The sequence below is a fragment of the Sphaerisporangium sp. TRM90804 genome (assembly GCF_029846175.1).
In the GTDB taxonomy this organism is placed as follows: domain Bacteria; phylum Actinomycetota; class Actinomycetes; order Streptosporangiales; family Streptosporangiaceae; genus Sphaerisporangium.
The window spans coordinates 113835-227688 of record NZ_JARWAC010000021.1; the positions used below are offsets into that span (position 1 = coordinate 113835).

The 113854-nt window shown below is 72.0% G+C and carries 99 protein-coding genes and 2 pseudogenes (2 of these 101 only partly in view); 45 read left to right on the plus strand and 56 right to left on the minus strand.

The genetic code is table 11. The features are described 5' to 3' along the window. Positions 1–469, minus strand: partial view of a sensor histidine kinase gene (locus tag PYR91_RS25655; protein ID WP_279783616.1) — the beginning only. It extends 971 nt beyond the left edge of the window; only the first 469 of its 1440 coding nucleotides appear in the window; it begins with the start codon at positions 467–469; its stop codon lies beyond the left edge, outside the window. Next, positions 466–1140 carry a response regulator transcription factor gene (locus tag PYR91_RS25660; protein ID WP_279783618.1) on the minus strand — a complete coding sequence of 225 codons (675 nt, stop codon included), beginning with the start codon at positions 1138–1140 and terminating at the stop codon, positions 466–468. The genes PYR91_RS25655 and PYR91_RS25660 overlap by 4 nt, the downstream gene beginning before the upstream one ends. A gap of 366 nt (positions 1141–1506) precedes the next feature. Here PYR91_RS25660 and PYR91_RS25665 point away from each other — a divergent pair, with 366 nt between their 5' ends. Beyond that, a complete protein-coding gene (locus PYR91_RS25665) occupies positions 1507–2148 on the plus strand; it encodes a transglycosylase SLT domain-containing protein (protein WP_279783619.1) in 642 nt (213 codons plus the stop codon). Positions 2149–2306: 158 nt separating this feature from the next. Beyond that, complete coding sequence (locus PYR91_RS25670; protein WP_279783620.1) at positions 2307–4307, plus strand: glycosyltransferase family A protein; 2001 nt, start codon at positions 2307–2309, stop codon at positions 4305–4307. Positions 4308–4746: 439 nt separating this feature from the next. On the opposite strand, the gene PYR91_RS25675 is transcribed toward PYR91_RS25670, so the two are convergent. Further along, positions 4747–6180 carry a class II fumarate hydratase gene (locus PYR91_RS25675; protein ID WP_279783622.1) on the minus strand — a complete coding sequence of 478 codons (1434 nt, stop codon included), beginning with the start codon at positions 6178–6180 and terminating at the stop codon, positions 4747–4749. A gap of 117 nt (positions 6181–6297) precedes the next feature. Beyond that, positions 6298–7182 carry an AraC family transcriptional regulator gene (locus PYR91_RS25680; RefSeq protein WP_279783624.1) on the minus strand — a complete coding sequence of 295 codons (885 nt, stop codon included), beginning with the start codon at positions 7180–7182 and terminating at the stop codon, positions 6298–6300. Between the two features lie 92 nt (positions 7183–7274). Here PYR91_RS25680 and PYR91_RS25685 point away from each other — a divergent pair, with 92 nt between their 5' ends. Then, positions 7275–8120 carry an SDR family NAD(P)-dependent oxidoreductase gene (locus PYR91_RS25685; protein WP_279783913.1) on the plus strand — a complete coding sequence of 282 codons (846 nt, stop codon included), beginning with the start codon at positions 7275–7277 and terminating at the stop codon, positions 8118–8120. Positions 8121–8235: 115 nt separating this feature from the next. On the opposite strand, the gene PYR91_RS25690 is transcribed toward PYR91_RS25685, so the two are convergent. Beyond that, complete coding sequence (locus PYR91_RS25690; protein ID WP_279783625.1) at positions 8236–11124, minus strand: serine/threonine-protein kinase; 2889 nt, start codon at positions 11122–11124, stop codon at positions 8236–8238. A gap of 429 nt (positions 11125–11553) precedes the next feature. Here PYR91_RS25690 and PYR91_RS25695 point away from each other — a divergent pair, with 429 nt between their 5' ends. After that, positions 11554–11973, plus strand: a complete 420-nt coding sequence (locus tag PYR91_RS25695) for a nuclear transport factor 2 family protein (protein ID WP_279783626.1) — start codon at positions 11554–11556, stop codon at positions 11971–11973. A gap of 293 nt (positions 11974–12266) precedes the next feature. On the opposite strand, the gene PYR91_RS25700 is transcribed toward PYR91_RS25695, so the two are convergent. Then, positions 12267–13706 carry a serine/threonine-protein kinase gene (locus PYR91_RS25700; protein WP_279783627.1) on the minus strand — a complete coding sequence of 480 codons (1440 nt, stop codon included), beginning with the start codon at positions 13704–13706 and terminating at the stop codon, positions 12267–12269. Positions 13707–13786: 80 nt separating this feature from the next. Beyond that, positions 13787–15442 carry a fumarate hydratase gene (locus tag PYR91_RS25705; RefSeq protein ID WP_279783628.1) on the minus strand — a complete coding sequence of 552 codons (1656 nt, stop codon included), beginning with the start codon at positions 15440–15442 and terminating at the stop codon, positions 13787–13789. A 255-nt stretch (positions 15443–15697) separates the two neighbouring features. On the opposite strand from PYR91_RS25705, the gene PYR91_RS25710 reads away from it, so the two are divergent. The 7 genes from PYR91_RS25710 to iolD all read left to right on the plus strand — a co-directional run bounded on the left by PYR91_RS25710 (position 15698) and on the right by iolD (position 22576). Further along, complete coding sequence (locus PYR91_RS25710) at positions 15698–15994, plus strand: hypothetical protein (RefSeq protein ID WP_279783630.1); 297 nt, start codon at positions 15698–15700, stop codon at positions 15992–15994. A gap of 151 nt (positions 15995–16145) precedes the next feature. Beyond that, positions 16146–17129: a Gfo/Idh/MocA family oxidoreductase gene (locus PYR91_RS25715; protein WP_279783631.1), complete on the plus strand. Its 984-nt coding sequence runs from the start codon at positions 16146–16148 to the stop codon at positions 17127–17129. Then, a complete protein-coding gene (locus PYR91_RS25720; RefSeq protein WP_279783632.1) occupies positions 17126–18016 on the plus strand; it encodes a TIM barrel protein in 891 nt (296 codons plus the stop codon). Before PYR91_RS25715 ends, PYR91_RS25720 begins: the two co-directional genes overlap by 4 nt. Continuing rightward, the gene (gene iolC / locus PYR91_RS25725; RefSeq protein WP_279783633.1) at positions 18013–18957 is read left to right on the plus strand and encodes a 5-dehydro-2-deoxygluconokinase; all 945 of its coding nucleotides are present in this window, start codon (positions 18013–18015) and stop codon (positions 18955–18957) included. The genes PYR91_RS25720 and iolC overlap by 4 nt, the downstream gene beginning before the upstream one ends. Beyond that, positions 18950–19831 (plus strand): deoxyribose-phosphate aldolase, encoded by an 882-nt coding sequence (locus tag PYR91_RS25730; RefSeq protein WP_279783634.1) that lies wholly within the window; start codon positions 18950–18952, stop codon positions 19829–19831. The genes iolC and PYR91_RS25730 overlap by 8 nt, the downstream gene beginning before the upstream one ends. After that, on the plus strand, positions 19831–20688 hold the full coding sequence (gene iolB / locus PYR91_RS25735) for a 5-deoxy-glucuronate isomerase (protein ID WP_279783635.1): 858 nt from the start codon (positions 19831–19833) through the stop codon (positions 20686–20688). Before PYR91_RS25730 ends, iolB begins: the two co-directional genes overlap by 1 nt. A gap of 46 nt (positions 20689–20734) precedes the next feature. Continuing rightward, positions 20735–22576, plus strand: coding sequence for a 3D-(3,5/4)-trihydroxycyclohexane-1,2-dione acylhydrolase (decyclizing) (gene iolD, locus PYR91_RS25740; RefSeq protein WP_279783637.1), 1842 nt, complete (start codon positions 20735–20737; stop codon positions 22574–22576). Positions 22577–22668: 92 nt separating this feature from the next. On the opposite strand, the gene PYR91_RS25745 is transcribed toward iolD, so the two are convergent. From PYR91_RS25745 to PYR91_RS25765, 5 genes are all read right to left on the minus strand, one after another. Further along, the gene (locus PYR91_RS25745; protein ID WP_279783639.1) at positions 22669–23430 is read right to left on the minus strand and encodes an ABC transporter permease; all 762 of its coding nucleotides are present in this window, start codon (positions 23428–23430) and stop codon (positions 22669–22671) included. Further along, positions 23427–24254 carry an ATP-binding cassette domain-containing protein gene (locus PYR91_RS25750; RefSeq protein WP_279783640.1) on the minus strand — a complete coding sequence of 276 codons (828 nt, stop codon included), beginning with the start codon at positions 24252–24254 and terminating at the stop codon, positions 23427–23429. Before PYR91_RS25750 ends, PYR91_RS25745 begins: the two co-directional genes overlap by 4 nt. Before the next feature lie 29 nt (positions 24255–24283). Then, entirely contained in the window at positions 24284–24676 is a 393-nt protein-coding gene (locus PYR91_RS25755; RefSeq protein ID WP_279783641.1) for a DUF1048 domain-containing protein, read from the minus strand. A gap of 2 nt (positions 24677–24678) precedes the next feature. Then, entirely contained in the window at positions 24679–25008 is a 330-nt protein-coding gene (locus PYR91_RS25760; protein WP_279783643.1) for a PadR family transcriptional regulator, read from the minus strand. Between the two features lie 233 nt (positions 25009–25241). Next, positions 25242–26447, minus strand: coding sequence for an MFS transporter (locus PYR91_RS25765; protein ID WP_279783645.1), 1206 nt, complete (start codon positions 26445–26447; stop codon positions 25242–25244). Positions 26448–26655: 208 nt separating this feature from the next. Between PYR91_RS25765 and PYR91_RS25770 the strand changes: the two genes are divergently transcribed. After that, entirely contained in the window at positions 26656–27492 is an 837-nt protein-coding gene (locus PYR91_RS25770) for an NAD(P)H-binding protein (protein WP_279783646.1), read from the plus strand. Positions 27493–27646: 154 nt separating this feature from the next. Here PYR91_RS25770 and PYR91_RS25775 read toward each other — a convergent pair whose 3' ends face one another. Further along, positions 27647–28450 carry an ABC transporter permease gene (locus PYR91_RS25775; RefSeq protein WP_279783648.1) on the minus strand — a complete coding sequence of 268 codons (804 nt, stop codon included), beginning with the start codon at positions 28448–28450 and terminating at the stop codon, positions 27647–27649. A 205-nt stretch (positions 28451–28655) separates the two neighbouring features. After that, complete coding sequence (locus PYR91_RS25780) at positions 28656–29612, minus strand: ABC transporter ATP-binding protein (RefSeq protein WP_279783649.1); 957 nt, start codon at positions 29610–29612, stop codon at positions 28656–28658. A gap of 282 nt (positions 29613–29894) precedes the next feature. Here PYR91_RS25780 and PYR91_RS25785 point away from each other — a divergent pair, with 282 nt between their 5' ends. After that, positions 29895–30587 carry a DUF1707 domain-containing protein gene (locus tag PYR91_RS25785; protein WP_279783651.1) on the plus strand — a complete coding sequence of 231 codons (693 nt, stop codon included), beginning with the start codon at positions 29895–29897 and terminating at the stop codon, positions 30585–30587. 262 nt (positions 30588–30849) lie between these two features. On the opposite strand, the gene glpX is transcribed toward PYR91_RS25785, so the two are convergent. After that, the gene (gene glpX / locus PYR91_RS25790) at positions 30850–31884 is read right to left on the minus strand and encodes a class II fructose-bisphosphatase (RefSeq protein ID WP_279783652.1); all 1035 of its coding nucleotides are present in this window, start codon (positions 31882–31884) and stop codon (positions 30850–30852) included. Positions 31885–32027: 143 nt separating this feature from the next. On the opposite strand from glpX, the gene PYR91_RS25795 reads away from it, so the two are divergent. Then, positions 32028–32624: a helix-turn-helix domain containing protein gene (locus PYR91_RS25795; protein ID WP_279783654.1), complete on the plus strand. Its 597-nt coding sequence runs from the start codon at positions 32028–32030 to the stop codon at positions 32622–32624. Between the two features lie 57 nt (positions 32625–32681). After that, positions 32682–33245: a DUF4245 domain-containing protein gene (locus PYR91_RS25800; protein WP_279783655.1), complete on the plus strand. Its 564-nt coding sequence runs from the start codon at positions 32682–32684 to the stop codon at positions 33243–33245. Between the two features lie 16 nt (positions 33246–33261). On the opposite strand, the gene PYR91_RS25805 is transcribed toward PYR91_RS25800, so the two are convergent. The 3 genes from PYR91_RS25805 to PYR91_RS25815 are packed head-to-tail and all read right to left on the minus strand — an operon-like array spanning position 33262 to position 35702. Further along, a complete protein-coding gene (locus PYR91_RS25805; RefSeq protein ID WP_279783657.1) occupies positions 33262–33504 on the minus strand; it encodes an exodeoxyribonuclease VII small subunit in 243 nt (80 codons plus the stop codon). Between the two features lie 36 nt (positions 33505–33540). Then, on the minus strand, positions 33541–34752 hold the full coding sequence (gene xseA, locus PYR91_RS25810) for an exodeoxyribonuclease VII large subunit (protein WP_279783659.1): 1212 nt from the start codon (positions 34750–34752) through the stop codon (positions 33541–33543). 17 nt (positions 34753–34769) lie between these two features. Continuing rightward, on the minus strand, positions 34770–35702 hold the full coding sequence (locus PYR91_RS25815) for a hypothetical protein (protein WP_279783660.1): 933 nt from the start codon (positions 35700–35702) through the stop codon (positions 34770–34772). 185 nt (positions 35703–35887) lie between these two features. Between PYR91_RS25815 and PYR91_RS25820 the strand changes: the two genes are divergently transcribed. After that, positions 35888–36859 (plus strand): 4-hydroxy-3-methylbut-2-enyl diphosphate reductase, encoded by a 972-nt coding sequence (locus PYR91_RS25820; protein WP_279783661.1) that lies wholly within the window; start codon positions 35888–35890, stop codon positions 36857–36859. Between the two features lie 84 nt (positions 36860–36943). On the opposite strand, the gene PYR91_RS25825 is transcribed toward PYR91_RS25820, so the two are convergent. From PYR91_RS25825 to rmuC, 3 genes are all read right to left on the minus strand, one after another. Further along, positions 36944–37501 carry a (d)CMP kinase gene (locus PYR91_RS25825; RefSeq protein ID WP_279783663.1) on the minus strand — a complete coding sequence of 186 codons (558 nt, stop codon included), beginning with the start codon at positions 37499–37501 and terminating at the stop codon, positions 36944–36946. Between the two features lie 70 nt (positions 37502–37571). Then, positions 37572–38108: a DUF6542 domain-containing protein gene (locus PYR91_RS25830; RefSeq protein WP_279783665.1), complete on the minus strand. Its 537-nt coding sequence runs from the start codon at positions 38106–38108 to the stop codon at positions 37572–37574. Next, positions 38102–39730, minus strand: a complete 1629-nt coding sequence (gene rmuC, locus PYR91_RS25835; protein WP_279783667.1) for a DNA recombination protein RmuC — start codon at positions 39728–39730, stop codon at positions 38102–38104. The genes PYR91_RS25830 and rmuC overlap by 7 nt, the downstream gene beginning before the upstream one ends. Before the next feature lie 82 nt (positions 39731–39812). Here rmuC and ychF point away from each other — a divergent pair, with 82 nt between their 5' ends. Continuing rightward, positions 39813–40889 (plus strand): redox-regulated ATPase YchF, encoded by a 1077-nt coding sequence (gene ychF / locus PYR91_RS25840; protein ID WP_279783669.1) that lies wholly within the window; start codon positions 39813–39815, stop codon positions 40887–40889. Between the two features lie 124 nt (positions 40890–41013). Here ychF and PYR91_RS25845 read toward each other — a convergent pair whose 3' ends face one another. Then, complete coding sequence (locus PYR91_RS25845) at positions 41014–42240, minus strand: hypothetical protein (RefSeq protein WP_279783671.1); 1227 nt, start codon at positions 42238–42240, stop codon at positions 41014–41016. A gap of 248 nt (positions 42241–42488) precedes the next feature. On the opposite strand from PYR91_RS25845, the gene PYR91_RS25850 reads away from it, so the two are divergent. The 12 genes from PYR91_RS25850 (at position 42489) to PYR91_RS25905 (ending at position 59790) form a co-directional block, all read left to right on the plus strand. Next, a complete protein-coding gene (locus PYR91_RS25850) occupies positions 42489–42725 on the plus strand; it encodes a hypothetical protein (protein WP_279783672.1) in 237 nt (78 codons plus the stop codon). Between the two features lie 29 nt (positions 42726–42754). Beyond that, on the plus strand, positions 42755–43108 hold the full coding sequence (locus PYR91_RS25855; protein ID WP_279783674.1) for a hypothetical protein: 354 nt from the start codon (positions 42755–42757) through the stop codon (positions 43106–43108). 961 nt (positions 43109–44069) lie between these two features. After that, positions 44070–45086, plus strand: a complete 1017-nt coding sequence (locus PYR91_RS25860; protein WP_279783676.1) for a conjugal transfer protein — start codon at positions 44070–44072, stop codon at positions 45084–45086. A gap of 132 nt (positions 45087–45218) precedes the next feature. Then, complete coding sequence (locus PYR91_RS25865; RefSeq protein WP_279783915.1) at positions 45219–45476, plus strand: hypothetical protein; 258 nt, start codon at positions 45219–45221, stop codon at positions 45474–45476. Positions 45477–45514: 38 nt separating this feature from the next. Next, entirely contained in the window at positions 45515–48586 is a 3072-nt protein-coding gene (locus PYR91_RS25870) for a TcpE family conjugal transfer membrane protein (protein WP_279783678.1), read from the plus strand. Positions 48587–48623: 37 nt separating this feature from the next. Continuing rightward, positions 48624–51107 (plus strand): ATP-binding protein, encoded by a 2484-nt coding sequence (locus tag PYR91_RS25875; protein ID WP_279783680.1) that lies wholly within the window; start codon positions 48624–48626, stop codon positions 51105–51107. Further along, a complete protein-coding gene (locus PYR91_RS25880) occupies positions 51104–53923 on the plus strand; it encodes a type IV secretion system protein (protein ID WP_279783682.1) in 2820 nt (939 codons plus the stop codon). The genes PYR91_RS25875 and PYR91_RS25880 overlap by 4 nt, the downstream gene beginning before the upstream one ends. A 2-nt stretch (positions 53924–53925) precedes the next feature. After that, positions 53926–54594: a hypothetical protein gene (locus tag PYR91_RS25885; protein ID WP_279783684.1), complete on the plus strand. Its 669-nt coding sequence runs from the start codon at positions 53926–53928 to the stop codon at positions 54592–54594. After that, entirely contained in the window at positions 54591–55670 is a 1080-nt protein-coding gene (locus tag PYR91_RS25890; protein WP_279783685.1) for a bifunctional lytic transglycosylase/C40 family peptidase, read from the plus strand. Before PYR91_RS25885 ends, PYR91_RS25890 begins: the two co-directional genes overlap by 4 nt. A 141-nt stretch (positions 55671–55811) precedes the next feature. Further along, entirely contained in the window at positions 55812–56201 is a 390-nt protein-coding gene (locus PYR91_RS25895) for a (deoxy)nucleoside triphosphate pyrophosphohydrolase (protein ID WP_279783687.1), read from the plus strand. A 107-nt stretch (positions 56202–56308) separates the two neighbouring features. Further along, on the plus strand, positions 56309–58516 hold the full coding sequence (locus PYR91_RS25900) for a hypothetical protein (RefSeq protein ID WP_279783689.1): 2208 nt from the start codon (positions 56309–56311) through the stop codon (positions 58514–58516). A gap of 74 nt (positions 58517–58590) precedes the next feature. Next, a complete protein-coding gene (locus PYR91_RS25905; protein ID WP_279783691.1) occupies positions 58591–59790 on the plus strand; it encodes a hypothetical protein in 1200 nt (399 codons plus the stop codon). A 481-nt stretch (positions 59791–60271) separates the two neighbouring features. On the opposite strand, the gene PYR91_RS25910 is transcribed toward PYR91_RS25905, so the two are convergent. From PYR91_RS25910 to PYR91_RS25940, 7 genes are all read right to left on the minus strand, one after another. After that, positions 60272–61054 (minus strand): succinate dehydrogenase/fumarate reductase iron-sulfur subunit, encoded by a 783-nt coding sequence (locus tag PYR91_RS25910; protein WP_279783693.1) that lies wholly within the window; start codon positions 61052–61054, stop codon positions 60272–60274. Further along, positions 61054–62961, minus strand: coding sequence for a fumarate reductase/succinate dehydrogenase flavoprotein subunit (locus tag PYR91_RS25915; protein WP_279783695.1), 1908 nt, complete (start codon positions 62959–62961; stop codon positions 61054–61056). The genes PYR91_RS25910 and PYR91_RS25915 overlap by 1 nt, the downstream gene beginning before the upstream one ends. A gap of 9 nt (positions 62962–62970) precedes the next feature. After that, positions 62971–63786 (minus strand): hypothetical protein, encoded by an 816-nt coding sequence (locus tag PYR91_RS25920; RefSeq protein ID WP_279783697.1) that lies wholly within the window; start codon positions 63784–63786, stop codon positions 62971–62973. Positions 63787–63999: 213 nt separating this feature from the next. After that, positions 64000–64446 carry a response regulator gene (locus PYR91_RS25925; RefSeq protein WP_279783699.1) on the minus strand — a complete coding sequence of 149 codons (447 nt, stop codon included), beginning with the start codon at positions 64444–64446 and terminating at the stop codon, positions 64000–64002. Then, the gene (locus tag PYR91_RS25930; protein WP_279783701.1) at positions 64439–66016 is read right to left on the minus strand and encodes an ATP-binding protein; all 1578 of its coding nucleotides are present in this window, start codon (positions 66014–66016) and stop codon (positions 64439–64441) included. The genes PYR91_RS25925 and PYR91_RS25930 overlap by 8 nt, the downstream gene beginning before the upstream one ends. Further along, positions 66013–67191 (minus strand): SpoIIE family protein phosphatase, encoded by a 1179-nt coding sequence (locus PYR91_RS25935; RefSeq protein WP_279783703.1) that lies wholly within the window; start codon positions 67189–67191, stop codon positions 66013–66015. Before PYR91_RS25935 ends, PYR91_RS25930 begins: the two co-directional genes overlap by 4 nt. 207 nt (positions 67192–67398) lie before the next feature. Further along, positions 67399–68322 (minus strand): LysR substrate-binding domain-containing protein, encoded by a 924-nt coding sequence (locus PYR91_RS25940; RefSeq protein WP_279783705.1) that lies wholly within the window; start codon positions 68320–68322, stop codon positions 67399–67401. Between the two features lie 315 nt (positions 68323–68637). On the opposite strand from PYR91_RS25940, the gene PYR91_RS25945 reads away from it, so the two are divergent. From PYR91_RS25945 to PYR91_RS25955, 3 genes are read left to right on the plus strand one after another with little or no spacing between them, the layout of a single operon-like run. Continuing rightward, complete coding sequence (locus PYR91_RS25945) at positions 68638–69273, plus strand: succinate dehydrogenase cytochrome b subunit (RefSeq protein WP_279783917.1); 636 nt, start codon at positions 68638–68640, stop codon at positions 69271–69273. Continuing rightward, positions 69270–71195: a fumarate reductase/succinate dehydrogenase flavoprotein subunit gene (locus tag PYR91_RS25950; protein ID WP_279783707.1), complete on the plus strand. Its 1926-nt coding sequence runs from the start codon at positions 69270–69272 to the stop codon at positions 71193–71195. Before PYR91_RS25945 ends, PYR91_RS25950 begins: the two co-directional genes overlap by 4 nt. Next, positions 71192–71929: a succinate dehydrogenase/fumarate reductase iron-sulfur subunit gene (locus tag PYR91_RS25955; protein WP_279783709.1), complete on the plus strand. Its 738-nt coding sequence runs from the start codon at positions 71192–71194 to the stop codon at positions 71927–71929. The genes PYR91_RS25950 and PYR91_RS25955 overlap by 4 nt, the downstream gene beginning before the upstream one ends. Before the next feature lie 473 nt (positions 71930–72402). Here the strand turns inward: PYR91_RS25955 and PYR91_RS25960 are convergent, their stop codons facing one another. The 5 genes from PYR91_RS25960 to PYR91_RS25980 are packed head-to-tail and all read right to left on the minus strand — an operon-like array spanning position 72403 to position 82199. Continuing rightward, a complete protein-coding gene (locus tag PYR91_RS25960; RefSeq protein WP_279783711.1) occupies positions 72403–74028 on the minus strand; it encodes a serine/threonine-protein kinase in 1626 nt (541 codons plus the stop codon). Between the two features lie 32 nt (positions 74029–74060). Continuing rightward, complete coding sequence (locus PYR91_RS25965; RefSeq protein ID WP_279783713.1) at positions 74061–77201, minus strand: type I restriction endonuclease; 3141 nt, start codon at positions 77199–77201, stop codon at positions 74061–74063. A gap of 2 nt (positions 77202–77203) precedes the next feature. After that, a complete protein-coding gene (locus PYR91_RS25970; RefSeq protein ID WP_279783715.1) occupies positions 77204–78448 on the minus strand; it encodes a hypothetical protein in 1245 nt (414 codons plus the stop codon). Then, on the minus strand, positions 78445–80391 hold the full coding sequence (locus PYR91_RS25975) for a class I SAM-dependent DNA methyltransferase (protein ID WP_279783716.1): 1947 nt from the start codon (positions 80389–80391) through the stop codon (positions 78445–78447). Before PYR91_RS25975 ends, PYR91_RS25970 begins: the two co-directional genes overlap by 4 nt. 23 nt (positions 80392–80414) lie before the next feature. Next, positions 80415–82199 carry an N-6 DNA methylase gene (locus PYR91_RS25980; RefSeq protein ID WP_279783718.1) on the minus strand — a complete coding sequence of 595 codons (1785 nt, stop codon included), beginning with the start codon at positions 82197–82199 and terminating at the stop codon, positions 80415–80417. A 451-nt stretch (positions 82200–82650) separates the two neighbouring features. Here PYR91_RS25980 and PYR91_RS25985 point away from each other — a divergent pair, with 451 nt between their 5' ends. After that, entirely contained in the window at positions 82651–84375 is a 1725-nt protein-coding gene (locus tag PYR91_RS25985) for a DUF6119 family protein (protein ID WP_279783720.1), read from the plus strand. A gap of 376 nt (positions 84376–84751) precedes the next feature. Here PYR91_RS25985 and PYR91_RS36420 read toward each other — a convergent pair whose 3' ends face one another. The 3 genes and pseudogenes from PYR91_RS36420 to PYR91_RS26000 form a co-directional block, all read right to left on the minus strand. Next, entirely contained in the window at positions 84752–85255 is a 504-nt protein-coding gene (locus PYR91_RS36420) for a DUF427 domain-containing protein (protein ID WP_347943471.1), read from the minus strand. Further along, positions 85235–85351, minus strand: a pseudogene (locus PYR91_RS25995) (hypothetical protein); the annotation flags it as partial. The gene PYR91_RS36420 and the pseudogene PYR91_RS25995, both read right to left, overlap by 21 nt. A 148-nt stretch (positions 85352–85499) precedes the next feature. Continuing rightward, positions 85500–86522 carry a 2-oxoglutarate and iron-dependent oxygenase domain-containing protein gene (locus tag PYR91_RS26000; protein ID WP_279783722.1) on the minus strand — a complete coding sequence of 341 codons (1023 nt, stop codon included), beginning with the start codon at positions 86520–86522 and terminating at the stop codon, positions 85500–85502. 47 nt (positions 86523–86569) lie between these two features. Between PYR91_RS26000 and PYR91_RS26005 the strand changes: the two are divergent. Further along, positions 86570–87022 (plus strand): annotated as a pseudogene (locus PYR91_RS26005) (succinate dehydrogenase/fumarate reductase iron-sulfur subunit); the annotation flags it as partial. 113 nt (positions 87023–87135) lie between these two features. Here PYR91_RS26005 and PYR91_RS26010 read toward each other — a convergent pair. Beyond that, positions 87136–87606, minus strand: a complete 471-nt coding sequence (locus tag PYR91_RS26010) for an SRPBCC family protein (protein ID WP_279783724.1) — start codon at positions 87604–87606, stop codon at positions 87136–87138. A 301-nt stretch (positions 87607–87907) separates the two neighbouring features. On the opposite strand from PYR91_RS26010, the gene PYR91_RS26015 reads away from it, so the two are divergent. Further along, positions 87908–88342 (plus strand): RICIN domain-containing protein, encoded by a 435-nt coding sequence (locus PYR91_RS26015; RefSeq protein ID WP_279783725.1) that lies wholly within the window; start codon positions 87908–87910, stop codon positions 88340–88342. 258 nt (positions 88343–88600) lie between these two features. Next, on the plus strand, positions 88601–88999 hold the full coding sequence (locus PYR91_RS26020) for a RidA family protein (RefSeq protein ID WP_279783727.1): 399 nt from the start codon (positions 88601–88603) through the stop codon (positions 88997–88999). Positions 89000–89061: 62 nt separating this feature from the next. On the opposite strand, the gene PYR91_RS26025 is transcribed toward PYR91_RS26020, so the two are convergent. After that, positions 89062–89400, minus strand: a complete 339-nt coding sequence (locus PYR91_RS26025) for a VOC family protein (protein ID WP_279783728.1) — start codon at positions 89398–89400, stop codon at positions 89062–89064. 348 nt (positions 89401–89748) lie between these two features. Here PYR91_RS26025 and PYR91_RS26030 point away from each other — a divergent pair, with 348 nt between their 5' ends. Next, entirely contained in the window at positions 89749–90771 is a 1023-nt protein-coding gene (locus PYR91_RS26030; protein WP_279783730.1) for a pyridoxal-phosphate dependent enzyme, read from the plus strand. 388 nt (positions 90772–91159) lie between these two features. Next, entirely contained in the window at positions 91160–92794 is a 1635-nt protein-coding gene (locus tag PYR91_RS26035; protein ID WP_279783919.1) for an ABC-F family ATP-binding cassette domain-containing protein, read from the plus strand. 133 nt (positions 92795–92927) lie between these two features. Here PYR91_RS26035 and PYR91_RS26040 read toward each other — a convergent pair whose 3' ends face one another. The 6 genes from PYR91_RS26040 to PYR91_RS26065 all read right to left on the minus strand — a co-directional run bounded on the left by PYR91_RS26040 (position 92928) and on the right by PYR91_RS26065 (position 98242). Continuing rightward, positions 92928–94082: an alpha/beta hydrolase gene (locus tag PYR91_RS26040; RefSeq protein WP_279783731.1), complete on the minus strand. Its 1155-nt coding sequence runs from the start codon at positions 94080–94082 to the stop codon at positions 92928–92930. 12 nt (positions 94083–94094) lie between these two features. Then, a complete protein-coding gene (locus PYR91_RS26045; RefSeq protein WP_279783733.1) occupies positions 94095–95510 on the minus strand; it encodes a S41 family peptidase in 1416 nt (471 codons plus the stop codon). Further along, positions 95507–96562 carry an ABC transporter permease subunit gene (locus PYR91_RS26050; protein WP_279783736.1) on the minus strand — a complete coding sequence of 352 codons (1056 nt, stop codon included), beginning with the start codon at positions 96560–96562 and terminating at the stop codon, positions 95507–95509. Before PYR91_RS26050 ends, PYR91_RS26045 begins: the two co-directional genes overlap by 4 nt. Next, complete coding sequence (locus PYR91_RS26055) at positions 96559–97449, minus strand: ABC transporter ATP-binding protein (protein WP_279783738.1); 891 nt, start codon at positions 97447–97449, stop codon at positions 96559–96561. The genes PYR91_RS26050 and PYR91_RS26055 overlap by 4 nt, the downstream gene beginning before the upstream one ends. Next, positions 97446–97838, minus strand: coding sequence for a GntR family transcriptional regulator (locus PYR91_RS26060; protein ID WP_279783740.1), 393 nt, complete (start codon positions 97836–97838; stop codon positions 97446–97448). The genes PYR91_RS26055 and PYR91_RS26060 overlap by 4 nt, the downstream gene beginning before the upstream one ends. A gap of 245 nt (positions 97839–98083) precedes the next feature. Continuing rightward, the gene (locus PYR91_RS26065; protein ID WP_279783742.1) at positions 98084–98242 is read right to left on the minus strand and encodes a MarR family transcriptional regulator; all 159 of its coding nucleotides are present in this window, start codon (positions 98240–98242) and stop codon (positions 98084–98086) included. Between the two features lie 58 nt (positions 98243–98300). On the opposite strand from PYR91_RS26065, the gene PYR91_RS26070 reads away from it, so the two are divergent. Both PYR91_RS26070 and PYR91_RS26075 read left to right on the plus strand, forming a co-directional pair. Further along, positions 98301–98639, plus strand: a complete 339-nt coding sequence (locus tag PYR91_RS26070) for a helix-turn-helix transcriptional regulator (RefSeq protein ID WP_279783744.1) — start codon at positions 98301–98303, stop codon at positions 98637–98639. Further along, positions 98636–99598, plus strand: a complete 963-nt coding sequence (locus PYR91_RS26075; RefSeq protein WP_279783746.1) for a hypothetical protein — start codon at positions 98636–98638, stop codon at positions 99596–99598. Before PYR91_RS26070 ends, PYR91_RS26075 begins: the two co-directional genes overlap by 4 nt. A gap of 81 nt (positions 99599–99679) precedes the next feature. Here the strand turns inward: PYR91_RS26075 and PYR91_RS26080 are convergent, their stop codons facing one another. Both PYR91_RS26080 and PYR91_RS26085 read right to left on the minus strand, forming a co-directional pair. Then, positions 99680–100444, minus strand: a complete 765-nt coding sequence (locus tag PYR91_RS26080; protein WP_279783748.1) for an SDR family oxidoreductase — start codon at positions 100442–100444, stop codon at positions 99680–99682. A 23-nt stretch (positions 100445–100467) separates the two neighbouring features. Then, the gene (locus tag PYR91_RS26085; protein ID WP_279783750.1) at positions 100468–100986 is read right to left on the minus strand and encodes a MarR family transcriptional regulator; all 519 of its coding nucleotides are present in this window, start codon (positions 100984–100986) and stop codon (positions 100468–100470) included. 293 nt (positions 100987–101279) lie between these two features. On the opposite strand from PYR91_RS26085, the gene PYR91_RS26090 reads away from it, so the two are divergent. After that, positions 101280–102023, plus strand: a complete 744-nt coding sequence (locus tag PYR91_RS26090) for a dienelactone hydrolase family protein (RefSeq protein WP_279783752.1) — start codon at positions 101280–101282, stop codon at positions 102021–102023. Between the two features lie 12 nt (positions 102024–102035). Continuing rightward, entirely contained in the window at positions 102036–102317 is a 282-nt protein-coding gene (locus tag PYR91_RS26095; protein ID WP_279783753.1) for a DUF6295 family protein, read from the plus strand. 59 nt (positions 102318–102376) lie between these two features. Here the strand turns inward: PYR91_RS26095 and PYR91_RS26100 are convergent, their stop codons facing one another. After that, the gene (locus PYR91_RS26100) at positions 102377–103321 is read right to left on the minus strand and encodes an SDR family NAD(P)-dependent oxidoreductase (protein ID WP_279783756.1); all 945 of its coding nucleotides are present in this window, start codon (positions 103319–103321) and stop codon (positions 102377–102379) included. 176 nt (positions 103322–103497) lie between these two features. Between PYR91_RS26100 and PYR91_RS26105 the strand changes: the two genes are divergently transcribed. Beyond that, positions 103498–104073 carry a helix-turn-helix domain containing protein gene (locus tag PYR91_RS26105; RefSeq protein ID WP_279783758.1) on the plus strand — a complete coding sequence of 192 codons (576 nt, stop codon included), beginning with the start codon at positions 103498–103500 and terminating at the stop codon, positions 104071–104073. Positions 104074–104133: 60 nt separating this feature from the next. Here PYR91_RS26105 and PYR91_RS26110 read toward each other — a convergent pair whose 3' ends face one another. Next, entirely contained in the window at positions 104134–104907 is a 774-nt protein-coding gene (locus PYR91_RS26110; protein WP_279783759.1) for a class I SAM-dependent methyltransferase, read from the minus strand. A gap of 188 nt (positions 104908–105095) precedes the next feature. Beyond that, complete coding sequence (locus tag PYR91_RS26115) at positions 105096–105485, minus strand: VOC family protein (protein WP_279783761.1); 390 nt, start codon at positions 105483–105485, stop codon at positions 105096–105098. 116 nt (positions 105486–105601) lie between these two features. On the opposite strand from PYR91_RS26115, the gene PYR91_RS26120 reads away from it, so the two are divergent. Then, positions 105602–106591 (plus strand): YafY family protein, encoded by a 990-nt coding sequence (locus PYR91_RS26120; protein ID WP_279783763.1) that lies wholly within the window; start codon positions 105602–105604, stop codon positions 106589–106591. Positions 106592–106658: 67 nt separating this feature from the next. On the opposite strand, the gene PYR91_RS26125 is transcribed toward PYR91_RS26120, so the two are convergent. Beyond that, the gene (locus PYR91_RS26125; protein ID WP_279783920.1) at positions 106659–107579 is read right to left on the minus strand and encodes an SDR family oxidoreductase; all 921 of its coding nucleotides are present in this window, start codon (positions 107577–107579) and stop codon (positions 106659–106661) included. A gap of 215 nt (positions 107580–107794) precedes the next feature. On the opposite strand from PYR91_RS26125, the gene PYR91_RS26130 reads away from it, so the two are divergent. Then, the gene (locus PYR91_RS26130; protein ID WP_279783765.1) at positions 107795–110149 is read left to right on the plus strand and encodes a LuxR C-terminal-related transcriptional regulator; all 2355 of its coding nucleotides are present in this window, start codon (positions 107795–107797) and stop codon (positions 110147–110149) included. Here the strand turns inward: PYR91_RS26130 and PYR91_RS26135 are convergent. From PYR91_RS26135 to PYR91_RS26155, 5 genes are all read right to left on the minus strand, one after another. Then, positions 110146–110322, minus strand: coding sequence for a hypothetical protein (locus PYR91_RS26135; protein ID WP_279783767.1), 177 nt, complete (start codon positions 110320–110322; stop codon positions 110146–110148). The genes PYR91_RS26130 and PYR91_RS26135 overlap by 4 nt on opposite strands. Before the next feature lie 16 nt (positions 110323–110338). Next, the gene (locus PYR91_RS26140) at positions 110339–110908 is read right to left on the minus strand and encodes an ATP-binding protein (RefSeq protein WP_279783922.1); all 570 of its coding nucleotides are present in this window, start codon (positions 110906–110908) and stop codon (positions 110339–110341) included. Positions 110909–110913: 5 nt separating this feature from the next. Further along, entirely contained in the window at positions 110914–111108 is a 195-nt protein-coding gene (locus PYR91_RS26145) for a DUF5999 family protein (RefSeq protein WP_279783770.1), read from the minus strand. A 297-nt stretch (positions 111109–111405) separates the two neighbouring features. Beyond that, positions 111406–111774 carry a DUF742 domain-containing protein gene (locus PYR91_RS26150; protein ID WP_279783772.1) on the minus strand — a complete coding sequence of 123 codons (369 nt, stop codon included), beginning with the start codon at positions 111772–111774 and terminating at the stop codon, positions 111406–111408. Then, positions 111771–113854 carry the 3' portion of a nitrate- and nitrite sensing domain-containing protein gene (locus PYR91_RS26155; RefSeq protein WP_279783773.1) on the minus strand. The gene runs 376 nt beyond the window's last position, so 2084 of the gene's 2460 nt are visible here — the last part of the coding sequence; the start codon falls outside the window, past its right edge — the gene reads right to left on this strand; it ends in the stop codon at positions 111771–111773. The genes PYR91_RS26150 and PYR91_RS26155 overlap by 4 nt, the downstream gene beginning before the upstream one ends.

Genomic DNA, 113854 nt, shown 5'->3' on the forward strand with positions numbered 1-113854 from the left:
CGCCCCACCTGCCGGCCCGGTTGACCTGCGTGCCGATCACCAGCCACGGCTGGTCCCCGATGATCAGCCGCTGGCGGACCATGCCGGTGGAGGACTGCCTGCGCAGCTCCTCCGGCACGTCGGCGAGCCGGAACCGCGCTCCCGGGCTGAGGCGGACGCGGGACCCGTACTCCAGCACCACCTGCCGGTCGGGGGCGCTCAGCGACTCGGCGAGGTCGGTCAGGTCGCTCTCGGAGATCACCGAGTCCTGCGGCCACAGCAGGTCGCCGGTGCCGATCGGCAGGGAGACGCGCTGCAGCACGTCCCGGACGTCGGCGACGGCGCCGGTCTGGGCCCGGTCGAGCAGCGCCTTGCGCACGAGCTGGTAGCCGATGCCCGCGACCAGGACGGAGGCGGTGACGGCGACGAGGACGAAGGTGACCACCAGCCGGCCGCGCAGCCCGGTGGGGTGCCGGCGGCCGAGCTTCACGGTGGGCTGAAGCGGTAGCCGAAGCCGCGCACGGTGTGGATGAACACCGGCTCGGCGGGGACCGGCTCGATCTTCGCGCGGATCCGCTGCACGCAGGCGTCGACCAGGCGCGAGTCGGCCACGTGGTTGTGGTCCCAGACCGCGCGCAGCAGGTAGCGCCGGTTGAGCACCTGGCCCGGGTGGCGAACCAGCTCCAGCAGCAGCCGCAGCTCGGTGGGCGTGAGGTGGATCTCCTTGGAGGCGAGGGTGACCTTCAGCGCGCCCCGGTCGATCACCAGCTCACCGAAGGTGATCTTGTCGGAGGACGCCGACTCCAGCCGGCGCAGGACGGCCCGGATGCGGGCGTCCAGCACCCGGGGCTCCACCGGCTTGACCACGTAGTCGTCCGCGCCGGCCTCCAGGCCGACCACGATGTCGAGGTCGTCGCCGCGCGCCGTGAGCAGGATGACCGGCAGCGAGTCGAGCCTGCGGATGCGCCGGCACACCTCCACGCCGTCGATGCCCGGCAGCATGACGTCGAGCACGACGATCTCGGGGCGGCGGGCGCGCACGTGGTCGAGGGCCTCCTCACCGGTCGCGTACGAGGTCACGGAGTGGCCCTGGCGCGTGAGGGCCAGCTCAAGGCCCGTTCTGACGGAGGGATCGTCTTCGACGAGGAGGATGCCTGCCACCTCCCGCATTATTCCTGCACATCTGCATGCCTTCTATGTCATGAAATCGTGACTCGCGAGCCATGGAACCTCCATGGGCACGCCCCACGCTGAGATGGTCCCTCCGGTGCGGGGGCCCGGAGGGCACCAAGAACACCGGGTGTGATGAAAATCACACCAATCGGAAAAACCCCACGTTACCGGGCGGTCGGGTCATAGCAAAGTCAACAAACTTCCACGTTCCGGTTGCGAACCACCCCCCAGGTAAGGGCAAGCTCATAGGCCGTGAGCACAGGCCAGCAGGTACGGGACAGGCGAGGTAAGCGGGACGACGGCCCCCCGCCGCCCCCACGCGGCCGCGGCCGCCCGCCCCGACAGGGCTCGTTCATGACCCCGAAGCGCATGACGATCACCGGGCTGTCCGTCGCCCTGGTCGCGGCGTCGGGGTTCTACGTCGTCAGGACGGCCCAGGAGAACGAGGCGGCCAGGAAGGTCGCCGAGGCCGAGGCCATGACGCTTCCCGACCTCGCCCGCATGCTCGACAACCCCTTCGCGCCCGACCCCGAGACCGACGCACTCAAGGCCGCGGCGGCCCAGGCCCAGCGGGCGCAGGCCATCAAGGACGCACGCAACGGCGTCCCCGCCTTCAAGCGCGTGAAGATCGTCAAGAAGGCCCCGGCGGGCGGCGGCTTCGCTCCCGCCGACTTCCCGCCCGGCTCGCGTCCCAACCCCGGCAGCAACAAGGCCCTCGGCCAGGAGATGGCCGCCGCCCGCGGCTGGGCCGGCGAGTGGGGCTGCCTGGAGAAGCTCTGGGACAAGGAGAGCAACTGGAACGAGCGGGCGATGAACCGCAGCAGCGGCGCGTACGGCATCCCGCAGTCCCTGCCCGGGCACAAGATGGCGAGCGCCGGCAGCGACTGGCAGGTCAACCCGGCGACCCAGATCAAGTGGGGCCTCGGTTACATCGCCGCCCGCTACAAGTCGCCCTGCGGCGCCTGGGCCCACTCCCAGCGGGTGGGCTGGTACTGATCCCGATCCCGCGCACCTGACCCCCGCCCACTGACCCCGCACAGGCGCGCGGCCGCCGCTCCTCCCGATTCCGAGCAGCGTGAACTCTTAGTCAGGGTTCTTTGACGTTTCGGCAAGCCTGACGGCCTTTCGCCGGGCTCCGTCGCACGCTGACCCCCATGGGAGTCAAGGTCAGCGTGGTGGTGCCGGTGTCCGAGCCAGGCCCGGACGATGACGCGTTCGACGCGTGCGTGCGTTCGCTCCTGGAGCAGTCCATGCCGTCCGGCGAGTACGAGGTGATCTTCGCCGACGACCGCTCCGGCGACGGCACCAGGGAGCGTCTGGACGCCGTCGCCGCCGTGCGGCCCAACGTCCGCGTCCTGCACCTGGAGCCCACCGGGACGCCGTCCCACGGCCGCAACGTCGGGCTGGCCGTGGCCCAGGGCGAGTACGTCTACCTGCTCAACCAGCGCGACCGGCTCGAACGCGTGGCGCTGGAGATGATGTACCGCACGGCGGTTGAGACCGACGCCGACGTGCTGATCGGCCGGCTCGTCTGCGGCGACGGCCCGCCGCCCCGGGCGTTCGCCCGCAACCGCGAGCGCGCCGACCTGCTGGGGGACCGCCTGCTGGCCCTGCCGACCGCGCACAAGCTCTTCCGCAAGGCCTTCCTCGACCGCCGCGCGATCCGCTTCGCCGACGTCGAGCCCGAGCTGTCGGAGCAGGCGTTCGTCGTGAAGGCCTACCTGACGGCGAAGGTCGTCGCGATCCTGGCCGACCACGTCTGCTGCCACCTCGGCCCCGTGCCCGAGACGCTCCCCGACCCCGCCGCCTACGTGCAGGGCGTGCGGACGGTCCTGGACGTCATCGACGCCCACAGCGACCCCGGAGAGGAGCGCGAGCGGCTGTACGCCCACTGGTTCCGCACGAGCGTGCTGCGCCCGCTCGGAGGCCGCCGCCTGCTGTCCGCCCGCCCCGAGCGGCGCGCCTCGATGCTGGCCGCGCTGCGCGAGCTCACCCTCCAGCGGTTCCCCGAGGAGCTGGATCGCCATCTGCCGGTCTATCAGCGGGCCCGGGCGGTTCTGGTCAGATCCGGGGAGCTGGGCCGCCTGACGGCCCTCAGCGAGGCTTCCAGGGGCACCGCGCTGCAGGCCGAGCTGCGCGACGTGTGCTGGGACGAGAGCATCCTGACGATGGACCTCGCCGCCGAGATCGTCGCCGCCGACGGGACGCCCATGACCTTCCAGGCGGACGGCGACCGGCTGCTGTGGACGCCGCCGATCGAGGGCGTCACCCTGCCGCCGTCGCTCGCCGACGTGACCGAGGCGGTTTCCCGGGCGCGCATGGAGGTCTACATCCGGCACGCCGAGTACGGCGGCATCTTCTTCATCCCGGTGTCCGGCGAGGTCTGCCGCGCGCGGGAGGGCGACCGGGTGCGGGTCTGGGCCGTCGGCCGAGCCCGCCTGGACGTCGGCTCCGCGGCCGCCGGGCGGCCGCTGCGCTCGGGGGAGTGGGAGGTGCATGTGCGCATGCACAGCGGCGCCCAGCAGGCGCGCACGCGCGTCGCCGGGCACCGGGGCGCCACGCTGAGCTGCGTCGGCGTGCTCGCCGGCCGTCCGCGCAAGCTCATCATCCCCTGCTGGTCGGAGAGGCGGGAGCTGAGCGTGTACGTCGAGCCGAAGTCGTTCGCCGACTCCATCGTGCTGGTGTCGCCCGGCGCCTCGGTGACGCACCGCCAGGGCCACGTCTTCCTCGTCCTGCCCGTGCCGTACGTGCCGCCCAGCGGCGGCCCCCCGGCCGAGCTGCTGCTGCGCCAGCTCACCGGCCGGGGCCGCGTGATCACCGTCCCGGCGCTGGTGGAGCCCGGCGTGCCCGGCCGCTACCCCGGCCAGCTCGTCGCCAAGGTCGGCGTGCGCCGCCTCCCCGGCGAGGGCCACCTCGGCCCCGGCCTGTGGGCCCCGCAGATCCGCGTCGAGGACCGCGAACTGGACCTGCGCTTCCTGCTGGAGATGAACAGGTCAGGCAGGGCGGCCATCCGCCCGGCCGCCGACCCGTCCACCCCCGCCACCCGCACCACCCCCGTCGCCCGCCTCCTGTCCCGCCTCCCCGGCGGCCGCCACGCCACCCGCCTGGCCCAAACCCTCCAACAGCGCTACCTCCCCCCCGAACCCCCGGGCTGAGCCGCCCGCGGCCCGCGCTCACAGGTGCCAGGTCGAAGCGCCTTCAGGGGAGAGCCTCACGCATGTCCGCGGCTGACGATCCCGCTGTCAGCACGGCTCGCGGTACCTCTCCTCATCGCAGCCCTGGGAAATGGTGCCTTCGGCGCGTCTAATCAAGGGCGGCCCTCGCCCCGGTCCACCCCCCCGGCGGCGCAAGCGGCTGCCCACAGCCGCCGAAGGGCCGAGCCTGCGCTGCGATGGGAGCGGGCAGGGAGGGGTCTCGCCCCTCAGAGAGCGTGCCGATGGCACCATTTGGTCGGTGACGGAGGGCCGCTCGACGAAGGCGCCGTCGCTTACGTGCGGGGACCCGCCGCGTACACGACGCGGCGGGGTTCTGGGGTTACTTGATCACTCGGCGCTGGGCTGGGTGGACACCTCGGTCATGGCCGACGGCCGGCGGTCATGGTGAGCCGGTGCCCGGCTGCGTTCCCCGGGCGTCGGGGTCGCCGTGAGGGGAGGTCATGGCGAGGACGTCCAGGGCGGCGTCCAACTGCTGTTCGGTGAGCTTGCCGGAGGCGACGTGGCCGCGTTCGAGGACGACGTCCTTGATGGGCCTGCGCTCCTTCAGGGCCTGCTTTGCGATGCTCGCGGCCTCCTCGTAGCCGAGGTGGCGGTTGAGGGGGGTGACGATCGACGGGGAGGACTCGGCGTACTCGCGCATGCGGTCGGCGTTGGCGGTGAGGTAGTGGACGCAACGGTCGGCGAGCAGGCGGGAGACGTTCGACAGTAGGCGGACGGACTCCAGCACGTTGCGCGCGATGACCGGCATCATGACGTTCAGCTCGAAGTTGCCGGACGCCCCGGCGAAGGTCACGGCGGCGTCGTTGCCGATGACCTGGGCCGAGACCATGCAGACGGCCTCGGGCACCACCGGGTTGACCTTGCCGGGCATGATCGAGGAGCCGGGCTGCAGGTCGGGCAGGTTGATCTCGCCGAGCCCGGCGCGCGGGCCCGAGCCCATCCAGCGGAGGTCGTTGGCGATCTTGTTGAGGGAGACCGCGACCACGCGGAGCTGGCCGGACACCTCCACGAGCGCGTCACGGGCGCCCTGGGCCTCGAAGTGGTCGCGGGCCTCGGTGAACGGCAGGCCGGTGGCCTCGCCGAGCTTCTGGATGACCTTGCGCGCGAAGCCGGGCGGGGTGTTGATGCCCGTGCCGACGGCCGTCCCGCCCAGCGGCAGCTCGGCGAGCCGGGGCAGGGTGCTGCGCAGGCGGGCGATGCCGTTCTCGATCTGCGTGGCGTAGCCGCCGAACTCCTGGCCGAGCGTGACCGGGGTGGCGTCCATCAGGTGCGTGCGGCCGGACTTCACCGTCTTGCCGAAGACGTCGGCCTTCTGGCGCAGCGCGACGGCGAGGTGCTCCAGCGCCGGCATCAGCTCGTGAACCACGTCGAACATCACGGCCACGTGGATGGACGTGGGGAACACGTCGTTGGAGGACTGCGAGGCGTTGACGTGGTCGTTCGGGTGCACCGGACGCCCGAGCCGCTTCTCGGCCAGCGTCGCGACCACCTCGTTGGCGTTCATGTTGGAGGAGGTTCCCGAGCCGGTCTGGAAGACGTCGATGGGGAACTCGTCGCTCCAGTCGCCCTCGGCGACGTCGGTGGCCGCCTCGGAGATGGCCTCGGCCATGTCGGGCTCCAGCACGCCCAGCTCGCCGTTCACCTCGGCCGCGACCGCCTTGATCAGGCCCAGTGCCGCTATGTGGGCGGGCTCCAGGCCGCGCCCGGAGATCGGGAAGTTCTCCACCGCCCGCTGCGTCTGCGCCCGCCACTTGGCCGCCGCCGGGACGCGAACCTCGCCCATTGAGTCGTGTTCGATTCGGTAATCCGCCATGCCCCCAGTCTCGTGCCACGAGCCCCCCGCCGCGTCCAGACGGGTGGCCTCGAAAGCCGGAACACGACGGCGGCGCCCGGGGAACGGCCACTTGGGCGTGGCGCTCTGGTCAACCCGTCAGTGGTCGCCCGACTTCGCGGCGGCCCATGTCCCGACTCCGAGCTGAAGTCGGATGTTCGCGGCGTCGGCGGCCGGTGCCCGGCCGTAGAGCTGGCGGTAGTCGCGGGAGAAGTGAGAAGCGCTTCGGTAGCCGACCGCGGACGCGGCCTGCGCCGCGGCCTCCCCGAGAACGATCATCCGATGGCGGGCCTCACCGAGCCGAAGCCTCTTGAGGTACTGCATCGGCGTCATGGACGTCGCGTCCTTGAAGCGTCTGAAGAGCGTGGGCTGACTCGTCCGGACCGCGGAGGCGAGCGACTCGACGGTCCAGGGCTCGGCCATCCGGTCGGTCAGCAGGCTCACGGCACGCGGTACGACGGCATCGCGGTCCTCGACCACCGCGAGGACCCTCGGCGCCTGGTCTGTCTGAAGCAGGCGAAGGACGACCTCGCGGGACACCAGCGGACCGAGGACGGCGATGTGCTCGGGTTCGTCGAGCAGGGAGACGAGGCGGGCGAACGCGTCGGCCAGCGGCGGGGTCCAGGTGCCGAGCCGCTCCAGGGCCGCGGGGGAAGGGGTGCTTCTCGGCATCGCGGCCGCGACCTCCGCGACGACGATCGGGTCGAGCCGCCAGCGTGCGGCCAGGAAGCCGCGCCGCTCGTCAGCCTCGACCACGGCCGAGACCACGGGCAGGTCGACGGGGGTGATGATGAACCGGTCGCGTCCCCATATCTGATCGTCGTCACCGACGATCGAGCGCTTGCGCCCCGACACCACCACCGAGAAGGACGGGGGATAACGCTGGAAGGCCAAGCCCGTCGCGGCGGTGACGTGGCTGAGCCGGAGCCCCAGCCGGTCCGTGAGCGCCTGGGCGCCCGCCCGTCGCAGAACGACATCGGCCACCTGGTCGAGTCTGTCCGCGGTCGTCGGGTCCATACGCGATATCCAACCTCATACCCGGTACCGGCACCGTGCGGGGATCGGGCAAACAAGTGATGGTCTCAGGCAATGTGCGGGGCCTCTCGGGCGCTGAGGATCGAGATATGCGAACGAACGAAGAGCTGCTTTCCTCCCTCCCCGCCGATGGCACGCTGGTCGGCCGCACCGCTTTGGTCACCGGATCGTCCGGCGGCATCGGCGAGGCCGTCGCGCGAGTCCTGGCCGCATCGGGCGCCGAGACCGTCGTCAGCGGCCGGGACCCGAAGCGGGCGAGGGCCGTCGTGGACACGATCCTCGCGGCCGGCGGGCGAGCTCACGCTCTCACCGCGGACCTCGCCGCCGAGCCCTCCGCCATCCGTGCCTTCGCGCGGGACGCCGAAGCCGCACTCGGCGGACGGGTCGACATCCTCGTCAACAACGCGGGCGTATATCCGGGCTCCCGGACCGCCGACGTCACCGATGACGAGATGCAGGCCCTGTGGGCCACCAATGTTCGCGCTCCGCACGTCCTCGTCGCGAGTCTGGCGCCCCGTATGGCGGCACGGGGATACGGCGCCGTGGTGAACATCGGCTCCTGGATGGCGCGCGTAGGCGTCCCGTACAAGGCTCTGTATCCGGCGACCAAGGCCGCCGTCGAACAGCTGACCCGGGCGTGGGCGGCCGAGTACGGGCCCCATGGCGTCCGCGTCAACACGGTGACGCCGGGAGCGACCGCGACGCGCGGCACCGCGAAGAGCGCGGGCCGGCTTGTCGAGATGACGAAGGCGACACCGGCCGGTGTCCCCATCCGTCCCGCCGACATCGCCTTCGCGGTCCGATTCCTCGTCTCCGACGAGGCGGCGCTCGTGCATGGGGCGACCCTCGACGTGGATGGCGGGCTGACCGCCACCCGGTCGCGCTGACCGGCCGGCACCGTAACGCTCTCCCGCCGGGAGGGCCGGTTGCGGTGCCAGGGTGCGACGACCGTGCTGCCCGGCCGGAGCCGTGCGGGTAAGGCTGCGGCCACCCGCCGGAGTACTAGGAGCCGCCCGGGGCGTCGGCGGGGGCGGGCTGGAACGAGGACAGGACGGCGGCGAGCTGGGGGCGGTGCTCGGGCCAGTTCACCTCCGGGGTGGACCAGTAGATCGCGTAGAGCGGGCCGCCGGGCACCGCCACCCAGCGTGACAGCACGTGGACCCGGCCGGTGGCGCCGATGTGCGTGAACTCCCAGTCGACGACGTCGGTGCCGGAGTAGGGCGCCGGGCGGGCCACCGCCATGCGGACCATGCGGTAACCGGGGTAGGTGCCCGCGGCGATCGCCTTGGTCTCGGCTGCCCTGACCGTTCTGAGCACGTTCGTGGAGCCGCCCGGCGACTGGCTGACCCGCACGGCGCGGACGTCGCCCTCGCCGCCGAAGGTGACGGTGCGGCCCTTGGCGACGTCGCTGAGCTCTTCGGGGACGTCGATGACGAAGCCGGTCTTGTCGGAGTGGCGGCGCAGGCCCTCGGCGGGCGCCGCGGACGCGTCGGGCGCGGCGGACCCGGCCGCCGGGGCCGACGCGGAGGTGACGCGGGAGGTCGCCTCGGCGGTGACCCTGGACGAGGCGTCGGAGGAGCCCCCGGGCGTCGCGTCCTGCCGCGCTCCGGCAGAGGAGCCGGCCCGGGAGTCGGCGGGGTCGTCGGACGACAGGGCGGCGGCGGCGAGCATGATGATGGCCGCCAGCCCGAGCAGCGCGACCACGACAAGCGCGATCATGCCCATCGACGTGCCGCTGCGGGGCGGGGCCCCGGAGCCCTGGAGGGCGAACAGATCGGTGCCGAGCCCCGTGCGGTGCACGGTCTCTTCCGGCCCCGCCTCCGAGTGGGAGGCCGCCCCCGCCTCCGGCGCCGTTCCCTGCGCCGGCACCGATCCGGACGCCGCCCTCGGCCCCGCGCCCTGGTCCGGCGCGGGGGCCCGCCCGGATCCGGACGGCGAGCCCGAGCCGGTGGTTCCCGGGACGGCGGCCGGGCGTGCCGAGCCCTGCGCGGAGAGCTTGCCGGGAGCGTACGGCGGGGAGGCCGGCCGGGGGACACGTCCGGTCGCTGGAGCGGCGTCCACGGCTGGGGCGTCCGCCGCCTGAGAGGGCTTGCCCGGGGCGTACGACGGGGAGGCCGGCCGGGGCGCGCGCCCGGTCGCCCGAGCGGCGTCCACGCCTGGGGCGTCCGCTCCCTGAGAGGGCTTGCCTGGGGCTTGCGGCGGGGAGGCCGGCCGGGGCGCGCGCCCGGTCGCCGGAGCGGCGGCCACTGCCAGGGGGGCCGCCGCCGGGGAGGGCTTGTGGGGGGTCGCGGGTGCCGGGATCACCTCGGTGCGGTCGTCCGGACGGTCGCCGCCGCCCGGCGGGCGGGCCGGTGCGGGGGCGGGCGGGCGGACCGGCGGGGTGTCGAGCAGGGAGACCGCGGGCTGCTGCGGAGCGGAGGTGACCGGGGGCAGGCCCACCATGGTCGCCTGGTCGTCCTCGTCCTCGTTCAGGCCGCTCGGAGACGCCGTACGCGGCGCTCCGGGGATGCGCAGGCCGCCCTTGGGGCGGATGACCGTCATCGTCTGGTTGGGATCGAACCCTTCCTCGTCCCCGGTGTCCGCACCGGCAGTCTCTCCCGGCCCGGCCGCGGCCCCCGACGGCATGCCCGCCGCCGCTCCGGGCGCGCCCGTTCCCGCCTTGGCGGTGCGCGCCGCCTGCGGCGAGCCGGTTTCGGCCTCGGCGGTGCCCGCCGCCTCCGACGCGCCCGTTTCCACGTTGGTCGAGCCCGCCGCCTTCGGCGCGCCCGACAAGGCACCGGCCGCTGCGGCGGCCCCGGCAGCGGTGGCCCCGGCGACGGCCGGTTTGGCAGGGGCGCCCGGCTTGGCGGGGATGCCCGGTCTGGCCGGGGTGGCCCCGGAAGCGGGGGCCCCGGCGGGGGCGCCCGGCTTGGCAGGGGCGCCCGGGGTGGCCGGGGGGGCCTGTCCGGCTGCGGGACTGGGGACGCGGGCCGGCTCTGGGCCGGGGGTGGGCTTCGGCGCGGCGTCGGTCCCGGCCGGGCCAGATGCCCCGCCCGAAGCCGAGCCCGAGGGGGAGGAGGGGGGACGGGAGGAGGTTCTGGCTATGGCGGAGAGCATGGCCACGGTCTTGGCGTGGGAGAGGCGCTTGGTGTGGTCCTTCTCCAGCAGGGCGGCCAGGACGGGACGGAGCGGGCCGGCCTGGGTGGGCGGCTCGGCCTGCTCGGTCATGAGCGCGGCCAGCGTCTCGCTGACGGTCGCGCGCTCGTACGCGGGCCGGCCCTCCACGGCGAAGTACAGGGTCGCGCCCAGCGACCACAGGTCGGACTCCGGGCCGGTGTGGTCGCCGCGAGCCCGCTCGGGAGCCGTGTAGCCGGGGGAGCCGATCACCATGCCGGTCTTGGTGATGTTGCTGTCGCCGGAGGCCTTGGCGATGCCGAAGTCGGTGAGCACCACCCGGCCGGTCTCGGTCAGCAGGACGTTCGCCGGCTTGACGTCGCGGTGCAGGATGTCCTGCTCGTGGGCGGCGGCCAGCGCGCTCAGCAGGTCGAGCCCGATCTCGGCGACCAGCCGGGGCGGCAGCGGCCCCTCCTCGTCGATGACCTGCTCCAGCGACCTGGCCTCGACCAGCTCCATGATGATCCACGGGCTGCCGTCGACCACGATGGCGTCGTGGACGGTCGCCACGGACGGATGGGCGATCTTCGCGGCGAGCCGCCCCTCGCGGATCATGCGTTCGCGCAGCTCGTCGCGCTGCTCCTTGTTGAGCCCGGAGTCCTGGCGGATCTCCTTCACGGCCACGTCGCGGCCGAGAAGGCGGTCGTGGGCGCGCCAGACGGTGCCCATCGTCCCCCGGCCGAGAGGGGCGATGAGCTCGTATCTGTCGGCGAGCAGCCGCGTCTGCTGTTCCGGCATGTGTATGAAGATAGCGATTCCGCCTTGCGAAGTACCTTCGCCTCACTTACGGCGATTCCCGATACAACCTCCGGGGCGGCCCCAGGCGGTCCGAAAAGGTGCCTCCCCCTGCCTCACCCGGTGCCGGACCCCCGCGCCTCCCGCGACGCCTGCGGCTCCCACGATGCCCGCGCCTCCCGCGACGCCTGCGGTTCGGGCGACGCGTGCGGCTCCCGCGACGCCTGGGGCTCCGGCGATGGCTGCGGCTGCCGCGATGCCTGCGGTTCCCGCGATGCCTGCGGTTCCCGCGACGCCTGCGGTTCCCGCGACGCTGGGGCTCCGGCGATGGCTGCGGCTGACGTGACGCCTGCTGCGCCCGCGGCTCCCGCGGCTCCGGCCTTACCTCCGGCGTAATCGACGGGCCTCACCCCGGCCCGGCAGGCTCGCGGCATGAGGAGCGACACCCGAGACATCGTGGAGGAACTGCTGCGCCGGATCGCCGAGGGCGATCATGAGCGCACGGCGGAGCTGTTCGCCGAGCCGGTCGACTGGCGGCTCGCCTGGCCGGCCGAGGGGCATCCGGCCGTGCCGTGGATCCGCCCCCGGTCAAGCCGGGCCGACGTGGCCGACCACTTTCGGACGCTGTCGGCCCGCCACGTGCCAGAGTTGAACGGCACGTCGGTGACGCGGATCCTGGTCGACGGGGCGCACGCCGTCGTGCTCGGCGAGATCGCGCAGACGGTGCGCGACGGCCCCGCCTACACCTCGTCGTTCGCGCTGCACCTCACCGTCGAGGACGGGCTCGTCACCGGCTACGACATCTACGAGGACAGCCTCACGGTCGCACGGGCCCTCAGCGCCACGGCGTGATCGCCCAGGGGCGCCCGTCGCGTCAGGAGCGCCCGAGCTGGCCTCCCACCGGCATCCGCTGTCATGACGGTGGACCGCCGAAGCGGCGGCTCACCCGGCGATCTCCGTCGGGGTGCCCACGGAAGTGGCGCGGTCGCTCGGGGACGCCCGCCGTGCGAACCGGGTGTGTGAGCCGGGGGGGCACTTGGGGTGGTCGCCCGGCCGGTGGCGGCGGTCATCCGGCGATCGCCGTCGGGTGTGCCCGTGGGAAGTGGCGGGGGCGCTCGGGGGCGCCCCGCCGTGTGAGCCGGGGGTTACTTGCGGCGGTTGCCGGGTCGGAACCTTCGGGGGAGGATCAGGCGGACCAGATCGGTGAGCTGGCGCAGCAGGGGGCTGATCTCGGGCTCGGCGCGGCGGCGGCCCGGGGGCGCCTCGGCCGGCCTGCGGTGCATGCCCTCGGCCGACCTGCGCTGCCCGCGCGGGGCGGGCACCGGGGGGACCTCCGCCTGCGGTGGGTGGGGCGCGCGTTCGGCCCGGGGGTCGGCCCGGTGCTGCCCGCGGTGGGCGGGCTTGCGCTGCCCGGGCGGGGCCTCGCCCGCGAGGCCGTTCACGGTGTCGTCCGCGCCACCGCCCTTGACCGCGCCCACGCCCATGCCCGCGACCCGGCCGACCGCGCCGGTGACCCGGCCCATCGCCGCCGCGCCGCCGCCCAGGACGCCGCCCATCGCGCCGCGCGTACCGCCGCCGCCCGTCGTGCCGCGTGTACCGCTGCCGCCCATGGCGCCGCGTGTACCGCCGCCGCCCGTCGCACCGCCGGCTGTGAGGCCGTCCATCGGGCCGCTCGCGCCGTGTGACGGCCTCGGGGCGCCGCCGTGGGCGGCCGAGCCCGTGCGGGACGGGCGCTGGGCGGGCCCGCCCAGCGGCTCCTCGGCCGAGCCGCCCGCCGCCACCCGGGCCAGCATGAGCGCCGCCCGCATGCCGTCGAGCCGCGCCTCGGGGTCGATCTGGAGCAGGCCGCGGAGGATCGGGGCCAGCGGCCCCGCGCGTTCCATGGGGATCGGCTCGCCGCTGGTGAGGGCGGCCAGCGCCGCGGCGGCAGTGCGCCGCCCGTGCAGGCCGCGGCCCTCGACGGCCGTGTAGAGGGTGGCGCCGAACGACCACAGGTCGGCGGCGGGGCTGGCGCGGTCGCCGAGCACGCGCTCGGGGGCGATGTAGCCCGCCGAGCCGAGCACGATGCCCGCCTGCGTGATCGAGGCGTCGCCATCCAGCGCGGCGAGGCCGAAGTCGGTGAGGACCGCGCGGTCCTCGGTGACCAGCACGTTGCTGGGCTTGACGTCGCGGTGCAGGATGCCCTTGCCGTGCACGGCGCGCAGGGCGGCGAGCACCTGGCGGCCGATCTCGGCCGCGCGGCGCGGCGGAAGCGGCCCGTGCTCCCTGACCAGCTCGTCGAGCGACCTGGCGTGCAGGAGCTCCATGACGATCCAGGGGCGGTCGTCCTCGGTGATGACGTCGAACACCGTGATGACCGAAGGGTGGGCGACCATGGCGGTCGCGCGGGCCTCGCGTTCGGTTCTGGCGCACAGCTCGGCCCGCAGATCCTCGTCGAGGATGAGCGGCAGCCGCACCTCCTTGACAGCCACGTCACGGTCGAGAAGGCCGTCGTGGGCGCGCCAGACCGTGCCCATGCCGCCACGCCCGACGGGCTCGAGCAGCCGGTACCGCGAGGCTAGCTCGTATCCGGACGGGGCGCGCATGGGTGGCAGCTTACCGATTTGTTCATCGCCGCCTGTAGAGGCCATGCCGATTCTCTGTTGAGATCTTCTGTCAGGATGAGTCAGATTCTGCGACCGATGGTGAGGACGGGTCCGGTGGTGTCCTCGAAGAAGTCGCCGCCCTTGTCGTCCACGACGATGAAGGCGGGGAAGTCCTCGACCTCGATCTTCCAGACGGCTTCCATGCCGAGTTCCGCGTACTCCAGCACCTCGACGCTCTTGATGCAGTCCTGCGCGAGCCGGGCGGCCGGGCCGCCGATGGAGCCCAGGTAGAAGCCGCCGTGCTCGCGGCAGGCCTCGGTCACCTGCTTGGAGCGGTTGCCCTTGGCGAGCATGACCAGCGAGCCGCCGGCGGCCTGGAACCGCTGGACGTAGGAGTCCATGCGGCCCGCGGTGGTCGGGCCGAAGGAGCCGGAGGCGTAGCCCTCGGGCGTCTTGGCGGGGCCCGCGTAGTAGACGGCGTGGTCCTTGAGGTAGCCGGGCATCTCCTCGCCGGCGTCGAGCCGCTCAGCGATCTTGGCGTGCGCGATGTCCCTGGCCACCACCAGCGGCCCGGTCAGCGAGAGCCGGGTCTTCACCGGGTAGCGGGTGAGCTCGGCGAGGATGTCGCGCATCGGGCGGTTGAGGTCGACGGGCACCACGTCGTCCGACAGGTGCTCGTCGGTGGTGTCGGGCAGGAACCGGGCCGGGTCTGTCTCCAGCCGCTCCAGGAAGACGCCCTCCGGCGTGATCTTGGCGAGGGCCTGCCGGTCGGCGCTGCACGAGACGGCGATGGCCACCGGGCACGAGGCGCCGTGCCGGGGCAGCCGGATCACCCGCACGTCGTGGCAGAAGTACTTGCCGCCGAACTGGGCGCCGATGCCGAGCCGCTGCGTCAGCTCGAAGACCTTCTTCTCCATCTCCAGGTCGCGGAAGCCGTGCCCGGACGGCGAGCCCTGGGTGGGGATGGAGTCCAGGTAGCGGGCCGAGGCGTACTTGGCCGTCTTCAGCGCGAACTCGGCGCTGGTGCCGCCCACCACGACCGCCAGGTGGTACGGCGGGCAGGCCGCGGTGCCCAGCGAGCGGATCTTCTCCTCCAGGAACTGGAGCATCCGCCTCTCGTTGAGCACCGCCTTGGTCTCCTGGTACAGGAACGACTTGTTGGCGCTGCCGCCGCCCTTGGCCATGAACAGCAGCTTGTACTCGTCCGAATGGCCGCCCGGGTCCTCGGCGTACAGCTCGATCTGCGCGGGGAGGTTGTCGCCGGTGTTCTTCTCGTCCCACATGGTCAGCGGGGCCATCTGCGAGTAGCGCAGGTTCAACTCTGTGTAGGCGTCGTAGACGCCGCGCGAGATGTGCTCGGCGTCGGCGCCGTCGGTCAGCACGTGCCGGCCGCGCTTGCCCATGACGATCGCGGTGCCGGTGTCCTGGCACATGGGCAGCACGCCGCCCGCCGAGATGCTCGCGTTCTTCAGCAGGTCGAGCGCGACGAACCTGTCGTTGCCGCTGGCCTCCGGGTCGTCGATGATCTTGCGGAGCTGGGCCAGGTGGGAGGACCGCAGGTAGTGCGAGATGTCGTGGATCGCGGTCTTGGTCAGCAGCCGGAGTGCCTCCGGGCCGACCTCCAGGAACGTACGGCCCGCCGCCTCCACCTTCCGCACCCCCTCGGCGGTGACCAGACGGTACTCCGTCTCATCGGGACCGAGCGGAAGCAGGTCGGTGTAGTCGAATCCGGGCATCGCCTGTGCTCCTCCGTAACTCCTGGCCGGCTCACCTCCGCCGGCCGGGCCCGCCGCCGTCTGGGGACGGGTCGCGGCTTCTGCCTGTGCAGGGTACGGCTCCGCGGCCCCCGCCCGGCAAACGGGCCCCGCGGGCCGGGGCGGGACGGCGGCGCGCCGGCCGGGCCGGGCGGATGCATCCCCTGGTCGACGGGGTGACGAAGCTCTGTCTATACGCTCGGAGACAGAACACGGGCGTCCACGATCGGGGGAGTCATGGATCCGGGTTACATCGTGCTCGGCGTGCTGGGGGTGCTGGTGCTCTCCGCCGTCCTGGGGGTGGCGCTGCTCACCGTCGTGCTGAAAGGCATCAAGGGGGAGACCGTCCAGTGGCCGGTGCTGCCGGAGCGGGAGAGCGCGCGGGCCGCTCGCGAACGGCGGGAGTACGAGGCCGGGAACCGCAGCGACGAGCACTGCGAATGGACGGGCCGCGACCTGGCCGGGGACGACCTTCGGCCGGTCGGCACCCACGAGGAGAAGCACGCCATCCCCGGCCGGGCCCGGTGGTGGTGACCCGCTGAGGGGGGCCGTCCGCCCCCGTCCGCCCGCCGCGTCGCCAGGACCACAGTTCATCTGAATGTCAGGACAAAGTCTTGACTCCGGACATTCTGGTACTTAGAACTGGGGGCGAGCCGTGATGAGCTGATCGAGGCGCGGAGGCAGCATGCGTGTGGGTCTGTTGGGTCTTGGCCGCATCGGCGCCTTCCACGCCGTGACGCTGGCCGCGCATCCCGACGTGGGCGAGCTGGTGGTGTGGGACGCCGACGAGGCGAGGGCCGCCGACGTGGCGGCCCGGGTCGGCGGCGTCGTGGGCGACGCCTTCCAGACGGACGCCGTCGTGATCGCGACCCCCACCTCGACGCACGCCGAACTGATCACCCGGGCCTGCGAGGCGGGCATCCCCGTCTTCTGCGAGAAGCCCGTGGCGCCGACCATCGAGGAGACCGTGCGCGTCGCCGAGGTCGCCGGGCGCAGCGGCACGCTCGTGCACATCGGCTTCCAGCGCCGCTTCGACGCCGGCTACGCCGCCGCCCGCGCGGCCCTGCTCGCCGGCGAGCTCGGCGACCTGCACCGCGTGCACCTGCTCAGCGCCGACCCCCGGCCCCCGGACCCCGCGTACATCCCCCTCTCGGGCGGCATCTTCCGCGACTGCCACATCCACGACTTCGACATCCTGCGCTGGGTCACCGGCCGCGAGGTCGACACGGTGTACGCCACGGGCGCCAACCGGGGCGCCGCCTTCTTCGCCGAGGCCGGCGACGTCGACACCAGCGCCGCGCTGCTGACCCTGGACGACGGCACGCTGGTGACCCTGCAGGGCTCGCGTTACAACGGCGCCGGGTACGACGTGCGCATGGAGCTGGCCGGCACCCTGCGCACGGTCGCCGTCGGACTGGACGACCGCGTGCCGCTGACCTCGGCGGAGCCGGGCGCGGGCTTCCCCGGCGGCGAGCCGTGGCCCGACTTCGGCACCCGCTTCGAGGCGGCGTACGTCGCCGGGATGGCCGCCTTCCTGGCGAGCGTGCGGGACGGCGGCCCGAGCGCCTCCTCGGTGCGGGACGCCCTGGCCGCGCTCAGGATCGCCGAGGCCGCCGAGCTGTCCCGCCGCGCCGGGCGCCCGGTGAAGGTCGTGGAGGTGGAGGCATGACCGCGGCCGGCGACGCTCCGCGGGTCGCCGCGGCGCCGATCTCCTGGGGGGTCTGCGAGGTGCCGGGCTGGGGCCACCAGCTCGACCGGGAGCGGGTGCTCGGCGAGATGCGCGCGCTCGGCCTCACCGCCACCGAGCTGGGCCCCGACGGGTTCCTGCCCGGGGACGCCGACGAGCGGCGCGCGCTGCTCGGCGCGTACGGCCTGCGGGGCATCGGCGGGTTCGTCCCCGTCGTCCTGCACGACCCGGCGCACGACCCGCTGCCGGAGGCCACGGCCACGTTCCGCTCGTTCGCCGAGGGCGACGTGGAGACGGTCGTGCTGGCCGCGGCCACCGGCGCCGACGGCTACGACGTCCGGCCGCGGCTGGACGCCGAGGGCTGGAAGACGCTGCTGGACAACCTCGGGCGCCTGCTGCGGGCCGCCGAGCCGTTCGGCAGGGCCGTGACGCTGCACCCACACGTCGGCACGATGATCGAGACCCGCGAAGAGGTCGACCGCGTGCTCGACGGCTCCGGCATGCCGCTCTGCCTGGACACCGGCCACCTACTCATCGGGGGCACCGACCCGCTTGACCTGGTGTCCAGGGCAGCAGCCAGGGTCGCACACGTGCACCTCAAAGACGTGGACGCCACGCTCGCCGAGAAGGTGCGGGCCGGGGAGCTGACCTACACCGAGGCGGTGCGCGCCGGCGTCTACCGGCCGCTGGGCCGGGGCGACGTCGACGTGGCGGGCATCGTCGCGGGCCTGTCCGCCGCCGGCTACCGGGGCTGGTACGTGATGGAGCAGGACGTCGTGCTCGACGCCGAGCCGCCCGAGGGCGGCGGGCCGCGCGGGTCGGTGGGCGAGAGCCTGGCCTACCTCGCCGGGCTGGACGGCCGCGCATGACCGAGGTGCTCACGATCGGGCGGGTGGGCGTCGACATCTACCCGCTCCAGGTCGGCGTCTCGCTGCGCGAGGTGGAGACCTTCGGCAAGTACCTGGGCGGCAGCGCCACCAACGTCGCGGTGGCCGCGTCCCGGCTGGGCCGCCGCGCCGCGGTGATCACCCGCACGGGGGCCGACCCGTTCGGCCTGTTCATCCACGACGCGCTGCGCTCGTACGGCGTGGACGACCGGCACGTCACCGCGGTCGAAGGGCTGCCCACGCCCGTGACGTTCTGCGAGATCCGCCCGCCGGAGGACTTCCCGCTGTACTTCTACCGCTTCCCCAAGGCCCCTGACCTGGAGATCTACCCCGAAGAGCTGGACATGGCGGCGATCAGGGACGCCGGCCTGTTCTGGGGGACCGTCACCGGCCTGTCCCAGGACCCGTCCCGCGCGGCCCACTTCGCCGCCTGGGAGGCCAGGGGGCGCGCCCCGCTCACCGTGCTCGACCTCGACTACCGGCCGATGTTCTGGGCGTCCCCCGCCGAGGCCGGGGAGTGGGCCGGCAAGGCGCTGCGGCACGTGACCGTGGCCGTGGGCAACCTGGAGGAGTGCGAGGTCGCCACCGGCACGCGCGAGCCGTACGCCGCCGCCGAGGCGCTGCTGGACATGGGCGTGGAGCTGGCCGTCGTCAAACAGGGCGCCGGCGGCGTGCTCGGCATGACGGCCGGCCAGACCGTCGTCGTGCCGCCCGTACCCGTCGAGGTCGTGAACGGCCTCGGCGCCGGGGACGCGTTCGGCGGCGCCCTGTGCGACGGCCTGCTCGCCGGCCGCGACCTGGAGACCACGCTGCGCTTCGCCAACGCCGCCGGCGCGATCGTGGCGGGCAGGCTCGCCTGCGCGCCCGCCATGCCCACATCCGAGGAGGTCGAGGCAGTGCTCTCGGGGAAAGCCCATGCGTGACGACGATCGCCGCAGGCTGACGGAGGACCGCGCCCGCCACCCGTGGCGCGTCGCCGAGGCCGCCGCGGAGCGCAGCCGCAGGCCGCTGCTGGGCGAACGCGACCAGCTCCTGATCATCGCGGCCGACCACCCCGCCCGGGGCGCGCTCGGCGTGCGCGGGCGCCCCCTGGCGATGGCCAGCCGCGTCGACCTGCTCGACCGGCTCGGCGTCGCGCTCGCCAGGCCCGGGGTGGACGGCCTGCTCGCCACGCCCGACGTCGTGGAGGACCTGCTGCTGCTCGGGGCGCTGGACGACAAGCTCGTCATCGGCTCGATGAACCGGGGCGGCATTCACGGCACGGCGTTCGAGTTCGACGACCGCTTCACCGCCTACGACACCGAGGCGATCGTGGCCATGCGGCTCGACGGCGGCAAGATGCTCTGCCGCATCGGCCTCGACTCCCCCGAGACGGCGAACACGCTGGAGGCGTGCGCGCGCGCCGTGACCGCCCTGGCGCGCGAGGGGCTGCCCGCCCTGATCGAGCCGTTCTGGTCGCGCCGCGAGGCGGGGGCGGTGCGCCACGACCTGTCACCGGAGGGCATGATCCACGCCATGCACGTCGCCCAGGGTCTCGGCGCCACCTCCGCCCACACCTGGCTCAAGATCCCGGTGATCGATGAGATGGAGCGGGTCATGGAGGCGACCACCCTGCCCACCCTGCTGCTCGGCGGCGACCCCACCGCCGCGCCCGAGGAGGTCTACACCTCGTGGCGCAAGGCGCTGCGGCTGCCCGGCGTGCGAGGGTTGGTCGTCGGGCGCGCGCTGCTGTACCCGCCCGGTGACGACGTCGCCGCGGCGGTCGACACCGCCGCCGGGATGCTGGAGGTGTCCTGATGTCGTATATCCCCGCGGGCTCCACCGCGGCGGCGCCCTGGGCGCTGTGCGTGACGCCGGAGCTGGCCGGGTGGACGTACGCCGGGCTGCGGGCGCTCACCCTCAGCGGCGAGACCGTCGAGTTCGCCACCGGCGACGAGGAGATGCTCGTCCTGCCGCTCAGCGGCGCGTGCGCCGTGGAGTGCGACGGGGTCCGGCTCGAACTGCACGGGCGCCCGTCGGTGTTCGAAGGCGTCACCGACTTCGCGTACCTGCCGGTCGGCGCCGCCGTGCGGCTCACCGGGGAGGGGCGGTTCGCGCTGCCGTCCGCGCTGGCCACCCGCCGCCTCCCCGTGCGGTACGGCCCGGCCGCGGACGTCCCGGTGGAGGTGCGCGGAGCGGGGCGGGCCAGCCGCCAGGTCAACAACTTCTGCTCGCCCGGGGCGTTCGAGTGCGACAAGCTGGTGGCCGTGGAGGTGCTCACCCCGGAGGGCAACTGGTCGTCCTACCCGCCGCACAAGCACGACACCGCCTCCGAGCGCGAGGCCGTGCTTGAGGAGATCTACTACTTCGAGGGCGGCCCCGGCTACCAGCGGGTCTACGGCTCGCCGGGCCGGCCCATCGACGTGCTCGCCGAGGTCGGCTGCGGTGACGTCGTGCTGGTGCCGCACGGCTACCACGGCCCCTCGATGGCGGCCCCGGGGTACGACCTGTACTACCTCAACGTGCTGGCCGGGCCCGCCGAGCAGCGCTCGATGGCCTTCTGCGACGACCCCAGGCACGCCTGGATCCGCGGGAGCTGGGAAGGACAACCCATCGACCCGCGTGTCCCCATGACCGCGGCCCCCGGCCGCCACGACGACGCGAGGCGGGGATGACGGCCGGCGCCGGTCGCCGCCGGGCCGGAGTACGACAGGAGCGGGCATGACCACGATCAGGCTCACCGTCGCGCAGGCGCTGGTGCGGTTCCTCGCCGAGCAGTGGAGCGAGCGCGACGGCGTCGAGCAGCGCCTCATCGAGGGCTGTATCGGCATCTTCGGGCACGGCAACGTCGCCGGCATCGGCCAGGCGCTCGCCGAGCGCGGCGCCGGGCTGGGAGACCCGCTGCCCTACTACCTGGCCAGGAACGAGCAGGCGATGGTCCACACGGCCGCCGGGTTCGCCAAGACGCGCAACCGGCTGTCCACCTTCGCCTGCACGACCTCGATCGGCCCCGGCGCCACCAACATGGTGACCGGCGCGGCGCTGGCCACGATCAACCGGCTGCCCGTGCTGCTGCTCCCGGGTGACATCTTCGCCACCCGGGCCGCCGGGGTGGTCCTGCAGGAGCTGGAGGACCCGCGGTCGTACGACGTCAGCGTCAACGACTGCCTGCGGCCCGTGTCGCGCTTCTTCGACCGGGTCAACCGGCCCGAGCAGCTTCCCTCGGCGCTGATGGCGGCGATGCGGGTGCTCACCGACCCCGCCGAGACCGGCGCCGTGACGCTCGCGCTGCCGCAGGACGTCCAGGTCGAGGCGCACGACTGGCCGGCCGAGCTGTTCGAGCGGCGGGTGTGGCACGTGGCCCGCCCGGTGCCCGACTCCGCCGCCGTGGCCAGGGCCGTCGAGGCGATCAAGAAGTCGCGCCGGCCGCTGATCGTCGCGGGCGGCGGCGTCGTCTACAGCGAGGCGTGGGAAGAACTGGCCGCCTTCGCGGCGGCGCACGGCGTCCCCGTGGGGGAGACGCAGGCGGGCAAGGGCGTGCTGCCGCACGACCATCCGTGCGCGCTCGGCTCCATCGGGCACACCGGCACGGCCGCCGCCAACGCCATGGCCCGAGAGGCCGACCTCGTGATCGGCGTCGGCACCCGCTACACCGACTTCACCACGGCCTCGCGCACGCTGTTCGGCGACGCCCGGTTCGTGAACCTCAACGTCACCGCCTTCGACGCCGCCAAGCACGCGGCCGTCATGCTGGTGGGCGACGCCCGCGAGGGCCTGGCCCTGCTCGACCTGGACGGCTGGCGGGCCGACCCCGCGTGGACGTCCCGGGCGGCCGAGCTGAGCCGCGACTGGCAGGAGCGGGTGTCGGCCCTGTACGCGGGGGAGGCGCTCACCCAGCCGGCCGTGCTCGGCGTGCTCAACGACGTGGCCGGCCGGGACGGCGTGGTCGTCAACGCCGCCGGCTCGATGCCGGGCGACCTGCACAAGCTGTGGCGGGCCTCCGACCCCAAGGCCTACCACGTGGAGTACGGCTTCTCGTGCATGGGCTACGAGATCGCCGGGGGCCTCGGCGTCAAGATGGCCGCCCCTGAACGCGAGGTCTTCGTCCTGGTCGGTGATGGTTCCTACCTGATGATGGCCCAGGAGATCGCCACCGCCGTCCAGGAGGGGATCAAGCTCGTGGTCGTGCTCGTGGACAACAACGGCTTCGCGTCCATCGGCGGCCTTTCCGAGTCGGTCGGCGCCCGCCGCCTCGGCACGTCGTACCGCATGCGCTCGTCGTCCGGCGGCCTGGACGGCGACCGTCTGCCCGTCGACCTCGCCGCCAACGCCGCCAGCCTCGGCGCCGACGTCCTGCGGGCCTGCGACCTCACCTCCCTGCGCGCCGCGCTGCTCAAGGCCAGGGAGGCCACCGCCACCACCGTCGTCCACGTGGAGACCGTCCCCGGCCCCGGCCCCGACACCACCGCCTGGTGGGACGTCCCCACCGCCGAGGTCTCCGCCGACCCGGCCCCGAGAGAGAAGTACGACCAGGCCAAGCGCGCCCAGCGTCCCTACCTTTAGCGCGCCGCCCTCCGGCCGGGGGGCGGCGCGCTAAAGGTAGGGATCTTTCCTGCGCGGGATGCCGGTGCCGCGCCCGCGGATGCGGGGCCCGCTCAGGCGATCTTGCGGCGGTAGGTGCCCGTGGCGAGGACGTACGCCACGACGAGGATGCCGACGCACCAGGCGAGGGCGGTCCAGATGTCGCCGCCGACCGGCTGCTGGGTGTACAGGTGGCGGATGGCGTTGACGATGGAGGTCACCGGCTGGTTCTCGGCGAACCAGCGCACCGGGCCGGGCATGGTGGCGGTGGGCACGAACGCCGAGCTGATGAACGGCAGGAAGATGAGCGGGTAGGAGAACGCGCTCGCGCCGTCCACGGTCTTCGCGGACAGGCCGGCGATGACGGCGAGCCAGGTCAGCGCCAGGGTGAACAGGATCAGGATGCCGGCGACGGCGAGCCACGCGGCCACTCCCGCCCCGGAGCGGAAGCCCATGAGCAGGGCGGCGAGCACGACGACCACGAGCGAGATCAGGTTGGCGACCAGCGAGGTCAGCACGTGCGCCCACAGCACGGACGACCGTGCGATCGGCATCGACTGGAACCGCTCGAAGATGCCGCTCTGCATGTCCTGGAAGAGCCGGAACGCGGTGTAGGCGATGCCCGAGGCGACCGTGATGAGCAGGATGCCGGGCAGCAGGTAGTTCACATATGACACCGATCCCGTGTTGATCGCGCCGCCGAACACGTAGACGAACAGCAGCAGCATGGCGATCGGCGTGATCGCGGTCGTGATGATGGTGTCCACGCTGCGCGTGATGTGGCGCAGGGATCGTCCCAGCAGGACGGTGGTGTCGCCGAAGAAGTGCCTGGTCATCGCTGTTCCTTACTCGTCGGTGCGGATGTCGTGGTAATCGCCGGCGCCGCGACCCCGCCGTCGGCGCCGACGAGCGTGAGGAAGACGTCCTCCAGGGTCGGCTGCTTCTCGACGTACTCGACCTTGGCGGGCGGGAGCAGCTGCTTGAGCTCGGTGAGGGTGCCGTTCACGATGATCCGGCCCTCGTGCAGGATCGCGATCCGGTCGGCGAGCTGTTCGGCCTCGTCCAGGTACTGCGTGGTGAGCAGCACCGTCGTCCCCTGGGCGGCGAGCTCCCTGACGGCCTGCCACGCCTCGATGCGCGCCTGGGGGTCGAGCCCGGTGGTGGGCTCGTCGAGGAAGACGATCGGGGGATCGCCGATGAGGCTCATGGCGATGTCGAGGCGGCGGCGCATGCCGCCGGAGTAGGTCGCCACCCTGCGGGCGCCGGCGTCGGCCAGCGAGAACCGCCGCAGCAGGTCGTCGGCGATCCTGCCCGGCTCCTTGAGGTGGCGCAGCCTGGCGACGAGCACGAGGTTCTCGCGCCCGGTGAGGATCTCGTCGACGGCGGCGAACTGCCCGGTGAGGCTGATGGACTCCCGCACGTCCGCCGCTTGTGCGGCGACGTCGAAGCCGTTGACCCGGGCGGTGCCCGCGTCGGCCTTGAGCAGCGTGGAAAGGATCTTCACGACCGTGGTCTTGCCGGCCCCGTTGGAGCCCAGCAGGGCGAAGATGCTGCCCCGCGCCACGTCGAAGTCCACCCCGCGCAGCACCCGCAGCGTCTTGTACGACTTCTCCAGACCCTGCACGCGAATCGCAGGGCTCTTAACCTGTTCGGCTGTCATCCGGATATCCGTTCTCTCGTCATGGTTCGTCACGTTTCGTCGCGCGCGGCGCGATCGATGGCGCTGGACAGCCGCTCCCGCTCCCGGCCGATCCACTGACCCTCGGGGTAGTTCCGGAGAAACGTCTCGGCGAACTCCACGGGGTCCTCCCCGACGACCTCGCGGATCGGGGTTCCGTTCGCCGCGCTCTGCTCGAAGAGGTCGGCGAGATCCTCCAGCATCCTCAGCAGGCTGTCGGCCTTCCCGGGGCCGAAGTACAGCATGTAGCGATGCAGTGCCTCGATCGCCGTGTGGTAGCTCTTGGGAAGCCGCTCCGTGCGCGCCTTGTACTCCCGGTAGCGCCTCTTGTCCTCGAACGGTCCCGTGACGATCTCCACGAGTCGCCGGAAGCGCTTCTTCCGCTCGATCGGCCCTGCGGCCATGTCTACTCGCCTCCTTCGCGGAGCTGTTCGAGCCGTTCCGAGAGGAAGCTCCAGGTCCTCCAGAACTCTTCGAGGTACTCGCGTCCCTGAGCGTTCAGGGAGTAGACCTTGCGTGGCGGCCCCTTCTCGGAGGGGACCTTCTCCACGTCGACGAGGCCGCGTTGCTCGATCCTGACGAGCAGGGCGTAGACGGTGCCCTCGGCGATGTCGGAGAAGCCCTGGTCGCGCAGCCACGCCGTGATCTCGTAGCCGTACGCGGCCCGGCCGGACAGGATCGCGAGGACGATGCCCTCCAGTGTTCCCTTGAGCATCTCGGTCACCTGTTTGCCCATGGAACACCCCTCCTTTCAGCTACTCAGCAAGACTGACTACTGGTACATAGTGACACCGAATACCGGTACATAGCAAGACTGAATACCGACGGACTGAGCCTCCCGTGGCGGGGGGAGATACCGGCTCGCGACCTGGACGCCGGACGGCGGGAACCGCTAGGCCGTCGGCGGCTCGGGAACGGCCCGCACCTCGCCGGAGGCCGGGGACCGCGTCACGCTTCGACTCGGCGTGCCTAGGCCGCCGGCTCGGCGGGCTGAAGGCGGGTCCTCGGCTGGAAGCCGCGGGCCAGGGCGATGATGGCCGCGGTCAGGACGAGGGGGGCCAGGAAGGCGATCCGGTAGTCGGCGGCCTCGGCGATGCCGCCGACCAGGGCGGCGCCGACGATGAAGCCGACGTAGTTGAACATGTTGACGCGGGCGACCGCGACGCCGGTGCCGGCCGGGTCGAGGCGGCCGGCGGCCGAGAAGGACTGCGGGGCGACGACCGAGAGGCCCACCCCGGCCAGGGCGAACGCGACGACCGCCAGCGGCTCGCTGGGGGCCGCGACGATGCCGGCGAAGCCGAGCGCGGCGAGCAGGCCGCCGGCTCGGACGATGGCGGCGGGGCCGTACCTGCGTACGGCGAGGTCGCCGCCGATCCGGACCACGAACGTGGCCGCCTGGTAGGCGCCCAGCGCCAGCGGGACGGCCGCCGCCGAGGCGTGCATGATCTTGTCCATGTAGACGGAGCCGAAGTTGGAGATCGACGCGTCCCCCACGTAGAGGAACGCCATCGCGAGGCAGAGCGGCAGGATCGGCCGCCACGGGAACCGCGCCGCGGGGGGAGGCGCCGCTCCCGCCGCCGGGGAGGGGGCGTCCGGCTGATGGACGTGCTCCTCGGCGGGGCCGTACAGGGCCGGGGCCGCCGCGACGGCGACGGCGACGCCGGCCGCCATGGCGACGGCGAAGGTGACCGGCAGTCCCAGGCCCATGCCGCCCGCCGCCGAGGCCCAGGCGGCCCCGGCGACCGCCGCCGCGCTCCACAGGGCGTGGAAACCGGTGAGGATGGGCCGCTCGTACCTGCGCTCGACCGTGACGGCCTGCATGTTCATGGCCGCGTCGACCGCGCCCAGGCACAGCCCGAACAGGACGTTGGCCGCCACCAGCACGGGCACGCTGGGGGCGAGCCCGGCGAGCACCACGGCGACGCCCGCGAGCGGCTGGGCGATCCGCAGCACCCATCGGCTGCCGAGCCGCTTGGCGACCTCGCCCGCCAGCACGCTTCCGGCCCCGGCGATGACCGGCACGACCAGCAGCAGGATCGTCAGCTCGCCGTCGCTCAGCCCGTGCTTTCTCTGCAGTGCGGCGACCTGGGTGAGCAGTGTCGCGAAGGTCAGGCCCTGGGTGAAGAACACGGCATAGGTGGCCAGGCGCGCGCGCCGGTCGCGGTGGGTGGGCACCTCGGCCTCCGAGGGGGAGCAAAACGTGAGGCTGATTCAGATCGCGCCAGGCTACGGTCGCCGCCCCGGCCGGTCAATCCCCACCCGTGCGGCCGACCGCCCGGCGAAGCGTGGCGGTGGACTCAGTATCAGGGGTGTAGACGCTCGAACATGGAAACGATGCTCTCAGCCATGGTCCGTCTCAACCGGTCGCCTTTTACTTGGGTGCATGACGGAACAGACGAAGACCATCCTGGTTCTGGGTGGCACGGGGAAGACCGGGCGCAGAGTGGTGGAACGGCTCGCCGGGCGCGGGCTGCGGGTGCGGGCCGGCTCCCGCGCGGGGACGCCGCCGTTCGACTGGGAGAAGCCGGAGACCTGGCCCGACGTGGTGCGCGGTGCCGACGCGGTGTACGTCACCTACCAGCCCGACCTGGCGTTCCCCGGGGCCGCCGAGTCGATCCGCGCGTTCGCCGAGTTGGCCGCGCGCGGTGGCACCCGCCGCCTGGTCCTGCTGTCGGGCCGGGGCGAGGAGGCGGCCCGGGTGAGTGAACAGGGGGTGCGCGACTCCGGCGTCCCGGAGTGGACCGTCCTGCGGGCGAGCTTCTTCGCCCAGAACTTCAGCGAGGACTTCCTGCTGGACCCGGTACGGGAGGGCCTGGTCGCCCTCCCGGCCGGCGAGGTGGCGGAGCCGTTCGTCGACGTCGCCGACGTGGCGGACGTCGCGGTGGAGGCCCTGACGCGGGACGGGCACGCCGGCCAGGTCTACGAGCTGACCGGCCCCCGCCTGCTCACCCTGGCCGAGGCGGCCGCCACGATCGGCGAGGCCGCCGGACGTGAGGTCGCGTACCTGCCCGTCACGCCGGAGCGGTACCGGTCCACGTTGACCGCCCAGGGCGTTCCCGAGGACTACGCCGCCTTCCTCGCCGACCTGTTCGGCGGCATCCTGGACGGCCGCAACGCCCACCTCGACGACGGAGTCCAGCGTGTCCTGGGCCGGGCCCCGCGCGACTTCGCCGACTACGTGAAGGAGACCGCCGCCACCGGCGTCTGGACGACCGGCTGACCTCCCCCACGGGTCGCCGGTCGTCACGGGTCGCCGGTCGTCCGGCACGGGTCGCGGCCCGGCGATCGCCCGATGGGAACCGGTCACGGGACGATCAGCACCGGCGCCGCGACCTGAACGCCGTGGCGGGTGACCGGCCTGCCTCTGACGCCGGTCAGTCGATCATGCGGGCGCGCATCTTCCACACGGCCAGGCTCCACATCAGGGCCGCGAACAGGAGCAGGACGGCCACGTGGACGAGGTCGTGCACGCCCAGGCGCAGGAACACGGCGTCCCTCACCAGCTCGACGCAGTGGTAGAGCGGGTTGACCCTGGCGGCGGTGGCCGCCCACGACGGGAGCTGGTCGGTGGGGAAGAACGTGCCGGCGACCAGGAACATCGGGGCCAGCACGCCGCTGATGACGTAGTCGAAGGTGTTGATCGAGGGCACGATCGCCGACACCCAGATGCCGAACAGGGCGAAGCCGAGCCCGGTGACGAAGCCGATGAACGGCACCAGCAGCATGCCCGGGCTCGGCGGGAGCCCGAACGCCATGCCGACCACCATCGGCGCGCAGCCGTACAGCCCGGCCTTGGCGGCCAGCCAGGACGCCTCGGCCGTCACCAGCTCGTGCACGTCGACCGGGGCGGCCAGCACGGCGTCGTAGGTGTGCTGGAAGGTGCGGCGGATGAAGGTGCCGAACATCGCGCCGAAGGCGCTGATGAACAGCACCGAGGTGGCCACCACGCCCGTGGAGACGAAGTCGCGGTAGTCGTAGCCGTAGGCCGCGCCGATGACCGCGCCGAACCCGAAGCCGAAGGCCAGCAGGTAGATCGTCGGCTCCACGAGCGCGGCGAACGAGGTGGACGGCCAGTAACGCTTGTAAAGCGCCAGCTCCCGGCGCCACACCCCGCGCACCGGAGCCCACTCGAACCACCGCAGCGCGGGCCCCTCGGCCCGGGTGGACGGTGCGGTCATCGGATCTCCTTGAGCATGGCCGCCCCCGCCTCACGCCCGGCCGAGCCGTAACGGGCCGCCAGGGGCGGCGGGAAGGCGGAACAGGGCGGCCTGGGTGTGAGCGGGGCGGGACGGGTCGGGCCGGGCGCGGGGGAGGCGCGGCGCGCCGCCCCGGGCGTGAGCGACACCGGGCGGGCCGCCTCACGTGCGGGGCGGAGGGTGGGGGTCATTCGACGCTCTCGCCGGTGAGGACGACGAAGACGTCCTCGAGGTTGGCGGCGCGTTCGACGTGGGCGGGGCCGAGGAGCTCGCGCAGGGACTCCGGCTGGCGTTCGGACGCGAGGACGGCGACCGACGGGCCGGTGCGCCGGGTCGACAGGCCCGCCTCGCGGGCCAGGCGCTCGACCTCGGCGACGCGCTCGGGCCTGCCGAAGTGCTCGTCGACACGCTTGCCCGCGTGCTCGGCGATCAGCGCGGCGGGAGTGCCCCGCGCCACCACCCGGCCGCGCGACATCAGCGCGCACTCGTCGGCGAGCCGCTCGGCCTCCTCGATGTAGTGGGTGGACATCAGCGTCGTCACGCCCTCGGAGCGCAGCTCGGCCACCAGCGACCAGAGCTCCTGGCGCACCTGGGGGTCGAGCCCGACGGTCGGCTCGTCGAGCAGCACCAGGCGGGGGCGGTGCACCAGGCCGCGCGCGATGAGCAGGCGGCGGCGCATGCCGCCCGACAGGTCGCCCACCTTGGTGCCGGCGCGGTCGGTGAGCTGGGCCACCTTGAGCGCGCGGTCGACGGCGGCCACGCGGCCCGCGCGGGGCACGCGGTAGAGGTGGGCGAAGACCTCCAGGTTCTGCCGGGTGGTGAGTTCTTCGTCGAGGTTGTCCTGCTGGGGGACGACGCCCATGAGCGAGCGCGCCATCTTGGAGGCGCGGGGAAGCGCGTGGCCCAGGACGGTGATCTCGCCCGAGGACGCCCGGGACTGGGAGGTGAGCAGCCGCATCGTGGTGCTCTTGCCCGCGCCGTTCGGCCCCAGCAGCCCGAGGCAGACGCCGTGGGGGACCTCCAGATCGAGGCCGTCGACCGCGGTGATCTCGCCGTAGCGTTTGACCGCGCCCCTGATGGAGATCGCGCTCTCGGTGCGCACCGGAGAGGCGTTCCGCCTGGACGGCGTCTGCAGGATGGGCATGCGGCCACCATAGGAAACGCCACCGACACTTCGCCATCCGATATCGGGCGACCCCGGAACGCGTCCGGGGGAGGTGTCCGCGTGTGCCGAGGCGCGTCGTTCCGGCCCCGGATCGCGTCCGGTGGACGCGTCCGCGTGTGCCGAGGCGCGTCCTCCCGGTCCCGGAACGCGTCCGGTGGACGCGTCCGCGTGTGCCGAGGCGCGTCCTCCCGACCCCTGATCGCGTCCGGTGGACGTGTTTCCATCTGCCGGCGGGTGGCCCGGCCGGGTTAGTGTCAAGGGGTGGAAGCGCAACGCGGAGCGCGGTACGACCGCTGGAACGATCGATGGAACCGGCAGGCGGCCCCGGCTCTGCGGCAGATCCTGTCCGGCTTCCTGAACCACACGCCGCCGGGCGACGGGCCGGCGCCGCACGAGCTGCGGGCCTCCGACGCCGACCGCGAGCGGGTGGTCGCCGTGCTGGCCGACGCGCTGAGCGACGGCCGGCTCGACCTCGCGGAGCACGAGGAACGCGTCGAGGCGGCCTACCACGCCCGCACGCTGGGCGAGCTGTCCGCTCTCACCGCCGACCTGCTGCCCGAGCACCTGCAGCCGTTGCGCGCCGACGGCGCGCCGGTGATGGCGCTGTTCCGCTCCGAGCAGCGCGACGGCCGCTGGGTGGTGCCCGCGCACTACCCGGTGACGGCCATCGGCACCGGCGTGACCCTCGACCTGCGCGACGCCCTGCTGCAGAGCAGCCACGTCACCCTGCGGGCCACCGTGGTCGGGGCCACGCTGACGCTGCTCGTGCCCGACGGCGTGCGCGTGGTCATGCCGGCCTCCGCCGTGCTCGGCGGCAAGAAGAACCAGGCGCCCGCTCACCTGCCGCCCGACGCGCCGGTCATCGAGATCACCGGCACGATCATGATGGGCAACGTCGTCGCCAAGTACCCCAAGCCGCCCAAGCGCGGCTGGGCCCGCCGCCGCGCCCTGTGACCCCGGCCCGCGAGCCGGCTAAGGCGCCGCGCCCCGCGAGCCCCGTCCGCGAGCCGGGCTACGGCGCCGCGCCCTGTGGCCCCCGGCCGCGAGCCCGGGCTCAGGGCGCCGCGCCCTGTGGCCCCCGGCCGCGAGCCCGGGCTCAGGGCGTCGCGCGCTGTTGAGCCCCGTCCGGGAGCAGGGCAAGGGCGCCGCGCTGTGAGCCCCGGCCGCGAGCAGGGCAAGGGCGCCGCGTTGTTGAGCCCGGTCCGCGAGCCGGGGGTCAGGTGGCGGTGTCGAAGTTGATGGCGCTATAGGCGCGCAGCTTCCAGAGCTGGTGCTCGCTCTCGACCTTGCGCACGGTGCCCGAGCGGCCCCGCATGACCAGGGAGTGGGTGACGGCGACCCCGGCCCGGTAGCGCACACCGCCCATCAGCTCGCCGTCGGTGACGCCCGAGGCGGCGAAGAACACGTCGTCGGAGCTGACCAGGTCGTCGGTGGTGAGCACGCGGTCGAGGTCGTGCCCGGCGTCCAGCGCCCGGCGGCGCTCGGCGTCGTCGCGCGGCCACAGCTTGCCCTGGATCACCCCGCCCAGGCACTTCAGGGCGCACGCCGCGACGATGCCCTCCGGCGTGCCGCCGACGCCGAGCATGAGGTCGACGCCGGTGTCCCTGCGCGCCGCCATGATCGCCCCGGCGACGTCGCCGTCGGTGATGAACTTGATGCGCGCGCCGGTCTCCCGGATCTCCCGCACCAGCTCCTCGTGGCGCGGCCGGTCGAGCAGGACGACCATGACGTCGGCCGGGGTGCATCCCTTGGCGCGGGCCACCGCGGCGATGTTGGCCGCCACGGGCGCGTCGATGTCGACGGAGTCGGCCGCCTCCGGGCCGGTCACCAGCTTGTCCATGTAGAACACCGCCGAGGGGTCGTACATCGACCCGCGCGGGCTCACCGCGATCACCGAGATGGCGTCGGGCATGCCGAGGGCCGTCAGCCGGGTGCCGTCGACGGGGTCGACGGCCACGTCGCACGCGGCGCCGCTGCCGTCGCCCACCTCTTCGCCGTTGAAGAGCATCGGGGCCTTGTCCTTCTCGCCCTCACCGATCACCACGACACCGCTCATGGACACCGTGTTGATGAGCTGGCGCATGGCGTTGACCGCGGCGCCGTCGGCGCCGTTCTTGTCACCCCGCCCGACCCAGCGGGCGGCCGCCATCGCGGCGGCCTCGGTCACCCGGACGAGCTCCATCGCCAGGTTGCGGTCGGGAGCGTGCCGCTCGGTGGCCAACGCCGGCGGTACGGACGTCTGTTCCGTCATATGACAAGCCCCTCTAGATTGGACGAACGGCGATCGGGGTGCCCAGAACGCCGCACCCCGCGTCCTCTCTTTCCGATCCCAGCCGATTACAACGATCGTAGTTGTCTCACTTCGGCGGCCGACGGAGGGATACTGTCACCTGCATGAGCAGTGACACGGAACGGCCTGTGACCGTGCGTACCTCGGAACGTGGAGCCGCCACCCGCGGCGCGCTGCTGGACGCCGCCAGGGAGGTGTTCGTCACCCGCGGATTCGCCGAGGCCGGGGTCACCGACGTCGTGTCCCGCGCCGGCGCCAGCGTGGGAAGCCTTTACCACCATTTCTCCGGTAAGGCCGACCTTTATCTCACGCTCTTCGACGAGTTCCACGTCCGTCAGGTCCACCGCACCAAGCAGGCGGTGCAGGAGGCGCGCGCCGGGGGCGAGGCCGACCCGATGCGGCTGTTCGTCGCCGGCGCCCGGGCCTACCTCGACGGCTGCTTCGACGAGCGCGAGCTGGCCGCGCTGTTCCTGCGCGGCGACGGCCCCCCCGGCTTCGAGGTCCTCATGCGCGACCGCATGCGCCACTGGGCGCGGCGCAACGCCGCCCTCTTCGAGGAGGACCGCGGCGCCTTGGTCGTGGTGGTGACCGGAGCCCTGGCCGCCGCGGTGTCGGAGGTCGCGCTCGCCGAGGACGTCGCCGAGTCGAAGAAGCTGGCCGAGGCCGTCCTGGAGATCATCGGGCGCATCGAGCGCTCCTGACACGCCCGGTGGTGGCGGGTCCGCGACCGGCCGCACCGGCCGGTACTCTGCCTGGTTGTGCGCCGATTCCTCGAAGGCTTCTACGGGTACGCGTTCGCCGTGCTGTTCTGCCTGGCGCTCGTGGGCGTCTTCCTGCTCGTCACCCCGCAGAGCCGCACCGAGCACATCCCGGTGGTCGACTACTCGATGACCGTCGCCGAGCTGCGCCGCGTCGCGCCGTACGAGGTGCGGGTGCCCGAGCCCGTGCCCGCCGGCTGGGTGCCGAACAGCTCCAGCGTCGACAAGAGGGGCCACGTCACCTGGCGGCTCGGCTTCGCGACCGCCCAGCGTGAGCACGCGACCCTGGCGCAGAGCGACGAGCCGGCGCAGGCGTTCGCCAACCGCCTGGCCAACAGCGACAAGGTGACCGGCACCCGCCAGATCGCCGGCCAGGCCTGGCAGGAGCGCTTCCGCTCCGACAAGAACCAGCGCACCCTCGTGCTGCCCGCCCCGGGGGTGACCGTCGTCGTCACCGGCACCGCCGGCTGGGACGAGCTCACCGCCCTGGCGGCCTCCCTCAAGCCCCTGCCCAAGGGGACGGCTCCGCCTTCACCGGTTCCGTCCTCGCCGGCTCCGTCGTAGCCGGCGCGGGGCCGGCTCAGAAGGGGGCGTCACCCGCGCCCGGGGCCGCCGGCTCCTCGCGGCGCGCCATCGCGGCGGCCAGCCGCACGCGGGCCCCCTGGAGCCACTCCTCGCAGATCGCGGCCAGTTTCTCGCCGCGCTCCCAGAGCTCGATCGACTGCTCCAGGGTGAGCCCCCCGGCCTCCAGCCGGCGCACCACCTCGGTCAGCTCCTCGCGGGCCTGCTCGTACGACGGGGTATCAGCCTTCTCCTGAGCCACAGGGACCACCCTACGGGCAGCCGGCGCCCCCGAGCCTCAGGCGGGCGGCGTGGAGACCGTCACCCCGACGCGGCCGTCGGGGAAGCGCACGCTCAGCTCGTCGTCGGCCTTGACGTCGGCGGCCATGCGCACGACCTCGCCCGAGGTGTGCTGGACGATCGCGTAGCCGCGTTCGAGCGTGGCCGCGGGGGAGAGGGTGACCAGCCGGGCGCGCAGGTGCGTGAGGGAGTCCTCGGCGCGGTCGAGGGACGAGCCCAGGCAGCGCCGCGCCCGGTCGCGCAGGGCCTCGGCCTGCTCGGCGCGGCGCTCGATCTCGCGCACGGGGTCGGCCAGGGCGGGCCGTGACCGCACGGCCGCCACCCAGGCGGTCTCGCGGTCGAGCCAGCCGGACACCACGCGCCGCCCGCGGTCGCGGAGCTGGCGCACGAGCTGGAGCTGCTCGCCGACGTCGGGGACGACCTTCTTGGCCGCGTCGGTGGGGGTGGACGCGCGGACGTCGGCGACCAGGTCGAGCAGGGGGTTGTCCTGCTCGTGGCCGATGGCGCTCACGACGGGGGTGCGGCAGGCCGACACCGCGCGCACCAGCGACTCGTCGGAGAACGGCAGCAGGTCCTCCAGCGAGCCGCCGCCCCGGGCGATGACGATCACGTCGACCTCGCCGTCGGAGTCGAGCCTGCGCAGCGCTTCGGTGACCTCGCCCACCGCGTAGGGCCCCTGGACGGCGACGGTCTCGACCCGGAACCGGACGGCCGGCCACCGGCGGCGCGCGTTCTCAAGGACGTCGCGCTCGGCGGCGGAGTCGCGGCCGCAGATCAGGCCGACGGTGCCGGGCAGGAACGGCAGTCGCCGCTTGCGGTCGGCGTTGGCCAGGCCCTCGGCGACGATGACCTGCCGCAGGCGTTCGAGCCGGGCGAGAAGCTCGCCGACGCCGACGGGGCGGATCTCCAGCGCGGTGAACGCGAACGAGCCCTTGTTGACCCAGAAGTCTGGCTTGACCAGCATGACGACCCGCGCGCCGTCCACCGGCCTGGGGACGGCCGCCTCATAGGCGTTGCGCGGGCAGGTGATGCGCGCCGACACGTTGGCGACCGGATCGCGCAGGGTGAGGAACACCGTGCCGCCGCGGGAGGAAAGCTCGGTGATCTGCCCCTCGGCCCACACCGTGCCGAGCTTGCCGATCCACTGCCCCACCATCTGCAGGACCGAGCGGATCGGAAGGGGCTGCTCGGGTGAGGTCTTCGCCGTCATGCGGGCAGCCTACGCAGTCAGGCCTGCTCCCCGGCTTCCAGCTTGGCCAGGCGCTTGGTGTACATCTGCACGATGTCGTCGCGGGCGGCGTTCTCGCGCTCGTACTCCAGCAGCGCGCGGATCTGCTCGGCCGACTTGCCGCGCAGCCGGGCGCGCAGCGAGGCCATCGACAGCTCCGAGTAACCGGGCATGGGCTCGGAGAGCGCCGGAGACGTGCCGGCGGCCGTGCTTCCGGCCGTCGCGGAGGCGCCGCCCGCCGGTGCGGCCGGGGTGGCGCCCGCCGGCTTGGCGGCGCGCGGCTTGCGGGCCGGCTTGGGCGCGGCATCGGCCGGTGTGGCGGGAGAGCCCGGTGCCGCCTTCGGCTTCCTGGCGGCCCTCGGCTTGGGCGCGGCCTCCGGGGCGACCGGCTCGGCGGACGCCTTGGCGGCGGGCTTGGCCGGCGTGGGCCCGGCGGTGGTCTCGGCGGCCGGCTCGGCGGAGCTCGTGGCCGGCTTGGCGGAGCTCGTGGCCGCGGGCTTGGCCGCAGCGGCGGGCCTGGGGGCCCTGGCGGGCTTGGCCGGAGCCGGGGGAGCGGCGGGAGCGGCCTCGGCGGCGGGGGCCGGCGTGGGGGCGGCGCCGTTGCGGCTCTGCTCGGGCGCGCTGGGGCGGGGCGCGAAGATGACCGGCTCGCGTCGCGCCGGCTTCTGCTCCGGCTCCTCGACGACCACCTGCGCGACCGGGCGCGCCTCCCCCTGGTCGGCGGGGAACGGGCCCTTCTCCTCGTCGCTCAGCAGCCGCTTGACGCCCGTCCGGATGCGGTCGCTCAGCATCAGCGCCTGCCCGACACCGGTCAGAGCCGTCTGCAGCACGTTGAGCGGCAGGTCCTTGGCCTTCTCCTTGAGCTCCTGGGTGTCGGAGACGGTCTGCCGGACATTCTTGGCTATGGTGCGGACGATGTCGGTTACTGACATGCCGGCTCCCTAGGGATCTGATTTCGGACGACCAGTCTGGTCAGACTGTGCCGCTAAAGGTCAAGGGGCGGACGGACGGGTGTCGCACGCTCTCTAAGCATAGGAAAGCAGATGAACCGTGCATGCCCGAGGAAGCGGAACCGGGAAGGCCGACCACATGACACCCGAACACATAACATGGGTCCATGACTTCGCAGACCCCCGCGACCCGTCGCGTCCTGGTGGCCAAGCCCCGCGGATACTGCGCCGGCGTCGACCGCGCGGTCGAGGCGGTCGAGAAGGCTCTGGAGCGTTACGGGGCGCCCGTCTACGTGCGCAAGCAGATCGTCCACAACACCCACGTGGTCCGCAGGCTTGAGGAGCTCGGCGCGATCTTCGTCGAGGAGACCGACGAGGTGCCCGAGGGCGCGATCGTGGTGTTCTCCGCGCACGGGGTGTCCCCGGCCGTCCACGAGGAGGCCGCGCGCCGCAGCCTGCGCACGATCGACGCCACCTGCCCGCTGGTCACCAAGGTGCACAACGAGGCCAAGCGCTTCGCCGCCAGGGACTACGACATCCTGCTCATCGGCCACGAGGGCCACGAGGAGGTCGAGGGCACGGCGGGCGAGGCCCCGGCCCACATCCAGCTCGTCGACGGGCTCGACGGCGCCGACGGCGTCCAGGTGCGCGACCCCGAGCGGCTGGTCTGGCTCTCCCAGACCACCCTGTCGGTCGACGAGACCAACGAGACCGTCGCCCGGCTGCGCGAGCGCTTCCCCAGCCTCATCGACCCGCCGAGCGACGACATCTGCTACGCCACGCAGAACCGCCAGATCGCCGTCAAGGAGATCGCGCGCGAGTGCGAGCTGGTGATCGTGGTCGGCTCCACGAACTCCTCCAACTCCAAGCGCCTGGTCGAGGTCGCCGTGGACGCCGGAGCCGACGCCTCCTACCTCGTCGACGACGCCTCCTACATCAGGCCCGAATGGCTTGAGGGCGTCACCACGGTCGGTCTCACCAGCGGCGCCTCGGTGCCCGAGGCGCTGGTCGAGGGCGTGCTGGCCCACCTGGCGGGCCACGGCTTCACCGACGTCCAGGAGGTCGAGTCGGTCCCGGAGAACGTCCGGTTCGCCCTGCCGCACGAGCTGCGTCGCGACCTGCGCGCCCCCGTGGCCTGACGGGGCCCGCGCACACCGTCCACCCTGCGCGACCGTCCACCCTGCGCGACCGTCCACCCCCGCGCAGACCGCCCGCCCCGCGCGTCACGTCCACGCGCCCGTGTCGATCACCACGTCGGCGCGGGCGCGCACGCGGTCGGCGGCGAAGTAGGCGTCCTCCTGGCGTGCCCAGCGCTCCCAGTGCGGCAGGTAGGCGTCGCCGTCGCGCCGCAGGGCGCGGGCGCGGCGCACTCCGGGCGGGGCGTCGGCCCAGATCAGGAACGAGGTGTACGGCTCCGCGGCGGCGGAGCCCGCGCCGACGCCCTCGACCACCAGGGCCCCGGGCGGGCTCAGCTCGTGCCACTCGGCGTACGCCGACAGCGCCCAGTCGTAGCGCCGCCAGCGGGCCGGGCGGCCCTCCGCGAGCGGGCGCACGATCCACTCGACCAGCCGGTCGGCCCCCGCGCGAAGCCCGTCCCAGCCGTCGTACAGGTCGTCCATGTGGATCAGCGGCGCCCCCAGCTCGGCCGCCAGCGCGCCGCCGATGGTGGTCTTGCCCGAGCCCGAGGGCCCGTCCACGGCGATCACCCGGGCCCGCCGGGCCCGGAGCCGCCCGGCCAGCCCTTCCGGGATCACGGCATCGGCCAGCCCCTCCGGGATCACGGCAGGCGACGGCCGACGTGCCCCGGCCCGCCCGGCGCGGCGGCAGGGGCTGGTGGGCGGGCGGCGGGGCTCAGCTCTGCGGCTCCCTCGGGGAGCCGTACACCCGGGGCTCGAAGTACCCCTCGGGCTCGGGCGCGAAGACCGGCACGTCGCGCTTGGCCCCGGCTGGGGCGGCGGCCCCGGGAGCGGCGGGGGAGCGGCCGGCCCGCAGCTCGTCGCGCAGCTCGCGGACGTTGGCCGGCAGGCCGCGGAACCAGGCCACGGCGAGAACGAGCGCCGAGCCCGCGAACAGCCACGGCGCCCCGGCGGACAGGGCGGTGACCAGGCCGAGCCCGAGCGCCTGGACGAGCGACGGCGCGCCCAGCGCGCCCGCCACCGCGGAGGTCAGGGTGGCGGCGAAGAACACCAGCGGCGGTGTCACCACCAGCGAGAGCAGGTCGCGCGGCTGCACCAGCAGGACGGCCGCCAGGCACGCCGCGCCGAAGGCCAGGCCGACCACGGTCGTCGAGCCCGCGAGCTGGGAGACGAGCGTGACGGCGAACACGAGCGCGATCGCGCCCCGGGCGGTCAGCCTGACCCCTGGTCGCGTGCCCTGCGGCGTCACCACGATCGCCCTCCCCCGGCCTGCTCGGCGGCCTCACCCCCGCCGGGCGGGCCCTGCGAGGAGTCTCGCGCCAACCTACCGCTCCGGTGCGGGCCCTGGAACGGCCTTGCCGTCTCTTCACCGGCCGGTGGCGGGCTCTCTGCCCCCACCAGGCCGGAGCCCTCCCCACCTGGCCTTTCCGCGCCCTGAACGTCCCCTGGCGCGGAAGGGACGCCCTCCACGACCGCGTCGCCGACGAGCGCGGCGGGGACGCCCTCCACGGGCGCGTCGCCGACGAGCGCGGCGGGGGTGTCCTCCTCAGGCGCGTCGCCGACGAGCGCGGCGGGGGTGTCCTCCTCAGGCGCGTCGCCGACGAGCGGGGAAGGGGCGTCATCCTCGGGCGCGTCGCCGACCAGCTCGGGCATCGAGGGCTGTCTCGGCAGGTCCTCCACGAGGTCGGGCTGGGGGAGCGTGCCGTCCACCACGCCGAGGTCGCTGAGCTTGCGCGCGCTCACCAGCACGCGGCTCTCCAGGGAGCCCACCGCCTTGTTGTAGGCCACGACGGCCCGGCCCAGCGCCTTGCCGACGGCGTCGACGTTGCGTCCCAGCGCGCCCAGCCGCTCGTACAGCTCCTTTCCGAGGTCGAAGACCGCGCGCGCGTTCTCGCTCAGCGCCTCCTGCTGCCAGGCGTACTGGGCCGTGCGCAGCATGGTGATGAGCGTCGTGGGCGTGGCGATGTGCACGCGGCGCCGCATCGCGTACTCCAGCAGCTCGGGGTCGCGTTCGAGCGCGGGCGCCAGGAACGCCTCGCCGGGGATGAACAGCACCACGAACTCCGGCGCCGGGGTGAACGCCTGCCAGTACATCTTGGACGCCAACCGGTCGACGTGGTCGCGCATGTGGCGGGCGTGGGCGTCCAGCCGCACCTCCTGCGCCTCGGACTCCCCGGCCTCGGCGGCCTCCAGGTAGGCGGCGAGCGACACCTTGGAGTCCACGACGATGTTCTTGCCGCCCGCCAGGCGCACCACCATGTCGGGGCGGACGACGCCGTCGCGCGTGGTGGCGCTCGCCTGCTCGTCGAAGTCGCAGAACCGGGCCATGCCCGCGATCTCGGCCACCCTGCGAAGCTGCAGTTCCCCCCACCGGCCGCGCGCCTCGGGCCGGCGCAGCGCGCGCACCAGCGCGCTGGTCTGGGTGCGCAGGCGCTCGGAGCTGTCGCGGACGAAGTCCATCTGCTGCCCCAGCTCGGCCTGCGCGACGCGGTAGCCGGTCTCGCTCTCCTTGAGCTGCTCCTGCACCCTGGCGAGCGTCTCGCGCAGCGGGGCGACCAGGTTCTCGACGGCCTGCCGTCGCTGCTCCAGGTCGCCCGCGGCGTCGGCGCGGGAGGCGGCCAGCCGGCCCTCGGCCAGCTCCAGGAAGCGCAGGTTGTTGACGTCCAGCGCCCGGTTGGACAGCGACTGGAAACGCTGCGTCATCTGCTCCTCGACGTAGGAGACCTTCTCCTCGGCGGCCTTGGCCCTCGCCTCGGCCAGGGCCACCCGGGTCTCGGCGTCGGCGGCGCGGGCGGTGGCGCGTGCCCTGCCCAGCGCGAAGCCGATCACCAGGCCCGCCGCCAGGCCGGCGGCGAGCTGGAACGCGAGTGCCATGAGGTCCACCCCGGCATGATTCCAGTCCCGAGGGGGCCGCGCGTGTCCCGCGCGCGTTCCGGGCACCGTAAACTCGGCGGACGTGAGCCTGAGCATCGGCATCGTCGGCCTGCCCAACGTCGGCAAGTCCACCCTCTTCAACGCGCTGACCAAGAGCGGCAACGCGCTCGCGGCGAACTACCCGTTCGCCACGATCGAGCCGAACGTCGGCATCGTCGGGGTTCCCGACTCCCGGCTGGCCACGCTGGCCGAGATCTACGACTCCGCCAAGATCATTCCGGCCAAGGTCGAGTTCGTCGACATCGCCGGCCTGGTCAAGGGCGCCTCCGAGGGGCAGGGGCGCGGCAACCAGTTCCTGGCCAACATTCGCGAGACCGACGCCATCTGCCAGGTGATCCGCGTCTTCACCGACCCCGACGTCACCCACGTCGACGGCGAGATCTCCCCCCGGCGCGACATCGAGACGATCAACACCGAGCTGATCCTGGCCGACCTGCAGACGCTGGAGAAGGCCCTGCCGCGCCTGGCCAAGGAGGCCCGCACCAACAAGGACCGCAAGGGCACTTTGGAGGCCGCCGAGGCCGCGTCCAAGGTGCTCGACGGGGGCACCACCCTCTACGCCTCCGGCCTCGACCCCGCCGACCTCCGCGAGCTGCACCTGCTGACGGCCAAGCCGTTCCTGTACGTGTTCAACCTCGACGCCGACGAGCTCGTCGACGAGGCGCTGCGCACCCGCCTGTCGGCGCTGGTCGCCCCGGCCGAGGCCGTGTTCCTGGACGCCAAGATCGAGTCCGAGCTGGTGGAGCTGCCCGACGACGAGGCGCTGGAGCTGCTCCAGTCGGTGGGCCAGGAGGAGTCCGGCCTGACCCAGCTCGCCCGCGTCGGCTTCGAGACCCTGGGCCTGCAGACCTACCTGACCGCCGGCCCCAAGGAGACCCGGGCCTGGACCATCCGCAAGGGCGCCACCGCCCCCGAGGCCGCCGGCGTCATCCACACCGACTTCCAGCGCGGCTTCATCAAGGCCGAGGTCATCTCCTTCGACGACCTGGTGACGGCGGGCTCGATGACCGCCGCCCGCTCCGCCGGCAAGGCCCGCATCGAGGGCAAGGACTACGTCATGCGCGACGGCGACGTGGTCGAGTTCCGCTTCAACGTGTAGGCGGGCCTCGCATCCACGGGCCAATGCTTCTCGGGGACAGCGCCGAAGTGCCCCTGCTCTTCCTCCGCTCCGTCGGTGGAAGGCCGAGGGCGTTTCGTCACGCCAGGGGCGGCCGGGGTCACCGCTACGTGCCGGGCCCGCGGATCTGTCGGTAGGTCTGGCGAAGCTCTCCTGATTCAGGCAGCTTGCGCCGTTCCACGGCTTCGATCACCTCGGCCACTCTCCAGTGGTTCGACGGCACGAGGAATCCGCTTGACATCGCCTCCAGCGCCATGTGCCCGGCCTCGTCGAGCTGGTCGTTCGCCAGGAGCGCGAGAGCCAGATCAAGGCGCGCCGACACCGCCCGGCGTGGACGCGGTGGTCCATACGCCGCCGACTCCAGCCGTGCCAGCACCTGACGGGCGTACGAGGCGGCGGCCGGATCCCCCAGCCACGCCAGCGTCGTGGCCATGTAAGCGTCGCTCTTGGCGGGGTCGTACCGGTAATGGTGTTCTGGGCGATCTGGCCGGGGAAGCGGAGAGACCAGATGAGCGACCCGCTTAAGCGCATCGCGGGTTTCCCGTCCGGCGCCGAGCCGAGCCCATGCTCGCCCCTCCTGCGCCGTGGCCTGGATGTAGGCGGAGCTGCCCCGGGGCGCCAGCGCCTGTGCGGCTTGCGACAAGGCGACGGCCTGCCGGTAGTCGCCTCCGGTGAGCACCTGCCATGCCTGGGTCTCCACGCACCACGCGGCGATCTCAGGGTGCTCGGCATGCCGGGCGAGCTGCGCCGCCGTGCGCAGTCTCGCCGCCCCCGCTGGAAGCCGGCGCAGATCGATGAGGCATGTCCCGGCCAGGAGAGACAGCCAACCGCCGACCACGAGCAGGCGGCGATGCTCGGCGAGCGTCTTCTTCCCGTCCAAGAGCTTGGACACGTAGGCCAGGTGTCGCCGGACGCGGGACAGCAGCTCGGCCGGGGGCGTCCCCGGGTATGCGATGGCGAGGTCGTCCGCCGCGATCTCCAGTCGCTCCAGCGTTTCGGCTCCGACCGCACTCGTGGTCGCGCGGTGCGCCAAATCCAACGCGTCGGTCTCGTCATCCACCTCACGGTCCGCTGCGTCCCCGTCGCGGAACAGCTCGTCCTCGTCGAGATCCAGCGCCCTGGACAGGAGGACGGGGTAGGGGTCACGGGGGCGGCGGCGTCCTGACTCCCAATCCTTGAGCTGCCGTTCCATCGACTCGCGAGCCGGAAGACGAGCCCGCGTCCGGGGATCGGCGACTTCGGCCATCCGCCGCACCAGGTCCCGCTGACTCCACAGCCGTTCGCGACGTTCGGCGCGTATGCGCGCAGCCCATTCGGGAGGGTTCGCGACCACTGGCGTGCACCTCTTCGGCTGGTCGGACGGCGAGAAGTCCCTTGCTCTCCTCCAGTCTCCTTGAACGTCACCTGTCTGTCTCGGCGTCTCTCCGGCTGTCATGAGTCGAACGCATCGCGTAAACGACGGGACCCGCAGGCGCTGTCACGCCCGACGGGCCCCTTGATCGCATCGGAGTGCGACCCATGCCAAAGCCTAGGATTCATCGCTCGTGCGGTAAGCATCGCGACGGCACTCCGCCCGCCCGAGTGGTCCCTCGCCGCTTCGACCGGGCGAAGAAGGCCGCCGCCGCGCAGCTTGACCAGTTGGAGCCGTCCTGGCTGGTTCTGTACGGGGAGTGGACCCGGCAGTTCGTCGCGTTCGCCCGGTGGACGGCCGAGCCGGTGCGGGTCGCCGCGGCCACCGTCGAAGAACTGCGGGAGCTGATGCGCGAGGCCGAGCTCAGCGCGATGTTCAGGCACGCCTACGAGTGGGGCGCGGCGTGAACGACCAGAGTGGTGCCGATCCTTATGGGATGTCGCCCAAGGCGCGCCCGTCGGTTGGCGGGTACCTCCCCCCGTCCGGCCGCCCGCTGGTGCCCGCGCAGCGGCCGGTGGTGCCGTTCCTGGCCGGCGTGGTGGCGCGGCAGATCCACGCCATCGAGCAGACCTACCCGGCGTGGCTGGTGATCCGCCTGGTGGACGAGGACGGTATTCCGGCCGGGTGGGCCGCCACCCGGCACGCGGAGCTGACCGAGGCGCAGCACACGGCCGGCCTGGTGCCGTCCCTGGCCGCCGACGACGCCGCGGACCTGCTGGCGGCCTTGGCCGTCCAGGACGAGATCGCCCACCAAACCCGCTACGCCACCGGGTGGGAAGGTCAGGCGTGAGTCCGCGCGAGACGGAGCTGGGTGCCGCCGGAGGATACGACGAGCACGGGACGCATGTCCCAGGAGCCACTCCATCTTGGCGGGCCATATCCGATGCGCCTGTAACGCCATCCCCAGCAGGCTTCGGTCCCGGGGATCGGCGACGTCGTCAAGGACGGCAAGTTCGCCTTCAAGGTCACCAAGACCGAGAGGAAGACCTTTCCGGGGGCCTATCCGGCGGAGTCCTCGACGCGCGGGCTGAGCCCGTATGGCGAGCCGGTACCTCGCCCCCCCGCGCCGTCACGTCTGGGCGCGGGGGTGGAGTACCGGCCGTGCGGGACTCACCGCGCGAGACGGACTCCGGCGTGCCGGGCGTCCAGCGGTCCCGGGGTGCGTACGTGTGGCGGGTAGGAAGGCGTGGCCGTCAGGTAATCCAGTGGGCGTCGTGGTCGCGCGTAGGCTCCTTTGTTCGGGTGCGGTCGTACGCCGTGGGGATGACGGCCGTCCAGATCACCCGATGCGCCGACTCCTGGAGCGGCCTTGCGGAAGGGAGGGCCGGTGCGTGCGGACGGTTCGCGGCCTCCGGTCCGGGCCCGACGCCCCCTCGTCACGGAGAGTTGCGTGCGCATCGGTGCGCGGAGCGCCGTAACCGGGATGAACAGGAGTTATGCCTCCACTGCCGGCCATATTCCATCCAGTTTTTCATCTGGTGCGAGCTTTGTCCCTAATGCGAGTTTTGTCGCGGAGGTGAACTGTGGCTCGTGCTCGGCCAAAAGCCCCGTGCGCTGGGCGAACTCGGCGATCCGGTCCCGGTAACAGGAGGAAGACCCAGTTGGTCTGCTATAGCGATGCCTGCAGCATGGGCGTGGCTTTCCTGGAACAATTGGTGAGGCCGCTAAGGTGAATACTTGACCATGGATGACAGCAACGACAGGAAGACGACAGCGCGCCAGCCAGGGGGATCGGCGCGAGCGGAGGCGTGATGGCTCGCAGGGCTGATGTCCAGGCCGGTCCTCGGACCGCCGGCGAAGACGAGCATTCGACGTACCCTCCGTCACCCTACGACCCCGATCCCGACCCCGTCCGAGGCCGGGGGCACGCGCGACGCGGCGGCTGGTCCGGCGGCGGCGGGCGCTGGCTCGTGTGGGCGGGCCGGGCGATCCTGTGGGCGGTGATCCTGGTGATCGTGGTGAACGGCGTCCGGGCGCCCATCGAGCGCATGACCCAGGGGGCCGAGCCCTCCACGGTGTCGACCACGCCGTCCGGCAGCGGGTTCCCCGAGGGCGCGGCGGCGGCGTTCGCCAACCAGTTCGCGTCCGCCTACCTCAACTTCGACGGGTCGAAACCGGATGACCGGGCCGAGCGGCTGAAGCCGTTCCTGCCCGTGGGCGCCGAGACCCAGTTCGGATGGAACGGCTTCGGCCGCATGTCCGCGGGCACCTTCCAGTTCGACGGCATCGAGCTCATCGACGCGCAGAACGCCGTCGTCACGGTCTTCGCGCAGTCGGGCGCGCAGCGCCTGCGGCTGTCGGTGCCCATCTACTACGCCGACGGCAGGTTCGTCGTCTCCGGTCAGCCCGCCCTGCTGCCCGGCGGCGCTCCCGCCGACCTTCCCCAGCCCCCCGCGCCCGAGCGTGACGACGTCACCGAGAGCGAGCTGCGCCCGCAGCTGGAGGGCTTCTTCAAGGCCTACGCCGCCGGCGACGCCACGCAGCTGCAGCGCTACGTCGTGCAGGGCGTGACGCTCGACGGCTTCCAGGGCAAGGTCACGCTGGCCGAGCTCAACACCGTCATCGCACCGCCCGGCGGCACCACACGCGAGGTCACCGCCGTGGTCGTCTGGGCCCTGGCGGGCCCGACCCCGGCGCCCACCGCGACGTCCGCCGACCCCGCCGCCCAGGAGGGCAGTCTGGAGCAGTCGTACCGCCTCTCCATGGAGAAGCAGGGCGACAACTGGTACGTCAAAGACATTCGCGGCGCATCCAGGTCCACAGAGTGAGGCGCGCGCCGCGAGGGGCACCGAAGGAGGATCGCAGAGAGTGCGACGAACACGGGCAGGCCCGGAACCGGGTCCGCGCGATCATAAGCAGGAGGACGAGAGTTGGTTCTGAACATCATCGTGGAGAACGCCCTGGCGCTCGTGACGCCGACGGCGCCGCCGACCGGCGGCGTGAACACCGAGGGGCTCGCGGACTTCCTCCGGAGGTTCTTCGCCCCGCTGTTCCTCGTGGTCGTCTCCGTAGTCGCGATCTTCTTCCTCTTCACCCGCGAGATCACCCGCTTCGTCCAGTTCATCATCCTGGCCGTCGCGATCGGCGTGATCTTCTACGTGCCCAACGTCATCGAGGTGACGGCCAAGGCGATCGCGGGAGCGCTCGGCATCAAGTGAGCCCGACCGGATGGCCGTGACAGGGAGAGGAGGATCGGGTGGACCTGCCTACCTATACGAATATCTGGCGCATTGAGAAGCGGCTCTACAAGCTGTACGACCTCCGGCTGCCGATGCCGCTTCCGATCGTCTGGATCGGCGTGTTCGTGGGCGTGCTGGTCCCGTGGTCGCTCCTTCTCCGCGTCGTCGGGGTTCCCTTCGACGCGCCCTGGCACGTCTTCTACCTGGTGCCGCCCGGCCTGGTGACCTGGCTGGCCACCCGGCCGGTGATCGAGAGCAAGCGGCTCAACGAGCTGCTGCAGTCCCAGCTCCGCTACGTCGGAGAGCCGCGGGCCTGGTGCCGCCTCGCGCCGGTCGAGGAGCCCGACGAGATCACCTTCACCGCCCGCGTGTGGCGGGCCGCTCCCGGCACCGCCGCGGTGGCCGCCGCCGACGAGTTCGCGCTCGCGAGTGCCGCCAAGGCGCGGCGCGGCGCCCGCGCGAAGCCCAAGCACACGGCTCCGCGCCGCAGGCCGCTGGAGGCGTGGGCCTCCCGCCAGCCGGCGTCCGTCAAGCCGTCCGTGCGCCCCGGCGAGGTGCGCCCCGTCGTGGCCGCGGCCGCGGCGGCGGTGACCACGCTGGCGCCGCCCGAGCGGCCCGCGCGCCTCCCCGAGCGCCGCCTGGCCCGGGGCACCGCGACGGCCGAGTCCGCCGTCGGCCTGCCTGCCGCCCTCCCGCTTCCCGGCGAGATCCCCACCCTCGCCCGCCCGGCCCCCGGCGCCCGCCCCGCGATCTCGCCCCCGGCGGTCGCGCCACCCGTGGCCGAGCCGCCCGCCGCCATGCCGCCCGAGGTCGCGGCACGCGCCGTCCTGCCGCCCGCGGTGACGCCGCCCGCGGTCGCGCCGCCGACCGTCGCGCCAGGTGCCGTCCTGCCGCCCGCGGTCGCGCCGCCCACCGTCATGCCGCGCGCGGCCGAGTCGCCCGCCGTCGCGTCGCGTTCCGTGATGCCGCCCGCGGTCGCGCTGCCGACCGTCGCGCCAGGTGCCGTAACGTCGCGCGCGGTCTCACCACACACGGTCATGCCGCCCGAGGTCGAGTCGCCCGCCGTCGTGTCACGTGCCGTCCTGCCGCCCGCCGTCTCGCCCCCGGCCGTCGCGCCGCCCGCGGTCACGCGGCCCTCGGCCACCTCGCCCGCCGCGGGGCCGCCCGCGTCATCGCCGCCCGCGGTGACGCCGCCGGTCGCCGCGTCACCAGGGGTGACGTCGTCGGGCATGAGTTCGACCCCCGCGCCCGCGTCCCCGTCGCAGGCGCCCGCGCCGTCGGCCGCGGGCTCCCCGCCCGGGGCGCCGATCGGCACGGAGGCGCTACGCCGGCTGCGCAGGCTCGCGGCGTCCGCGGAGGCGCCCAGGCCGACCGCGCGTCCGGCGCGGGCGCAGTCCGCGAGCGGCGGGTACGGCGAGGCCGGACGTCCGGCGGCGCCCGAGCGGGCCTCCACCCCGAGCGAGACGCCCAAGGCGCCCGAGAGGGAGGTCGAGGTCCGCGAGCAGCACCGCAAGGGGCAGCCGCCGCGCGCCGGCGCCCCCGTCCGCTCGCCCGAGGCCCGCACCGTCTGGCCCACCGCACGCACCGCCTCCGAGGCCCGGCCGCCCAGCCCCGAGCCCCAGGGGGCCGAGGCCGAGCGTCAGCCGTCCCTACCCGAGCGTCAGCCGTCCCTACCCGAGCGCCAGTCGTCCGTGGTGCCAGGGCGTCAGTCGTCCGTGCCTGAGCGCCAGCCGTCCCTTCCCGAGCGTCAGTCGTCCGTGCCTGAGCGCCAGCCGTCCCTTCCCGAGCGTCAGCCGTCCGTGCCTGAGCGTCAGCCGTCTCCGCCTGAGCGGCAGCCGTCGCGTCCCGAGACCCGGCCGGCCGCGCCCGAGCGGGCGCCGTCCCGGCCGGCGGCGCAGCCGTCGTGGCCCGAGCAGGCGCCGACCAGGCGGGAGGCCGAGCCGGCCCGGCCGGAGCGTGGGCCGTCCCGGCCCGAGGCGCTGCCGTCCGTGGGGGCGCCCGCGCCCCGGCAGGGCGCGCCGAGGGGGCCGTTGCGGCCGGCCGCGCGTGAGACGGCGGGCCCGCTGTCCATCCGCAAGATGCCCGGGGGCTCCGGCGCGACCGCCGACCCCGCGGCGCCGTCCGTGCCCGTGCCGGTTCCCCGCCCGGGGGACGAGCCCAGGGTGCGCCGCGTCGAGTCGGTGGTCGGCCGCGACCAGACGGGCGGGTGGCGGCGCCTGGCGCAGGTCGTGGTGGGCGGCGGCGCGCCGACCCGCCACGACGGCATCGTGGCCGACGAGGTCAGGGCGGCCACCGAGTTCACCGGCAGCCGCCGCGTCATGGTGCTGGGATGCACCGGCGGCGCCGGGCAGACCACCACCGCGCTCATGTTGGGGCACACCTTCGCCCGCCACCGCGACGACCGCGTGCTCGCCGTGGACGCCAACACCGGCGACAACACGATGACCGACCGCATCGACGCCGAGTCGCCCGAGTCGCTGACCTCCCTGCTCGCCGGCCTCGACGGCGTCAGCGGCTACCTCAGCATGCGCACCTACACCACCCGGTGCGACTCCGGCCTGGAGGTCGTCGGGTCCGACTCCGACGCCGCCGCGGCCCGGCGGCTCGCCGACCGGGGCCTGTTCTCCGACCAGCGGCTCGCCCAGGCCATGCGGGTGCTCGACCGGCACTACAGCGTCATCCTGGTCGACCCCGCCGCCTCGGTGGCGGCCCGCATGCTGCCGTACGCCGACCAGCTCATCCTGGTCGCGCCGGCCAGCGAGGACGCCCCCGAGGCCGTCGCGATGACGTTCGACTGGCTCGACGGACACGGGTCGAACGCTCTTCGCCAGCGGGCGATCATGGTGATCAACGGCGTCAGCAGGCGGAGCATGGGCGGCGTGGAGCAGGCCGAGGCGGTGGCGCGCGGCCGGTGCCGCGCCATCGTCCGCGTCCCCTGGGACGACGAGCTGGCACCCGGGCAGCCCGGCCCGGCCGACCCCGCGCACCTGCGGGCCCAAGGGCGCAGGGCGTACGTCGCCCTGGCGGGAGTTGTGGCAAGCGGCCTGGCGGCGGCGAGCCGCCCGAGCGAGGAGGAAGTGGCTCAGTGACGACGAAGCGAGCCCGGCGCGGGGAACGGGTCGTCTGATGGCGAGATCGTCGCGGTCCAGGAGCAGGCTGGCGGTCCGCTACTTCGACGACCGCATCCTCCTCACCGACTCCTCGGCATGGGCGTACTTCCGCCTGCCGACGGTGAGCTACGAGTTCGTCACGGCCGAGGAGCGGGAGGCGCTGGCCACCAACATCACCATCGCCCTGGCCGCCATCCGCATGCCCGACGCCGAGGTGCACCTGCGGGTGGCGCACCGCGCCTATCCGGCCGCCGAGTGGGCGATGGCGCTCAACGCCACCTCCGACGAGGGGGAGGGCTGGCGCGACTACCTGGAGGAGATGTACCGGCACGTCTGGGCCAAGGACTTCTGGAGCAAGGAGGTCTACCTCGGCGTCCGCCTCGGCCCGCGCGGCGCCCAGCTAGGCACCGGCGTGCTCGCGCAGCTCTTCGGCTTCTACCAGCGCGGTGAGAAGGCCCTGGGCCTGGAGGACGACCACGTCCCCGACGGCGAGCTGGAGAAGTGGACCAACCAGGCCGAGCGCCTGGGCCGGGCCCTGGCCTCCAGCGCCCTGTACGCCCGCCACGCCACCTCCGGGGAGATCGCCTGGCTGTTCCGGCACGCGGCGTCCGGCTCGCTCGGCGACCCGCCGGCGTCGGCCTCGCCCACCAGGCGGTGGGGCCAGGGCGAGATCGAGTCGCTGGTCGAGGGCCAGATCCACAACGGCCGCTCGTTCCTGCGCATCCAGCAGCCGGCGGGCGACTCCTACGTCGCGCACCTGTCGTTCGCCCGGTTCCCCGACCTGATGCCGTTCCCCGACGGCGAGCCCTGGCTGCACTTCATCGACCAGTTACCGTTTCCCGTCGAGGTCAGCTCGCGGATGCGCCTGATCCCGCCGATCAAGGCCAGCAAGGACGTCGCGCGCAAGCTCGCGCACGCCAGGGACATGGACATCCACATCCGCGAGGCGGGAGCCGAGGCGCCGATCGCGCTGGCCGAGCAGATCGACGCCGCCCGCATGCTGGAACACGGCATCACGAAGGAGCGCCTGCCCTTCGTCTACGGCTGGCACCGTCTCATCGTGGCCGCGCCGACCGAGGAGATGTGCCTTCAGCGTGTCGAGGCGGTGGTCGAGCACTACCGCGACATGGGCATCGACATCGTCAACTCCACGGGCGACCAGTTCTCGCTGTTCTGCGAGGCGCTGCCGGGCGAGCGCGTGCGGGTCAACGCCTATGCCCAGCGCCAGCCGCTGCGCACCATCGCGGGCGGCATGGCCACGGCCACCGTCGACCTCGGCGACCGCGTCGACGAGACCACGTCCGGCTGGGCCGGGCCCTACATCGGGGAGACGCTGGGGCGCGCCCGCTCGATCGTCCACTTCGACCCGCTGGTGGCCGCGACGCGCAACCGGCCGACGGCCATCGCGATCACCGGCGAGCCCGGCGGCGGCAAGACGACGCTCGCGCTGCTGCTCATCTACCAGATGGCGGTGCGTGGCGTCACGGTCGCGGTGATCGACCCCAAGGGGGACGCCGAGTCGCTGGTGCAGCTCCTGCAGAAGCGCGGGCGCAAGGCCAGGGTGATCCCGCTGGGCTCGGCCGCGCCGGGCCTGCTCGACCCGTTCTCCTTCGGCGACGACATCGCGGCCAAGAAGACCATGGCGACCGAGACCCTCCGCCTGCTGCTGCCGCGCATGTCGGAGGAGCGCGAGTCGGCGATGATCCAGGCGGTCTCCACAGTCTCCAACCAGCCGAGCCCCTCGCTGGGGCGGGTCGTCGACCACCTGGAGCAGGCCGAGGACCCCGCGTCCAAGAACCTCGGCGCGGTGCTGCGCTCGATGTCGGAGATGCGGCTCGCGCGGCTGTGCTTCGACCCCTCCGGCGGCGACAACATCGACACCGAGGGCTGGACCACCGTGTTCACGCTGGGCGGCCTCACGCTGCCCGACGTCACCACCACCAGGGACGACTACTCCTACGAGCAGCGCCTGTCGGTCGCCATCCTCTACCTGGTGTCGCAGTTCGCCAGGCGGCTGATGAACGGCCTCGACCGGCGCACGCCCAAGGCGATCTTCCTCGACGAGGCGTGGGCGATCACGTCCACGCCCGAGGGCGCCAAGCTGGTGCCCGAGGTGTCGCGCATGGGCCGGTCGAGGAACACCGCGCTGGTGCTGGTCTCGCAGAACGCCGGCGACCTGCTGAACGAGCAGGTCACCAACTGTCTCTCCTCGGTGTTCGCCTTCCGCTCGACCGAGCGGGTGGAGGTGGAGCACGTGATGGCGCTGCTGGGGGTGGAGCCGTCGGAGGAGCACAAGGCGGCGTTGCGGGCGCTGGGCAACGGCGAGTGCATCTTCCGCGATCTCGACGGGCGTGCCGGCCGCATCGGCGTGGACCTCATCTCCGAGGACCTACTGCGCTGGCTGGACACCAACCCCACCCATGACAGACCCGGCGAGAGCGCGCAGCGCTCCTCCGGGCCGGCGGGCAGGTCCGGGGCTGTACAGGAGGTGCGGTCATGAGACGCAGCGCGGGCTCGAAGAAGCCGGGACGGCGCGTCGCGCGCCTGCGGCGCAGGGCGCTGGTCGTGCTGGCGATCCTCGCCAGCGTGCTGGTGGTGCCGATCGCGTTCTCGACCGTCACCGCCGGCGCGGCTGCGCCGTGCGACCTGTCGCCCGACCTGGCGCCCGAGATGGTCGGCGGCGGCGTCGACGGGCTGGTCAAGCCGCCGCTGCCCGACGACGCCCCGCAGGGCGCCGACGGCGCCGGGCAGGTGCGGCCGCCCGCCGCGGGGGAGCCGATCACCAACTACGAGCGGTACGGCATGGCCGGCCAGTTCTGGCACACCTACGACCTCGGCTGCACCGACGTCGCGGCCGTGCTCGGCAACGCCTGGGCCAACACGGTGTTCTCCTGGGCCAAGGCCATCGACCGCATGACGATCACCACCTACCAGGCGGCGGCGACCGAGGGACCGCTCCAGTCGATCAAGGACATGGTCGACGACATCGTCATCAACCTCGCCGACGCCATGTACTGGCCGTACCTTCGCGTGATCATCCTGCTCGCGGCCGTCTGGCTCGCGTGGTACGGGCTGATCCGCAAGCGCGCAAGCACGACGGCCGAGGGCGTGATCTGGATGATCCTCGCCGTCACGGTCGCGGTGTGGTTCTTCAGCCGCCCCGGCGACTTCACCGGCGTCGGCAAGACCGTCACCGACAAGACCGGCGAGATCGTCAACTCGGCGTTCAGCGGCCTGCCCGGCGCCGGGGGGGCGTCCTGCCTGCCCGGCAAGGGCGAGGCCAACGCCAAGGTGGCCCCCGGCGGGTACGGCCAGACCGGCACGCCGGGCGTCGACCAGAACGCCGACGCGCTGTGGTCGACGCTGGTCTGCAAGCCGTGGCTGATGGGCGAGTTCGGCACCGCCGACCCCAAGGCGCCCGTGGTCGCCGTGATGGGGCCGAAGGTGCTGGACATCCAGGCCACCGACGTCCAGGAACAGTCCAGCGGCCAGAAACCCGACTCCGGCGCGCACCAGGCGAGGTTCGAGCAGGAGGTCGCCAAGCCGCTGGAGAGCACCGCGATGTTCTTCCTCTTCCAGGGGAAGGACTGGACCAGCCGGCTCGGCATCGCGATCGGCGCCCTGCTGGCGGCCATGGTCGCGGGCGTGCTGATCTTCCTGGTGGCCGTCTCGCTGATCGCGCTCAAGATCGGCTTCTTGCTGCTGCTCATACTCGGGCCGGTGTTCCTGCTGATCGGCGTCCATCCGGGCACCGGACGCATCATCGCCATGCGCTGGGTCGAGATGCTGGTCGGCACGCTGCTGAGACAGGCGGTGCTGGCGCTCGTCCTCGGTGTGCTCGTGTACGGCTACGCGCTGATCATCTCCACGAACCTCCCGTGGGGCATGCAGATCATGTTCATCGCGCTGCTGACCATCGCCGTGTTCTTCTACCGGCGCCCCTTCCAGCACCTGTTCGCGTCCATGGACGGCCACACGCTCGCCACGAGGATGCTCGGCGAGGCGGCCTCCGCGCCCACGCTTTCGCGGGCCGCGAACGCGCTGCCGCCGGTCGCGGCGGCGCGCATGGGCCGCTGGGGGCTGCGCAAGGCGGAGCCGCTCGTCAACGCGGCGGCCATGGCGGGCGGCGGCGCGGCGGCCACCGCCGCGTCGGTGGCCCAGGGCCGCGTCAGGGGCGAGGAGGGCGGTCCCGGAGGGGCCCAGCAGGGCGGCCGGGTGCCGGCGGGCGGTCAGCCGATGCCGCTGGACGCCGACGGCCAGGCGGGCGTGCGGCGCAAGGCCACCGGTCGCGGCATCGCGGTCGCGCGCCCGGGGGCGGCCCCGCCGCTCAACCTGTCGGGACGGCCCGGCGGTCCCGGAGCGCCTTCGGGGCGCAACGGCGCTGACGGCGTCTCGGTCGGCCCCCGCACCGGCGGCGCCGGGGTGCCGTCCGGCCCGCGCGCGGGCGGCGGCGCGGCCGGCACCGGGCGCACCGGCGGGGCGGGCAGCGGGCCGGGGTCCCGGCCGACCGTTCGCACGGGCGGCGGCTCGGGCGGAGGCGGCGGGTCGACGGTCGGAAGCTGGTTCGGCGGCAGGCCCGGCGGAGGCTGGGCGTCCCGCTCGCCGGGCGGCTCCTCCGGCTCCACAGGTTCTTCCGGCGGGTCCGGCGGGGCGTCGGGCGGCGGCTCTGGCCGCGGGTCCGACGGCCAGGCGCCCAGGGGGCCGCGCACGACGGCGGGCGGGCCGCGCGGCTCGTCCGGCGGCGGTTCCGCGGGCGGCCTGTTCGGCTCCTCGGGCGGCGGCCGGTCCTCGGGCGGGGCCTCGTCGTCATCGGGCGGCTCCTCGGGCGGCCTCTTCGGCTCCGGGGGCTCAGGCGGCTCCGGGCGGTCCTCAGGCGGCTCCTCCGGCGGTTCGCCCGGCCGGTCGCCGGGGCGTTCCGGCGGGAGCCTCTTCGGCGGCTCGGGCAGTTCGGGCGGCTCCGGTGGCTCGGGCCGGTCGTCGGGCGGGTCCGGGCGTTCTTCGGGCGGTTCGCAGGGCGGGTTCTTCGGGCGGTCCTCGGGCGGGTCGTCCGGCGGCTCCTCGGGCGGCTTCTTCGGCCGGTCCCAGGGCGGGTCGTCCTCGGGCAGGGGGGCGGGCGGTTCGTCCGGCCGGTCCTCCGGCGGTTCGCAGGGCGGGTCGTCCGGCGGCGGGCCGGGCCCGTTCTCCGGCGGCGGAGGCGGCAGGTCGGGCTCCGGCGAGGCTCCGCCGCTGTGGCTGCCCCCGCGCCCTCAGTCCGGACGCGGTGACGACGAGGGCGCGCCGTTCTGGTTGCGGCCCCCCAACCGCGACGAGGGCTGAGCATGGCGCAGGTCAACGACCGGCGAGGGCTCGCCTTCGCCGGAGTGGTCGTGGCGCTGGCGGCCGTCGGCGTCTACCTGTCCATGCGGCCCGCCGCGAGCGGCCCTGGGGACGAGGGGCCGGCCGGCCGCACGGCGGTGATCTCCGAGGGCACCCCGGCGCCGCCGTCCTCGACGGCGCCGTCGCCCGCGCCCGCCGTCTCGCCGGGCTCGTTCGACATCTACCGCTACCTGCCGTTGTCCAGGCAGCAGATCGCCCAGGCCGCCGACGTGGCCCAGCGGTTCGCCGTCTCCTACGCGACGTTCCGCCACGACGAGGACCCCGCGACCTACGCCGATCGCCTCAAGGCGTTCACGACCCTTGAGCTCGGCAGCGTGCTCGCGCGCGACGTCACCACGCCGGCGACGGTGGAGCAGAACCGCGCCCAGAAGATCGTCTCCCAGGGGTCGGCCCAGGTGAAGAGGATCCGCAACATCGACGAAGGGTCGATCGTCTTCGTGGTGACCTCCCTGCAGCGCATCACCGCCGAGGCCGGCCCGCGGCAGCTCAGCACCGACTACGCGATCACGCTCACCCAGGTGGGCACCGAGTGGCGGGTGTTCGACATGCAGCCCGCCGAGGCCGGGCAGGACGGGGACACCGGAGGCGCCGGCGACGGGATCGTGCAGTGACGTCGCGGGTGCGCCTCGCGCTGCTGATCGGGCTCGCGGGCGTCGTCCTCACCACGCTCATCATGGCGCCGATGCTGATGAGCACCTTCCCGTCCTTCCTCGGCGGCGGCATCACCACCGACTGCGACGACACCGTGACGGACGTCACCAACGTCTCCGACACCGCGCAGTCCGACATCCCCGGCGAGTACCTGAGCCTGTACAAGAAGTGGGGCAAGGAGATCGGGGTCCAGTGGACCGTGCTCGCCGCCGTGGGCAAGCGTGAGACCGACCACGGCCGCTCCAACCTCCAGGGCGTGAAGAGCGGCACGAACTTCGCCGGCGCCGCGGGTCCCATGCAGTTCCTGATCAGCACCTGGGGCGGCAAGGCCAAGATCAAGATCCCGTCGAAGTTCAACGGCTACGCCTCCGACGGCGACGACGACGGCGTGGCCGACGTCTACAATCCCGCCGACGCGATCCTGGGCGCCGCCAAGATGCTCAAGCGCAACGGCGCCCCGAGCGACGTCACGCGCGCGCTCTTCGCCTACAACCACGCCATGTGGTACGTCGAGCAGGTGCTGGTCATCGCCAGGAAGTACGCCGTCGACGGCACGCTGGAGGTGCCCCCGGACGACGACCCCGCCTGCGACCCGCCGCTGGTCGACGCCGCCCCGAGCGAGGTCGTCAAGGAGATCCTGGAGTACGCGCTCGCCCAGCGCGGCAAGCCCTACCGCTGGGGGGGCACCGGGCCGCAGGGCTACGACTGCTCGGGCATCATCTACATGGCCTACCGCTCGGCCGGGCTGTCGATCCCGCGCACCACGTTCGGCCAGTGGCCGTTCGGCGTGAAGATCTCCAAGGGGGACGAGCAGGCGGGCGACCTGGTCTTCTTCAACTCCGGGCCGGGCACCTCCGCCAACAACCCCGGCCACGTCGGGATGGTGGTCTCTCCCGGCAAGATGATCGAGGCCAGGTGCACGCTCTGCGGGCCCATCAAGGTGACCACCTACCGCGACCGGCCGAACATCGTCGGCTACACCCGCCCGCTGGAGAACCGCACGGTCGTCGACCAGCTCAAGCGCATCGGCGTGTGAGCGGCCGTTGCCCCGGTGTGATCACCGCCGGTCGGGCCCGGTGGGCCGCACCCCTGGCCGCACTGGGGGTCCCATGGTGCCCGGCGCCGGCGATCGCGCACAGCGGCGCGGGGGCGGGAAGACTCCTTAGTCTTTACTCGCATGGAGACGATTGTTGTGGCGGCGGCCATCATCGAGGGGGGCAGGCTTCTCGCGGCCCAGCGCGCCGGTCCGCCGGCGATGGCGGGAGGCTGGGAGTTCCCCGGCGGCAAGGTGGATCCGGGGGAGAACGACCATCAGGCGCTGGTCCGGGAGTGTCAGGAGGAGCTCGGCGTCCTGATCGACGTGGGCGCCCGCATCGGCGGCGACTGGCCGCTCATCCCCGGATACGTGCTGCGGGTCTGGCGGGCCCGGCTCAGCTCGGGCGTTCCGCACCCCCATGAGCACTTGGCCTTGCGCTGGCTGGAGCGTGACGAACTCTACGACATCCCATGGCTGCCCGCCGACCTGCCGATTGTGAAAGCTGTACAAGATCTGGTCTGCGAAGGCTGATCTCCGGCCCCCTGTGAGATAACGGCTACACAGCGTGACGAGTTTGTCGCGAAGTGCAACGGGGGAACGGGGATGGTGTAGTGGCCGGTCGGTGGCAGCGCACCCGGATGGTGTCCGTAGTCGGCGCTGGAGCTCTGGTTCTGGTCGGCGGTGGTTCCGCCGGCACGGCGGTCGCGGAGGATCGGGGGTACGCCGACCCGCCCGACATGGCCGAAGGCCCTGGGCTGAGCCTGCGCCTGGTGGGCCCTGAGGGCCCCGCCCGGCCGGGCGCGCCGGTCACGCCGGGGCAGGTGCTGCGGTTCAGCGTGCGGATCCAGGGGCCGGCCGACCGTGCCCGCCTGGCCGTGGTCGCCACCCCCGTGGGCGCGCTCGCGTCCGTCGGATGCGCGGACGCCTCGGGCACGCCGGGGAGGTCGTCGCCACGCGCCCAGGTGTGCGGGTTCGACGACATCTCCAGCCCTCGCACCGTGGACGTCGCGGTCACCATCCCGCCGCACGCGGAGGAGGTCCGCCTGCGGGCCGTCGCCCATCTGCGCGACCCCGGTGGCGTGCAGTGGATCAAGAGGATGGCGGGCGCCGACATCCGGATCGCCGGCGCGTCCGGCCGGGTCGGCGAGCGCGGGCTGGAGAAGGGCCCGCTCGGCCTGTCCCGCCCGTCGTCCCCCGCCCGGGGCCCCGCCGAGGGCGGCCCGGCCGGCTCCCGCCCGTCGTCCCCCGCCCGGGGGCCGGCCCAGGCCGGTCCGGCCGCCTCCGCGCGCCCGGGCACGCCGGTCCCGGATCCGGGACCGGACGCGAATCCGGGCCTGGACCCCGACTCGGACATCTATCCCGAGCTGGTGCCCCTGGGCTCCGCCCTCCCGGCCGCCGCCGTGCCGCCCTCCGGGACCATCACCCCCGGCCGCCCCGGCCCCGGCACGGACACCACGACCCCGGCCCCGTCCCCCGCCGGAGCCCCGGCCCCTGACGTCGCCCCGCCCGGTGCCGCCCCGGCCTCCGGCAAGGACGGCGCCTCCGGCAAGGACGGCGCCTCCGGCGGGTCGGATACGTCGGGGAAGGCCGGTGAGCCCGGCAAGGCCGGGTCGCCGGTCGCCGAGAGTGGGATGCCCCCCGGCTCCGGTGAGTCCTCGGCCGGCTCGGCCCCGATTGGTTCGGCTCCGGCCGGTTCGGCCCCGATTGGTCCGGCTCCGGCTGGTTCGGCTCCGGTCGGCGCGGGCCCCCTTCTCGTCACGCCGGGGATGCCGCCCTGGCCGCGCACGCCCGGCACGCCCGGCGGGTCCGGCGGGTCCGGCACGTCCGGCGGGTCCGGCGGGTCCGCGTCCGGTGGGCCCGCGCCCAGCGCGTCCGGTGGGTCCGTGCCCGGCACGCTCGGCGGGTCCACGTCCGGTGCGTCCGGTGCGTCCGGTGGGTCCGTGCCCGGTACGGACGGGGGCGCGTCCTCGGCTGGGGAGTCCTCGTCGGGGGCGGCGGGTGCGCCGTCTCCGTTCGACCTGATCGGTGTGCCGTCGCCCGGGCGCGGTGAGCCGTCGCTGGCCGCGGCGCACGGCGGGGCGTCTCCTGCCGGTGTGCACGGGGTGCCGTCCGGGGTGGGCGTGCCGGATCTTCCCGCGGTGGCCGAAGGCGCGCCCGAGGGGGCGAGCGAGAGGCACGGCACCAGCCCACGCGCGGGACGGTCGGCGCGCACGCCCGTCAAGGCCCGGCGGACGCACGCGGGCGTGCCCGGCGCCGCGGTGGCGGCCCCGCGCCGCGCGGCCGGTGCTCCGGGACGGCGCGCGGCGCTGGGGCCCGTCAACGCGCCCGCGCCCATGCCGCTCAAGATCCAGGCGCCCGTGCCCGTCCCGGCGCAGGCTCCGGCGGTCCCGCTGAGCGCGCCCATCGTCCCGATGCCGCTCGCCGGCGCGGTGCCGCCGGCCCCGGCTCCGGTGCCCGCTCCGGTGCTGCCGGGTGCCACGCCGGCGCCGGGAGTCGTCCCGCTGTCCGGCACGGGCCCCACCCCGGCTCCGGGCGCGCCGCAGGCCCCCGGGCCCGGCGTGGTGCCCACCCCGCTGCCCGGCCAGGCCGCGGCGCCGGGGTTCCCCGACGCCGGCGGGCTCTCGCCGGCGGCTCCGGCGCAGGCCGCGCCGCTGCCCCAGGAGATGGGGCCGGTGAAGCGCGATCTGGCGGCGGGAGCCGAGGAGGACGGGTTCGGCGGGGTGCGGAGCCTGCCCGCCGTGGCGGGCGCGGTGATGCTGTTGCTCGGGGCGCTGTGGGTGCAGATGAAGCTCAGGCGACGCCGGGCGGTGCGCAGAACCGCGACCGATCCGGGTTCTTGCGACTGAACACCCTTTACTGTTGCTTTCGCCCAACTAGTATTTCCTTGACTTGATCGGCGAGCGCAACAAGCGGAGGCGACGTGAGCGGGCGCGTACGTGTTACGGCCGTGTCCGCCGTGCTGGCGTCGCTGGGGCTGACGGGAGCCGTGCTGCTGGCCACGGCTCCCATGACGGCGCCCCGGGCGAACGCGGCACAGGTCGCGGCGGCCGACCCCACCGACCAGGTGGAGCCGACCGATCCCTACATCACCGAGAGCGGCGACCCCGGGGCCGACCCCGAGCTGGAGCCCGAGCCCACGGTGACGATCACCGTCACCCAGAGCCCCGACCCCGTGGTCACCACCACCAGGACGATCACCCCGAAGGCCACGAGGAAGGTCACCAAGACCCCCAAGGCCAGCCCCACCAAGACCGCCCCGGTCGTGCCGCCCGCACCCGTGGAGCCGCCGCCGACCGTTCCCAGCGCGCCGGTCATCCCGTCGTCCGATCCGGTCGTGCCGCCCACCACCCCGACCGAGTCGGTTCCCGTCCCTGAGGTGTCGCTGGCGCAGGTGTCGCCCCCCGCGCAGGACACCGCCACGGCACCGAGCACGTCCTTCGAGGAGCCGACCCCCGACTCCGTGCCCATCGAGATCCGCAACGCCTCCCCCGAGTACGACCAGCTCACGCTGAGCAGGAAGCTCGCGATCCCGGGCGTGCTGCTCGCCGTCCTGGTGATGCTGGGAGTGTTCATCTTCGAGGGCAGGATCCGCCGCATGGCGCACGCGGCGGCCGTCCGCCGGGCGGGGCCGCGCGGGGCGGGGCGTCACCGCGGCGCCGACCTCGCCGGGGGCTACCCGATGCCCGGCTACCCGATCTACCACGACGGTACGGCGTACGCGCCGATCATCAGCTTCGTGCCGGTGCAGGGCTTCCCGAACGCGCCGGGCCAGGAGGGCTACCAGCCCGTCTACGGCGACCCCACGGGGTTCGACGCGTACGGCCGCCCGGAGCAGGGCTTCGGGGCCCCCGGAGCCGTGGGGCCCGCGGAGCCGTGGCCCCGCAGGGAGCCGCAGGGCGGCTCCGGCGCTCCCGGGGACGCGACGGCGGTCATCCCCGCGGCCGGAAGCGCGTCGCCCAAGGCCGGGCCGGGTGAGCCGTTCGCCGGCAAGTCGGAGGAGCTGGGCTCGCACGCCTCCGACGGCCGCACGTTGCGCGGGCCGCTCCCCGGCGAGCAGGGCGCTCAGCCCGCCGAGCCGCGCCGCGGCCTGCTCGGCAGGTTCCGCCGCGACAAGCCCTGACGAGGACCGCCCGGCCGGGTGAGCGCATGCGGCCGGGGCCGGCTCGCCGCCCCCGTGGTTGGTTCGTCCTCCGGAGTGGGTGCGGCCCCGACCAGGCCGGTCGGCTGACCCCGTGATGGTCCGCTCTCCGGGGCGGGCGCCGGCCACCCAGGCCACCCAGGTCGGCCCGCTACCCCGTGATGGGTCCGGTCTCCGGAGCGGGGTGCGGCCACCAGGCCACCCAGGCCGGCCCGCTGTACACGTGAGCGGCGCGATCTGTGGAACGGGGCCTGCCGCATCCGCGTCCCAGGGGCGCTGAGAGCGTCCCTGGCGCCCTGACGGCGGCCTTGAGCCCCAGGAGAGTGCGGAGGGCTTCCCCGGCCGTCCTCGACGACAGGGGAGTGTCGCTCGTGCGACCGGCCAGGCCCGCCCCTCACTCAGAGGCCGGGTGAGGGGGCCGAGGCGCGGGTGACCGGCCTCGGCCCTCCTCTGACCGGGCGGCTCAGCCCGCCTTGGAACCGGAGGGGTTCGACGAGCCGGGCCGCTTGAAGATCTTGCTGCCCAGCCACACCAGCGGGTCGTACTTCCGGTCGACGACGCGCTCCTTCATCGGGATCAGCGCGTTGTCAGTGATCTTGATGTGCTCGGGGCAGACCTCGGTGCAGCACTTGGTGATGTTGCAGTACCCGAGGCCGTGCTCCTCCTGGGCCGAGTCCTTGCGGTCGGCCACGTCGTACGGGTGCATGTCCAGCTCGGCGATCCGCATGAGGAAACGCGGGCCGGCGAACGCCGGCTTGTTCTCCTCGTGGTCGCGGATCACGTGGCAGACGTTGTTGCACATGAAGCACTCGATGCACTTGCGGAACTCCTGGGACCGCTCGACGTCGATCTGCTGCATGCGGTACTCGCCGGGCTTGACGTTGTCCGGCGGGGTGAAGGACGGGATCTCCCGCGCCTTCTGGTAGTTGAACGAGACGTCGCAGACCAGGTCCTTGATGACCGGGAACGTGCGCATCGGCGTCACGGTGATCGTCTCGTACTCGGTGAAGGTGGACATCCGCGTCATGCACCCGAGGCGGGGCTTGCCGTTGATCTCCACCGAGCACGAGCCGCACTTGCCCGCCTTGCAGTTCCACCGCACCGCGAGGTCGGGCGCCTGGGTCGCCTGAAGCCGGTGGATGACGTCGAGCACGACCTCGCCTTCGTTGACCTCGACGACGAAGTCCTCCAGCGCGCCCTCGCCGCCCTCGCCTCGCCAGACGCGGAACTTGGCCTTGTACCCCATCAGGACTCCTTCACGAGCGCGTCGTAGTCCGCGAGCTCGTCGGCGGTGACGTACTTGCTGAGCTCGGCGCGGTCGAACAGCCGGAACAGGTCGTCCCGCATGGGGGGCTGCTCCTTCTCCTCGACCGAGACCTCGCCGTCGGCGGTGAGCGCGCACACCAGCAGCTTGCGGCGCCACTCGGCGGACATGCCGGGGAAGTCGTCGCGGGTGTGCCCGCCGCGGCTCTCCTCGCGGATCAGCGCGGCTCGGGCCACGCAGTCGGAGACGAGCAGCATGTTGCGCAGGTCGATGGCGAGGTGCCAGCCCGGGTTGTAGATGCGGCCGCCCGGGGCGCCGGTGGCCGCCGCCCGCTCCTTGAGCTTGGTGACGACCTCCAGGGCCTCCTTGACCTCCTCGGCCTTGCGGATGATGCCCACGAGCTCGTTCATGGTGCGCTGCAGCTCGTGGTGCACCTCGTACGGGTTCTCCCCGCCGGCGCGCGACAGCGGGGCCACGGCCTCGATCTCGGCCGCGCGCATCACGTCGTCCGGGGTGACCGGCCGGGCCGCGAGCCGGTCGACGTACGCCGCCGCGCCGGCGCCGGCGCGGCGGCCGAACACCAGCAGGTCGGACAGCGAGTTGCCGCCGAGGCGGTTGGAGCCGTGCATGCCGCCCGACACCTCGCCGGCCGCGAACAGGCCCGGCACCGAGGAGGCGCCGGTGTCGGCCTCGACCTCCACCCCGCCCATGATGTAGTGGCAGGTCGGGCCCACCTCCATGGGCTCGGCGGTGATGTCGACGTCGGCCAGCTCCTTGAACTGGTGGTGCATCGACGGCAGCCGCTTGATGATCTCGGCGGCCGGCAGCCGGCTGGAGACGTCCAGGAACACGCCGCCGTGCGGCGAGCCGCGCCCGGCCTTCACCTCGGAGTTGATCGCCCGGGCGACCTCGTCACGGGGCAGCAGCTCCGGAGGGCGCCGGTTGTTCGCCTGGTCGTTGTACCAGCGGTCGGCCTCCTCCTCGGTGGTGGCGTACTTGTCCTTGAACACCTCGGGGATGTAGTCGAACATGAAGCGCTTGCCCTCGGAGTTGCGCAGCACCCCGCCGTCGCCGCGCACCGACTCGGTGACGAGGATGCCGCGCACCGACGGCGGCCACACCATGCCGGTGGGGTGGAACTGGATGAACTCCATGTTGATCAGGCTGGCGCCGGCCAGCAGCGCGAGCGCGTGCCCGTCGCCGGTGTACTCCCAGGAGTTGGAGGTCACGACGTAGGACTTGCCGATGCCGCCCGTGGCCAGGACGACGGCGGGCGCGTCGAAGCAGATCAGGCGGCCGGTCTCGCGCCAGTAGCCGAACGCGCCGCTGATCCCGGCGTCCCGCGCGGGGCCCTGCTTGAGCAGGGTGGTGATCGTGCACTCGGCGAAGACCTTGATGTACGCCTCGGCGTCGCCGTGCAGCCTCTCGTCCTCCTGCTGGAGGGCGACGACGCGCTGCTGGAGCGTGCGGATCAGCTCCAGGCCGGTGCGGTCGCCGACGTGGGCCAGCCGGGGGTACTCGTGCCCGCCGAAGTTGCGCTGGCTGATGCGGCCGTCCTTGGTGCGGTCGAACAGCGCGCCCCAGGCCTCCAGCTCCCACACCCGGTCGGGTGACTCCTTGGCGTGCAGCTCGGCCATGCGGGGGTTGTTGAGGAACTTGCCGCCGCGCATGGTGTCGCGGAAGTGCACCATCCAGTTGTCGTCGGAGTTGACGTTGCCCATCGCGGCGGCGGCGCCGCCCTCGGCCATGACGGTGTGCGCCTTGCCGAACAGCGACTTGCACACGATGGCGGTGCGCTTGCCCTGCTGGCGGGCCTCGATGGCGGCCCTCAGCCCGGCGCCGCCCGCTCCGATGACGACGACGTCGTATTCATGTCGCTCGATGTCCACTGATGATCCTTATGCGAGCGGGAAGTTGACGATGCCCTTGGCGACCAGGCGCACGTACAGGTCGGCCAGCATGACCGAGTACATCGACAGCCAGGCCAGCAGCATGTGCCGGGAGTTGAGCTTGGACACGAACGTCCACATCTTGTAGCGCACGGGGTGCTTGGAGAAGTGGTTGAGCCGGCCCGCCGTGATGTGGCGGCAGGAGTGGCAGCTCAGCGTGTACGCCCAGATCAGCACGACGTTGATCCACAGGATGACCGTGCCGAGGCCGACGTGGCCCCAGTTGCCCTCGTGGTCGCGCAACGCCAGGACGGCGTCCCAGGTGAGCACGGCGGCGATGAGGATGGCGCCGTAGAAGAAGTAGCGGTGGACGTTCTGGATGATCAACGGCAGGCGCGTCTCACCGGTGTACTTCTTGTGCGGCTCGCCGACGCCGCACGCCGGCGGGGACAGCCAGAACGCGCGGTAGTAGCCCTTGCGGTAGTAGTAGCAGGTGAGGCGGAACCCGGCCGGCAGCCCGAGGATGAGGAAGCCGGGGGGAAGCGTCCACCAGTCGCCGAGCGGCGCGAGCCCGAGGAACCGTGCCCCCTCGGGGCACGACGTCGCCAGGCAGGGCGAGGAGAACGGGGCGATATACGGCTCGATGAAGTAGCTCTTGTCGAAGATCGCCCAGAATCCGTAGACGAGGAAAGACGAGAGTGCCGCGAATGTGATGGCCGGGGCCAGCCACCATCGATCCGTCCGCAGGGTGCGGGCCTTTATCTGGGCCCGCTGCTTGCGCTGCGACGGTTCACTGGGCGGCCGGCCGGCCGTTGTCTGGGTCATCGGAGAACTCTCCACCTCCGCGGACCGCGTCGCCTGTCGGCGCGAGATCCGGTTTACGTTTTGGCTGGGAGCCGCGCGCGTTCGCGCCGATCACACAGCCGCGCGCGTGCCGGTGGGGGCTACGTTACGACGGCCTGATACCGCCGTGTGAGCAGGGTCACTCACTTTTTCGACCGACCCGGTGTGATTCCTGTCACGTCGCCGTCAAGCTCCCTAACCTTGGCCGTTCCTTGGGAGTTTGACGACCGACACGAAGAAGTCGTCGATCTGCCGGACCACCTGGATGAACTGCTCGAAGTCCACCGGCTTGGCCACGTAGGCGTTCGCGTGCAGATTATAGCTCCGCAGGATGTCCTCCTCGGCCTCCGACGTGGTCAGCACGACGACGGGGATGCTGCGCAGGGTGGCGTCGGCCTTGATGTCCTCCAGCACCTCCCGGCCGTCCTTGCGTGGCAGGTTGAGGTCGAGCAGCACGAGGTCGGGCCGGGGCATGCCGGCGTACTCGCCCTCCTGGCGCAGGAAGGCCATGGCCTGCTCGCCGTCGCTCACCACGTGGAGCTTGTTCTGCACCTTGTTGTGCTCGAACGCCTCCTTGGTCAGCAGGACGTCCCCGGGGTCGTCCTCCACGAGGAGGACGTCGATGAAGCGGTACTCAGCCATGCTGTTCTCCAGGTGATGCGGGCAAGGTCCAGCGGAAGGTCGTCCCGGGCTTGTCGGGGTCGGCGTCGGCCAGCCAGATCTTGCCGCCGTGGTACTCGACGATCTTCCTGCACAGGGCCAGCCCGATTCCCGTCCCCGCGTACACGTCGCGCGGATGGAGCCGCTGGAAGATCAGGAAGATGCGGTCAGCGTACTTGCCGTCGATGCCGATGCCGTTGTCGGAGCAGGTGAACTCCCACATGTCCCCCTGCTCGACGGCGGAGACGTGCACGCGGGGCGGCTCGTCCGAGCGGAACTTCAGGGCGTTGCCGATGAGGTTCTGGAAGAGCTGGGTGAGCAGCACGCGGTTGCCGAAGACGGCCGGCAGCGGGTCGTGGGTGACGGTGGCGCCGGTGTCCTCGATCTGGGCGCCCAGGTTGTTCATCGCGCCCTTCATGACGTCCTCGACGTTCGTCTCGGCCTTCTCGCCGCCCATGCGGCCCACCCGGGACAGGTCGAGCAGGTCGTTGATGAGCAGCTGCATGCGCTTGGCGCCGTCGACGGCGAACGCGACGTACTGCTTGGCGCGGTCGTCGAGCTGGTCGCCGTACCGCTGCTCCAGCATCTGGGTGAAGCTCGCCACCTTGCGGAGCGGCTCCTGCAGGTCGTGGCTGGCGACGTAGGCGAACTGCTCCAGCTCGGCGTTGGACCGGCGCAGCTCGACCGTCTGGTCGGACAGGAGCTGGCGCGCCTCGGCGGCCCGGCGCCACTCGCGCAGCATGCGCCCGCGCATGGCGTCGACGCGCCCGGAGAGCTCGGCCAGCTCGGCCGGCCGGTCGACGGCGAGCTCGCGGCCGAAGTCGCCGACCGCGACGGCCCTGACCTGCTGGGTGAGCTGGGAGATCGGGCGCAGCACCACGTAGCGGACGATCAGCGTGAAGGCGACGGCGGCGCCGACGAACACCAGCGCCAGCAGGCCCAGCACCCAGTAGAAGGTGCGCCACCCCTCCTCTAGCTCGCGGCTGCCGGCGTCATGCAGGAGGGTCAGGTTCTCCTGCTGGTCGGCCAGCGCGTCCTGCACGGCGGTGAAGCGCGCGTTGTTGACGGCGGCGTAGGTCGTGGCGGTCTTGGTGCCCAGCTCGGGCACCTTCGCGATGATGACGTCGGCGTAGTCGCGGCGCCAGCGGGAGGAGGCCTCGGTGAGGGTCGCCAGGTCGGCGCGCGCGTTCTGGCCGGGCAGGCGGGACACCAGCGCCCGCAGCCGCGCCGAGGCGGCCGCCTCCGACCGCAGGGCCCGCTGGTAGTCGTCCAGGTACTGCCGCTCGTTGGTGCGCCCGTAGGTGCGCACGGAGGTCTCCTGCGCCCCCAGCGCCGTGGAGAGCTGCAACGTGTGCAGGATGGCCGGGTCGATCACGTCGACGACGGCCTCGCGGGAGATGCGCGTCTGGTTGACCGCCGCCATGGTGAGCCCCGCCGCGACGGCGAAGGCGAGGGCGATGGACATGCCCGCGATCAGGAACCACCGGCCCAGCGGCAGGCGCCCGACGCCGCGCGGCGGCTCCGGGGCGGGCAGGGGAGGCAGTTCGGTCACGAGGGGCTCCCGGGAGCGGAGGAGGGGCTTCTCCGTCCGACCAGGACGGCGGCGAGGTCGTCGCTGAGGGCGTGACGGTGCATCTCCCGCACGGAGCTGATGATGCGGTCGAGATCGATCTGGCCCTGCTGGCGGATGAGCCGGATCAGCCCCTCGGTGCCGAGGAGGTCGGGGCCGCCGCCCACCGTGGCCTCGATGAGGCCGTCGGTGTAGAGCAGCATCGACCAGTCGTCGCCCAGCGGCAGCTCGATCGTGCTCCACACGACGTCCTTGAAGATGCCGAGCGGCGGGCCCGACGGCGTGCCGGGCACGATGTCGACCACGCCGTCGCGGACGCCGCCGCGCACGAGCAGCGGCGGCGGGTGGCCGACGACGTGCAGCCGGGCGTGGCGCAGGTCGGGCTCGATGGTCATCGTGCACAGGGTGGTGAAGATCTCCGGCGACTTGCGCTCGTGGCGCAGAACGGTCTCCAGCGTCGTCAGCAGGTCGGTGCCGGTGTGGCCGGCCAGCACGAGCGTGCGCCAGGCGATGCGCAGCGCCGCGCCGAGCGCGGCCTCGTCGGGGCCGTGGCCGCACACGTCGCCGATGACGACGTGCACCGCGCCGTCGGGCGTCTGGACGGTGTCCCAGAAGTCGCCCGCGAGCAGGGCCTGCCGCCGGCCGGGCAGGTAGCGCGCCTGGTGCTGGAGCCCTTCGCGCTCCAGCTCCTTGTTGAGCATGGGCACCGGCAGCAGGCCGTGCTCCAGACGGGCGTTCTCGCGGCTGAGATGCTCCGCCTCGGCGAGCTTGCGCTGGACGAGGTCGGCGCGCTTGCGCTCTATGGCGTAGCTGATGGCCCGCCCGAGCAGCCGCTCGTCGACGTCCTGCTTCACCAGGTAGTCCTGGGCGCCGGCGGCGACGGCCTCGACGCCCATGTGCGCGTCGTTCAGGCCGGTCAGCACGAGCACGGCGGTGCCGGGCGCCATGGTGAGCACCTGACGCAGCGCCTCCAGGCCGGTGGCGTCGGGAAGGGAGAGGTCGACCACGACACAGTCGACGTCGCGGGTGAGCCGGTCGCGGCTCTCGGAGAGGGTGCGCGCCCAGATGATCTTCGGCGGTGTGGCAGCCCCGGCGAGCAGCTCTTCTACCAGGAACGCGTCGCCTGGGTCGTCCTCGATGAGGAGAATCGTCAGCATCTCGGCCGGCGCCGCCGGCGTACCGGGCGAGGGCGCGGTCACTGGTGCCTCTTGTGAAGTGATGGTCGGCGTTGGCTGTTGCTGCCCTGCACCTTATAGCGAAAGCAGTCCACTCGCATGTGTGTACGAAACCGTGACTTAGGGGTGTGAAGCATGTCAAATGCCAATACGTCCCAGCTTGGGGTGGCCTGACGCGCCGGAGGCTGGTCAGGCGAGCCCGACACCCTGGGGCAGCGTTCCCTTCTCGGCGGCCTGCGAAAGATAAGAGAGAAGCGTAGCGCGGAAGGCCTGGGCCGCTCTGGTGGGCTCGACATCCTTGCGATGAGCGAGCGCCACGGTGCGGCGAAGCCCCGGAGGGGAGAGTGGGGTGCCCGCCAGCCCGGGGCGGCCGTCCAGCACCATCGAGGGCACGACCGCCACCCCGAGGCCGGCCTCCACGAACCGCAGCACGGCGTCCATCTCGCCGCCCTCCACCGCAAGGCGCGGCTCGAACCCGGCCTGGCGGCAGGCGTTCAGCGTCGCCTCGCGCAGGTCGTAGCCCCGGCGGAACATCACCAGCGGGCGCCCGCGCAGGTCCTCGATGCGCAGGTGCGCCTTGCGGGTCGTCGCCCCGGCGGGGGAGGCGACGACCAGGCTCTCGTTGAGGATGTCCTCGGTGACCAGGGAGGGATCACTGCTGTGCAGGGGCAGGATGATCAGGGCGAGGTCGAGCTGGCCGCGCGCCAGGTCGCGGACGAGGTCGCGCGAGCCGCCCTCCTCGACCAGCAGGTCGATTCCGGGGTAGTCGCGGTGGAATCTCGCCAGCACCTCCGCCAGCAGCCCGGCGCACAGCGACGGGGTGCCGCCGAGCCGCACCCGGCCCCGGCGCAGCCCGGCCAGCTCGGCCACCTCGCGGCGCGCGGTGTCGGCGTCGGCGAGCATCCGCCGGGCCAGGGGCAGCAGGGCCTCGCCGGCGGGCGTCAGGGAGACGTTGCCGCGCGCCCGGTTGAACAGGGGCGCGCCCAGCTCGGTCTCCAGCGTCTTGATCTGCTTGCTCAGCGACGGCTGCGCGACCCGCATCCGTTCGGCGGCCTGGGTGAAGTGCGAGGTCTCGGCCACAGCCACGAAGGAAGCGAGTTGCTGTAGCTGCACCCACCAAGCGTATGCCGGGGCCCCGGAACGGCCCTGGCGGGGGAGGGGTGCCCGCATTGTGAGATTGATCCCATTCGACCGGCCGGCTCACGCGCGTGTGACCTGCGGGCCACCGTGCATAGCCCCCGGCTATCGAGACCAGGCGCCTGATGACTTGGACCGCCGGAAACGTGATGCCTACCGTCGGTGATTGTGACGTCGACCATCGAACGAGGCATGGCCACCAAGGCCGTGACGCCCCGCCCCGCGCCCGCCAGGGCCGCGCCCGCCCGGCGCGGGGGCTTCCTGCGCACCTCCAACGGCAAGAAGGCCGTCATGGCGGTGACCGGGGCCGTGCTGGTGCTCTTCCTCGTCGCCCACATGCTGGGCAACCTGAAGGTCTTCGCCGGCGCCGAGGGCTTCAACTCCTACGCCGCCTGGCTGCGCACCGTCGGCGAGCCCGCGGTGCCGGGCCGCACCCTGCTCACGCTCGCCGAGATCGGGCTGCTGGCGGCGGTGGGGCTGCACATGTGGGCGGCCGTCTCGCTCGCCCGCCGCGCCGCCAGGGCGCGCCCGGTGAAGTACGCCGCCCGCCGCAGGTCGCGGGCGGACGGGTACGTGGTGCGCACCATGCGGTACGGCGGCGTCATCATCGCGCTCTTCGTCGTCTGGCACCTGCTCGACCTGACCTTCGGGACGGTCAACCCCGGCGGCGCCGCGGCCACCCCGTACGAGCGGGTCGTCCAGGGCTTCGCGCCCGCGCGGTGGTGGGTCACCTCGTTCTACCTGGTCGCGATGGCCATGGTGGGCCTGCACCTGCGCCACGGCCTGTGGAGCGCCTTCCAGACGCTCGGCCTGGCGCGCGGCCGCCGGCGCCGCGCCCTGAACGTCCTCGCCGCGGCCTTCTCGGCGGTGCTCGTCCTCGGCTTCGTCTCCGTACCCCTCGCCGTGATGATCGGAGTGGTGAAGTGAACTACACGACCGGCGAGCCGATCCGGGACACCAAGGCCCCCTCGGGGCCCATCGAGGAGCGCTGGGACCAGCGTCGCTTCTCCGCGAAGCTGGTCAACCCGGCCAACAAGCGCAAGCTCACCGTCATCGTGGTCGGCACCGGCCTGGCCGGCGGCTCGGCCGCCGCGACCCTGGGCGAGCTGGGCTACAACGTGAAGTCCTTCTGCTACCAGGACTCGCCCCGGCGCGCGCACTCCATCGCCGCCCAGGGTGGCATCAACGCGGCCAAGAACTACCGGGGCGACGGCGACTCGATCCACCGGCTCTTCTACGACACCGTCAAGGGCGGCGACTTCCGGGCCCGGGAGTCCAACGTCTACCGGCTCGCCCAGGTGAGCGTGAACATCATCGACCAGGCTGTGGCCCAGGGCGTCCCCTTCGCCCGCGAGTACGGCGGCCTGCTCGACACCCGCTCCTTCGGCGGCGCCCAGGTCTCCCGCACCTTCTACGCGCGCGGGCAGACGGGCCAGCAGCTCCTGCTCGGCGCCTACCAGGCCCTGGAGCGGCAGGTCGCGGCCGGAACCGTCGAGATGCACACCCGCCACGAGATGCTCGACCTGGTCGTCAGCGACGGCCGGGCACGCGGCGTCATCGTCCGCGACCTGGTCACCGGCGAGATCGAGACCCACCTCGCGGACGCGGTGGTGCTCGCCACCGGCGGGTACGGCAACGTGTTCTTCCTGTCCACCAACGCCAAGGGGTGCAACACCACGGCGATCTGGCGGGCGCACCGGCGCGGGGCCTACTTCGGCAACCCCTGCTACACGCAGATCCACCCGACCTGCATCCCGGTCAGCGGCGAGTACCAGTCCAAGCTGACGCTGATGTCGGAGTCGCTGCGCAACGACGGCCGGGTGTGGGTGCCGCTGCGCGGCGGCGACGAGCGCGCCCCCGGCGACATCCCCGAGGACGAGCGCGACTACTACCTGGAGCGCGTCTACCCGTCCTTCGGCAACCTGGTGCCGCGCGACATCGCCTCGCGGGCCGCCAAGAACGTCTGCGACGAGGGACGCGGCGTCGGCCCCGGCGGCCTCGGCGTCTACCTGGACTTCGCCGACGCCATCGCCCGCCTCGGCAGGGACGCGGTCGAGAAGAAGTACGGCAACCTCTTCGAGATGTACGAGCGCATCACCGGCGAGGACCCCTACACCCGGCCGATGCGCATCTACCCCGCCGTCCACTACACGATGGGCGGCCTGTGGGTCGACTACGACCTGCAGTCGACGATCCCGGGCCTGTTCGTGATCGGCGAGGCCAACTTCTCCGACCACGGCGCCAACCGCCTGGGCGCCTCGGCGCTGATGCAGGGGCTGGCCGACGGCTACTTCGTCCTGCCCACCACGCTCGGCGACTACCTGGCGGCCGGGCCGTTCGGCGGCGTCGACCAGGCCGACGTCCAGGACGCCGTCTCGGAGGTCACCGGCAGGATCGGGCGGCTGCTGTCGGTGGGCGGCACCCGCACCGCCGACTCCTACCACCGCGAGCTGGGCAAGCTCATGTGGGACTACTGCGGCATGGAGCGCACCGAGGAGGGCCTGCGCAAGGCCCTGGAGCGCATTCCCGAGCTGCGCGAGGAGTTCTGGAACAACGTCAAGGTGCCCGGCGAGGAGGAGGGGCTCAACCAGGCGCTGGAGCGCGCGGGCCGGGTCGCCGACTTCTTCGACCTCGCCGAACTGATGTGCCTGGACGCCCTGCACCGCACCGAGTCGTGCGGCGGCCACTTCCGCGCCGAGTCCCAGACCGAGGAGGGCGAGGCCCTGCGCGACGACGAGCGCTTCGCGTACGTCGCGGCGTGGGAGCACGTCACCGGCGGCGCCCCGGTGCTGCACAAGGAAGAGCTCGACTACCAGTACGTGACGATGAGCCAGCGGAGCTACAAGTGAACCTCACCCTCAAGGTGTGGCGGCAGAACGGCCCCGCCGACGGCGGGCGGATGGTGACCTACAAGGTCGAGGACGTCTCGCCGGACATGTCGTTCCTGGAGATGCTCGACGTGCTGAACGAGCGGCTGACCCTGGAGGGCGACGACCCGGTCGCGTTCGACCACGACTGCCGCGAGGGCATCTGCGGCATGTGCGGCATGGTGATCAACGGCGTCGCGCACGGCGAGCAGCGCGCCACGACCACCTGCCAGCTCCACATGCGGCACTTCGAGGACGGCGCCACCATCACCATCGAGCCCTGGCGCGCGGCCCCCTTCCCGGTCGTCAAGGACCTGGTGGTCGACCGGGGCTCCTTCGACCGCATCATCCAGGCCGGCGGCTTCATCTCCGTCCCCGCCGGCTCGGCGCCCGACGCGCACAGCATGCCGGTCAAGAAGGAGGACGCCGACGACGCGTTCGACGCCGCCACCTGCATCGGCTGCGGCGCCTGCGTAGCCGCCTGCCCCAACGGCTCGGCCTCGCTGTTCACCGCCGCCAAGATCACCCACCTGGGCCTCCTGCCCCAGGGCCAGCCCGAACGCGACTCCCGAGTGGTCGCCATGGTCGAGCAGATGGACCTGGAAGGCTTCGGCGGCTGCACCAACACCGGCGAATGCACCGCCGTCTGCCCCAAGGGCATCCCCCTGGACGCCATAGCCCAGATGAACGCCGACTACCTGAAAGCCGCCAGGTAAGACTCCGGTAGCCGAAGTCCCCGGCCCAAGACATCGTCTTCGCCTCCGGCTCAGGCTGTATTTCCCAGGGGGGCCTACCGGCCCCCCTTCGACCCCCCGATCGAACGGGCCGCCATCTGGTTCTTCGGAGTACCGCACAGAGTGCTTTGGGTACCTCCACGCGCGTTAGTCAAACGGCGATGCCGCGCCAACAAGGTTCCCAGGGTAACAAGCCGATGAGCCGCAGTACCGTCGGCAGGGCGCGGCCAACGTCGGCAGGAGCGCCCCATCCGCCCAGCCTGACTTTGACCGGGAGACCTGATGATTCAACACGGCGGTCTCATCCCGGAGCACCATGATCTCGACGTCTTTGCGACGCCTGACTGCGGGCGGGCAATACCAGCCAGCCGAACACCCCGAACCACGACCAAAAGCAGACGAACCGAGACGAGCCGCGAACTTGCCGTACCGCTACTGAAGGTCAAAACCGCAGCTCATTCAAAGAAGGGCGGCCCTCCTTGGACAGATCTCAGTCGCCCAATCTGCTTGTCGAGATTCCGTATTTGGGTCGAGCCCGCACCGAACGCCTCTGTCAGAAGCGGACGGACGGCTTCGAACTCCGCTATCGCTTCGTCCGGGTATCCGGACGCGGCGAGCATCTGCGCGATGACGAAGCGTGATTCTCGGATCCGCTCTGCAGCGTCGTCGTCCGCCGCGGGGTTGGCGTTGACGGCGTTGCCCACGTAGAAGCGGAGGTGCGGCAGGGCCTTGTCCGGCTTGCCGATCTCGGCGTAAGCGTGACCCGCATGATACGAGCAGTCGAGGACGTAGAAGTCGTTCTGGGAGAGACGCTTGCGGTAGTCACGTCCGACGACGTCGAACAGCGACGCCGCCCGGGTGTACTCCCCGGCGTAGAAAAGCGCGGCGGCCAGGAAGTGCCGCAGCCGCAGTTCCAAAAACGAGTTCTCGGCGCGGGTGACGCCATCCTCCAGGAGACGGATTGCCTCTGATGGATGGTCGTTTTCCAGGAGCACCTGGACGTTAGCCCGCAACTCCTCGAATTCGTCTTCGGCGAGCGTTCCCCGGCCGGCGCCCTGCTGCTGACGCTTGACTGGAGCCAGTAGCGGCCGCCGGAACGGACGGGTCGGGTCGCGGTTCTCGTCGAGGTCCCCCGCGCCACCGTCCGATCCGCCCGGCACCGTCACGAACGGGAGAAGTTTCTCATAGACGGCCTCCGCCGAGGGCCGCACCGCTGGCTGCTTCGCCATCATCGACGACACCAGCGCATCGACTTCCGCCGGGACGTCCGGGCGGCGCGCCCGCACCGACGGTGCCGCCGTCTGGAGGTGATGGAAGCGTATAGGTCTGTCGGTGGTCCCGTGGAACGGCACGTCACCGGTAAGCAGCTCGAATAGCAGGCAACCGAGCGAGTAGACGTCCGAGGCGGAGGCTACCGCCTGGCCGATGCACTGCTCCGGCGACATGTACGGTGGGGTGCCGATGGTCCGGTCCACCTGCGTGAGCCTCGGCAACGCCCCCGCACCGCGCAGGATCGCGATGCCGAAGTCCAGCACCTTCACCAGGCCGCCATCCACGAGCATCACGTTGGCTGGCTTGATATCCCGGTGGACGATGTCGACCCGGTGCACGTCCACCAGGACCGCCGCGATCTGCGCGGCGATCGACGCTGCCCAGGACACGCTCGACGGCACGGCGACGTAGTCCGTCCTGTCCAGCAGCGACTCCAGCGTCGAGCCCCGCAGCAACTGCATGACGAGCCACAGCTGCGTGCTACCGGCGGGGGGCGTCTCGGTACCCGTGTCGTAGACCGCCGGAATGCCGGGGTGCTCCAGCTGGGCGGTGGTGCGGATCTCCCGCAGAAACCGCCTCCGGTCCCGGTCCAGGGCGTCGAGGATCTCCACCGCCTCCGGGCTGTCTGGCCCGGCCGGGATCGCCCCCGGCGAGGAGGTCCGGAGCATCTTGATCGCGACCCGCCGGTCCAGCCGCTCGTCGTAGCCATGGAAGACCTCGCTCATGCCGCCCTTGCCGAGCGACCCATCCACGCGGTAGCGCCCCGCCAGCAGCCGTCTCTCGACCGGTTGCCCGGTCCCGTCTTCCACGCCCCATCACCTCTATCTCGAGATCGGAACTCCTACCCGGCCAGGCCGCCGGTTTCCCGCTGCATCTCCGCGCGGAGCTTGGCCAGCGCCTCATCCCGGGCGGGCTCGGTGATGATCCGGTAAGCGCGCTTGCGGGCAGCCTCTTTGATCGCCTTCTGGAACTCGTTGTTATCGAAATACATCTTCATGAAGGCGGTGTTACGTTCGGCGTTCTCCGCGACGATGTTGTCGAGCCGGTCGTCGGCGACCTGCCCGAACCGGGCCTCGTCGTTCATCAGCGCGATCTGCTGCATCCCGGTGTCCTCGACCAGGCCGACGACCTGTTGGTAGATCAGGATCTGATCAGCGGTGCCCAGGCCGAGGCCGAACCGGTCGTTCAGCTCCTCGATCACCTCCGACAGCGGCTTGACCTCCGGCTCCCGGTAGCCGCCACCGTCAGCGGCATGGCCCCGCACGGCCCGGTCGCCGACCGCCGACAGCGACACGTTGTGCCGCCCGGTGTGCTCCAGCCGGAAGTGGCTCAGGTCCGCGTCGCCTATGTCGATGGAGGTTGAGGGTCGTCCGGGGAGCCGGAGCAGCAGGATCCGGCCGTACTGGTAGAGGCGTTCGAGGTCCCGGTCACCCCAGTCGACGATCTGCGCGATGAGGCTGTAGGCGCGCACGTAGTCCTGGAGCGCGCCCCGGAAACCCTCCCGCTCGTCGTCGGTGTCCAGCGCGTCGAAGCGGTCCAACGCGGGCTTGAGGTATTCGTGCAACTCGGCGTGGAGCTTTCGTTCGGCTGCCTCGGGCAACCGGCCCGGTCCGGCCGCCGCCAGGACCCGGATGAACGCCTCCATCTCCGAGGCCACCAGCAACTCGTACTCCATCACCTCGCGCTGCTTGGTGTAGAGCAGGTTCGGGTCGCTGGGCTCGGTGATCGTCGTCTCAAACCAATCCCAGAACGCGGCCTGGATGTCAGCGGCCTGGTTGACGAAGTCCAGGACGTGCACGTCGTCCTGCGACTTCAGCGGGTGGATCCGGTTCAGCCGGGAGAGCGTCTGCACCGCGGTGACCCCGGTCAGCGGCTTGTCGACGTACATCCCGCACAGCAACGGTTGGTCGAACCCGGTCTGATACTTGTCCGCAACGACCAGCAGGCGGTACTCGTCCTGGTTGCGCGCGGCAGCCTGGGGGTCGTCGGCCTTGGTGTACGCGAACCGGTCCGGCAACTGCCCCTCGGGGAAGCCGTTGAGCTGCGACTCGGTGAACTCCAGGCCGGCGTCGCCCTTCAGCTGCCCGGAGAACGCGACAAGCGTGCCGCAGTCGGTGTATCCGCGCCAGGAGACGTAGTTGCGAATCGCCTGGTACAAATCGAGCGCGTGCTGCCGCCCGCTGGTGACCACCATGGCTCGGGCCCGCCCGCCGAGCCGTCCGGCGAGGTTCTCCCGGAAGTCGTCGACGATCAGCCGGGCCTTCTGCTCCAGCGACTTGGGGTGCAGTTCCGCGAGACGGACCAGGTGCGCCTTCGCCTTGCCGGCGTCGACCTCCGGGTTGGCGATCTGCGACTCGTTCTGTTCGACGGCCGCGTTCCGCAGCCGCCACTTCGTGTCGTAGGTGATGTAGTTGGCCAGCACGTCCAGGATGTAGCCCTCGTCGATGGCCTGCCGCATCGAGTAGATGTGGAAGGGGACATACATCCCGACCTCGCCGGTGCGGGGGTTCACCCGCGCAGGGTCGAAGCTTCCGAACAGCTTCAGCGTCGGCGACTTCGGCGTGGCGGTGAATGCGAAGTACGACAGGTTCGGCTGCCTGCCGCGCACCCGCGTCATGTACGTCGCGTCGTCCTCGTCCTCTTCCCGCGGCGTCGCGTTCGCCCCGAGCGCCTGCTTGAGCTGGATCGCGGATTCCCCACCCTGCGAGGAGTGCGCCTCGTCGATGATGACGGCGTATCGCTTGCCCGACAACCCCATGTCGACGATCTTCTTCAGTAAGAAGGGATACATCTGCAGGGTACTGATGACGATCTTCGAGGTGGCGTCTCCGAGGGCTGCCGCGAGCTGCGTCGAATCCACATCGATCTTCTTGACGACGCCGGGGGTGTGGTCGAACTGGAAGATGGTCCTCTGTAGCTGCCGGTCGAGCACCACCCGGTCGGTGATCACAATGATCTTGTCGAACACCGGCTGGTTGGCCGCGTCGAAGAGATTCGAGAGCCGGTGTGACAGCCAGGCGATCGTGTTCGACTTTCCCGAGCCCGCCGAATGCTGGATCAGGTAATGATGCCCGGCCCCGCTCTCCCGCGCGTGGTCGACCATCTTCTGCACCGCGTGCCACTGGTGGTAGCGCGGGAACACCTTCGGCGAAGTGTGCGGGTTCTGCTTCACGCCTTTCCGGTCCGGCACCTGGATGTGCACGAACCGGTGCAGGATCTCCAGCCAGTTGTCGCGCTGCCAGATCTCCTCCCACAGGTAGTCCACGCTGTACGACCCTGGCTTGGCCGCCGGGTTCCCCGCCCCGCCAGACCGGCCGGGCCCGTTGGAGCCGATGTTGAACGGCAGGAACTGCGTGTCGGCCCCGCGTAGTCGCGTGGTGATGAAGGCCCGATCGGGGTCCACCGCGAAATGGACCAGGGCCCGCTTGGAGAGGAACACGTCGTTTGGGTCCCGGTCCCGCCGGTACTGCGTGATGGCGTGGTCGGCATTCTGCCCGGTGTTCGGGTTCTTCAGCTCGACCGTTGCGGTCGGGAGCCCGTTGACGAAGAGCGCCATATCGATCGAGCGTTTCGGGTGCCGCACGCTGTAATGCACCTGCCGGGCAACCGTAAGCACGTTCGCGTCGTATTCCGCGAGGGCGTCGGCGGCCAGGGTGTGACCGGGCCGGAAGTACGCCAGGTCGATCTGCACCCCCCGGTCCCGCACCCCCTGCCGAAGCACGTCCAAAACCCCACGCGCGTCGACCTCGGCAGCCACCCGCTGCGCGAACTGCCGCTGCGCCGCAGTCTGGTCACCCCCGTAGAACCCAACGAGGCGGCCCCACTTCCTCCCCTGCGTCACCCCGATGAAGCGGAACATCTCCCCGGTGTCGAGCCCCAGGTCGACGTTGAACGTCCCCTGCGCCCGCGACCAACCACGGTCGAGCAGCTCCCTCTCGACCCGATCCTCGAACGTCCGCTCGCCGTGCACCCCAGGCGTCATGCCTACACACTTCCAGCCGGGGAGAGACCAGACGTGTCGGCTCCACGCGCGGTCGTGATATCGATCTGCCCGGTAACGGCAGCGGTGATGAGCGCCTGACGGCGCTCGGCGAGGAGAGTGAGCTGCTGGAGCATTGAATGCCTCAGCGCCTTGACGTGAGTATCGAATCCGATGATCACTTGAAGACGTTTACGCATCTCCGCGTCCTCGTAGACAGGGATGGGAACCGAGCGCAAACGATCAACTTTGATTCCCAAAGCAGTAGACCCTGTCGCTCTTGATGCAAGCTCAAATCCACCCTGAGGCGATTGCAGATACCAGTATAGCCATTCTGGTGGCAAAATTGATCTATCGACACGAAGAAGGACTATCCGCTGTGCCAGTGCAACGGAAGGATCCGTAATCATTGAGACTTGACCGAGGGGAGCTTCTGTAGTCAAGAGAACATCGCCGACCCGCGGAAGCCCTCGGACCATCCACGAGTTGTATGACTCCTCGCTAACAAATTCAGGAGAGGCGCTCAAATTGATGGCACCGTCAGCGATATTTCGGGCAGTGACAAGAGGGATGCCTGAAAGGGTCTTGGTCGGGGTCGCCCCACGATAATCTATCCATTTCTCCACCACCCGGCGAAGCTGATAGACTCGCACCCCACTTGAATCGCCAGCGAAAGCCTCACAAAGTCCGCTTGCACTCCTTTCGGAGAGAGTTCGCATTGCAGAAGCAACAACAGAACTAATTTCATCCATCTTCGCTGTCTCAGCGTCGAGGAAGTCGGCGATGCGGCATTGCTCATCAAGATTCGGAAGATCGAAGGTCCAGTCCCTGATCAGATCGTCAGGAACGCGTTTCTGTCCAGCGACGCCATACATCTCCGCTTCGCCTAGCTTAAGAAAATCATGTGAATGGAATATGTAGAGAAGGTAACGCGGATCGATCTCCGAACCAGGTCGGACAACATGAAGCTCGGTCGTCCCCGTACCAACTGAGTCAGGGAGATTTGGGATTAATACCGATCGACTAGCTTCGAAAGTTGGAGTGATCTTCGGCACTACGACATCACCCGACTGAAACCGTGTGTAGCCAACAGCGACAGCTGACTTGGGCCGCATCTGACTCAGATCGAGCCTGTCTCCCGGCCAAACATTCTCCATAGGTAGGAACGGAACCAGGTCATCGTCAGCAAGTCGGTCGAACCGACGGCTCAGCGGGTTGACCTGGGCTACGTAGCGAAGGCGTTTCTTCATCCCGTCACCTCCCCCAGGAGCTTCTGGATCTGCATTTCCAGTTCGCGCAGCTCGGCGTCGATCTCAGCGAGCGGCCTGGGCGGGGTGTAGACGTAGAAGTGCCGGGTGAACGGGATCTCGTAGCCGACCTTCGTCTTGTCGTGGTCGATCCACGCATCCGGGACGTGCGGGGTGACTTCCCTGGCGAAGTACTCCTTGATGTCCTCGTCGAGCGGGATGTTCTCGTAGTCGCGCAGGTCTGGGTCGGGCAGGACTGTGCCGTCCTTATCCTTCTGGACCTCGCCCTCAGGATCGGAGACCGCGACCGCGCCCCAGACCGCCTTCATCAGCGCGGCGGTGCTGGGCCACTGGGCTCCGCTGTCGACGACTGCCCGGTGCAGGGCGTTCGTGGCATCCTTCTTCGTCCACCAAACCGTGCCGATCACACTGCGCAGTGCCTCCGCAAGCGAATCGCGTCCGTCCCACTTGGCCAGGGCCTTCGCGCTGCCCAGTGCGTCCAGGGTGTCCTCGGTGATCTCGAACCGGAGCTTGAGCGGACGCTCCACAGTGATGCGGTGGTAGCCGAAATCACGGGTGCCGAAGATCTTCACCTTGGCGTGGTCCGGGTGCTCGGCATCCGCCGCGACCTTCACCGCATCGACGTACAGCTCAGTGATGTGCTTGATCTGGTCGCCGCTGACCTGCTTGCGCTTGTCCCCGAGGGACTTGCGCATCTTCTCCCACTGGTCGCGAGCGTCAAGCAGGATCACCTTGCCGCGCAGCTTCTCGGTCTTCCGGTTGGAGAGAATCCAGAAGTAGGTGGAGATGCCGGTGTTGTAGAAGAGCTGATCCGGCAGGGCGACGATGCCCTCCAGCCAGTCGTTCTCCAGGATCCATTGGCGGATCTTCGACTCGCCGGACTCGGCAGCGCCGGTGAAGAGCGGGGAACCGTTGAAGACGATCGCCAGACGCGACCCCTTGCCCTCGACCGGGTCCATCTTGTCGAGCATGTGCTGCAGGAAGAGGAATGAGCCGTCGTTGATGCGCGGCAGCCCCGCACCGAAGCGGCCCGCATGACCGAACGTGGCCTCGTCCTCGACCGCGTCCTTGACCTTCTTCCACTCCACGCCGAAGGGCGGGTTGGCCAGCATGTAGTCGAACTTCCGGCCCCGGTGCCCGTCCTCGCTGAAAGAGTTGCCGAAGTGGATGGTGCCGCGCTGCTCGCGCATGAGCATGTCTGCCTCACAGATCGCCCACGACTCCGCGTTGAGCTCCTGGCCGAAGAGGTAGACCGTGGCGTCCGGGTTGAGCGACTTGATGTGCTCCTCGGCAGCGGTCAGCATCCCCCCCGTGCCGCAGGCCGGGTCGAGGATGTTGATGACCTGGCCGTCTGCGGCGAGGGCGTCCTTGTCCGGGGCGATCAGCAGGTTGACCATCAACTTGATGACCTCACGCGGAGTGAAGTGCTCACCGGCGGTCTCGTTGGAGTCTTCGGCGAACTTCCGGATCAGGTGCTCGAAGACGTAGCCCATGTCGTGGTTGCTGAGCCGGTCGAGGTCGCGCATCGTGGCGAACTTCCCGACTACCGCGTAGAGGATCTTCGCGCCCGCCAGGCGGGTGATCTCGTTGTCCAGGTCGAACCGGCTCAGGATCGTCCTGACGTTCGGGGAGAATCCATTGATGTAGTCACGCAGGTTCTTTGCGACGTTCTGCGGGTCGCCCGCTATCGTCGAGAAGTCCTGCTGCGAGGTGTTATAGAACGGTAGCTTCGCTGCGAGCTCCAGTAGCTTCTGCTTGTTCTGAACGGTGAGTGCGGCGTCGCGGTCGCGTACGGCCTGCCGAGTCGGGGCCATCACCGCGTCGAGGCGGCGCAGTAGCGTGAACGGCAGGATCACTCCGCCGTACTCGTGGCGTTTGTAGTCGCCGCGCAGCAGATCGGCCACCGACCAGATATCGGCCGCCATCTTGGTATGACTGGGTCCCGAGGTCACAGCTTTCTCTTCTCCTCATCAGCGGCACTCGTGTCATCAGTGTTCTTCATCAGCGTGAACTCGGGTGCCAGAACGCCGGCGATCAGTCCGTACACGGTCTGTTCAATCACGTGCGTGCTCGCTCTCTCCAGCGCCGCGAGCACAACCTCCAGCTCCAGCAGATGGCGGAACGCATCGCCATAGCGCCGCTGCTCGGCCAGGGGCAGCCGCGGAACACGGCAGCGACGAAGGTCATCGCGGTTGAGCGCGCCCAGGGTATTGGCCACCGGGAGCGCCCCCGCGTCGGCTCGCAGGAAGGTCGCCAGGAAGTACGCGTCCAACCGGCCGGAGTCGATCTCGATGATCTGCGCGACCCCGGTGTCGTCCTCGGCGGTGCCGGTCGCGACGACCGGTGGGCGGCCGAGAGTCCGCAGCAGCACGTCCCCAGCACGCGGGGTGTCGTCGCGGGCTCTCACCGTCAACACCCCGGCGCGTTCCAGCTCGCCGAGGGTGACGGACGAGCGGCGGGTCGGCGCCGTCGGCGCTGTGAAGCGCGGCAGGCCCTGGACCGCTCGCAGATGGAGGGCGTGCAGTCGGTCGGTGACGCGGGCGAAGTCATCCACGCTCGCCTCGACCCGCGTAGTGACATGGCGGGACGGCAACAGGTTCGCATCGCCGTCGAGGAGCTCCAGGCGCGGGACCGCACGGGACACGGTCGGGTCAGCGTCGCCGAACAGCTGCTCCCAGGCGGCGAACTCGTGCGGGACGTCGGCGGCGGCGCCCAGTCCAGACAGGTCAACCATCCGGACTTCTCGATGGTCGGGAGCTCCATAGGGCCGCTGCAGGACCCAGAGGTAGACGTCGGTGTCGGGGAGGGAGCCCATACCCTTCGGCAGCGCGATCACGTCGCGGAGCGCGCCGGAGCGCACTAGTGCCGCGCGGATATGCTGCCCCGACGGCTGCACGCAGGTGCGCGGTGTCACCGCGACGACGGCCACGCCGCGCGGCCGCAGGTGCGCGTAGCAGTGCTGGACCCAGGCCAGTTCCGCGTCGCGGGGGGCCGGGGTGCCGAACTCCCAGCGCGGATCGGTCGCCAGCTCGGCCGAGGGCCACTGCGGCAGGTCGAAGGGCGGCTCGCAGACGACGGCCGCCGCCGCACCCAGATACCCGTCAAGCTGGTTTTCCAGCAGGGAGTCGCCGGTGTGGATCTCATACAAAGTGCCGAGAGGGTTGTCGCTCAACCTCCGCACGGCCGCTTCAGTAGCCGACAGCCGGATCTCCTGTCCGGCCAGCCTAACCCCAGTGCCGAAGCGGTCAGCGACGGCCAGCAGAAGCGTCGCCTCCGCGCATGCGGGATCCAGCGCGACGGGCACATCCGCGTCCCAGTCGCCGGTCGATCCGGCCGAAGCCGTCGAATGCGGCAGCAGCGACGCCATCACCCTGGCCAGCAGCTCACCCGAGGTCAAGTCAGCGACGCCGCGCTCCGGCCCCTGCTCTGGCAACCGACCGAGATCGCTTCTCTCCCACGCGTGGGGCGAGCCGCTGGGGAACGGAACAGGGCCGTCGACCCGCTGCGTCCCGGTCTCGGTCCGCCCGGCCGTTGACAGCTGGTCGCCCTTCCCTGTCGCCCTCAGCCACACCTCGACCTCGTCCAGGGAGAACGTCGGGCTGTGCTCGCTGCCACCCACCGGCTTAGGGAACTCCGGATAGCGCCTGCGCCAGTTCGCCACGGCGGCACGGCTGACGCCGGCCAGCCGCGCAATCGCCGCCGCTGTCACCTCATCGTGCTCCCCAATACCCATGGGGCAACCATACAGCGAGATACGTACCAATCCAAGGTCTTGTTAGCACTGGTGAGCATTGTCATGGATGCCAACAAGATGTGGTACGTTCACACCCACAAGAGTGATAGTCGTCATACCAACCGCCGCGAGCCGCGGATGATGCCCGATGGTGTCTGCCCCGGCAGGCACCCAGAGGCGTCCTCGGTCAGCCGATCCGTGGCAGAGAACATCTGCTCCCACCTCTTCTGGGGCGCGCAGGCCACGCCCCAGGTACAAGAAGCGCCGGATAGCACCGGAGAGAACATGGCCCTATCTGGGCCGGTCCGTCCGTGCAGGGGGTTCCGGCCACGGCGACAACGCACCCAGAACCGGTGTGCGCGTCGCATCGCACCTACGCCTGGCCCAAGGCGCACCGCACTTCCTTAGCTGTCCGGACCACCCGGTCCCTGCACCTCAGACGAGGACTGACATGAGCGCTGAGAACCACAACGTCCCGGTCGCCGCCGTGAAGGCCACGACCCCGCCGATCACCCGCAAGACCTCCCTCTATCGCCTGCGGACTGCAGACCCGGGCGCACGCGTGGACCTCCGCTCGTTCGTCCTCCCCCGCTACTTGGACCGCGAAGGCTTTCAGGCCCGCAAGGTCGACCACGAGGGCCTCGCCGGGCTCCTCGTCACTGGCACGATCGCCCCCGGCCCCGCCGATTGGTGCGACCCTCTCAGCGCCCTGAGCGGGCACCCCGTCGCCGAGGAGAACCAGACGACCCTCGCTCTCCTCCTGATCCGCACCGAGCAGGCGATCTACGGCCTTACGTACGGCATGGGCCACCTGATGATCGACCCGGCCCGGATCGACCCCGGATTCGGCATCGAGCTCGCCATCCGCTGCCTGGACGCCGATCGCATCACCAAGGTTCGACGCCAGGTCATGGACGCGCGGGGCCGGACCGACGAGAACTCCGCCACCGGCGGAGAGAACATCCGGGGCTTCGGCATCGAGCAGTTCGGAGAGATCGTCAGTCAGATCTCCGGCCAGATCGCCAACGTCCCGCTCACCTTCACCAAGGACCGCACCCGGCCCGCGCACATCACCGGTAACGACCGTTCGGTCAAACTGCCCCTCGGCAGCACACCCACCTCCCTGCTCCACGATCTCCAGCGGATCGAGGAGGTCTGCGCACAGCCCAGCCCGCTGCCGGAGTTCGAGTTCATCGCCCAGGTCCGGCCGCTCCTCCCGAAATGCGAGCAGGTCCAGCGCCTTGACGAGCGCCTCGACGCCATGCTCGGCGGGGACGAGCGTGCCCTCATCGCGCTCGCCGTGCCCAGCGTCTGCCGGGACCGATACGACTCCGCGGAGTCCTTCAAGGTGACGCTCGGGGGCCGCTCCCAGTACCACACCGAACTTGAGATGGACCAGCTCGTCGAAGCCGTCCGGCACCGGCAGCCAGGGAGCCGCCTGCGGGATCTGCGCGACGGGCGCATCCAAATGTTCGCCGACACTGAGGGAAACGAGCTGATCAGCAGCAAGGTCCCCGCCGACCACTGGCTCACCGCCGAGGTGTCCGAGGGGAGCTTCCACTACTTCTACTGGCAGCGGCGATGGTACGAGATCGGTGCGGAGTACCTCGTCGTCATCGAGCAGCGGATCGCCGAACTCCTCGCCCGTCCCACCGCGGTCACGATGCCGCCCTGGCCTAAAGGCAGCAACCCCAAGGAGAACGACGAGGGCTGGTACAACCAGCAGGTCGCCGCTCGGGAGGGATACGTGCTGCTCGACAAGGACACCGTGCACACGGCACGTCTGCGCGGCGGCGGGCTCGAGATCTGCGACGGGCTGGGGCCTGACGGCCAGTTCATTTGCGTGAAGAAGGCCGAAGCGACCGCCGAGCTGAACCACCTCTTCGCGCAGGGCCGCGTCGCCATGGAAACTCTGCGCTTCGATACCGAGGCCCAGGAGAAGTTCCTTGCCAAGGTCGACGAGCTCGCCCCGGACCACACCCTGGACAGGACGTTCAGGTCGCTGACCCTCGTCTACGGCATCCTGCTCAAGGACGGGGTGCCGCTGACCCCGGACTCCCTGTTCGCCTTCGCGAAGGTTTCGCTGCTGCATGCGGTGACCGCTCTGGAGGGGATGGGCGTGCGCGTGGAGATCGTCTCCATCTCCCGGACCTCAGCCACCGGGATGATCACATAAGAGGGAGAAGCGGACCGTCTTCTTGACGGCCGCCAAGCCGTCACGCAGCCTGTACCGCTTAAGAAAAGCAGCCCTTGGCTGGCTCACGAAGCCACGATCACGGTTGCTGACGGTGTAGAGCACCGCCGGAACGGAACTTGTCGGGGCTCGGGTTCGTGTCGTGGACATGCTTCCCCATCGCCGCCCCCCGTCTCCCCGGCTCTCCTTTCCAGCCAGGCCCGGCGCCCGATCGTCAGTGGGAGACCCGTCCTGGCGGAAATTCGAGAGATCGCCCGCCGTCCGCAATGCCGGTCAATGCGGTTATGCCGTCGCGGAAGCTCGGCCGGACCGCACGGGCCTCCGGGACCCGGGTCCGGCGGGTCCCGAAGGCTCGCGATTACGACTCGGCGAGGCGTTGCGTGAAGAGGGTGACTGGGCGGGGGAGCTTCTCGCCGTCTACGGCGATGTCGACTACCTCGTTGTAGAAGGAGATGTGGTCTTTGATCACGGAGGCTGCGGGGATCAGGGCGGGGTAGGCCCAGGCCACGTCGGGTGGGGTGCCTTCGATCGGTTCGCGTAGTGGCCAGTAGGAGGCGATGCCCTTGTAGGGGCATCTGGTGTGGGTGTCGGTGGGCTCCAGTTGGGTGAAGTCCACGTCGGCGGGCGGGATGTAGTAGCGGGTGGGCAGGCCGGTCTCGGCGACCACGCGGCCGCCGATCTCCACCCGCACGTGGCGGGAGCTGGGGATCGGGTCGACCCGTTTGTACGGGTCGCGGGGGTGGACGAAGACCTCCTCCTCTTCCTCCAGCCACCGGTCCAGCACGGTGCCGGTGCGCTGGAACCACTCCACCGCGATGTGGCCGGGCAGGTCCGGGTAGCGGTAGGCGGCGTTCGGCACCACCTCGCCGTCGACCACGAGGTCGTAGAAGACCGTCGCGCCCTCGTGCGTCCCGGCGGGCGGGTTCTGGGCCGGGCGCAGCAGGTCGGTGCGGACGTCGTCGTCGGGGAAGGCTTAGCGCGGCACCGGGTGGGCGGACTCCCAGACCAGCACGGGCCGCCGGCTGTCCACCACGGTGGCGGACCCCCTGTACCCGCGCACCCAACGCTCGCCGGGTTCCCAGTTGAACGTTCCGTTGTGCGGCATCTCAGACCTCCGACAGCTCGGCGACGTACGGCCGGCGCTCGCGCCAAGCCGCCACCTGGTCGGGCCGCCCGAAGACCTGAAGGTAGTCCTCGACCTGGTTCTTCGCCCGGTCCCACACCAGGTGCGGCTCGTGGCCGGTGCCGTCCGGGCCCACGAACGGGGCCAGCGGCTCGATAACGGTGTCCAGGCTCGGGTGCCAGAACACACCCGTGGACCGGCGGGCGACGGTGCCGTCCGCGACGACCCGGTGACGGCCGGCGGTCAGCCGGTCGTTCGTCCACTTCGCCAAGATATGCCCGGAGAACACCTGGAGCGCTCCCGGGACGATCGGCACCGGGATCCAGCTCCCGTCCGGGGCCTGGCCCTGCAGGCCGGCGTAGTCGCCGCGCTGGTGCAGCACGGTGAGCGCCGAGCCGTCGGCGTGCTCCAGCAGGAGCAGCTTCTCCTCGTCGGTGGCCGCGTCGCCGAGCGTCCAGGTCGGGTAGTCGTTGACGACGAAGCTCGTGTAGTACGGCCGCCCGGAGACCGGGAAGGTGGACGGCGGCACGTCCAGCACCCGCGCGTACAGCTCCAGCACCCTCTCGGCTACCCCGACCGAGGCGTCGTGGTAGCGCCTGGTGAGATCGCGCAGTTCGGGCTCCTGTTCCGGCCACACGTCGGGGTGCGAATAGAGGTGGGCGTACTCCTCGGGGAGGCCCGCTGCCACGGCCTGCTCGACGCTGTCGAACTGGCCGATGTTGAAGCGCTCCAGCTCCAGCCGGCCGAAGTCGTCCGGCCACTGCCGCCAGCCGCGGAACGGGTGGCCGGTCGAGTTGGCCAGCGCGGCCTTCTCCTCGCGCGGCAGCGCGAGCACCCGCCCGATGGCGTCGTGGAAGCCGTCGATCAGCTCCTCGGGCACGCTGTGGCCGACGACCTGGATGATGCCGACACGCTCGGCGGCCTCGCGCATCGAGTCGAGCAGCTCGCGCGGGGCGTCCTCGCTCATGGCCAGACGCGGGTCGACGACGGGGATCTGGGCGGTCATGCGGTTCTCCCAGGGGTGGTGTCGATCAGGTCGCGCAGCACGGCGCCACCGTCACCATCGAGCCGTGGCGCGCGGCCCCCTTCCCGGTCGTCAAGGACCTGGTGGTCGACCGGGGCTCCTTCGACCGCATCATCCAGGCCGGCGGCTTCATCTCCGTCCCCGCCGGCTCGGCCCCGGACGCGCACAGCATGCCGGTCAAGAAGGAGGACGCCGACGACGCGTTCGACGCCGCCACCTGCATCGGCTGCGGCGCCTGCGTAGCCGCCTGCCCCAACGGCTCGGCCTCGCTGTTCACCGCCGCCAAGATCACCCACCTGGGCCTCCTGCCCCAGGGCCAGCCCGAACGCGACTCCCGAGTGGTCGCCATGGTCGAGCAGATGGACCTGGAAGGCTTCGGCGGCTGCACCAACACCGGCGAATGCACCGCCGTCTGCCCCAAGGGCATCCCCCTCGACGCCATAGCCCAGATGAACGCCGACTACCTGAAGGCCGCGAGGTAGGGCTTCCGGCTACGGCACGGTCTTCGCCTTGCTATATCTCCAAGGGGGCCTACCGGCCCCCTTCGCTCCCCGATGCTGGTAGTGGCCTTCAGCTGACCGAAGTAACGGGCGGATCATGACTCGGCCCTTGGAGCGGATTCGGCGACCTCTTTGATGTGCTGGTTCCGGGCTCGGATCAGCCTGGGCAGGTAGCGGCGGAGGGCCAGGACTTCAGCGATGGTCCCGAGAGGGCCAAGCGGTGCGGCGAAGTCGATGACGTCGCGCATCACCGTGCCGCCATGGCCATCCGACTGGAACCGGTGAGCGTGGTGCCATTGCTTGAATGGGCCGGACACCTGCTCGTCGACGAAGAACCCGGGCCGGTCGTAAGCGGTGATCGCGGATGTCATCCGCCACCGGACGCCGAAGTGCCGTGCCTGCCAAGTGACGCTCTCGCCGAGTTTCAAGCGACCGGCGGTCACTCCACCGACGACCTTCTCCGATGACTCCGCCATCGAGGCGGTGTGGAGCCCCACATCCAGCGATAGATCGAAAACCGTACCCGGCGACGCGATGACATGCGTGACGACCTCGAAGCGCGGCATGCGCGAATCCTAAGGCCGCGACAGGTCGTCGACCTCTTTTCATCCCCTATGGCGTCCGCTCCGCGATGGTGCGGGCCTTTCGCTGTTCCGCGCTCCAGCGCCGGAGCCGCCGACGCGGGGCCTCCGGTCGCGCGGGAGGGCGCTCTCGCGCGATCCGCCGTCGAGCGGGCTCGGGATCCGTAGGGGGCACCTGTCGAACGTTGCCGCCCGGTAAGTGGTCGGGAAAGGACATGTGCGGCAAGATAACTCAAGGATCAAGGAGGTTCAGAGTCGTTGCCGGCACGGGGAAAGGGCGCGCAACTTGACTGACATCGAATCGGAAAAGGTCTACAGAATACGGAACGCGAAGTCCGGCACCTATATCGATATGGCCCAGGACGGCGGCACGGCCCATGCCGTCGGAAATCCTTCGAATGACAGCGACACCCAGAAGTGGCAGCTCAACCGGATCGGGGAGCGGTGGACCCTGCGGAACGTCGGAACAGGCACCTACCTCAGCACCACCGGTCTTCAGCCGAAGAATGACGACGGCGCCCTTCTGCGGGAATCCCCGTTCGAGTGGCATGTGTGGGAGGAAGAGGCGGTCGCGCAGTCCTGCCGCTTGTGTGTCCCCGACAGCAAGAAAGATCTCGAAGTCACGAACCACGGGTCCTCCGACCCGGGAACGCGGATAGCGGTATGGGGAAGATGGCAGGGGCAGAACCAGATGTGGTTCTTCGAAGAGTGTGAGTCATAGCGCCGATCACTCCGGCGGATCCCGTCATCAACCGCCGCCTCCCGAACCGCGATGCCCGGCCTGGCCGCGTATGCGCGGGTAGCACCGGTTCCAGCACTGCCCACTGCCCATCGTTCAGGTCGAATCGTCTCGTCTCCGCTGAGGTGGCCACGTGGTCTCCGGTGTTCAGGTTCGTCTTGGCCGACCGACCACCTACCGGAGACCTCCGGGGCCCGCCGGGCTCGACGGCTCGACGGCGGCTGGCCTAGCGTTCGGCGTGTGACGGAGCGACGGGCGATTCTCAGCGGTTCGACGTTCGAGGAGCAGATCGGCTACGCGCGGGCCGTGGTGGACGGCGACCGGGTGCACGTGTCGGGGACGACCGGCTTCGACTACGCGACCATGACCATCTCCGACGACGTGGTGGAACAGGCTGAGCAGTGCCTGCGGAACATCGGCGCCGCACTGGCCGAAGCGGGCTGCACCTTCGCCGACGTCGTCCGCGTGCGTTTCATGCTGCCGGACCGCGACGACTTCGAACCCTGCTGGCCGGTCCTCCGCCACTACTTCGCGGAGGTCCGCCCAGCCGCCACGATGCTGGTATGTGGCCTGGCCGACCCCCGCATGAAGATCGAGATCGAAGCGGAGGCAAGACGACCGTCAGGGCCGCCGTCGTGAGCGAGGGCACAGCTCCCGCCAGGCATCGTCTTCGCCTTCGGGCGCGGGCGTTGGCCGGGCGGTTACCGGGGGGCGCCGCCGAAGCCGGTTTCGTTGCCGTCCGGGTCGCGGTAGGTGATCTTGCGCACGCCGTTGTCGTAGGTCTCGCGTTTCGCGGGGTCGAGGCCCCGCTCGGTGATCTGGGCGACGAGGGCGTCGAGGTCGTCGACGAAGATCGTGTGCCTGGCGTGGCCGGCGTGCCCGGGCTCCTGCACGATGTACACGTAGCGGTGTTCCGCCAGCTCCCACACGGCCTCGGTGTCGTGCGGGAAGAACGACGGCGAGCCCAGCAGCCGTTCGTACCACTTCAGGGCCGTCGAGTAGTCGGTGACGGGAATCCCCGCGAACAGGTCGAGCGCCATGCCGAGATCCTATGGATTCCCGCCGGTTTCCGTGGACCTGTTGACAGCCGCATCGCGTGAGATGTCGCGACCGGCCGCGCTGATGCTTCGACCGTCTCGGGAGATCCGGCGTTCGGGCAGCCGGTTAGGTACGTCGAGTAGTACAACTTCCGCATGGGATCGCCGGAGAGCGAATACGGGCCAGGGGAGGGCCCTGCGACGAAGGTGAGGGTGTCGACTTCGGACGGGAACATCCGGGCGATCAGAGAGCTCGTGGGCGCGCGTGGCTTCTCGGCCTATGTCGACGCGGCGGTAGAGCGTCAGATCCAGCGCGATCTCCCGAAGAAGGCAGCGGATAGATTCCAGCTCATGGTGAGTGGGTGGGCGGCCGGGGCGGTCGGGCGGCTGGATGAGGAGAGGGCGGGGGTCGGGGTTACGCCGTTGCGGGCGTTTCCGTTGCCTTCCGGGTGGGGGGTGCGGCTCTGGTTCAAGGACGAGTCGGTGCAGCCGGCCGGAGGGCTGAAGCATCGGCTGGCGCGGGCGCTGTTCGCGACGGCGATCAGCGACGGGCGGATCGTGGAGGGCACGCCTGTGGTGGAGGCCGCCGGAGGGGCGATGGCGGTCACGCAGGCGTACTTCGCGCGGCTGCTCGGGCTGCCGTACACGGCCGTCATGCCGAAGGGCGCCAACGGGGAGGGCGTCGAGCGGCTGGGCGGGACCTGCCGATACGTTCACCCGCCGCTGGCGATCTACGAGGAGGCGGCGGGGCTGGCCGAGCGGGTGGGCGGATGCTACCTGGACCAGTACGGCGCGGCCCCGGGCGTCGACTGGCGGGGCGGGAGCCTGGCGGAGGAGCTGTTCGGGCAGGTGGACCGGTGCCCGGCGTGGGTGGTGGTCGGCGCGGCCACCGGGGCCACCTCCGCTGCCGTCGGGCGTCATCTACGCGAGCACCGGCTGCCCGGCAAGCTGGCCGTGGTCGATCCGGAGAACTCCGCCTACTTCCCCGGCTGGGCGGCCGGCGCCGACGACTACGGCACCGGCATGCCGTCCCGCATCGAGGGCATCGGCCGGCCGCGCATGGAGCCGGGATTCGCCGCCTCCCTCGTCGACCTGGTCGTTCCCGTGCCCGACGCCGCCAGCGTGGCCGCCGCCCGCCGAGTGCGGCAGGTCACCGGGCTGGCGGTCGGCGCCGCCACCGGGACGAACCTGTGGGGCGCGCTGGAGCTCGCCGTTCGCATGCGCGACCGGGACGAGCCCGGCGACCTGGTCACCGTGATCGGCGACGTGGGCGAGCGTCACCTGCGCACCTGCCACGACGACGCCTGGGCGCGGGGCAAGGGGCTGGACTGGAGACCGCACGCCGCACGGCTGGCAGACCTGCTCGACGCGTAGCGCCACTTGGGTCCATCACCACGCGAAGCGTCGAAACGTCGATGTTCCGATGGACCCTGAGCCGGTCGTCGCAGCGGCCGGGCATGCCGACAGGTGAACTGGGGGAGCAGCGCCCGCACTGACCGTTTACGACTGAGCGCCGAGTGTGCGGACTGGCGCGCCGCTAACGGGAAATCCGGATGAGCCGAGGGGGCGGGGGCTGCTAGCGTGATCGTCATGGCACTAGGTATCTGGTCGCAGAGGCTGCGTTCCGCCCGCTGACGGCGGCGCCTTCCCTCTGCTGAGTCCGCGCCCGCCGTCCCGGTTCCCGCCGGGCGGCCGTCTGCTGCTGCCCGGCTCGACTGCGAGCTGCGGAGCACCGTTGAACCTCACCCCTGGCCCCCAATCCATGTCCCTGCCCGTCGAGGCGGGCGAGAGCGCGCACGTCCGCGCCACGGGCGTCACCGTCAGCCGCGGGTCGCGGCGTGTCCTGGACGACGTCTCGGTCACCGTCTCCGCCCGGTCGCGGGTCGCCGTCGTCGGCGAGAACGGCCGTGGCAAGACGACGCTGCTGCACGTCCTCGCCGGGCTGATCACGCCGGACGACGGCACCGTGCACCGGGCCGGCACGATCGGCCTGGCCCGCCAGGAGCTGTCCGCGCGGGACGGCGAGACCGTCGGCACCCTGACGTCCGAGGCGCTGGCCGCGTCACTGGCGGCCCTCCGGGCGCTGGACGAGGCGACCCTCGCCGTGACCGAGGGCGATCCCACCGCCGGCGACCGCTACGCCGCCGCGCTCGACGCCGCCACCCGGCTCGACGCGTGGGACGCCGAGCGCCGCGTCGACGTCGCCCTGGAAGCCCTCGGCGCCTGCACGGACCGCGACCGGTCCCTGGCGACGCTGTCGGTCGGGCAGCGCTACCGGGTGCGGCTGGCGTGCCTGCTCGGCGCGCGGCACGACGTGCTGCTGCTCGACGAGCCGACCAACCACCTCGACGCCGGCGGGCTGGACTTCCTGACCCGCAGGCTGCGCGAGCACGACGGCGGCCTCGCCGTCGTCAGCCACGACCGGGCGCTGCTGCGCGACGTCGCGAACCGGTTTCTCGACCTGGACCCGACCCGCGACGGGAAGCCCCGGCTGTACGCCGGCGGGTACGACGCGTGGCAGGACGCCCGGCGTCGCGAGCGTGAGCGCTGGGAGCAGGACCACGAGGAGCAGCAGGCCGAGCACCGGCGGCTGCGGGACGCGGTGTCGAAGGCCCGCGACCGGCTCTCCACCGGCTGGCGGCCGGACAAGGGCACCGGCAAGCACCAGCGCCAGTCCCGCGCCCCGGGGGTCGTGCAGGCCCTGAACCGGCAGCGGGACGCCTTGGAGGAGCACCGGATCGACGTGCCGGAGCCGCCGCCCGTGCTGCGGTGGCCGGACCTGGACGTCCGGCCGGGCGCACCGCACGTGCGCGCGCACGGCGTCGCCGTCGGCGGGCGGCTCGCCGGTCCGGTCGGCCTCGCCCTCGACGGGGGCGACCGGCTGCTCGTCACGGGGCCGAACGGCGCCGGGAAGTCCACGCTGCTCGCGGTGCTGGCCGGTGCGCTGGAGCCCGCGGACGGGCACGTCTGGACGGCGAAGGGGGCGCGGGTCGCCCGGATCACCCAGGAGACCGCCGAGCAGGACCCCGCGCTGACCGCCCGCGACGTGTACACCCGCCACGTGGGACGGCTGGTGGCCGCCGGGGCGCTCCGCGACGCCGACGCCGTCCCGCTCGGGTCGCTCGGGCTGCTGGGCTCCGACGCGATGCGCACGCCGGTCGGGCGGATGTCGCAGGGCCAGCGTCGGCGCCTCGACCTGGCGCTGGCCCTGGCCGGGCGGCCCGGGCTGATCCTGCTCGACGAGCCGACCAACCACCTGTCGTCGGCGCTGGTCGACGAGCTGACCGTCGCCATCCGCGACACGAGCGCCGCCGTCGTCGTCGCCACACACGACCGGCAGCTACTGCGCGACCTCGCCGACTGGCCGCGCCTGGAGCTGCCTGGCCCCCACCCATGAGCCCTCTTCGGATCCCACCCATCGTCGGCAACCCTTCGCCGCCACCCTCCGGCATCTGCTCCCGCCGGTTCGGGAAGGGTTGCCGAGCAGCCGGCGTCTCCGCCCTCGTGCCGTACGCCCCCGCGCCACGGCTTCAGAGGGTGGCGCACGCCGTGGGGCAGAACTTGACCTCCGGGGAGCGCGGTGACGGGCCATCCAGCAGGGTCTGCCGCCGCGACTTGAGGTGCTGGTCGAGGAAGGCGGCCACGTACGTGCGGGTGAGCTCGGCGGAGCGCGTCGCGGCCAGGGCGCCGGGGGCGAGCCTGATGCCGAGGGCGCCCGCCAGCAGCGGCAGGTCGGTGAAGGACTGATGGTCCGTGCCCGTCACCACGAGCCAGCGCTTCCACCCGGTCAGCCGCTTCCAGTCGCGGTCCCACGAGGTGTCGCGGCCCCCAGGGACGTGCTGCGGCGTGCCCAGGAACATGAACGGCCCGGTGAACCCGCTCTTGGGCATGCGGGCGTAGGTGGTGCCGTCCATGTCGATCCCGGCGCGCACGCGGGAGTCCTTCAGCATGGCCGCCACGGCCCCGGCCCCGCCGATCGACTGGCCCACCATCGCGACTCGGGAGCGGTCGATCGACCCGGAACCGTCCCACTCCGACGGCAGCCGGTCGAGCACGAAGGAGACGTCGGCCGCCCGGCCCTGGACCACTCGCGGGCCGAACCCCGGGTCGGTGTCGCTGTCGCAGGCGAGGCACTCGGCGACCCGCCCGTCGGACAGGGTGGTGGCGTAGCTCTCGTGGGTGTGGTCGATCCCGGCCACGACGTACCCCCGGCTGGCCAGGTCCTCGGCCAGGGACGTGAGCGTGCTCACCGGCTTGGTGAAGCCGGGGGAGAGCACCACCAGCGGGAACCTCTTCCCCTCGGGGGCGGCGTCTTCGACGGCGTTCGTGTGGGTCTTGCTCAGCGTGTCGTACGGCGCGCCGGTGATCCTGGACCCCTTCAGGACGAGTTCCGACTCCTTGGGCGTCATGTACGGCGCGCGTGGCCCGTCCCCCCGCTTGGCCGGGTACCACAGGGTGACCTTGAGCTCCCTGGCGTCGGCGTCGAGGTCCCAGGGGTCGGGGCGTGAGGTGTCAGTCAGGTGCAGGACGGTGGTGCCGACCGGCCGAGGGCCGGTGGGGGTGGGCAGGGTGGCGGGGCCGGTCGGCGTGACCGACGGGGCGGCCGACCGGGGCGGCGTGGGCGCGGAGCAGGCGGACGCGGCCAGGACGACCAGTCCCGCGGCCACCGCGAGGATCTGTCTCATGGGGAGGTCCATTCACTTGTGCAACAAGGTCAGGGCCTTGGCCAGGGCGGGGTCGCGTCCGGCGGCCGCGTCCTTTGGGGTCAGGGGCACGTGGTGGTCGGGCGCCACGCCGATCCGGTCGATCACCTCGCGATCGGGCCCCAGGTGGTGCCTGGTGGGGAAGCTCAGCAGGGTGTTGTCGCCGAGCAGGTACGGCGAGGCCGGGCCGGAGACGACCCCGGCCGTCCTGGTGCCGACCAGCGTGCCGGCGCGCAGGTCTTTGATCGCGGAGCTGAAGTGCTCGCAGGCCGAGGCGCAGCCGCGGTCGGTGAGCACCACCAGCGGCAGGCCGAGCAGCTCGACGGTGTCGTCGGTCCACATCGTCTGGCACCTGCCGTCCACGGCGCACTGGTGGGCGGTGGGCTTGCCGTGGACGAAGGCGCTGACCAGGCGGGTCGCCTCCACGGGGCTGCCGCCGCCGTTGCCGCGCACGTCGAGCACGACGCCCGACAACGTCCGGCCGGTGCGCAGCCGGGAGACGGCCCTGAAGACCCTGTTCGCGGAGTCGGGGGAGAACCCGGCCAGCCGTACGAGGGCGATGTCGTCGTCCACCAGCTCCGATCGCACCACTTGCAGGCCGGCCAGATCGCGGGGGAAGAGGCCGGGCTTGAGCGTGACGGTCCAGCGGCGGCCGGTGCTCTGCCGCAGCAGCCGCAGCTTCACCGGGCGGGCTTGGGGGTATCGCGGGTACAGGGAGGTGATCGCGGGGGTGGCCTGGCCGTCGACGAAGGGCGCCGACCCGTCGATCTCCTCGATGAGGTCGCCGGGGCGCAGGCCGGCGGCCCGCGCGGCGCCGCCCTGCACGGCGGTGACGAACAGCGGGGGCAGGGCGACGCCGGGGTCGGCCTCCGCCTGCCGGCCGTTGACGTTCGCTTCGAGACCCAGGCCGTAGCCGTCGCCGTCGTAGTGGTCGGGGTGGCGCTGGACGTCGCGCGTCCAGCGGGCGTGGTTGTCGCCGAGGGCGGCCACGACGGCTTCGAGGGTGACGTCGGCCAGCCGGTCGCGCAGGTCGGGGACCTGGTCGGTGATCTTTCGGTAGACGGCCTCGAAGGCGGTCCAGTCGGCCTTTCGGTCGCCGGTCAGCGCGGGCATGGTCGCCTCGGGCACGTCGCGGCCGTTGCGGTTGAGCTCCTGGGTCAGGGCGATGAAGCCGGCGGTCAGCAGCGAGCGGGCGTCGAGCGTGGGGCCGCTGTAGTAGGCGCCCAGGATGCAGAAGTAGGCCTGCTCGACGACGTCGATCGTGGTGGCCGTCTCCGCCCCCGGGGAGCCTTGGGGGCGAGCGCAGGCCATACCGGCCGCCGTGCTCGCCTCGATGCGCGGCGGCGCCGGCGCCGTGCAGGCCGCCGTCAGGAGGAGGGCGAGCCCGGCGGCGGCCCTGGCGGCGGTCATGACAGGCGCCTTCGGATCCACCAGAAGCTGAACCAGGTGAGGCCGGCGGTGAGCAGGGCGTAGATCCCGGTCTCGATCCACTGGAAGGGCCAGAAGCGGTCGAGCGGATGGTAGGTCGCCTGCTGCCGGTAACCGAGCCGGTTGATCTCGACCAGGCACCCGTCCATGCCCGGCCCCGTCGGCCCCGCCGGTGCGCAGGGCCCCGACGTGGTGGAGATCCTGACGGGGCCGTCCGCGTCGCTGCCGGCGATCGTGCGCCCGGACGGATCGACGAGTTCGCTGGCGAGCACCCAGGCGCCGGTTTGGCCAGGTATAGCGGTATTCAACCCAATGTGCACGGCTGTGGTGTCGTCCCGGTTTATCCCGATGTGGTCGGTGTTCGCCTTGCCGAGCTCGAAGGTCGCGGTCACGGGGGGCATCAGGTGGGGGCGGACCAGCAGCGGCATGGCGATCTGGATCACGGCGAACAGGGCCAGGGTGAGGGCCATGGCGGCCAGCGTGCGGCGCACCAGCATGCCCACGGTCACGCCCAGGACGAAGGCGAAGGCCGCGTACCCCATCGGCGCGATGCCGCGCGCGCCGAACACCAGGGGGGCCATCAGCGCCAGGTCCGGAACGGCCGACTTGTCCAGGGGATCGGACCACCAGGTCACCGCGAGGCCGCACAGGCAGGCGGCGGCCATGGCGGTCAGGCCGGTGAGGCCGAGCTTGACCGCCAGCCAGCGGCCCCGGGTGACGCTCTGGTTCCACACCAGCAGGTGCGTGCCCGCCTCCAGCTCGCGAGTGATCATCGGTGCGCCCCAGAAGAGCCCGACCAGGGCGGGCAGGAGCAGCACGATGAGGCTGACGGCCAGGAAGGGAAGCTGGTAGTCGTCGAAGAAGCGGTCGTAGAAGCGGTCGCAGGTGCTGTCCCGCGTGCAGGCGGCGATTCCGGCGGAGTAGCCGGAGGCAAGGTTCGGCCCGGTCGCGGCCAGGGTGGCGACGAGCACGACGAGCAGGGTGGCCATCATCGCGGCGGAGCCGCGGAACTGGCGCCAGGTCAGCCAGATCATCGCCGCACCTCCAGGGCGGCTCGCCGGGTGTCGGCGACGTGCTTCTCCATGTAGGCCAGGACGAGGTCCTCCAGGCTGAGATGGGTGACCGTCCAGGCGGGGTCGTGGATCGGGGCGTCGGTGCGGACCACGTACGTGCTCTGCCGGTCGGTGTGGCTCGCGGAGACCACGTGCTGGTCGGCGGGGAGCCGGTCGGGGTCGCGGCGCGGGCCGGTCAGCCGGTGGTGGGTGGACAGCAGCCTGTCGGTCTCCCCGGCGATCTGCACGCGGGAGTCGACGAGCACGATCAGGAAGTCGCAGACCCGTTCCAGGTCGGAGACCAGGTGGGAGGAGAGCACCACGCTGAACTCGTGCTCGACGGTGGCCTCCATCAGCCCCTGCATGAACTCGCGGCGGGCCAGCGGGTCCAGCGAGGCCACGGGCTCGTCCAGGATCAGCAGCTCGGGCCGCTTGGCCAGGCCCAGGGTGAGGGCGAGCTGGGCGCGCTGGCCGCCCGAGAGCTTGCCCGCGCGTTGGGTGGGGACGAGACCGAGCCGCGCGACACGCTCCCGCGCCATGGCGGCGTCCCAGCGGGGGTTGAGCCGTGCGCCCAGGCGCAGGTGCTCGGCGACGGACAGCCCCGCGTAGACGGGGGTGTCCTGGGCGACGAAGCCGACCTTGGCCAGCTGCGCGCGCCCGCTGACGGGACGGCCGCCCAGCACGGCGATGCCGCCCGCCGTCGGTTCGAGCTGGCCGCTGGCCAGCTTCAGCAGCGTGGTCTTGCCGGCTCCGTTCGGACCCACCAGCCCGACGACGTGGCCTGCCGGGATGTCGACGGTGCACTCGCGCAGCGCCCAGTGTTTGCCGTACCGCTTGCCCAGTCCCTGGGCTTCTAAGACCGCGGTCACGCTATGTCCTCCTGAGTGGCGGTCCGAAAGGTGGTCATGAAGAGGGCCTCGATGCTTTCGTCGTCGAGGCCCGCCCGGCGGGCCTTCGCCAGCCAGCGCTGCAGTTCGAGCCGCAGCGGGCCGTGCGCGGCCAGCGAGGTGTCGGTGAGGGTCGCGGTGACGAACGTCCCCACCCCCGGCCTGGCGGCGACCAGGCCCTCGTGCTCGAGTTCCCGGTAGGCCTTGAGGACGGTGTTGGGGTTGATCGCCAACCGCGCCACGGCCTCCTTGACGGTCGGCAGCTGGTCGCCCTCGCGCAGCAGCCCGAGTCGCAGCGCGTGCCGTACCTGCTGTACCAGCTGCATGTACGGAGAGACGCCCGACCTGGCATCCAGATGGAACTCGATCACCGGTTCCTCCATTTATCTACTGTCCTAGTACTTTAGACTACTAGATGTATGGAACTTGTGAGGAAAGCGTTCGGCTGACCGCTCACCACGGGCGACCGTGCGGAGGGGGACGTCGCCGCCGTTCCGGCCAGAAGGGTGCGAAAGTCGGCACCGCGACATGCTGTGGCCCACCAGGCTGAGAGGTCAGACGGGCTGTGTGGCGATCGGGCTCGTGGCCGGCGAAGGGCGAGGAGGGGGCGTTCCGGTCAGAGCCGGGTGGCGCGCATGCGTTCGGCGGGATCGCGGACCCGCTCGGCGAAGCCGGCCCTCTCCAGGCGGTCGACGGCGACGGTCAGGGCGCCGTGGGTGAGGCCGGCCGGCTCGGCCAGCTCGCCGGAGGCCATGGGGCCGCGGGTGAGGTTCAACGGTCAAAGCAGTGGCGCGTTTTGCTTGATAGTCAGATAGTCGGCATATACTTATGACATGAATATTAGATCCATGCAGGAGCCCACGTTCCTGATCCTGACCGCGCTGGCGGCCGGGCCTCAGCACGGCTATGGGATCATCGCCGACGTGCTGCGCATCTCCGGCGAGCGGGTGCGGCTGCGGGCGGGGACGCTCTACGCGGCGCTGGAGCGGCTGAGTGACGAAGGGCTGATCGCCGTCGAAGGGGAGGAGATCGTCGACGGCAGGGCCCGCCGCTACTACAGGCTCACCGCCGAAGGGGCGACCCGGCTCTCAACCGAGGTCGACCGCCTGCGCGCCCACGCTGACACGGCCGCCTCCCGGCTGCGCGCCCGCATGGCCGGGGGTGCGGCGTGAACGACCTCGAGAGGCGCTACCGCAGGCTGCTCGCCTGGTACCCGCGCGACCACCGCGACGCCCATGAGGACGAGATGATCGGCGTGCTGCTCGCGAGCGCGCGCCCCGGGCTGTCCCGGCCGGATCCCCGCGAGGTGATCCCTCTTATCACCGGCGCCCTGCGATTACACGCCCGCCGGGCGTTCGGAAGGGGAGCGGCCGGCCCATGGCGGGACGCGTTCGCCGTCGCCGGGGTGATCGGCCTTGTACTGGTGTCGCTGAACGTGCTCGGCAGCGTGACGTCCATCGGGGTCCGGGTCGGCCAAGGGCTGCCCATTGAGGACCTCCCGCTGTCCGGTGTGGTGCTGTGCCTGCTGTTGCTGATCGCGTCGGTCGGCGCCCTCGCGGCCGTGGCGCTGAACCTGCGCTGGACGTCCGCGGTGGCGGGATGGGCGGTCGTGGCCGCGGCCGCCACCAGGTGGGCCACGATGGAGGTGCCCACGTCATCGGGTGGAGGGGGCATGTGGATCGCGCCGCTCTCCCGGCCTGAACTCTGGCTCTCGCTCGCCCTCGTCGCCGCGGTCGCACTGACGCTGACGCGAGCGCCCCGAAGAGGACTGACCCTACCCGGCACCCGGCGGGCGGCGGTGTGGGCGTCGGGAATGCTGTTACCCCTGGTCCTGCCACGCTACTGGGTGTTCTTCGAGTCCCAGCTCACCGACCTCGCCCTCGACGTCACCTTCACCGCCGTCGCCTTCGCCGCGACGGGCCTCGCGCTGCGCTCCCCGCTCGGCCGCAGATGCGTGGCGCTGCTCGCCCTCCCCCTCGCGCTGAACTTCGTGTCCAACATCGAGGTCAATATCCAGGCCGGCTGGCTGTTCGCCTCACTCAGCGCTTTGATTCCCCTGGGCATCCTCGCCAGGTTGGCCCGTCGCCGACCCTCTGACCTTCATCCTCACCCGGGCGGGCAGCGAGTATGAGGCATCGTTGGATTCAATCCAGCATCGTGATCGATTGAATCCAACGATGACTCATCACCGTCACGTGGCCTGGGCGGGCGGTCAGGCGGGGGTGAGGAAGTGGCCGTCGGTTCTGATGGCTTCGCCGGTGGTGTGGGTGTTGGCGGTCGAGCAGAGGAAGACGACCATGGCGGCGACGTCGCCGGGGTGGGAGACCCTGCGGGTCGCGGCGGCAGCGGCGGCCTGGGCGAGCAGCTCGGGGGGCATGGGCTTGTCGGCGGGGGTGAAGCCGGGCATGACGACGTTGGTGAGGATGCCCGCCTCGGCCAGTTCCCGGGACATGACCCGGGTGAGGCCGTGCAGGCCCGACTTGGCGGCCACGTAGGAGACGTTGCCGGGGAAGCCGTCCTCGACCAGGCCGGTGGAGATGTTGACGATGCGGCCCCAGCCCTTGGCGCGCATGTCGGCGATGGCGGCGCGGGCCAGCAGGTACGGGCCGACGAGGTTGGCGGTTACCGAGGTGGTGAACCGTTCGGCGGGGGCGGTCTCGAACAGCTCGCCGGGAGCGGGCCAGTCGGGCCAGCGGACGGCGTTGTTCACCAGGACGTCGATCGGCCCCAGCTCGCGGCGGACGTGCTCCACCGCCGCGTCCAGAGACTCGGGCCGTCCGAGGTCGAGCCGCCACGGGATCGCCACACCGCCGCGCCGCCCGGCCAGAGCGGCCGTCTCGGCGGCGGCCTCGGCGTTGGTGTGGTAGCCGACGGCGACCTTGGCCTTCTCGTCGGCGAAAGCCAGGGCGGTGGCCCTGCCGATGGCCGTGCTCGCGCCGGTCACCAGCACGACTCTTCCTTCCAGGCCCAGCTCCATGCGCGTCTCCAGGTGGTGTGAGGTCAGGCGAGGTTGTCGCGGACGGTGTTCAGCAGCCGGATGAGGCGCCGGGCGTCGTCCTCGCCGAGCCCGGCGGCGGCCTGGGCGTCCAGCTCCGCCCAGATGGCCTGCACGGCGTCCACGGCCGCCGTGCCGCGTTCGGTCAGCTCCAGGCGGGTCACCCGACGGTCGTCCGGGTCGGGGGCCCGCTGGACGAACCCGGCGCGCTCCATGCGGGTGAGCACCTTGGCCATGGTGGGCTGCTCGATGCCGATGCGCTGGACGAGCTCCGCCTGTGTGGTCCCGGGGTTGTGGTGGAGGTCGACGACGAGCAGCTCCTGCCCCAGGTGCAGCCCGAGCCGCGCCAGGCGGCGCTGCAGCTCCACCCGGTGCGCCTTGGTCGCCTGGGCCAGCGCGTACCCGACCGGCCCCCGGGCCGCCGCGACCTCGCGGCCGCCGCTCACCCCGGCCCCCGCCGGCCGCCGAGCCGCCTCCGCGCGCTCGCGCGCCCCGGTGACGGCATGCCTCGGGTCCTCGCTCACCAGATCCGTCCGATCGCCGATTTACATAGCCGTGCATACTATAGCCGGCTATCTATTGGGATGGGAAGGCGCGGCGTCGCGCTCAGGCGCGGGCTCGCCGTCAGGCGGCGTGTCTTCCCGGGTGGAGCGGGGCGGAGCGTGGATCAGCCCGTGAGAGCATCGCAACCGGTACGGAGATCGTGAAGTGATCGACCGGGGCCGGGTCACGTACGGGCTGTGTCGGCGAGGGGTGGTGCGTGACTCTCGCCGGGGCCCGGGCGCCGGGCTTCGGCGAGACGCGAGGAGGCGTTCATATGGGCGACGCGATGTGGGCGGGCACGGTGACGATCCCGGGGCACGAGGGGGCCGAGCTGGAGGCGTATCTGGCCAGGCCACTGGGGGAGGAGCCGCGCGCGGGCGTGGTGGTGATCCACCACCTTCCCGGGTACGACGCGGCGACGAAGGAGATCGTCCGCAGGTTCGCGGCGTCGGGGTACGCGGCGATCTGCCCCAATCTGTACTCCCGGGAGGGGGCCGGCGTCAGTCCGGACGACCAGGCCGCGGCGGCGCGGGCGAAGGGAGGGGTGCCGGACGAGCAGGTCGTCGGCGACGTCGCCGGGGCCGCCGCCCACCTCAACTCGCTCGACCACGCCAACGGCAGGATCGGCGTGATCGGGTACTGTTCGGGCGGCCGGCAGGCGTTCCTGGTCGCGTGCTCGCTGGAGATCGACGCCGCGGTGGACTGCTACGGGGCCTTCGTGGTGACCAACCCGCCGGCGCAGTTCCCGCTCAAGGCCACCCCGCTCGTCTCCCGGGCCTCCGAACTGTCGTGCCCCCTGCTCGGCCTGTTCGGCGACGAGGACAACCACCCGGCGCCGGACGAGGTCGCCGAGCTGTCGGCCCACCTGGAGAAGCTCGGCAAGGACTTCGAGTTCCACAGCTATGAGGGCGCCGGGCACGCCTTCTTCTCCGTCGACCGTCCCGCCTACCGCCCCGCCGCCGCGATCGACGGCTGGAAGAAGATCTTCGCCTTCTTCGGCCGCCACCTCGCCACCTGACAGGAGACCGGCATGTGCACCTACCACACGGAGACGATCGAGCTGGACGGCGCGGGCAAGGGAGGCTCCGGATGGTTCATCCTGAACCGGGGAGCCGTCTACGTCGACCATCCGTACCATGCCTGCCACGAGCACACGGTGAACATCGACTTCACCAACCCGGACGAGGGCCCCTCGGCCCGGGTGGCCGTCGAGCTCACCGAGGAGTCCGCGCTGGCCCTGGTGGACGCCATCCAGAAGGCCCTCGCCGCAGCGCCCCCGGGCCTCGCCTCCGCCCGCCACCGGGACGCCTGACCCGCCTGGCGAGCACGGCCCCCGCCGGGGGGGAGCGGGGACGCGCCCGGCCGGAGCGGTCAGGCGGTGAGGGTGTCGATCGAGACCTGCCACAGGAGGGCGGCGGCTTCGGGGTCGAGGGCGTAGGGGGCGACGCCGCGGCGGGTGCCGGGCTCGTTGAAGCCGGCCTCTTCGCAGTCCTCGAAGTAGCGGCCGCCGACGCCCTCCAGCAGGGGGGAGGTCGCGACCAGCACTGACGTCGCCGCGCCCTGCTCGGGCGTCTTCCACGACGGGGTGGCGGGGCCGGTCTCGGCGCGCAGGCGGGCGAGCTCCTCCTCGGTGACGTGACGCTGGAGGCGGGTGCGGATGCTGCCGGGCATCAGGGAGTTGACCGTGATGCCGTCGCCCGCCCAGCGCTTGGTCGCCTCGACCGCGAACAGCACGTTGGCCGTCTTGGACTGGCCGTACGCGCTCCACGGCTCGTACGCGCGCTCGCGGAAGTGGATGTCCTCGAAGACCACCGGCGAACGCAGGTGCGCGGACGAGCTCACCGAGACGACACGCGCGCCGCCCGCCCGCGCCAGCGCACCGTGCAGCCCGGTGGTCAGCGCGAAGTGGCCGAGGTGGTTGGTGGCGAACTGCAGCTCCCAGCCTTCGGGCGTTCGCGCCTCCGGCGAGGCCATCACGCCGGCGTTGTTCACCAGGAGGTGCAGCGGCCCCTCCCACGCGGCGGTGAACGCGGCGACGGAGGCCCGGTCGGCCAGGTCGAGCGGCATGACCAGCACCTGCTTGTTGCCGGTGGTCGCGATGACGTCCTCGGCGGTGCGCTCGCCGGCGTCGAGGTCGCGGACGGCCAGCGTCACCTCGGCCCCGGCGCCCGCGAGCGCCCGCGCGGTCTCGACGCCGATGCCGGACGCGCCGCCGGTGACGACGGCCCGGCGGCCGGTGAGGTCGATGCCGTCCACGACCTCCGCCGCGGTGGACTCGGCGGTGAACGGCGTGGTGATACGAGTGTGGTCGGTCATGATCTGGTCCCTCTTGCTTGCTCGTGCGAACCGGGAGGCGAGCCGGTAGGATATTAACCGGAGGAGCCTCCACTACCTATCGACTCTAAGCGGAGCTTCCTCCATTTAGCAAGTCGCGCACGGTGGTGGGACAGTTGGGCGACGTACGAACCCGCTTCGGGAGGAGAGGAGAAGCCGTGCCGGTCACCGGCGCCCGACCGCTGCGCGCCGACGCGCGACGCAATCGCGACCGCCTGCTCGACGCCGCGGTGCGCGCGTTCTCACACGACGGCCCCGACGTGACGCTGGACGCCATCGCCAAGGACGCCGGCGTCGGCATCGGCACGCTCTACCGGCACTTCCCCACCCGCGAGGCGCTCATCGAGGCGGCCTACCGCAACGAGCTGGCCCGGCTGTGCGACGCGGTGCCCGGCCTGCTGGAATCGGCCCCGCCAGATGAGGCGCTGCGCGCGTGGATGGACCGCTTCGTCGACTACATGACCACCAAACGCGGCATGGCCGACGCGCTGCGCGCCGTCATCGCCACGGGCGGCGACCCGTACGCCCACAGCCGCGACCGCCTGGTCGACGCCCTCACGACACTGCTCCGGGCCGGAGCCGCCGCGCGCACCGTACGCCCCGACGCCGACCCGATCGACGTGCTCACCCTCCTGAGCGGGGTCTCCCTGGCCACCGGCGACCCCGAGCGACGCCCCCAGGCGGGCCGCCTGCTCGACCTGCTGATGGACGGCCTCCGCCACGGCACCCGCTGAGGAGTCGCTGGGGCTCTGAGGTGGGCGGTCCCGTATGACCAGGTTTGTTGTGCTTAACGGCTATTCAGTGATCCCGGTGGGCTTGCGGGCCTCGATGAGGTAGCGGGTGGCGTGGGTGACGAAGGGGCCCTCGGCCTGGATGCGGGCGTGCAGGGCTTCCAGCTGGGGGCGGTGGCGGGTGACGGTGAAGCCGGGGACGAGCCAGACGATCTTTCTGAGGTAGTAGACCACGGCGCCGATGTCGTCGAAGGTGGTGCGCAGGGACTCCGTGCGCAGGTCGAGGACCTCCAGGCCCGCGGCTTCCGCGGCCTCGCGGGCGCGTTCGGGGGTGCGGTCCGCGCCGGGGGGCCAGGGGCCGGTGAACAGCTCGCCGAGGCCCGCGACGCTGCGCGGGCCCACCTGCTGCGACAGGTAGGTGCCGCCGGGCTGGAGCACGCGGGCGATCTCCTGCCACCAGGTCGCCACCGGGTGGCGGCTGATCACCAGGTCGAACGCCGCGTCACCGAACGGGAGCCGCGGCTCGCCGCCGGTGTCGACGACCGCCACGCCGCGGGGGCGGAGCATCGCGGTCGCGTGCGCCACGTTCGGCGGCCAGGCCTCCGTGGCCACGGTGAGCGGGGCGAGGGCGGGCAGCCCGGCGAGCACCTCGCCGCCGCCGGTCTCGATGTCGAGCGCCGCCGTGGCGTGGGCCATGCGCCCGGCCGCGAGGCGCGCGTACCCCCAGGAGGGGCGCTGCTCGGTCGCGCGGCCGTCCAGCCAGGAGAAGTCCCAGCCGTCGACGGGGGCGGATGCGGCCTCGGCCACCAGGTCGTCGAACGTCCGGGTCGTCGTCATGATCTCAGGCTGTCTCCCCGCCCCGCGCGAGGGCAACGAGTTTTCCGCCGCCTCGGGGGGCGGGGACGGCCGGAGGTGGCGGCGGCGCCGTCAATGGCGGCGGCGTCACGCGCTCATGGAGCGTCCGTCCTCCAGGCGCCCGAGGGGGGCAGGGCGCGGGCGGCGGGCGGGGGCGGGGGTGCCGTGGGTCAGTGGACCTGGTGCAGGCCGATGAGGTTGCCGCAGGTGTCCTCGAAGGTGACGCTGCTCACCGGGCCGGTGCGGACGGGCTCGGAGGTGAAGACCACGCCGAGGGCCTTCATGCGGGCGTAGTCGGCGTGGATGTCGTCGGAGGCGAACGTCGTGGCGGGAATCCCGGCCTCGAACAGGCCCTGCTGGTACGTCTTGGCGATGGGGTTGCCGTTGGGTTCGAGCAGCAGCTCCACCCCCTCGGGGCCGGCGGGGGAGGCCACCGTGAGCCACCGCGCGTCGCCCACCGGGATGTCCTGCTTCTTCGCGAACCCCACGACGTCGGTGTAGAAGGCGAGAGCCTCGGCCTGGTCCTCGACGAAGACGCTCGCCACCGCGATTTTGATCATCTGGTTCTCCCGTTTCTCGAACTGTTCGGGGCAAGACTCGCATCACCTGCTTATATAAGTCAAGACTGAACTAGTGGGGGCGAGGAGGGGCGTCCGGTTGGAGCGAGGATGGAGGTATGCGTGCCGCCCGGTTGATCTCGCTCGTGCTGCTGCTCCAGTCGCGTGGGACGATGACCGCCGCCGAGCTCGCCAGGGAGCTGGAGGTGTCCGAGCGCACGGTCTCGCGCGACGTGCTGGCGCTGTCGGCCGCCGGGGTGCCGGTCTACGCCGACCGGGGCCGGCGGGGCGGGTACCGCCTGGTCGGCGGCTACCGCACCCGTCTCACCGGGCTGAGCCGCGCCGAGGCCGAGGCGCTGTTCCTGTCGGGGCTCACCGGGCCCAGCAGGGACATGGGGCTGGCGGACGCGGTCTCCTCGGCCCGGCTCAAGGTGCTCGCCGCCCTGCCGCCGGCCCTGCGCGACGCCTCGGCGCGGGCGGGCCAGCGGTTCCACCTGGACACCCCCGGCTGGTTCACCGGTACCGGGCCGCCCGACCTGCTGGCCGACCTGGCCCGGGCCGTCTGGCAGGACCAGGTCGTGGAGCTGCGTTACCGGCGCGGCCGCGAGGTGGTCCGCACGGTCAGCCCCTACGGCCTCGTGCTGAAGAACGGCGTCTGGTACGTCGTCGGCCAGGTGGGCGGGCAGTACCGCACCTACCGCGCCGACCGGGTCGCCGCCGTGACCCCGACCGGGGAGACGTTCGCGCGCGACGAGGGCTTCGACCTGGTCGGGTTCTGGGCGGCCGGGGTGGAGGGGTTCCTGGCGTCGCTGCTGACCGACGAGATCACCGTCCGGCTGACCCCCCGGGGCCTGCGCGCGCTGCCGTCCGTGGCCGGGCCCACGGCGGCCGGCCGCGCCCTGGCGGCGGCGGGTGAGCCCGACGGGCTCGGCCGGGTCGTCACCCGCCTGCCCGTCGAGTCCCTCGCCGTCGCCTACACCGTGCTGATGCACCTCGGCCCCGAGGCCGAGGCGCTGGACCCGCCGTCGCTGCGCGCCCAGCTCGCCGAGGCGGCGGCCCGGATGGCCGCCCAGTACGGTGGTCACCCGCCGGACACGTCCGGCGGGTGACCCGCCCTCCTCGACGGTCGTCGTCCGGGTGGCCGTGGCCCCGCCGGCGCGGGAGACACGCGGCCGGTCAGCGGTAGCCGGTGACGTCGGCGGGCTTGCCGGGGTCGGCGACCTCGGTGATGTACCGCCAGGCGTCGGGCCGGCTGCCGTCCACGTCGGTGAACCCGTACACCCGCGCCAGCGCGCCGCTGCTCAGCGACTGGCCGTTCCACCGTGCCCGGTCGGGGTCGGCGGCCAGCGCCACCACCGCCCGGCCGGTGAACGCGGGCGTCTCGGAGATGGCGAAGTGCGGGGTGGCGGCCGTGGCGTCCCGCCAGTTCTCCTCGGTGACCCCGTAGTGCTCCAGCATCATCTCCGACCGCAGCCACCCCGGCGTGAGCGCGACCGCCGTGCAGCCGTACTCGCGCAGCTCCTCGCCCAGGCCGTAGCCCATGCGGTTCACCGACGCCTTGGCGAGGTCGTAGAAGGCCGACAGCCGGTAGTTCCTGCTGTTGTACTCGGTGGTCCCGTCGGTGACCTCGACGTGCAGCCCGCCCGGCTCCCTGATCATCAGCGGCAGCAGGAAGTGGCCGGTGATGAGATGCGTGTCGACCGCCAGCCGCAGCAGCCGCAGCCCCCGGTCGAGCGGGTGCTGCCAGAGCTTGACGTTCCACTCGACGAGCCCGTCCCCGCCCCAGATGTCGTTCACCAGGACGTCGAGCCGCCCCTGCTCCCGGTCGACCCGCTCGGCCAGCGCCTTCACCTGCTCCGGCTCCAGGTGGTCCACCGGGACGGCGATCGCCCTGCCGCCGGCCGCCTCGATCAGCTCGGCGGTCTCCTCGATGGTCTCGGGCCGGTCCATCTCCGAGCGCCGTTCCCGCGTGCTGCGTCCGGTGACGTAGACGGTCGCGCCCGCGGCGCCGAGCTCCCTGGCGATCCCGCGTCCCGTCCCGCGCGTCCCGCCCGCGACCAGCGCGACCCTGCCGGTGAGTGTTCCCTGTGTCGACATCATGCGGACGATGCTGTCAGCGATACCAGACAGCGCATGTCGTGTTTTCCTGGGCTTTCCAGGTACTTGGCGGGAGATGCAAACCTTTGCGGTGACCTGGGGGGATCGGGAGGCGCGGCCAGGTGATTGCCGACAGTGACCGGGAATGAGGATGGTGCCGGCCCCCAGACGCAGGAAAGGCCGCTTCCCCGCCGGCACGAAGCAGCGGTGAACGGATGACCTTCACTCCAAGACAGCGGCGCGGACACGGGCTCCCCGCCGAGATGACGAGCTTCGTCGGACGGCGGCGCGAGCTGGCCGAGCTGAGGACGCTCCTTTCGAGGTCGCGGCTGGTCACCCTCACTGGTGTGGGCGGCGTCGGCAAGACCCGCCTGGCCTGCCGCTTCGCAGACGAGGTCAGGCGCGCGTTCCCGGGCGGCGTGTGGCTGGTCGAGCTGTCGGAACTGCGGGGTGACGGGCTCGTCCAGGCCCTGGCGGACGCGCTGGAGCTCGACGGCGACGCCCGGGCGCCGCTGGAGGCGATCGTCGACCACCTCGGGGACCGCAAGACCCTGCTCATCCTGGACAACTGCGAGCACGCGCTCAACGACTGCGCGGAGCTGGCCGGGGAGCTGCTCGCCGGCGTCCCGGAGCTGCGGCTCCTCGTCACCAGCAGGCAGGCGCTCGGCGTCGCCGGAGAGCAGACCCTGACCGTGCCGCCCCTGCCGGTGCCGGAAAGGGACCTGCCGGTGCCGTCCGCGTCCTCGCTCGCCGAGGTGGACGCCGTGCGGCTGTTCGTGGAGCGCGCCGCGGCCGTCCTGCCGGGGTTCTCGGTCACCGAGGCCAACCGAGAGGCGGTCGCGCGGATCTGCCGGCGCCTGGACGGCATCCCGCTGGCCATCGAACTGGCCGCGGTGCGGCTGCGCGCGCTGTCGGTCCAGCAGCTCCTCGACCGGCTCGACGACCGGTTCCGCCTGCTGACGGCCGGGTCGCGCGCGGTGCCGAGGCATCACCGCACGCTGCGCTCCATGGTCGACTGGAGCCACGACCTGTGCACCGAACCCGAACGGCTGCTGTGGGCGCGGGCCTCCTGCTTCTCCGGAGGGCTCGACCTGGAGGCCGCCGAGGCCGTGTGCTCGGGCGACGGCATCGCGCGCGAGGAGGTCATCGGCCTGGTCATCGGGCTGGTGGAGAAGTCCGTCCTGCTGCGCGAGGAGCATCCGTCGGGAGTGCGGTACCGGCTGCTGGAGACGATCCGGCGCTACGGCGCCGAACGGCTGGCGGAGTCGGGGCGGGAGGCCGAGCTGCGGCGGCGGCACCGCGTCCACTACGCGGGCCTGGCGCGCGAGGCGCGCGCGCACCTGTTCTCCGGCTCCCAGGTCGAGTGGGCGACCCGGCTGCGGCTGGAGCACGCCAACCTGCGGGCCGCGCTCCGCTCCTCCCTCGACGGACGGCCCGGCGAGGAGGACGGGCTGCGGATGGCCGCCGACCTGCTCTACCACTGGAAGACCAGCCACCACGTGCGGGAGGGACGCCGCTGGCTGGAGGAGGCGCTCGCCGTCTCCACCGAGGCGGGCGAGGCGCGTGCGCGTGCGCTGTGGGGCGACGGCTGGCTCGCGATCATCCAGGGTGACCTCCCGGGGGCCCTCGTCATGCTCCAGGAGAGCCGTGAGCTGGGCGAGAAGCTGGGCCTGGACGCCGACCTCGCGTACGTCGCCCTGTACTCGGGCATGGCGGCGATGTACCAGGGCGACGCCGAGGCGGCGGAGAAGCTCTACAAGGAGGCGCTGGCCGGGCACCGCGAGTGCGGCGACGAGGCCGGGACGGCCCTGACGCTGATCAGGCTGTGCCTCGTCTACTCCTACCTCGGCGACTCCGAGCGGGCGCTGCGCGTGGGCGAGGAGGCGCTTCGGATGTGCGAGGCGCGCGGGGAGGGCTGGCACCGGGCCTACGCGATGATGGCCCTCGGCGTCGAGGTCTGGCGGCGGGGCGACACGCTGCGCGCGGCCTTGCTGGAGAGGGAGAGCCTGCGGTTCAACCGCTCGCTGGGCGACTGGCTGGGCGCGGGGGTGAACCTGGAGGTGCTGGCGTGGGTCGCCGCCGGCGCGGGGGAGTACGAGCGCGCGGCGCGGCTGCTGGGGGCCCTGCGGAACATCTGGAAGTCGGCGGGCGCGCCTCTGTCGGGCTTCGGGCACCTGATGATCTACCACGGGGAGTGCCTGGCGACCGTCCGCCTGGCCATGGGCGAGGCGGCGCTGGGCGCCGCCGTCGAGCGCGGGGCGCGTCTCTCGCTGGACGAGGCGCTGGACTACGCCCTGAGCGACCGCGAGGCCGCGGTGGCGCCCGCAGGCGAGGCGCCGTCGCCGCTGACCCGCAGGGAGACGGAGATCGCGCAGTTGGTCGCGCGAGGGCTGAGCAACAAGGAGATCGCCGGGAGCCTGGTCATCGCGCAGCGCACGGCCGAGGGGCACATCGAGCACATCCTGGGCAAGCTGGGCTTCCACTCGCGGGCGCAGATCGCCGTCTGGGTGGGGGACCGGAACCGGGCCGCGAGCGCGCCGGGGGCGGCGGGGGCGGCGGAGCCCGGCTAGTAGGGGAGCGTCCGGCCCGAAGGCGTGCGCAGGTCCTGGGCGTCGTCCAGGTGGCGGCGCCGGGTCCTGCGCGGGCGCAGGCGGATCCGCCGGGGGCCGTCGGTGCGGCAGGGGTCGGAGCCGTCGGCCCGCACCGGGCGGCGGCGGGCGTTGTCCTGTGAGCTCTGGGTCATTGCCGGAAATCCGTTCTCAGGCGGCCGTGTCGGTGCCGGGGTGGTCGTCGGCGCCCGGCGCGCCGGCGCGCGCGGGGTCCGGCGCCTGCTCCTCGGCCGTCGTCCGGCCCTCGGTCCGGTGGCCGGCCGCGCAGGCGGCCGAGCAGTGGAGCTGGAACCAGACGACCTTGCCGGACGGCACGGGGTAGCAGCCCCAGGAGTCGGCGAGCGCCTGCACCATGCACATGCCGCGACCGCCCTCGTCGGCCTCGTCGGGCTGGCAGACCTGGGGCATGGCCGGGTTGGTGTCGACGACCTCGCAGCGCAGCGTGCCCTGCTCCAGGGTCAGGGTCAGCGTCCCTCCCCAGGCGTGGCGCATGGCGTTGGTGACCAGCTCGCTGACCAGCAGCTCCACCACATCGCCCTGGTCGCACGCCCCCCAGTCGGCCAGCCGCCCCCGCACCCGCTCGCGGATCTCCGGCACCGTGGTCGGCTCGGGGAGCAGGGGCCAGGACGCGGTGTGCTCGCGGTCCTCGGGCAGGACGCGCGGGATCAGGCGCAGGCCGCGCCGGGCCAGCGTCCGGGCGGTGAGGCGTACCAGGGTCATCTGGCTCACGCCGCGCATCCGTACGCGGCTCGGATGGGCGGGACGCTGCGCCCGTCGGGCAGGAGCTCGCCGGTGTCGTCGAAGACCACCACGCCGTTGCACAGCAGCCCCCACCCCTGCTCGGGGTGGAACGCCACCAGGCAGGCGGCCTCGTGGTCGACGGCGTCCGCGGGCGGGCACTCGGGTCGGTGATCGCACATCGCTCGTACCTTCAGATCCTCGGTTTGGTCGGGGTGCTCGCATGAACCTCTTTGCCAACACGTCGAGCATCTCCCGACCGCTGCATACCAAGTAACGGGATAATTACCCACATTGCTACCCATATGCCCCGAATGAGCACGAAATCTTTACCTACCAGGCATGGTGCGCATGTCCAAGAGCGGACAAACGAGGGTTTGGGTAAAGAAACGCGGCGCGTGTGCCCCGTCGGGGGGAGCGCACGCGCCGAGGAAGGCGGGCGGCCCGCCCGGGTGGCGCGGGACCGCCTGGAAGAGCCGCTACAGGGCCTGGAGGCCCTGGATCACCTCCCGGAGGATGCGCTCCTCGGGGAGCTGCGAGACCGTCGCCGGAGGCCGCACGGTGACGAGCTTCTGGTCGCGCAGGTCGCCCAGCAGGACGCGGACCACCCCCAGCGACAGGTCGCTCTCGGAGGCCAGGTCGACCACCGAGATCGGCCGGGCGCACATCTGCAGCAGGCGCGCGTGCTCCGGGCCGAGCCCGGCGCCCGGCACCGCGCCCGGGACCATCCTGACGATCGCCACCATGTCGAACGCGGGCCCGGTCGGCCGGGTGCGCCCGCGCGTGACGGTGTAGGGACGGATCAGGGGCCCGGCCTCGTGGTCCAGCCAGCGTTCCCCGTCGCTCATCGGGTGTCCCCCTCCCCTTCACGCGCGCGCTGCCAGCCGGCGCGGAACGAGGAGAACATATCGGGTGAGGGCCCGGTCGGCTCTTCGCCCGCGGATTCTCCCGCGCCGTTGGCCGCGCCGGGCCGGGGGCCGTTCACCGCGCCGGCCGCGTGCGAGGGCTCCCGCTCGGGGGAGCCCGGCCTGGCCGCGCCGCGCAGCTGGGGAGCGAGGTTGGCCTGGCGCACCCGGTGCGGGAGCCCGGCCGCGCGGCCCTCCCCCTTCGCGGGCTCGACGGCACCGGCGGCCCGGTTCCGCGGGCCGCCGGCCGTCGTGCCTTCCGTGCCCGGGGCGTCGGCCGGCGTCTCGCCGTCCGCGGGGGCGGGCACGGCGGCCCCGTGGCGGCCGGCGTTCCGCCGAAGGCGGCCCGACGGGGTGTCGTCGAGCACCGAGGCGCTGGAGTGCCGGCTCCCTGAGCCGTTCACGGCGGTGCCGGCGAGGCTCGGGTCCTGCGCCGTGCTCGCCCCCGCGTGCGTCCGGCCCGCCCCGTTGGCGGGCCCGCCGGCGCTCAGCGCGGGGGTCCCGTGCTTGGGGCCCGCCTCCAGGGCGGCGACCGGCTCGGCGGGGGGCTGCGGCGGGCCCGACGGCCGCACCAGGCCGTCGGGGATCAGCACGATCGCCGTCGTGCCGCCGTACGGCGACGGGCGGAGCGAGACGCGGATGCCGCGCCGCGCGGCCAGGCGGCCGACCACGAACAGCCCGAGCCGGTCGCTGTCGGCCAGGTCGAACTCGGGCGGGCGCGCCAGCCGCTGGTTGATGTCGGCCAGCTCCTCGGGGCTCATGCCGAGCCCGCGGTCCTCGACCTCGATGACGAAGCCCCGGGCCACCAGCTCGCCGCGCACCTCCACCTGGGTCTGCGGCGGCGAGTAGATCGTGGCGTTCTCGACCAGCTCGGCCAGCAGGTGGATGACGTCGGTGGTCGACTGCCCGGACAACGCCATGTTCTCGGGGATGGCGACGTGGACGCGCAGGTAGTCCTCGACCTCCTCCACGGCCGCGCGCACGACGTCGTACAGCGGCACGGGGTTGCGCCACCCGCGCCCCGGCACGGCGCCCGACAGGATGATGAGGCCCTCGGCGTGCCGGCGCATGCGCGTGGTCAGGTGGTCGATGCCGAACAGGTCCTCCAGCAGCTCGGGGTCGGTGACCCGCCGCTCCAGGGAGTCCAGCATCGAGAGCTGCCGGTGCAGCAGCGACTGGTTGCGGCGCGCGAGGTTGAGGAAGACCTTGTTGACACCCTTGCGGATCTCCGCCTGGCCGACGGCGGCCTCGATGGCGGTGGTCTGCACGGAGGTGAAGGCGTGCCCGACGCTGACGATCTCCTGCGTGGTGCCGGTAGTGATCGGAGGACTCTCCGCCGCCACGTCGACGTCCTCGCCCTCGCGCAGCCGTCGCACGACCGCGGGAAGCTTCTGCCGCGCCAGCTCCAGCGCGGCGCGCTGCAGCTCGACCAGCTCGGCGGTGATGCGCCGGCCGAAGCGGACGCTGACGAACAGCGACGCGGCCACCGCGACCAGGCCCAGGCCGGCCGCGACGCCGATCTGCCACAGCGTGCGGTTCGCGATCGGCGCGGCGCGCCCGGCGATGCGTTCGGAGGCGACGCCGGCCTGCCGGTCGAACAGGATGTTCAGGTTCTGCACCGTGGGCCCCCAGGAGCCGGCCGACCCGGGAAGGGGCCTGCCGGGCCGGACGTCCTTGGTGACCTGGTCCTCGATCGCGGCGTACCGCGCGAAGGCGGGGCTGGTCTGCAGGTCGAGGTAGGGCTGGCGCAGCTCGTCGTCCAGGAGCTGGAAGCCCATGTCGTACAGCAGGCGCCGCTTGGTCACCATCGCGGTGAACGCGGTGCGCTCCTCGCCGGTCATGACCCCGGCCGACACCACGCCGGCCAGCATCGAAGCCTGCTCGTTCATGAGGTCGCGGCTGCGGCCGATCAGCGTGATGGCGCGGGTGGGCTCGCCGAGCGAGGCGTCGTTGGAGAGCTGGATCTTGTCGTAGACCCTGTTCGCGGCGTCCGACATCAGCCGGTAGGCGTCCAGCGCGAGCA

Coding starts and splice junctions, on each gene's coding strand:
- PYR91_RS25675 (WP_279783622.1), bottom strand. CDS start 6,180: ATGGCGGATTACCGAATCGAACACGACTCAATGGGCGAGGTTCGCGTC.
- PYR91_RS25895 (WP_279783687.1), top strand. CDS start 55,812: ATGGAGACGATTGTTGTGGCGGCGGCCATCATCGAGGGGGGCAGGCTT.
- PYR91_RS26115 (WP_279783761.1), bottom strand. CDS start 105,485: ATGATCAAAATCGCGGTGGCGAGCGTCTTCGTCGAGGACCAGGCCGAG.
- PYR91_RS25875 (WP_279783680.1), top strand. CDS start 48,624: ATGGCGAGATCGTCGCGGTCCAGGAGCAGGCTGGCGGTCCGCTACTTC.
- PYR91_RS26125 (WP_279783920.1), bottom strand. CDS start 107,579: ATGTCGACACAGGGAACACTCACCGGCAGGGTCGCGCTGGTCGCGGGC.
- PYR91_RS26025 (WP_279783728.1), bottom strand. CDS start 89,400: ATGGCGCTCGACCTGTTCGCGGGGATTCCCGTCACCGACTACTCGACG.
- PYR91_RS25935 (WP_279783703.1), bottom strand. CDS start 67,191: ATGCTGACGATTCTCCTCATCGAGGACGACCCAGGCGACGCGTTCCTG.
- PYR91_RS26150 (WP_279783772.1), bottom strand. CDS start 111,774: ATGAGCGACGGGGAACGCTGGCTGGACCACGAGGCCGGGCCCCTGATC.
- PYR91_RS25970 (WP_279783715.1), bottom strand. CDS start 78,448: ATGAAGAAACGCCTTCGCTACGTAGCCCAGGTCAACCCGCTGAGCCGT.
- PYR91_RS25720 (WP_279783632.1), top strand. CDS start 17,126: ATGACCGCGGCCGGCGACGCTCCGCGGGTCGCCGCGGCGCCGATCTCC.
- PYR91_RS25760 (WP_279783643.1), bottom strand. CDS start 25,008: ATGGGCAAACAGGTGACCGAGATGCTCAAGGGAACACTGGAGGGCATC.
- PYR91_RS25975 (WP_279783716.1), bottom strand. CDS start 80,391: ATGGCGGCCGATATCTGGTCGGTGGCCGATCTGCTGCGCGGCGACTAC.
- iolC (WP_279783633.1), top strand. CDS start 18,013: ATGACCGAGGTGCTCACGATCGGGCGGGTGGGCGTCGACATCTACCCG.
- PYR91_RS25880 (WP_279783682.1), top strand. CDS start 51,104: ATGAGACGCAGCGCGGGCTCGAAGAAGCCGGGACGGCGCGTCGCGCGC.
- PYR91_RS26095 (WP_279783753.1), top strand. CDS start 102,036: ATGTGCACCTACCACACGGAGACGATCGAGCTGGACGGCGCGGGCAAG.
- PYR91_RS25745 (WP_279783639.1), bottom strand. CDS start 23,430: ATGACCAGGCACTTCTTCGGCGACACCACCGTCCTGCTGGGACGATCC.
- PYR91_RS25980 (WP_279783718.1), bottom strand. CDS start 82,199: ATGGGTATTGGGGAGCACGATGAGGTGACAGCGGCGGCGATTGCGCGG.
- iolD (WP_279783637.1), top strand. CDS start 20,735: ATGACCACGATCAGGCTCACCGTCGCGCAGGCGCTGGTGCGGTTCCTC.
- PYR91_RS26050 (WP_279783736.1), bottom strand. CDS start 96,562: ATGATCTGGCTGACCTGGCGCCAGTTCCGCGGCTCCGCCGCGATGATG.
- PYR91_RS25855 (WP_279783674.1), top strand. CDS start 42,755: ATGTCGCCCAAGGCGCGCCCGTCGGTTGGCGGGTACCTCCCCCCGTCC.
- PYR91_RS25920 (WP_279783697.1), bottom strand. CDS start 63,786: ATGACCCAGACAACGGCCGGCCGGCCGCCCAGTGAACCGTCGCAGCGC.
- PYR91_RS26110 (WP_279783759.1), bottom strand. CDS start 104,907: ATGACGACGACCCGGACGTTCGACGACCTGGTGGCCGAGGCCGCATCC.
- PYR91_RS26080 (WP_279783748.1), bottom strand. CDS start 100,444: ATGGAGCTGGGCCTGGAAGGAAGAGTCGTGCTGGTGACCGGCGCGAGC.
- PYR91_RS25715 (WP_279783631.1), top strand. CDS start 16,146: ATGCGTGTGGGTCTGTTGGGTCTTGGCCGCATCGGCGCCTTCCACGCC.
- PYR91_RS26090 (WP_279783752.1), top strand. CDS start 101,280: ATGGGCGACGCGATGTGGGCGGGCACGGTGACGATCCCGGGGCACGAG.
- PYR91_RS26100 (WP_279783756.1), bottom strand. CDS start 103,321: ATGACCGACCACACTCGTATCACCACGCCGTTCACCGCCGAGTCCACC.
- PYR91_RS25690 (WP_279783625.1), bottom strand. CDS start 11,124: ATGCCGGAACAGCAGACGCGGCTGCTCGCCGACAGATACGAGCTCATC.
- PYR91_RS26135 (WP_279783767.1), bottom strand. CDS start 110,322: ATGACCCAGAGCTCACAGGACAACGCCCGCCGCCGCCCGGTGCGGGCC.
- PYR91_RS25750 (WP_279783640.1), bottom strand. CDS start 24,254: ATGACAGCCGAACAGGTTAAGAGCCCTGCGATTCGCGTGCAGGGTCTG.
- PYR91_RS25910 (WP_279783693.1), bottom strand. CDS start 61,054: ATGGGGTACAAGGCCAAGTTCCGCGTCTGGCGAGGCGAGGGCGGCGAG.
- PYR91_RS26140 (WP_279783922.1), bottom strand. CDS start 110,908: ATGACCCTGGTACGCCTCACCGCCCGGACGCTGGCCCGGCGCGGCCTG.
- PYR91_RS25780 (WP_279783649.1), bottom strand. CDS start 29,612: ATGCCCATCCTGCAGACGCCGTCCAGGCGGAACGCCTCTCCGGTGCGC.
- PYR91_RS25770 (WP_279783646.1), top strand. CDS start 26,656: ATGACGGAACAGACGAAGACCATCCTGGTTCTGGGTGGCACGGGGAAG.
- PYR91_RS25775 (WP_279783648.1), bottom strand. CDS start 28,450: ATGACCGCACCGTCCACCCGGGCCGAGGGGCCCGCGCTGCGGTGGTTC.
- PYR91_RS25985 (WP_279783720.1), top strand. CDS start 82,651: ATGAGCGCTGAGAACCACAACGTCCCGGTCGCCGCCGTGAAGGCCACG.
- PYR91_RS25815 (WP_279783660.1), bottom strand. CDS start 35,702: ATGTCAGTAACCGACATCGTCCGCACCATAGCCAAGAATGTCCGGCAG.
- PYR91_RS26010 (WP_279783724.1), bottom strand. CDS start 87,606: ATGCCGCGCTTCGAGGTCGTCACGCATGTCATCGCGTCGCCGGGTACG.
- PYR91_RS26145 (WP_279783770.1), bottom strand. CDS start 111,108: ATGTGCGATCACCGACCCGAGTGCCCGCCCGCGGACGCCGTCGACCAC.
- glpX (WP_279783652.1), bottom strand. CDS start 31,884: ATGACGGAACAGACGTCCGTACCGCCGGCGTTGGCCACCGAGCGGCAC.
- PYR91_RS25925 (WP_279783699.1), bottom strand. CDS start 64,446: ATGGCTGAGTACCGCTTCATCGACGTCCTCCTCGTGGAGGACGACCCC.
- PYR91_RS26045 (WP_279783733.1), bottom strand. CDS start 95,510: ATGACCGCCGCCAGGGCCGCCGCCGGGCTCGCCCTCCTCCTGACGGCG.
- PYR91_RS25685 (WP_279783913.1), top strand. CDS start 7,275: ATGGTCTCAGGCAATGTGCGGGGCCTCTCGGGCGCTGAGGATCGAGAT.
- PYR91_RS26035 (WP_279783919.1), top strand. CDS start 91,160: ATGTCCCTGCCCGTCGAGGCGGGCGAGAGCGCGCACGTCCGCGCCACG.
- PYR91_RS26030 (WP_279783730.1), top strand. CDS start 89,749: ATGGTGAGTGGGTGGGCGGCCGGGGCGGTCGGGCGGCTGGATGAGGAG.
- PYR91_RS25695 (WP_279783626.1), top strand. CDS start 11,554: ATGAGGAGCGACACCCGAGACATCGTGGAGGAACTGCTGCGCCGGATC.
- PYR91_RS25885 (WP_279783684.1), top strand. CDS start 53,926: ATGGCGCAGGTCAACGACCGGCGAGGGCTCGCCTTCGCCGGAGTGGTC.
- rmuC (WP_279783667.1), bottom strand. CDS start 39,730: ATGGCACTCGCGTTCCAGCTCGCCGCCGGCCTGGCGGCGGGCCTGGTG.
- PYR91_RS25705 (WP_279783628.1), bottom strand. CDS start 15,442: ATGCCCGGATTCGACTACACCGACCTGCTTCCGCTCGGTCCCGATGAG.
- PYR91_RS25965 (WP_279783713.1), bottom strand. CDS start 77,201: ATGACGCCTGGGGTGCACGGCGAGCGGACGTTCGAGGATCGGGTCGAG.
- xseA (WP_279783659.1), bottom strand. CDS start 34,752: ATGACGGCGAAGACCTCACCCGAGCAGCCCCTTCCGATCCGCTCGGTC.
- PYR91_RS25665 (WP_279783619.1), top strand. CDS start 1,507: ATGACCCCGAAGCGCATGACGATCACCGGGCTGTCCGTCGCCCTGGTC.
- PYR91_RS25900 (WP_279783689.1), top strand. CDS start 56,309: ATGGTGTCCGTAGTCGGCGCTGGAGCTCTGGTTCTGGTCGGCGGTGGT.
- PYR91_RS26000 (WP_279783722.1), bottom strand. CDS start 86,522: ATGACCGCCCAGATCCCCGTCGTCGACCCGCGTCTGGCCATGAGCGAG.
- PYR91_RS26040 (WP_279783731.1), bottom strand. CDS start 94,082: ATGAGACAGATCCTCGCGGTGGCCGCGGGACTGGTCGTCCTGGCCGCG.
- PYR91_RS26070 (WP_279783744.1), top strand. CDS start 98,301: ATGAATATTAGATCCATGCAGGAGCCCACGTTCCTGATCCTGACCGCG.
- PYR91_RS25795 (WP_279783654.1), top strand. CDS start 32,028: ATGAGCAGTGACACGGAACGGCCTGTGACCGTGCGTACCTCGGAACGT.
- iolB (WP_279783635.1), top strand. CDS start 19,831: ATGTCGTATATCCCCGCGGGCTCCACCGCGGCGGCGCCCTGGGCGCTG.
- PYR91_RS25820 (WP_279783661.1), top strand. CDS start 35,888: ATGACTTCGCAGACCCCCGCGACCCGTCGCGTCCTGGTGGCCAAGCCC.
- PYR91_RS26120 (WP_279783763.1), top strand. CDS start 105,602: ATGCGTGCCGCCCGGTTGATCTCGCTCGTGCTGCTGCTCCAGTCGCGT.
- PYR91_RS25860 (WP_279783676.1), top strand. CDS start 44,070: ATGGCTCGCAGGGCTGATGTCCAGGCCGGTCCTCGGACCGCCGGCGAA.
- PYR91_RS25730 (WP_279783634.1), top strand. CDS start 18,950: ATGCGTGACGACGATCGCCGCAGGCTGACGGAGGACCGCGCCCGCCAC.
- PYR91_RS26130 (WP_279783765.1), top strand. CDS start 107,795: ATGACCTTCACTCCAAGACAGCGGCGCGGACACGGGCTCCCCGCCGAG.
- PYR91_RS25710 (WP_279783630.1), top strand. CDS start 15,698: ATGGATCCGGGTTACATCGTGCTCGGCGTGCTGGGGGTGCTGGTGCTC.
- PYR91_RS25945 (WP_279783917.1), top strand. CDS start 68,638: ATGGCGGTGACCGGGGCCGTGCTGGTGCTCTTCCTCGTCGCCCACATG.
- PYR91_RS25755 (WP_279783641.1), bottom strand. CDS start 24,676: ATGGCCGCAGGGCCGATCGAGCGGAAGAAGCGCTTCCGGCGACTCGTG.
- PYR91_RS25700 (WP_279783627.1), bottom strand. CDS start 13,706: ATGCGCGCCCCGTCCGGATACGAGCTAGCCTCGCGGTACCGGCTGCTC.
- PYR91_RS25670 (WP_279783620.1), top strand. CDS start 2,307: ATGGGAGTCAAGGTCAGCGTGGTGGTGCCGGTGTCCGAGCCAGGCCCG.